Genomic DNA, 115,343 nt, shown 5'->3' with positions numbered 1-115,343 from the left:
GAATTCGGGAGAGTAATGAGCTTAACTCAGAAGATGCCAATACCCTGTCGAATATGAGTGGCCATTCCGCCAAACTATCGCAGCGACTGTACGATCTCAGCCATCCCTAGAATACATGGCAAACTTACGATAATAGCGGAGTCAGCAAGGCGCTGACTTTCGCTATTTTCTCATTGTTGAGTTGGCGATAATCCAGATACGGACACACCAATAGATGCTGCGCCGCATCCAGTGCTAACTCTCCATTTAGCCAAACAAGCTGACTATGCAATTGATTGTCGTCTATCAGGGCTCTGGCGTGCTGCCGACCGGCAATAATATGGATAACCGGGCGACCTTCGTTATCAGTTAACCGAGTTAAATCGGGCGGGCTGAATAACAAAGCGCAACAAGACCCTGACTGCAATAAACAGTTATCACGCCAGTCCTGCCATCGGTGATATTCATCGCGCACAATGGGGAATGTAGGGGGTAAAGCGAACACCAGCTTGCTGTATACATTAAATACCTTGCGCCAACCGTTACCACATTGCTGGCCAATTGCCTGTACCTGCCCCGCCACCAGCGGCTGGATGGTATGCAGTGCAATTATCTCTGGGATTGGCGGAGGATTCGCCACATAGATTCTTAGCCGAGCATCAAAGTCGCCCAAGCCAATTTGTAAGCTTTTGCCTGTCATCACTACCAGGTACTAGTTGTTAAACCGAGGCCAAGTGTACCAAGTCACAGGGCAGAAAAAAGTGGACTGTTGTCCGCCTTGATCATTACAGGTTGATGCATCCCCCGCCCACCGGGCACCAGGACTTACCACCGAGTTCCTTACATTCTTCCTGAGTGGAGGAATTTTTCTTCAATACGCCCACACCACCTTTCATCGACCAGCATTGGCCGGAGTCAGCATCAGCCATGCCATTCATCCCGCCAGCACAGGCTGCGAGCATCAAGCTGAATCCCCCAATCACTGCGGTTCTGATAATTGCTGTTCGACGTTGTTTCCTGATTAACATTGGATTGTCCTCATTCGATATTTGCAAAGCATCGCTCGCGGGGACATGGGTCCGGGACATCCGGGCGACCTGGCTAAGTATAGTTGGGCAGGTAATCAGACGGGTTAAAAACGAAAAAACGAGCCAGCGGCTCGTTTTAACAACATGCGGAATTCAGGAATCAGGCCTGCTTCTTTTCCAGCTTAACGACCTCGGCTGATTCTTCCTCTAGCAGGTCGGCAGCTGGGGTACCTTTAAACAGTTTGCCAACCGAGTCCTTATTCTTGGCCAGCAGAATAGACAATTCTTCCATCACAGACTCTTCCAACCGAATACCTTTCGCTTCGATATATTCTGCGACGTTATCCGCAACATCGAGCATTTTATCGTACAGATCGGCTTCTTTTTTGTCCGTTGTGACCATTTTTTCGACCCCTTTATGCTCCACCACATAGCGCACAATAATTGCCATTTCATTCTCCTGTTGGATAAATACCGGTGCAGCATAACACAAATACTGTAAATATAAACAGTATAATTAAGTCATTCAAAATGGATAATCGGTTAAGGCATGGCAGAACATGTAAACGTAAAAAAGCGGTAACTGGGTTACCGCCAAATCATACGTTCACCTTTCTTATTTGTGCTTTTGTAAGAAGGCAATCAAACCGCCGGCATAGTTATCTGCATCGTCCCACATCGCCATATGACTGCCATTGGGGCACAGTAAATACTCACCGTTTGGTAGCGCCGAGGCCATCGATTCCATATAAGCGGGTTCCATCGTGTCATGGGTTGCCGCGATGACTAAGGTGGGCACTGTGATGGTTTTTAGCTCCTCAAAACGCTGCCAGTTTTCTAACTTGCCACTGGCACCCAGTTCGCTGGGACCCTGCAGTGGTATGTAGATTGAATTGTTAATCTTACTAAACGCGCGGTTAACTGCATCAGGCCACTGCTCGGCCGGCATACGTAACACATGTTTTTCATAATGGTTAGGAACTAGCAGCTCCATATATCTGGGGTTTGCGAAATCCCCTGCCGCTTCGATGGCTTGTAGCTCCGCTAACACAGCAGGATCGATTGTGGTTTTCAGCACCTGATCGGCGTAGCGATTATATTCAGGCACACTGGCCATCATGTTAGAAATGATTAAGCCTTTCAGGTGTTGCTGATGTTGCAAGGCATATTCGATGGCAAGAATGCCGCCCCACGAATGCCCCAGCAAAAAGAAGTTGTCTTTGTTCAAGCCCAGCGCTTGCCTGACTTGCTCCACTTCATCAACAAAACGCGGGATTTCCCATAATGCCGGCTCATCTGGCTGATCACTGAAGGCCGATCCCAGCTGGTCGTAGTAATAGTATTCGATGTCTTGTGCGGGCAGATATTGATCGAGAATTTCGAAATACTCATGGGTAGCGCCCGGCCCGCCATGCAATAACAGCAATTTAATTTTGGGATTATCTCCCACTTTACGGGTGTAAACCTCAAATGTGCCTTTGGGCGTCTGCACAGGGATCATTTTTACATCGCCACCTGCCAGAGTGGTGTTGCTGGTTAACAGAGCGAGTGTAGCAATCAGTAATGCAAACCATGATTTCATTAGGGCTATTCCATCATCAGAGAAGTCAGCAGCAAAGCACAGGACTTAATGCCGGTCAATAAACAGCCAAATCACTCCACTTCGACATAGTTGTCAAACTCACACATCGCCGGCTCGGCAGTGGATAAACGATCTATCTCAGCGCGACTGACTTTGACGCAGCCGCTGGTAATATCAATCCATTCTTTTTGTACAAAACTGAATTCCCCATATTCAGGAGAATACAATTGGTACTGGGTGGCATCATCATCGCCTTCCGCTATAGCGGTAAACAAACCACCAAACAGTAATCCGACTAAACCACCCGCAATCATATCTTCAGAATTGCCATCTAATTCATCCAGAAAACCACTGACACCGCCAATCAGCATGCCCGTTTTAACATGCGATGCCAGCTTGACGGGTTCAGCATTGACTACCTGCGCGTAGAACTGCTGGATAATTTGATTCTGACTGGCACGATCCACACCCTGGGTCGCACAGCCATTGAGTAACAGAAGTAAAGCGGGCCAAATTCGCATCATGTTTTCCTTCTCTTGTAAGGTAAGTTTGATACCGACAACGTCGGATTACAGATGGAAGTATGAATGCGAGGCAGAGTCTAATCTGTAGCGTTTTGTGTAAATGTGTAGCGTAGTTGCATGCGGGCCAACATCAGGTATGCAAGGCCGCGCACGCAGTTACGATTTCGAAACGTAACGTTCTTATCTGGTCGATTGGCGTTGTAGAAACGCTAACGCCTCATCGTTTAAACAACGATTAGATAAATAGGTTCTACCAGCCTGACTGTGCAAAAGCCAACCGGCCTCGGTAGATTCAATTCGATTTAGCTCATCCCAGCGAAGCTGATTGTTAACGTAAGCAGACTGCCAATAAATGCCGGATTCATCCATTTTCAGTTCTACCGGGCTGTTCGCACTGCGGCTTAATAACTGCCGCCACAGCCACCAGGCCTTGCGAAACTTTACACTCAATGCCTCAACGGCACCAAGGCAGATAATAAACCAGGCCAGATAGCCACTAACGGGCGTCCCGTATAGTAAAACCACGCCAAACAGCGCGATTAATATCGCCTTTGTATAAGGTTTAACCCCTTCTATTGGCGGCACCGAGGCATCAAACGTTTCACTGAAATGGCTTTTATCCAATACAAACGTGGTCGAATAGTGAAATGGCACTGTCATTTGCATATCTGTATAACGAAAAAAGACATTCTACCTCACCTCAAAGCTTTGATAAAAACAAGTCGCCCTGTCTCTGTGCATATGCTCAGTCAATACGCTGAAATGAGCGGGAACACGACCAGTTGTTGCCACATATCATGACATTTACCCGCGAATTCCCAATAATGGGTTACCACTTAGGGAATTATCGAGAGCAAAATAATGGAACGACGTGAGTTTATTCATACCGCAATCATCAGCGCTTTGGCAACGGCGATGCAACCCACCCTGGCTTTCGCACAAAGCAAAACCGGGATGCATAAACCACCGCGTTTACGCGCCGGTCAAACCGTTGGCCTGATTGCGCCAAGCAGTAATGTCATGGAAAACCAGGATATTGGCTTTGCTATCGATATTCTCAAATCGTTCGGCTTTAAGGTAAAAACCGGCCAGCATTTGTATGCGAGACACGGCTATTTGGCCGGCGAGGACCAAGTCCGCGCAGCGGATGTCAACGCCATGTTCAAAGATCCGGACGTTGATGCCATCTTCTGCTTGCGCGGGGGCTATGGCTCCCCCCGTATCTTGCCTTATCTGGATTACGCCAGCATCGCCAAACATCCTAAAGTGATAATCGGCTACAGCGATGTAACGGCTCTGCTCAACGCCATTTATACCCAAACCGGCATGGTCACGTTTCATGGCCCGATCGCCGCGCAGAACTTCACAGATTACACCCTTAGTCAGTTCAAGCAGGTGCTGTTTGACGCCCAGGCTGCCACCATCGCTGCGCCACCAGCGTTTGAAACAGCAGAGGGCCGCGCCGAGCGCGACAACCGCATCACCGTCATTACACCGGGGGTAGCGGAAGGTAAACTTATCGGCGGCAACCTGTCGCTAATGGTTAAGTTAGTCGGCACGCCCTACGAGCCGGACTATCGCGGCAATATTCTGATTCTGGAGGATGTCAGCGAGGCGCCCTATCGCATTGATGGCATGCTCACACATTTAAAACTTGCAGGAAAATTACAACAACTTGCGGGCATTGCGTTTGGAAAATGCAGCGATTGTGAAATAGATGGCAATAGCTTGAGCATCGAGCAGGTGCTTAACGATCATTTACAACCCTTGGGCATCCCAGTGATACGCGGCCTGATGATCGGTCATATTGACGACCTGGCAACGATTCCCATTGGGGTCCGCGCGCGGTTGGATACCAGTCAGCCCGCTATTCAGTTATTGGAAAGTGGGGTGAGCTAAATGTTGACGAGTGTTGGGTTACTGGCGTTAAGCCAGTCGCTGTTATTTGCTCCACAACCGGATATCTCGCTGGAGATTACCAGCGGCGAACAGCTGAATACCTGGGTGTTTTTCGCCCCCCATCAGAATGAAAACATCGCCAATCAATATCTGGCCAACAAAGTAACACAAACTGGCGGCAAATTTGTACGTCTGCAGCAATCCGGACAACGACACATTCACTTGCAGATCGGCGAGCAGCACTATGAGATTGATCCGAATCGCATTTTTACCCCAGCCGGGCGCGAGGCGACGCTTTTAAAACTGAACAAAGACCTCACAAGCACCTCCCCGGATTTTGTTACCGCCATGGCGCTCAGTCAGCAACTGGCCGATTTTATTCTGGCTCAATTGCAAACGCCCAATTGGGTCGCCATTCACAACAACACGCAAGGATTCGATGATGATGGCCATCAGGGCCGCGGCACTATCTCTATCAAGCGTTATCAGGACAAATTGGCGCAAGGCGCTAAATACCTGTTAAAGGTGCATGATGCGGGTCAGGATGAAGACGACCTGTTTTTTATTACCGAGCCGACCGATTATGCACACATGCAACAAGCCGGATTCAACGTGGTGCTGCAAAATCCGCAGGTTGCTACGGAGCCAGATGAGGATGACGGCTCTTTATCAGTGCTGGCAGAAAAGCAGGGACGACGCTATATCAATATTGAAGCTGAACGCGTCGATGACGATGGCTTTGGCCAAGACCATCTAACGGAGCAGCAACAGATGATCGATTTCGTTTTCGAGCAATTGATAAGTACCACGCCCTGATTTCACGGCAGTGGCAGCAGATTCAAATCGTCCAAACCGGCACGAATAATCTGCATATTGGCATCTCCGGGGTCGGTTTTTTCAGTCAGGTAACTGGCGTCTTTTTCTTTCCACAATGGGTGACCGATAAAGCGTTGATACTCGTGATGACCTATCACATAGTCAATTGCGTGCTTACCAGCCAGATAACGGATTAAGCGGATATTTGCCTCGATTTGCGCCTCAGTCAGCGGCAGCGCTTCACCGTCGGCGATATTCTCAATACCGATGGCGGTGTGATTAAGGCCAATCACGTGACGGGCGAAGACGTTGGTCGGCAGCAACTGGTAGATACTGCCATCACGATCCACCAAAAAATGCGCCGAGACATTTAACCCACTGGCCGCACTGATTTTTGCCCGCGACGCTGGCAAAGTAGAGGGGTTAAATACCTCAAAGGTTTTTTGCAACGTAGGAACCACTGTCCAGTGGACTACCACCATATTGGGGGAGATCGCCGCTTTTTCCTGCACAATACCGTAGTGTTCGCGCATGTATTCCAGCGACAACTGTTCACGTTCAGCATCAAAAGTAATTGGCCATTGAGTGATCCGGGGCGAATTTACACCGACGCAACCGCCTAACATCACAAACAACATCAATACAGTGGCACGCATTTAACTATCTCTTGTGTATTTTTGTGCAAGCTTATCAGTAAACACCGCATAAAATGCTTTTGTGCGACTGGCATAATACAAATTGAGTTAAAGCTAATCACAGCAACAAAAAAGGCGAGCCTGAGCCCGCCTTTGCAACACAGAACTTGCGTCTTAGTGCTTGTCACCGCGACTTTGGAACTTGCGCTCTTCGGTGTTGATTTTGATCCATTCGCCAGTGCTGATGTATTCAGGTACCTGAACAACCAGACCGGTAGTCAGCTTGGCTGGTTTAGTACGCGAGGTCGCTGATGCACCTTTGATTGACGGATCAGTTTCTTCCACCTGCAATTCAACGCTCATTGGCATATCCAGCGCCACTGGCACTTCACTCACGATAATGACCTGAATACCGTCAGTCTCTTCATTGAAAAACAAGGCGTCATCGCCCACAGAGTCTTTGTTCAGGTGATATGGGGTGTAATCTTCTTTATCCATGAACACGAACTCGTCGCCATCCATATAAGAAAACATCGCAGGACGACGGATCAGATCCGCATAATCCAGCATGTCAGAGTCTTTGAAGGTCTCATCAAACTTCTGACCGGTCACGACATCATACATACGCATACGGTAGATGCTGCCACCCGCACGGCCTTGCGGCACAGAGCGCTCGATATCGCGCACGATACAGGTTTTGCCATCAAAAATGATGGTGTTGTTCTTTTTGATTTCACTTGCCTTTGGCATGGGGTAATCCTGCGTTGTTGAGTCAGCGCGCAGCCGACAACTAGCTTTAAAATTCGCCGGCTATTTTCCAGCATTTTTGCTCTTTGGAAAAGCCACTGATAACTAAATAAGCGCCTGAATGTATTAATTAGGCTTGGTTTTCAGGTTAAAGCCCCACCAACCGGCGATGGCACTCATGCTGGTCACAAAAATGCCCCAGCTCCAGTCCACCAGCGTAATAAACAGGCTGTAACCTTCAATAATGCTGTAGTTGGTCAGGTTATATGCCCCGTAACTGGCCAGCCCTAAAAAGGCGCCATCAATACCTGCGTACCACCAGGGCTTTTCGCGATTGGCGATGACGGTTAATACCAACACCACGGCAGAATAGCTCAGATAAAACACCAGCCACGGCCACTGGATAAATTCATTACGCAGTAGGCTCGCCATCTCAGTTTGATACCAGGACTGGGCGATTAATCCCAGCCAGATCCCATCCAGTACGGCAAAACACAACAAAATAGTCAGCATGGATACAATCAGGGGACGTAAATGGTGGAGAATTTTCGCAATCACAACAGGTTTGTCCTCAAACGAATCAGACTTAAATCAGGAATAAGATCCCGGATATTAAAACAGGCTCGGGCTAGTCGCCGCCTAATAATTTACGTAACTTTTCTTCCGCTAACTCGGCCGGCGTTTTGGCTTTGTGCTGTGCAGATTCATTAGCCTTATCAGCAGGTGCGGCAGGCTCATCACCAAATAGCGCTGCTAGTTTGGCTTTTGCTGCGGCAGATTTGTCCACATAACCGCCACTGTAGGCGTTAGCTTTTGGCGCGAAGTAATCGCAAAAATTGGCCTTCTCTTTGTCGTTAGGTGGTTCGGCGCGCTGTTCGGTGCAATAGCGCCCATCAAAATGCACACACATTTTACACACATGCTGGTCGGCCCCGCACTCGCCGCATTCTTCGCGACGCGATAACGGCAAAATCAACCCCTTGAGTGCCTGCCCACATTGCCAGCACTGATATTCCTCAGTCATAACATCGTCTCTTAACGCAAGTTGCCCCCAGCATAGGGGCTCGACTGGCAGGCTGCAATGAGAAAAACATCGGGCAGAACTGCACTCACTGCCCGCATTGAATCAGTAGATACCGGGAATAAATGCGGCAATCTTTTGTTTGTACTCACGATAGGTATCTCCGAAGTTCTTTAATAAATCTCGCTCTTCAAAGAAAATTCCGATGAAGGTGTAAACAGTAAACAGGACAGACAATACCAGGCGCGTTGCCGTCATGGTCGGCACCGCCCACAACAATATCAGCATGCCAAGCATCATCGGATGACGGCTGTAGCGGTACATAAACTTATTAGTAAACGCCAGCGGCTGATAGGGAATGTCACGAAAATACAGGTATACCTGACGCAGCCCCATCAGTTCAAAGTGGTTGGTCACAAAGGTTGCCAGCAATAAATAGGCAGTGCCTGTCACATACAAGGTATACACGCTGCACATCGCCACCTGATTGTGTAACTGCCACACCACGCCTGGAACCGTCTGCCAGCCATACATAATTGCGCAACACATTAACCCCGACATCAAAACAAAGGTGGCGCGCTCCGTGGCTGCTGGAATAAAGCGTGTCAGCCAGTTTTTAAACCAGGCTCTGGCCATCACGGTATGTTGCAGAGTAAAAAGGCCAATTAACCCCATATTCACCAGCAGGCTCAGCCAAACTGACTCTGCCTGCCACTGACTCAGGCCAACAGGCGCAAAAGCGCCTGCGCCGAGAATCAGCCAGAAGAGTCCAAAGCAGCCCACCCCGTAAGCGATGATGCCATAAGTCAGCACACTCAGGCGTTTGGCCAAATTTGTGCCAGCCAGTTGCACAGGCATAGTAGCGACTAATTCATTGGTACTTTTCATGATCTTATCCTCAATTTCGTCCCACGGATTAACGTTTCTGAATCACAATTTCGAGATACTCAGATGGCACCACCATAAGGTTTGCATCACGATTAAACCGCGCGATTAACTGATGAATATCCTGCTCCAGACTATTCGCTTGCTCAGCATCCAGCGCCCCAAACGCTTTATGCACCGGGCCGTAATAATCGCGGAACAAATCAATCCAGTGCTGCGCCGAGCGATAACGGAAGTTGAATTCCTTGACCCGATAAGTGATTTCACAAGCCTCGGCGGCAAAATGTTCATCAATAAACACTTGGGTACCCCACAACGCCGGTGACTTTAAGCCAGCCGGTGGCGCCACATAACTGCCGATTAATTTGAATAGTTGCCCGACAAAACCTTCCGGCGTCCAGTTGACCAAACCAATTTTGCCGCCTGACTTGCACACCCGCAGCAGTTCCGCGGCACTTTGCGCCTGATTAGGGGCGAACATGACGCCAAAGGTAGAGACCACATGGTCGAAGTGCTCGTCCGCAAAAGGCAACGCTTCGGCATCGGCGAACTGATAGTCCACGGCCAGGCCTTCAGCCTCAGCCCGTAATTTTGATTGTGCCAATAAATCATCCACATAATCGGTTGATGTCACCTGACAAAAACGACGCGCCGCCGCCAGCGTGACATTGCCGTTGCCTGCCGCGACATCTAAAACCGTATCACCGGCATGCACGTCCAGACTCTCGCATAACTCCTCTCCGGTAATTTGCAGCGTCACACCGATACGGCCGTAATCACCAGAGCCCCAGGTAATACGCTGTTTTTCTTTTATTGCTGAATAATTAACTGCATTGGTTTGTTGTGGTTGGGTAATCGTTAACATGGTTCTTTCTCCTGTGTGTTGGTAAGACATTGTTGTCTCGACAGGAGCAAGAATAGGGAGATGTCGCTCGCGGGGCTTGAAGATAACCTGGAGGTTTTATGGGGATTTCGTGGGGATGATTATCTCTTTGTTTTTACGAAAGAATTTTAAAATACGTATAGAGCAAAAAACGCGCTTTTTTCTTCGTCCGCATAAATTATGATTCGCGTTGAGTTAAGTTCGCTTTCTGCAAGCGGTAATGCTAATGATGTTATACATACGCAACCAATTGCAGGGGTTAGGCTCACAGCCGCTATGGTTATTGCAGAGCATTACGATCTTATTGTTGTCGGTGGTGGTGTAAACGGTACCGGCATCGCTGCCGATGCGGCATCACGTGGGCTGAAAGTGTTGTTGTGCGAGCAGAATGATTTGGGCTCGGCAACTTCCTCACGCTCCAGCAAACTGATTCACGGCGGGCTGCGCTATCTGGAGCACCATGAGTTCTCGCTGGTACGCAAAGCGCTGGCTGAGCGCGAAGTGCTGCTAAAAAACGCGCCACATATCATGCATCCGCTGCGTTTTGTTCTGCCACACCAATCCCATTTACGCCCGGCCTGGCTGATCCGCCTCGGCCTGTTTTTATATGACAATCTGGCCAGTCGCGCTACGTTGCCTGGTTCACGCAGCGTGCGCTTTGATGCCAACTCACCGCTGAAAGCGACAATAAGCAAAGGCTTTACTTATTCTGATGTGTGGGTTGATGACGCCAGGCTGGTTATCTTAAATGCCAAAGCTGCCGAACAGCATGGTGCCACCATTATCAATTATTGCCGCTGCACCCACATCGACCAGCATGACAACCAATGGCGCGTGTCACTGCAGCCTCAGCATGGCCAATCATTTCAGGTCACCAGCGATGCCTTAGTCAATGCGGCCGGCCCCTGGGTTAGCTCGCTATTTGGCGACATTGATAATTACCAGGCCCCACAGCAAATCCGGCTGGTGAAAGGTAGCCACATCATCGTGCCGAAAATACATGACGGCGACGAAGCCTATATTCTGCAAAATCCCGATGGCCGCATTATTTTTGTCAGCCCGTTTGAGCAGGCCTATTCACTGGTGGGTACCACGGATGTGGAATATGCAGGCCCACCGAATGATGCAGCTATCAGCCAGCAGGAAATCGATTACCTGATCAACAGTGCCAATCATTACTTTAAGCATCAGATAACCGCCAACGATATTGTAAGCACCTACTCCGGCGTGCGTCCTTTAATGAATGATGAATCTGTCGAAGCGCAGAAAGTTACCCGCGACTACACCGTGGTGCAGAACTGGCAAAATAGCCAGCTACCGCTGATCTCCGCCTTCGGTGGCAAGATCACCACCTACCGCAAATTAGCTGAAGCGGTAGTAGATACCCTTAAACCTAAATTCCCGGCCATGACAGCCTGCCGTACTCAAAGTATGCCACTGCCCGGTGGCGATTTTACCGATCGTGACACGCTGTTGGCAGCGCTATGCCAAGACTATGGCTTTGTGCCCAAGCCCACACTCGCGCGCTATGTGCGCCAATTTGGTACCGATACCCGGCAACTACTGCTGAACTGTATGCAACTGATTGATTTGGGGCAGGATTTTGGTTGTGGTTTGTATCAAAAAGAAGTCGATTATCTGGTACAACAGGAGTGGGCCAGCTGCGCCGAGGATATTTTATGGCGCCGCACCAAATTAGGGCTGCAGCTCAGTGAGGAGCAACAGCAGAGTCTGAGCAATTATTTGGCAATGTTTGAACTGCCCATAACAACAGCAAAATCGGTAGTGAATTTATGAAACCCTATTTATTGTCCATCGACCAGGGCACCACCAGCTCACGCGCGATTATTTTCGATCAGCAGGGTAACCTGATCCATTCCGCTTCCCAGGAATTTACCCAGCATTATCCGCAAAATGGCTGGGTAGAGCATGATCCGGACGACATCCTGCAATCGGTGCTCAATACCATTAAACAAACCCTAAATGAGTCGGGCATCACTGTTGCTCAAATCAGTGCCATCGGTATCTGTAATCAGCGGGAAACCACGCTGATTTGGAACAAAAAAACCGGCAAAACGATTTATAACGCGATTGTCTGGCAGGATCGACGTACCGCGCAGTACTGCCACGAACTCAGCGAACAAGGTCATGGCGAACTCATTAATGCAAAAACCGGCCTGTTAATCGACGCGTATTTTTCCGCCACTAAAATCCGCTGGATCCTGGACAATGTTGAGGGGGCGCGACACGCCGCCGAACAGGGCGAACTGGCGTTTGGGACAGTCGATACGTTCTTGCTGTGGCATTTAACCGAAGGTCAGTCCCACTTTACCGACGCCACCAATGCCAGTCGCACCCTGCTGTACAATATCCACACCCATAGCTGGGATGCAGAGCTGCTCGCCCTGTTCGATATTCCCCGCAGTATGCTGCCAGAGGTAAAAAACAGTGCGGATGATTTCGGCACCTGCCACCTGTTTGGTGCGCCACTTTGCATCGGCGGGATCGCCGGCGACCAACAAGCCGCACTGATCGGTCAGGGCTGCTTTACCGAAGGGATGGCCAAAAGCACCTATGGCACCGGCTGCTTTTTAATGGTCAATACCGGCAAACTGGCGCTGACATCCCACAATAAATTACTGACCACCATCGCCTACCAAATCGACGGTGAAGCCAGCTATGCCATTGAAGGCAGTATCTTTATCGCCGGCGCCGCCGTGCAATGGATGCGCGATAATTTGCATCTGTTTCGCTGCGCAACAGACACCGAAGATCTGTTAGCAAAAACCAACCTCAATCACGGCGTGTATTTTGTGCCCGCATTAACGGGTTTAGGTGCACCCTATTGGGATCCGGACGCCAGAGGCGCGATTAGCGGCTTGACCCGCGCGTCCGGTATCAATGAAATCGTCTCCGCCGGAATTCAGTCAGTGGGCTACCAAACCAAAGATCTGCTGGCGGCTATCGAGCAGGATGGCATCAGCATTCATACCATGCGTATCGACGGTGGGATGGCGGCGAACAACTGGTTTATGCAATTTCTGGCGGATATTCTGGCAATTAACATTGAACGCCCGGTCACGGTGGAGACCTCGGCATTGGGCGCGGCTTACCTGGCTGGCTTACACAAGGGCTTGTTTGACTCTACCGCGCATATTCAGCAACTTTGGCAAGCCGAGCAACAACGCCAGCCACAACTGGATAGGGAAGTCGTCTCCGCTCTTTATCAGGGCTGGCAGGATGCCGTTAGAAAAGTGTTAGTCTGCCAATAACCGCCGCAGTACCGGTGATTAGGCCAGCAATGCGTATTGTTGCATCTTGGGCATTTCTTCCGGACGTACAAAGCGCTGAATGTCGCCCAAACTCAGATTAGGCCGAATGCGCCGGGCATCATCAATGGCGGTGGCTGCCGCCTGCGGTTGATCCGCCTGAGCCAGCGCAATGCCCAGCACTACCCGCGGCAGGAAAATTTTATCATCAAAGGCACAAGCATTTTGTGCCACTTCAATCGCTTCATCCAAGCGGCCAAAACTCAGCAACGCTCTGGCCAGTAACGCTCCCCAGGCTCCAATCCGGTTATCCCGCGGACTGATACGAATGCCGTGATACATATTGGTAAAACCCCGCTCCTCACCAATCTGTAACTGCGCCGCACCGAGTGCCGCCCAGCCCTGCGCATTGCTGGGGTCCAGCTCCACACAGCGTTCCAATAACTTAATACCGCGAAAATAGTCGCCCATATCGGCAAACGCGCAGCCCACATACCCCAGCACATCCGGATCCTGGCTATCTAATAACAAGGCTTTTTCCGCCGCAGCCAGTGCTTCCTCATGCCAGCCATCGTGGTTAACCAGCCCGACCAAATGGCCAATTGCCAGCGTCAGAGACAAATACGCATGGGCAAATGCCAGTTCAGGATCTTTACTGATGGCCTGACGCAATAAATCGGCGCATTCCTGAAAGCTCTCTTCACTCCAGCCTTTTAATCCCAGCACTGAGTGGCCCTGGCGATATAATTCCCAGGCGGCCAAATCCACCTGACGGCGTTTACGCAATGAGGCAAATTCCACCCGGTTTATCTCAGGTTCAATCGCACTGGTGATGCTTAAGGTGATGTCTTCAAGTTGGGTGGCCAAATCAGCTAATGGCAAATTTTTTCTAAGCCCCCATAACACCCGATCACCATCCACTTCCACCAGCTTAATGGATAGATTGATTTGATCACCTAAGCTACGAATCGCCCCATCTACCACATACTGCGCGCCCAACTCCTGGCCAATATGGCTATGGCTGGCCTGATGGGCACGGTAGTAAGCAGCAGAGTTACGCGAGGTCACCAGAAAGCCCGGCGTGCGTGCCAGATGAATATTGATATCCTCGTAGAGAGACTCGGCACAAAACTCCACCAGCTCACCGCCGAGACACTGAAACGGTAACACCGCAATCACGATACGCTTATCCGGCGCCAGATTACGAATAGGAAACAGACACACACTGCCGCCTTCCTGGCTACCTGCAATGGCGCTTTGGCGTAACTGTTCATCGACCGGTTGCACAGCAGCGCTGCCGCCCACGGCCTGTGGCTCTGTCACTTCACCAACGAAACGAAATCCGCGCCGATTAACAGTGGCAATGTATTTTTGCTCTTTGCCATCGTCACCGATAGCTTTGCGGGCGTCTTTGATACAGCTACTGAGGGTTGACTCACTAATTATTTTACCGGCCCAGAGTTTGTCCATCAGCTCATCTTTACTGACCACATTGCTGCGATGGGCCAATAAATACGCCAGCAAATTAAACACCTGTGGCTCTATCGCCAGAGGCTTCCCATTGCAACGCAACTGGTAGTTGTCGGTATCGACTTCGAATTGATCAAAGGTGTAACTCATAACGGTGCGCCATTCCCTCGTCGCGTCACATTCAGGGTAACCTGAACAATAGGCGCGAAGCCTGTTTGTTGTTCAAAGATTAACCATATCTGCGGCCCTTTGCAAAAGCTGCCTGTTCACTTATTTGTCACTGTACGCACCGCGTTGGCTCGGGCATGATGGAGCGATGCACATTCACACAGGGACGGCTCGTGTCCGCATACATTCAGGTCAGCCACCTCCAGAAACGTTTTAAACAACTTATCGCGGTAAATGACATCAGTTTCGACGTACCGCAAGGGATCTGTTTTGGCTTGCTCGGCCCCAATGGTGCGGGCAAAACCACCACGATTGAAATGATGGAAGGCATTGTCACGCCTGATGGCGGGCAAATCCTGTACGCCGGCGAGGTATTGCAGCGCGGCATGAACCAGCGCATCGGGATCCAGTTTCAGCATACTGCGCTACAGGACTACCTGACCGGGCGCGAATGCCTGCGCATGTTTGGCAGTTTTTATCCTAACGCGCTGGGCGAAGAAGAACTGATTGCGTTATGTCATCTGCAGGACTTCGCCGATCAGGATCACCGTAAACTCTCGGGCGGCCAAAAGCAGCGCCTGTTACTTGCATTGGCGCTGGTTAACGATCCTCACATTCTGTTTCTGGATGAGCCAACCACCGGGCTCGATCCCCACGCACGGCGTAATTTCTGGGATTTAATCAACCGAATCAAAGCATTAGGAAAAACCATTGTGCTTACCACCCACTACATGGATGAAGCGGAAACCTTGTGCGATGACATCGCCATCATGGACAAGGGCAAGATCATTGCCCGCGGTGCGCCACGGGAACTGCTGGCTGAGCACTTTTCTGGCGTGCTAATCCGCCTGCGTAACCAGACTCTGTCTGCACAAATCATGCAGCAATGTCAGCCGCAACTGGAGCATAACCATTGGCACATCCATACCGACGCGGTCGAGCAAACACTGCGCCTGCTGGTAGAAGACGGCGCCGATTTAGAAGGACTGCATGTGAAAACCGCCAATCTGGATGACTTGTTCTTGAAACTCACCGGCCACGGGCTGCAGGAGTCAGGCGCCAAACAGGAGGTTAGCCATGCTTAAGCGTTTTTGGGCGGTGTTTATCGCGCGTAATCTGGAGTTTTTCCGCGACCGCAGTTCACTGGGCTGGAATCTGGCCTTCCCTCTGCTGCTGGTAATTGGCTTTGCGTTTATTTTCAGTGGTGATGGGCGCGCAGCATACAAAGTAGGCGTGATGCAGACGGTCACCGACAATAGCTTTTTCCATATGCCCCATGTGGAATACGTCACCTATCAGGATGTGGATAAAGCCAAAGCTAAATTGCAGCGCCATCAGCTGGATATCCTCGTCGACTCCACCGCAAAGACGTATTGGATCAATTCCTCCTCGCCACAGGGGTATTTTGCCGAACAGTTGTTAGTTGGCCAGCTGCCTGATTATCAGGCACAAAAGCTCGAAGGCCGCGAAATTCGCTATCTGGACTGGGTGCTGCCAGGTATTCTGGGTATGAATATGATGTTCAGCTGCCTGTTTGGGGTGGGCTACGTGATTGTACGCTACCGCAAAAGTTCGGTACTCAAGCGCCTGCAGGCCACGCCATTAAAACCGGTCGAATTTATTGCCGCGCAGATCCTGTCGCGTTTGTTTATTGTGGTCAGCATTACCAGTGGCGTATTTATCGCCTGTAACTGGATGTTCGATTTTTACATGCTCGGTAGCTATCTGAATCTGTTAATCGTGACCCTGTTTGGTGCCGCGGCCATGATCGCCATGGGCTTGCTGATCGCCAGCCGCAGCCACAGCGAAGAACTTACCGGTGGCCTGCTTAATCTAATCAGCTGGCCTATGATGCTGCTTTCCGGCGTGTGGTTTTCACTGGAGGGCGCCCCGCAAATGGTGCAAAACATAGCCCTGTTGTTACCACTTACCCATTTGTTACAGGCCGCACGCGCCATTATGAATGACGGGGCTGGCCTGTTAGATATTCAGTTTCATCTATGGGCCATGGCGGGTATGACAGCTTTGTTTATGGCTGTTGGCTCCTGGCTGTTCCGCTGGCAAGGCGAGGGGCGTTAACAGGATTGTTGAACGCTGGTGATAGCCAGATCATATGCAGTAAATTGCGGACAACCACTTGCCAAAAGTAACTTTGTCCCAATGTAATAGCATGAAAAGACAGCAATTTTTCAATTTACCCATAGCAAGGACAGAGGCTAAGAATGAAAGTAGGTCTGGCATTAGGTAGCGGCGCGGCGCGCGGTTGGGCGCACATCGGCATTATTCGCGCGTTGGAAGAAATGGGCATTCATATCGATGTAGTCGCGGGCTGTTCGATTGGCTCTTATGTGGGCGCCGCGTATGCCAGTGGTAATCTGGAACCTCTTGCCGAATGGGCTAAATCCCTGACCGAGTGGCAGGTTATCCGTCTGATGGGGATCGGTCTGAATAAAGGCGGCTTCGCTCACGGGCAAAAGGTGTTTGAGATGCTGGCAGAGAATTTCAGCGCCCCCACCTTTGAAGAGTTACAAAAGCCACTGGCGATCACCACCACGGATATGTACAGCGGTAAAGAAGTCAACTTTAAAACCGGTGAGATTCTGCCGGCCGTGCGCGCTTCCTGCGCGATCCCAGGGTTGTTCCCACCCCATCGCCTGAATGATCGCTGGCTGGTAGATGGTGCCGTGGTCAATCCGGTTCCGGTTAATCTGTGTCGCGCGCTCGGAGCCGACGTCATCATTGCGGTGAATCTCAGTGCCGATTTTAGGCCGGATCTGGCCGAACGCACCGTGCAGGAACACGAACATAATCAGGAAAAAACCGATCACTTCCTTGCCAAAAGCCATGCATTTCTTCGGGAAAAATTTGGTAACGGCAGCCGCGAACCGGCACCTCCCAGCATCATCAGCGTGATGTCCAACTCGCTGGAGATTCTGCAGGCACGCGTCACCCGCTCACGTTTGGCCGGCGACCCACCTGACGTGATTATCGAACCTCAATTGCGTGACTTTGGCATTATGGAGTTCTATCGCGCGGAGGAGCTGATTGAAGAAGGCCGCCAAAGTGTCGAGCGTCTGGCCGCGCAAATTAAATATCAGCTGATGATGGATTAAAAAAGCGAGCTCTGGCTCGCTTTATCTACTTAACGCTGCGGATGTTCGTCAACTTATGTGGCATAAGATTCATTATGCCTGCGAGTCCGAACATAAAGCCGGGCCCTTCATTTTTTATGACGCTAGCGGGTAAATAGTAAATTTGCTCTCTGTTCTCACCATACAGTGCGGCATCCACAATTTGCCATCTGTTCTGAAACCAAACTTCAGTCCACGCATGTCCAAAGCCCAGCAATTCATTTTCTGCGCCAATAATGACACTGCCAATAACAACCCGCGCAGGTATCTCCAACGAGCGTGCCAACGCAGCAGTCAACACCGCATATTCCGTGCAATCGCCACTGCGTTGGGTAGCGACTTTTGAAGCAATATTAAATCCATTTACATAGGTAGGTTGGGTAATAAAACCACTAACAAAAGACGCCAGTTGCTGCACGGACTCGAGTGTTGGGTGTGACTCTAAATATGCGTCCTTTACCGCCAGTACACTCGCCTCGGTGAAGTCCATGACAAATGTATCCAGCAGATCTTTTTCAGTGTAGCCATCCTGCATCTGAGGCTGACGGACGATAGACAGGCGCAAAGTACCATCTTCGTTTTGCATCACTTCTACACCTGACCAGCGCTTCAGCTCTGCTAGCGTAAGCGCGGAGTCACTGGTCGTCAGGTTCAGCTCAATGCGTCCCACTAGCGGCAGGGATTCCCCGCGCGCTAATGTCACGTCCAGCATGGCTAACGTAGGTACACTTTGCGCACCAACGACGAAACTGGAAGCCAGCAATGCCAGCCCAATCAGAATTCCCCTCACGGTTGTGGAGTACCTTTGCTATACAGTGGCGCAAAACCCAACTCCATACCGCCCTGCATCACTACACCATTGTGCATAACGCCTTGTTCATCAGAGTGGTATTTCAACACCATAGGGCCCATGTCGACTTTAATGTTAGCGTTGTTATCGTCGGTTAATTTACTTACAACAATTTTCATCGCCGAGGTCGGATCCGCCTGTGATGTCCATAACTGATATTCTGCGGATGTTTCATCACTCGCCAATAATTCTGCTGCTGCGCGGTAGCTGCCGATGCTCGATAATAACCAGCCGTTATACTCGAGCGTAGAATTGACCTCTTTACCCTGCATTTGACCGCTGACAAGCCAACTTTCATCTTTAAATTCAATAGAGAATTCAGAGGCCAACTCACCATTTTCGATATTGTGCTCGTATCCATTGATCAATGATCCATCCTGGCGGCTCCACGCGTCATTCAACGTATCAGAACGCATGACATTATTCGCATCAACCGGTATTAAAAATGCCGTGTCAGTTAACTGATGAACATCGTTGTCGCTGTCCACACTATATTTCTCGCGGGCATACCCCACTGCCATTCCGTTGAGTGTGATCTGATGTACCATCTCAAAAAACTCAGGCTGCGCCTCAGTCTTGGTAAACAGATTCACAAACGATTCGAACACTTCAAAAAATGTGCTGCGGTAACCCATTTCATTGTGAACACACACCTGCAGCGTGTCGTTAGTCCGTGCAGCTAAGCCTTTCAAGGTGCCCAAAACCGGCGCTTTTCCATCAGACAATTTGTACAGGGTATCTAGTAGTAAATACGGCGTATCGCCGATAACACCACTATCAACTGCAAAATTGAATTTATCGGTGAGCTCTTTTTTGTTTAAGGTTTCAGCGCCAGACAAGCTGTATTCAATAATGCTGTGCAACGAATTTGCTGCGCCATCGAACTCAGTAAATACGTAACATTCAACCGGCGAGGCAGTTCCAATATTAAAATTGTAATACCAGGTACCGTCTTCGCCTTCTGCGTGAACTACCTCACCAATGACTTCACCATCGACGTTAAACTGTTCAATCGCCACTTTGCCCCGTTGAGCTACCGTCGCCTCACGCGCCGATGCGGTTTGGATCCATTCGGGCAATTCTTTCAAATTAATCAAATCCGTCGCCATAGAGGGTAATGACAGACTGGCAGACAAACATAACGCAGAAGTAACTTTACCAAGATTCATACAACTTCATTCCTTGACAGAGGGACGGCGAAAAACACATTCCCTGTTTAATTTTTCGTTTTTGTGAGCGCAGCATACATGCAGAAGAAAGATGAATCCATCCATCGTGAACTGCGGATATGCCCTGTGTTTTGAGGTTCACACGCAGCAGGATTGCCGCACGAAATTACTGGCTCTGAGTTATAGAGAGAAATGGCGCACCGGATAGTGCGCCATTACCGGGATTATTCAAATACATACTCTATGACGGTGGTGCTTAACCCGCCGTTGAGCAAGCCAAACACACGGCCATTACTAATTACCAACGACTTGGCACCCTGCGATGGCAACACGCTGGTAACAGCATAGTCACTTAAACTTAAGGCAATCAGGCTTGCGTCCGTCAGCATTAGCAGACGGTTATTATCCGTATCAAACACGATGTCGTGTATAGCGGAATCAACGCCATCAAGTGCTTGCAGCCAATTCATATCGGCGACCCGGAACATCTCACCGCCGCGACTAATTACATTATTGCCATCCGGCGACAACCAGACTTTACCATCAATGTAGTAATCGCCGTGATAGGGGCTGTCTCCCAGTGATCTTATGCCAGTCCCACTGATGTCAAACTTCTGAAAATCTGACGGAGTTATGTCGGTATCGGCGGCGAACACCAGATCACTGGATGGATGCAGCGACAAGCGGCTACTTTGTCTGATCGAGGATTTACCCAACACAGCACCGTCGTTAGCATTAAACGCATAGATATCCGTCCACTGGCCTGAACCTGAAGATACAACCAGCTTGTTTTGATCATTGACGACTAAATCGTAAGGATCGGTAGGAATACCATACACCAGAGTTTGTGCCTGCTGCGCCAGATCAAACACAGCGATGTAGCCGCTCTGATCCTCTTTCCACCAGGAGTAACTGTGTTGTTGCGTTAGCAAGGCCAGATACAAGGTTCCACCGTCAGGGGAAATCGTCATGCGCTCCGGCATAAAATCAAATTCAAAATATTTTTCTGTGAGGCCGGTTTCCAGATTCACCACATACACTCGTTTGGCGGCCTGATCCGACACATACAGCTTGTTACGTAATGCATCCGTCGCGGTTGCAGTCACATCAAACGCCAGACTATACGCCACTGAATCATTGACCGTGGTGCCATAATCAATGCCCTGTGCAACCTCAACATCCAGGGTTTTGCTATGCAATGCGCCAGCAGAGTCTTTGACCTGCAGCGTGACAAATCGCGTCCCGGCCGAGATGAATTTTTTACTGGTCAGTGGATTGTCACTGAATTCAGTATCCCATTGGTTATCGTTATCAAAGTTCCAGCGGTACTGCAGCGCTGCGCCATCTTCAGCATCACTACTCGACGATGCATCAAACTCATAGGTATCAAGCGTCGTGCCCTGTGCAGGGGTATAAGTAAAACTGGCAACCGGCGCGGTATTCGCTCCGCACTGCATACATGGATGATCCAGACTCACTAACTGAGTATTCACACCACCGTTCTGCAGCACCAATACGCTACCATCTACAACAACAACGCCAGTGGCGTCAGACACTGCCAGCGAGTCAATTTCTACCCAGGTGGTTAAGTTGTAATAACTCACCTGACCATCGAGCATTACCACAAAGGCGAGGTTTTGCGCGCTATCAAAAGTCACCTGTTTAATTGCGCCATTGATACCTGAAATTGATTGCACATAGGTCATATCCGACGTGCGGAAAATATCACCACCGCGACTGACCAGAATATCGCCGGCAGGTGACACCCACACCTGGCCCGCAATACTGTGATCACCGTGATAAGGGCTGTCCCCAACGGACACAATTCCTGTGCCGCTGATATCAAATTTTTCGAAGTCAGAAGGAGATGAATCCGTGTCGGCCGCGAATACCATTTCTCCTGAAGGATGCAATGATAAGCGCGAAGCCTGACGAATACCTGCCTTACCAAGTACCGTACCGTCGTCAGCATTAAACGCGTAAATATCAGTCCATTGACCCGACCCAGAGGAGACAATCAGTTTGTTTTGGCTATTCACAACCAAATCATAGGGATCGGTCGGGATTTCATACACATTTACCTGAGCTTGCTGAGCGAGATCAAATACGGCGATGTAGCCATTCTGCTCCTCTTCCCACCAATAAGAACTGTGTTCTTGGGTCAGTAACGCCACATATAATTTCGCGCCATCAGGTGAAATTGTCATGCGTTCTGGCATATAGCTAAACTGGAAAAACTTCTCCGTTTGTCCGGTTTGCAAATTCACCACATACAAGCGTTTTGCACTCTTATCAGACACGTACATTTTTTGTCTGACACTGTCGATAGCCGTCGCGGTGACATTGAACTGTAATTCGAAAGGCGCAGAATCATTGATCACTTCGCCACTATCAATACCCTGTTCCACCTGAATATCGATTGTTTTGCTGTGTAACGCGCCAGCCGAATCGCGCACCTGCAAGGTGACAAATTTAGTGCCAGCAGTCAGAAATTTTTGGCTGTATTGTGGATCGGTACTGAAGTTCGTGTCCCACTGTCCATCGTTATCCATATCCCAACGAAACTGCAGTTGATGACCATCTTCCGCGTCATTACTCATAGACGCATCAAACTCATAGGTATCTGTGGTTGAGCCCTGCGTCGGCGTATATGTGAAGTTTGCAACCGGCTTGGTATTGGTTCCGCAGCTAGGGCAAGGGTGTGGAGTCTTGACTAACACCAGCGAATTATTTGACATGGCCAGGGTGTAATTGATCGCATCGCCGACAAGTACATGCTGCACCACACCAGGATTTGCAATGCCACTGAACACTTCCGCGGATTCCAGGTTGACCAGGTAGGTCACGCCTGCAGACACCACAAATGCTATGTTTTGCGTCATGTCTACCTGCACATCTGAAATTGATTGCCCGGGCAAAATACGTGATACATACGTCATATCAGACGCGTTATAAACATTACCAGATCGTGAGAATACATACTCACCTGCGGCCCACACTCTGCCGCTGGGTGAATAACTACCGTGATAAGGGGAATCGCCGAGCGCTGAAATCCCTTCGACGGAGATATCAAATTTCTCGAAATCTGACGGCGAAAGGTCGGTGTCCGCAGCGAATACTGCTTTTTCGGCTGGATCCAGTGACAGGTATGACTGGTGGCGAATCCCAGCGCTACCCAAAAATACGCCGTCACTACCATTGTATGCCTGTATCGATGTCCACTGATTGGAACCCGAAGAGACGATAACTTTACCCTGAGAGGTCGCCACAATATCAAATGGATCAACCGTAACGGTAAATCGACGTATTTCTTGTGCTGTTGCCCCGGAAATATCCATTACAACAACTTCGCCGCCCTCGCCTTCCGTCGAATAATATTGGAAATCACGGTTTAATAAGCTGACGTACAGGGTGTTGCCACTAAGCGCCATACGCCACGGCATTTTTTCAAAGGTAAGTGTTTGTAGCACCTGGCCATCATCTGGATTGATGACAAGCAGTGATTTGGCACCTTTATTGGTAATAAAGAGTTTATTGCTATCTGCGTGGTATTGATGGTGCGTAATAGTCACTACCGAAGAGGACATTTCGTAAATCAGGCGTAATGTCGGGTCGCTAACATCAACGATACCGTCGTTGTCGTCATCGTCATCCGCCGAATCACCAATACCATCTAAATCAAAGTCAGTACTTTCGCTGCTGTCCCACGGAAACAGATCTTTGCTGTCAGGAACACCGTCATTGTCATCGTCAGTATCATTGACGTTACTGATCCCATCCCCATCAGTATCCAACTGTGATGAGGAATTCAGCGTGGAGGCAAAGTGCTGCATCGCTGCCCCCTTGGAGACCATGGAAGTATTGCCCGCGGCCGTAAACACGTCAGTGCTCACCAACAATTGCTCAAATTCATCGGCGCTAAGAGCCAAATCCGCGAATGTAATACTGGCGGCGGTCAGTCTTTGTACCGCACTGGCATCCAGTTGAATGTTATTGGACGGATCTTTGTCGGCGTCCAGAGACTGCAATAAGCGCAGGGTATTTAGTAGCTCTGGATCATGTAAATTACGGCTTTCAAAAAAACTGAAAGGGGTGACGGTTCTTGCCGCTGCTACCGCTGGAAACTGAATGCTACCCAGCGAGAAGGTAACCATGGCGCCATCTTTGTATTTGTACTCACCAGCGGCGTTAGTGACACCTGATTCGCCTGACGTACTCGTGTAACTGAGCCCTTCAACAGCTGCATCCAAAAATACTCCGGTACGCACAGGTGCCGGCGGTGGCGTTTGGCTCGAAGACGATTCTCCACCGCCCCCGCATCCAGACAATAAGGTTCCAAAAACTAATAACGACAACAAACGGTCAGAATGACGTCCCTGCATTTTACAACTTCCAATTCATTGAGGAAAAAACCGGCAGATGCTAAAGACAAAGGCCGAAAAAATGAAGCGATAAATTTGTAACAAAATTTAACATATATAAGTCGGATGGACTCTTGTCGTACCAAGCTCCCATCGCATCTGAATAATGCATTAGCGGGATTGTGTATAAACCGTATTGAGTGGTTACCACTCAGCCTCAGCGAAATAACTTACGCGTCTAAACAGAGCACATCAACAATACTGACTTACCAACTAATCGGCACAAGTCTACACTGACGAAGCCGCTCAAAAAGGAGCAATGAGAAGGAATTAGGTCATGTTCAAATACTGTTTATCCATTGTGCTGCTCATCACCAGCCTTAATGCATTCTCGCAAAGTGAATTTAAAAACCTGTTATTTCTGGAACAACAAACATCTCCACCTGCAAACCTGAATGCCGTCAGTTGGCTGGCTGGTCACTGGAGAGGTGAAGCATTTGGCGGGCTGACGGAAGAGGTTTGGTCGCCACCACTGGGCGGCAGCATGATGGGCGCCTTTAAACTTGTGGTGAATAACCAGGTGTCATTTTATGAACTGGAAACCATCATTGAAGAAAACAACAGCCTGATTTTCCGGCTCAAGCACTTCGCGGCCAATCTCAAAGGCTGGGAAGAAAAAGACCAAACTGTCGATTTTAAACTCGTCAACGTCACGGACAACAAAGTGTTTTTCAACGGATTAACACTGGAAAAAATTAGCGATGACGAAATCAACATCTACGTAGCCATTGAGCAAAACGGCAACATCACTGAAGAAAAATTCAACTACCAACGCGTTAAGAATTAGTCCTCGATCTGCCCCTGAATAAAAATTCGCTAAGGATTTTATGCAGTGGCAGATCTGGTAGGCTGACAAGTCAATAAAAGGAGATATGCATGATTCAGGGACGCCACATTCGATTACGTACCGTCCGCCAAGCCGATTTGGATAGCCTGTACGAATTATCCAGCGATCAATCCGATCCGGGTGAATTTATGCCCGTCGGTCTGCAATCCGAGGTGGCGTTTAAGCAGGCATTCAACGATACCGGCTTTTGGCAAGACCATTGTGGCAAGCTAATTATTGAAGACCTGCAAGGCAATATTGTGGGAGAAGCGGGGTTATTTCGCTCCACCCACTACCTGGACGGGCGCGAAATTTATTATCGTATTTTCAGCGGATATCGGGGTAATGGTTATGCCCGCGAGGCATTAGCGTTACTCACCGAGCACTTCTTTCAAAGCACTTCATTCAATCGCCTGCAAGCGGTGACCATCGAGGGAAATTCGGTCTCAGAACACATGCTGAAAAAGGCCGGCTTTCAGTTCGAAGGCACCCTGCGTCAGGCTCGATTTTTCAAAGGCCAGTTGGTGAACCTGAATTTGTTTTCAAGACTGCGCACCGAACGCTGTTAGCCAAAATTTGCGTCCAACAGGCATAGTTCATGCAACTTCTTACCCTGTATACATAGCAGCGGGAATAGTAAGTTGGGCCTAAAGAAAAAACTGAAACACAAAACCAAGAAGATGGTGGACTCTGAACATATGTTGAAGGGCATCACCATTGCCTCATTTTTAGAGTCGACTATTGTGCCCATCCCGCTGGAAGCCGTGATGATACCGCTGATGCAGGCGCGCCGGGACAAGCTATGGTGGATTGCCTTGTTGGCTACACTGGGCTGTATAGTCGGCGCTTTATTTGGCTATGCGCTCGGGTATTTTCTGTTTGATCTGCTCGGCGACCAGCTCATTGAGCTGTTTTCTAATCAGCAAAAATTTCAAAGCGTTGAGCAAAAAATGCAGACTCAGGGCTTTTGGTTCGTGCTCACGCTGGGCATCGCCCCCATTCCTTTCCAGATCGCGATGCTTGCCGCTGGCGCAACTCATTATTCGATTGGGCTGTTTTTGTTGGCCACCGCCATTGCCCGCAGTATTCGTTACTTTGGGCTGGCTGCCGTGGTGTATTTTGCCGGCAACAGCGCCGAGCGCATCATTCGCCAGCACAAAACCAAAGCGATGATATTACTCACGGTTAGCGCTGTCGTCCTTTGGTGGCTGTTTGCCTAGCACCGTTTATAAAAAACTGGCGATATCCGCCAAGGCTTTTTTGTTGCGGGCATGGGCAGGTACGGTGGCGTCATCAGCCGGGTAACCGGCGATAATTAGCATGTACGCCCGCTCGTTTTCGGGGCGGTTGCATACCTGGGTAAGAAAATTCATCGGTTTTGGGGTATGGGTCAAGGTCGCCAGCCCGGCATTGTGTAACGCAGTCAGCAACATCCCAACTGCAATGCCCACCGACTCATGTACGTAGTAATTCTGTTTTGATTCATCACCATCCAGCCCACCGGTTTTTTGGCTGAACACGGCAATCAGCCAGGGTGCCGTTTCCAGATAGGGTTTACTGGCATCGGTGCCAAGCGGTTTTAAGTCAGTGAGCCACTGCTGCCCGGCTCGGCCATCATAAAAACCGCGTTCGTGGGCTTCGGCCTGCTCACGAATTTGGCGTTTAACCTCCGGCGAATGGATGGCGGCGAAATGCCATGGCTGATGATTGGCACCACTTGGCGCAGAGCCTGCCGTGAGCAGGCAGTTTTCAATCACCTCACGCGCCACTGGTTTATCACTAAAGCTACGAACACTGTGACGACGGCGCATCTGAGCCAGGAACTCATGGCTGCGCGCCAGCATTTCATCGGCTGGATATGTGATAAAGTCATCTAATGGTGTGTGGTCATGGGGCTGCATCGGCTGGCTCTTATTGATTGTTATGCGCCTAGCATAAACGCCAATCGCACAGTATTAAACCCACTTACATTCCCCCGTATTTCACTTTTCAAAAAATTTTTTCTCGCCCCTTCAACTTTTGTGTCATGGTCGCGGTATTAACCCACAACACCTGAATAGTTTTGGAAAACAAGCAGTTGGTAATAGATGAATGCACATTGATGCGACAGGTTCAGCAACAGCAGCTAGACAAGCTAGCCGTGTTGTATGAGGCCAATAAAGTGCGCCTGTTTAACTTTTTTCTGCATATGGGTTGTAGCCGCAGCGCCAGTGAGGATTTAGTTCAGGACACCTTTATGCGCATCCTGGCCTATCGCCATGGTTTTAGCGGGCAGGCGAGCTTTCGCAGCTGGATGTATGGCATTGCCCGTAATGCGGCGGTGGATCATTTCCGCAAAAATCAGCGGCACGAAGGCCATGAGGACATCGCCGACTGTGATCCATCCGGCAGTGAACTGACTCAGGATATGGAATTGAGCCAACAGCAACGGGTATTTAAGCAGGCGCTGCACGCCCTGCCCGCAGAGGATCGCGACATGATATTGCTCAGCCGCTTTGCGGATCTGAATTATCAGGAAATCGCCGAACTGATGGCATGCAATATCAACACACTTAAATCACGCATGCAGGCCGCGCTTAAACGCCTGCAGGCTCAGGTACAAACGTTATGTGAGGGGGTAAGTCAATGAATACGCAAGACATTATCCAATTAAAAATTGATGAGTTAAACGGCCAGCCTGTCGTGTGGACAGACGCCGTCAAAGCGCACATCGCCGCCGACTCAGCGTTGCAGGCGGAACTGGATTTCATCGAGGCGTTTTGGGCAATACCGTTACCTCAGTCGCAGCCTTCTTCGGCCATGGATGCCGGTTTTTATGCCATGCTGGAGCGCGCCAAACAGGCTCAGCTAGTTGCCCCTGCACCGGTTGCAAAACCCACCTGGTGGCAAAGCTTGAAAGAGGCTTTCGCCGGGCTGACGGCGCCGCGCTTCGCAACCCTGTGTGCGGTGTTTGCGCTGGGTTGGTACACGGCTGGCAATGCCCCGCAATCCGGCAATGATTTAACCGCGCTGCAACAGCAGGTGAATTCACTCAATACCATGCTGGCGGTGTCGCTTTTGGATCAACCCAACGCGTCGCGGCGGTTGAGCGGTGTGGCCTACAGCATGGAAAGCAATCTGGCCGCCCCACAGTTGCTTAACGCCCTGATGGACACGCTGACACATGATCAAGCCACGCCCGTGCGTTTAGCCGTTATTCGCGCCTTACAAAAGGCGCAGCTGCCACAAAATGATTTACAACAGTTACAACAACTAGCCAGCAGCGAGAGCAACCCGCTAGTGCAAATTGAGCTTATAAGTCTGCTGCTCGGCAAGCTTAGTGCCAGCGAATTTCAACAGTTTTCTACCCAATTGCAGCAACAGGCCATCGCGCCGGACGTGCAACAGTTTTTGACCCAGATTTTCTCTAAACAACAGGCGTAGTGCCGAGGAGTCCATTATGCAATTTCGATTAATCAGTACCCTGGCCGCGTTAATGCTGGCACTGTCCGCCACCGCCCAAACCAGCGAGCGTGAATACATTCTGGAACTAACCTCACCGGACAAACCGGTGCAACTGGAAGTCAGCGTGTACTTTGGTGAGATCAACATCGTCGGTTTCGATGGCAAACAGGTCGAGGTGTCGGTACGGAAAACCGAGCGGGAAAACCCGGACGACAACCGCCGCAAAGCAAAAGCCGACGCGCATACCCCAAGCCGTTCAGTGGCAGGGTTAACCCCGGTGGCGATTTCCTCCAGCGTGGTGGCGATTGAAGAACACAACAATCACGTGGAAGTCAGCGCTGAGTATTCCAACGAATATGTGGCAGTGGATATCCGCGTACCGCGTAACAGCAGTGTCGAGTCACAATTACGCAGTGGCGGCAGTTTAAAAGTATCCGGTATCAATGGTTCGCTGGAGCTGGAAAGCTGGAAAAGCCCGATAGAAGCGCTGGATGTCAGCGGCCCAATCGTGGCCGAAACCCATTCAGAGGATATCGTGGTGCGATTTAGCTCGCTGGATCAGGCCAATCCCACGTCGCTGGCCAGCCACAGCGGTAACATTGATATCTCGCTAAGCCAAAACATCAAAGCCCAGGTGGTGGTGCAAAGCTTTCGCGGCCAATTGTACTCTGGCGTAAAAGCCCCCTTTACCCGCACCGACCGGGTGGAAAAAACAGAGGAGCAGGAAATCATTATCGGCGGGCATATGAGCGCAGCGGTCAATGGCGGTGGGCAGCAAATTAGCCTCAATACCTACAGCGGCGATATCTACGTGCGCCAGCACTGAGTGTAAATTGGGATACCAACGAAAAAGGCGAGCATGGCTCGCCTTTTTCCGCTTAACACATCTGACTTCCACTATTGTGGTCAGCGTAAAACGAGCTAGAAGATATATATAAATCCAATGCCCACTTCTGCCTCATAATCGCTGCGTGCGATAGGGCTTTTACGCACCTCGCTGCTGTAATATTCGAACAGCGCCTCAGCATATGTTTGCCAGTTTTCATTCAGATTGTGTCGGAAACTGTAATCGATGCCAACAGAACGTAACCCACCGCTTAACGTGGTGGCATTTAAGCCAGAAGCGGCGGCTTGCACCTGGTTTATCCCAAACCCATTGTTGGCGTATTCACTGTCATGAAACACGGCGACAACATTCACCTCATGGCCAGAGCCATCGTTTTGATCCCCAAAACGACGACCAACGCCGAATAGCCCCAGATTGCCGTCACCGCCAGTGACAACGCGGCTCACCAGCCAATAGCGCCAATCGTTCGTTAATGCACGGCGTGCCTGCAACACCAGTTGAAATCCTTCTTCTTGTTCACCCAGCCCATCCAGCCAGCCTTCATCCGAATCACCCTCTTCGCGGCCTTCTTCAAACCCCACTAGTGCCTCTAAGAGCCAGACGTCATCGCGCAGGCCGCGCCAACCGAATGCTTCGCCAGCAAAGTAAAAAATATTATCCCCACTGCGCCATTGCACAGCACCAGCAGGCTGAAGTTCGAATCCGAATTCATCAGAACCTTCATAGGCTGTTTCATATTCCACGCCCAGGCCAAGCCCAAACGCCCAGCCGTCTTTACCTTTGCTAAAGTCATCCAGCGAAGGTAACGGCACTAACGCCGCGGATTCCTGCTGCGCCATCGCCGGTTGAAAGCTCAACCCCAAAGCTGAAACTAACACTGCCAAGAGAATCTTTTTCATATTCAGCACACTCCATGATTGGTCACTCAATTACGCCGCCCATGGCGAAAAAGTTCAAAACAAACTGAATATAGAGAAAGGATGCAGTCATTGTGGCGGCGAAGCGGAATAGAGAAACAAGGCCAATGGCCAGCGGGTAGAGTCCGGCATGACGGTAGTGGACCCTGAATCAAGTTCAGGGTGACGACATAGTTTAGATTTAGCGATATACCTTAAGTAGTCATTTCTCGACCTGCGCGGCCCAACCCGCACAGCCGAAGTCCACAGCACAGTCATTCCGTGTTACGACACGGAATCCATTCTTTTGTCATTCCGGCGCCTACGCGGCCCGCCCTGCGCGGCCCGACCAGCCGGAATCCACAAACAAAGCCAATGGACACCGAGTCAAGCCCGGTGTGACTGAACGGGGGTGGTTAAACTGTATAAGTGTTGGGTAACGCCAGGTGGTATAGAAAAGAAGTTATGTCCTAGATTTTTCAAACACATACAACTTAAAGCAGGCGTTATCGTTTAATGATTCCAGGCTGGCAAGCCGTTCACGCACCTCGGCTGATAGGCGGTGTGCGTGCGGCGTCATGCCAATCAAATCCTGAATTTGCTCGGCAGAAGTGAGCGCCAGCGGCACTTCAAGCCGGGTTTCGCTCAGCAGGCTAAAGCCCTGCCCCAAATAGGAAAGGTGCTTGCTGGTGTCATAGTCGCGCACGTTGGCATAAATCAGTGCGCGCAGCGCTGCTAAATGGTCGGCATCCGGCAATATCAAAAACACTTTGCCCGCAGGCTTGAGTACCCGCGCAAAAGCGGCGGCATCGACCTGCGAAAACACACTGACAATCCCATCAATACTGGCATCCCGATACGGTGGGTTAGCACTGGAGGCCACACACCATTCAATTCCTTTATATTGGCTGGCCGCCTGAATCGCCGGCTTGGAAATATCCAGCCCCTGCATTGCAAATCCCGGGTTATGACTGGCAATAATATGGGTGTAATACCCCTCGCCACAGCCAGCGTCCCATACCCGCGCATCGGCAGGCAATTGTTGCTTACAAAGCTCCGCGAGTGCCATGGCCATGGGCTGATAAAAACCACTATTGAGGAACCGCCGGCGGCTTTGCACCATGTCCGCATCATCACCCGGCATCTTGCTGCGCTTGTTCTGCACCAGCAGCAGGTTCACATAGCCCTTTTTGTGCTGATCAAAGCTATGGCCGTTGTCGCAGCGATAGGTGCGCTCCGCCAGTGTCAGCGGCAGTTGGCAAACAGGGCATTGGTAGAGGGAATCGGTCATATCTCACATCAGCTGGTCGGCAAGGCCGCTAGTGTGCCAGAAAACAGCAATGACTGCTGAATTCCCAGCAAAATAATAGTCATGGAGTAGTGAAGGCACTAAAGAATAGAGGCGAGTTTAAGCCAGCTCACATCTCTGCCTGCTACCACCGTTATCGTCGCCAGCAAAACTAATCGCCCCTCTCTTCCCGGTCATTCGAAAGTGTGCACGCTGCGTGCGAGGATGGGTTTCAAAATAACAGCCATCAGGGCACTAAAGCGCAGCTGGTTAGTTAGCTCAGATATTGAATGGGGCCAGGGTAAAATTGAATCTGACCCCTTTAATTTTTTGCTTCGGCCTCTGCTTTCATCTTCTCTGCTTGCACTGTTACCGCCTTTACCGCCTCTTTTTTAGTTTCCAGTATGGAAGTAATTTGAAGTAGTTGGTATTGGTTAATAAGATTGGAACTACAGACTGTAACTCTGATTGATTTTTTTAATCCGCTCCTGATAGAGCTTATCAAGAGCTCCTTCTATAGTAAGAGTGTCGTTTTGTTTTCTATAGATCTCTACCGTATGCATAACAAATTTAATGTTTTGTTTATGCTCATCAGCAAAAGCTTTGCACTTCTGCTCAAGTTCTTTTTCATATAACTTTTGAGCCATCAACTCTTGGAAAGAGCGAATGGCGGCGTCAAAGTCATTATCGTGCTCAGCATACAAGTCTCTGAGTTTAGCTTTTGGTATTCGAAATGCTTTACTGCCGTAATCGAGCGCATCCCGAAAACTGTCATATTGTTCACCAAATATGGTAAACCCTTTAGAACTTACATAGTGAGCCGAGTGCTTTTCACCATCAGCCTCAAATTCAAAGCCTTTAAACTTGTATCTCTCATATGATTCCTTTCCAAGTTCTAAGCCTGCTTTCACGCTTCTTTGAAGTTGGTAATCAAGCTGTTCTAACTCATCATGCTCCCACATTTCATAAATTCGAATTGCTTTTTGATATTTTTGGGCTAATTTACCTTTAACGTTATCAACGCGCTGCCCTAATAAACTACTTTTATCGTTTTGTAAAAAATCAAAACACTCTTGGCAGCTAGGAACGCGATAAAAGTCTGCATCCTCTCTAGTTTTTAAATAAAATTCAGCAAATTTAAGTGGAGGGGCCAAATCATACTTAGTCGCAATGCAGCCACAGTAAAAACATGTGTTAAAGTCCTTCGCATGAACCGCACTCATATGACGATATAATTCGGTTTCATCATGCATAGCTAAGCTTCTTCTTCAACTTTTTGGAAATGATTACCTTCCAAAATATTGCCTTTAGCTATTTGAACTTTGGCTGTTCTCTCTTTTTCTGACGTTCTTACCGGACAGTAATTCCCCCTTTTGAAGATTAGAAGCAAAGTGTCATCTGGTACAACACCAAACCAATTACATACGTCATGAACATCTTCTTCCGTCATACAACGCTTGTCTGTTACTCTTCGAGAGCGGTTATATACACTGAAGATTTTAACTGCTACTTCTTTATCCGATGTTTTTTCGTTACCACCTGGTGTTACCGCTAGATTGAACTCCACATCTTCACCAATATTTAATTTTTCCGTTAAGTTTAGTGCTCGCTCCCACATTGTTCCGAGTGCTAATGCCTTTTCAGGGTTATCATAAGTATCACCATTTACCCAGTGCGCTTTAATCCATTTATAACCGCGCAGTGATCGAGAGCTTTTGGGCGCAATGGGGTTATCTTTTAGATAAACCTGCCTAATCGCATCAATTGCTTGTAATACTGTTTCATCATCGGTGTAAATACGAAAATCAAAATCTAGATCATGCAACTTAGCAGGAATAGCATAATAACCATCGGTCAAAAATGTTTGAGAGTCATTTAGCTTTTTACGTCCTCTTAACTCGCCATTTTTAGACACTCTCGCGCCGACATCTAGCCCTTTTACTTCATAACTTTTACAAATATCATTGTATTTGTCTCTAAGGCCTTTAATGTTGCCAGTTGCTTGTTTAGAACATGTTTGTTCTAAATATGAGAGTAATTCACCATATGCTCGAGTCGCATCTAAATTAGTAAAGTGGATTGCTTTCCTATTGGTATGGTATCCACAAGCTCGACCAATATTGGCTTGTACGACAGCAGCAATGTTAGATACCGTACTGTCCCAAGTAGCAATAATATTCTTCTTCATGTCAAGGCCAAAGTTTATTCCCGCTCGACATCCGGCAACGGTAATTGCTATAACTTTTTGCCCAAACTCCATTGCTGTTTTATATTCGTCTTTGAAGTCATCAATTGACGTATGCTCTTCTTCAGGCACACCCGATAATTTCTTACCTAAAATAAATATATTATCCTCAGGCACACAATGCTCAGCCAAAAAACGTTTAGCTTCCATTGCAGTGCCAGCCGGAACCCTAACTAAAGCCCAGCCTTCACCCTCATAACTGTTAAAATGATTTATAAAAACGTCTTGAGCGTCTGATTTAAACTGAATATTGCGGGTTCTGCTTTCCAAGTCGATGACTTGGCCTTCAGCCAACATCTCTCTGACACCAAAGTAATCATCACTGGTTCGGTGGAAAACTAGTTTGGTGGGTATGCCCCGATTTATCAGTGAGTCCCCTTCAGTCGCCAGCAGAGCACTTAACGGCGTTGCAGATATAAATACAACTCGACATTCGGTATTTTCATTCTGAAGATAATCAAATAGCGCTTCATACCTAACAGATGTATCGCCAGAACCATAATGACATTCGTCCACGATGATTAATTTAGGATCTTGCCGTCTGAAGTTTTTTTCAATATCCGCAAGAAAATGGATTAAGTTCGAAACCACGACATTACCCGCAGGTTTCAAATCCTCTTTGGCTTGTGCTAACAAAGAGGTGTCTGCCATTGTCATGACGTAAAGGGTGTCTTTTAAATATTTCGGGTTACAGATATCTTCATCACTGAGGCTTTTACGTTGGTAACATGCAGTAGCAAATGCAACACCTGACTTTCCTGCTTGCATCTCAGCAGCCATTATCACAGCTCGTGTTTCACCTTGCAGGGCTAAGTAGGTATTACGTGCAGCATCTCGTTGATGTTTGAATACACTTGGTTCACTAAGCAGTGTTTCTATTTTAGCGCGGTGTTGTTCAGCTTTGTTTTTCATATTTATCCCTCATCAGCAGGCTTAAAGACATCTACAACGTTGCAACACTCAAGCCAATCCATAACCAATTGATTTTCAATTACATTATCAACAATCACACAATTATTAAAATTACATTCTTTACTTAAAGGTAAAGTTAGTTACCTATTTAAATTTACTGTCATAGGTTCTTTAATATCAAAAGCTTTAAGCTCACAGTATTGTTCAGAGTGTTTGCTAAAAATTTCATCGTTAAGCATAACCACTTCATCATTCATTTTCGAGTGGCGCTCGTCTAACCCAATACCGCGAAAAAAATAGCACCTAGCTCACTAATTATGTACCTGTTGTACAAAGCTTCACCGTTGTCTTTCTCAATCAACGAAGCTACCGTTAATAAGGAATGCCATCCAAAAAAATCTCTCTATTTCGATTTGATTGATAGAAATACATGTTAGATTTAGCTTCACCTAATTTAATACTCACTTCTGACATAGCAGGAGAGCCAAAAGTTAAATTTATATAGAGCTTTTCGCTTTAATTTGAAAGTTCATTGATAAAATTCCCTGATTGTTTGGACATTGAAACTTAATCAATTGGCCTGGTAATACTAACAGTGTGACCTTCAACAAATTTAAAAGGTCGCTGGGCTATATCTAACTTTTTCCAGCCAAGGAATATATTTACGCCTTTCGTCTTCCCAAATTTTCGAAATAATTACAATTTGATAGAATAGTTCAGGATGCTTTAACGCGATATTAGAAATCGGAGAGGAAGCATCCTGTTTCATACCATCAATATCAGCTTTACCAAACCAAGTAAATAGACCTTTCACATCACGAACTTATTATTCTTATTCGATCGTAAATAATCTTATCTTATCTACTATTTTTTACATACAAAAAAGGTGAGCAAAAAATGCTCACCTTTTATCTAAATAATCAGATTGACGGTTTCCGACTAGGTTTGCTCGGTTACCTACTAGGTTGATCGTGATCAATTCAGAGACTTAGTCTCTGTACGACTCCACACTCGGGCAGCTACATACCAGATTTCGGTCGCCGTAGACGTCGTCGATACGGTTAACCGTTGGCCAGAACTTGTTGCGCGCTACCGCAGCGACCGGGTATGCGGCTAGCTGACGGTCGTAAGCGCGATCCCAGTTATGGTCACAGATATCGGCCAGGGTGTGCGGTGCGTTATGCAGTGGGTTGTTGGTGGCATCCCACTCGCCCGCTTCTACTTTGGCGATTTCGTGACGAATGCTGATCATGGCCTCGATAAAGCGGTCCAGCTCGGCTTTGGCTTCTGACTCGGTTGGCTCAATCATCAGCGTACCCGCTACTGGGAAGCTCATGGTTGGCGCGTGGAAACCGTAGTCGTTCAAACGCTTGGCCACGTCCATCTCGGTCACGCCGCTGGCTTCTTTAAGCGGACGCATATCGATAATACATTCGTGCGCCACACGCTCGTTGCGGCCTTTGTACAGCACCGGGAAGTGCTCACCCAGCTTTTTAGCGATGTAGTTAGCATTCAGGATCGCCACTTCAGTGGCCTTTTTCAGGCCCGCGGCACCCATCATGCGGATATACATGTAGCTGATTGGCAGAATTGACGCACTGCCCCACGGCGCGGCAGATACGGCACCGTTCTCTGGGTTTGGCCCGTCGATTTTAACCACTGGGTGGTTAGGGACAAACGGTGCTAAGTGCTTTTTCACACCGATTGGGCCCATGCCCGGGCCGCCGCCGCCGTGCGGGATACAGAAGGTTTTGTGCAGGTTCAGGTGCGATACGTCAGCGCCAATGTAACCCGGTGAGGTTAAGCCTACCTGGGCGTTCATGTTGGCACCGTCCAGATACACCTGGCCACCGTTAGCGTGGATGATGTCGCAAATCTCACGCACGGTTTCTTCGTATACCCCGTGGGTTGACGGGTAGGTAATCATGATACAGGCCAGGTTGTCGGCCATTTCTTCGGCTTTGGCCTTCAGGTCGGCCATATCCACGTTACCGTTTTTATCACAGTTCACCACGACCACTTTGTACTCGATCATCTGAGCCGATGCCGGGTTGGTGCCGTGGGCAGAACTTGGGATTAAACATATATTACGGTGGCCTTCGCCACGGCTTTCGTGGTATTTGCGAATGGCAATCAGGCCGGCATATTCGCCCTGTGCGCCTGAGTTAGGCTGCATGGCGATATGGTCGTAACCGGTGATTTCCACCAGCCAGTCGGCCAGTTCCTGAATCATGTGCTGGTAACCCTGCGCCTGGCTCAGCGGCGCAAACGGGTGCAATGAACCAAACTCTGGCCAGGTGACCGGGATCATCTCGGCGGTGGCGTTCAGTTTCATGGTACAGGAACCCAGCGAAATCATCGAGTGGTTCAGGGCTAAGTCTTTGTCTTCTAAAGACTTAATGTAACGCAGCATTTCGGTTTCGCTGTGGTACTTGTTGAACACTTCGTGGGTCAGGATCTCCGAGGTGCGCGCCAGTTCAGCTGGGATAGAGGCTGGCATTTCGCTCACCTTTGCATCCAATGCATCAAAATTCACATCATTGATGCCAAATACCGCCAGCAGCTTAGTAACGTCAGCACGGGTGGTGGTTTCGTCCACGCTGATACCCAGCTTGCCGTCCAGATCGGTACGCAGGTTGATCATCGCCGCATCAGAGGCGCTAACGATGGCGTCTTTCTTATCGCCCACGTTGACTGTGATGGTATCGAAGTAATTAGCATGCGCCAGGCTAAAGCCAGCGTTTTGCAGTGCCGCAGCAATGATATCGGCAAAGCGGTGAATACGGCTGGCGATGGTTTTCAGGCCTTTCGGACCGTGATACACCGCATAGAAGCTGGCCATGTTGGCCAGTAACACCTGCGCAGTACAGATGTTGGAGTTAGCCTTTTCACGGCGGATGTGCTGTTCACGGGTTTGCAGTGCCATACGCAGAGCAGGACGGCCACGGGTATCCTGTGACACACCGATAATACGGCCTGGCAGTGAACGCTTGTAATCGTCGCGGGTAGCGAAGAATGCCGCATGTGGACCACCGTAACCCATAGGTACACCGAAACGCTGAGCAGAGCCCAGCACCACGTCGGCGCCCATTTCGCCCGGTGATTTCAGCAGCACTAAGCTCATGATATCGGCGGCAACCGCAACAATACCTTTGTTAGCTTGTACCGCAGCGATGATGTCAGTCAGATCACGGATTTCACCCGTGGTACCTGGGTATTGCAGCAGCGCACCAAAGATATCGTGGCTGGCAGCATCTTCGGCCTTGCCGACAATAATCTCAAAACCGAACATCTCGGCGCGGGTGCGCACCACATCATAGGTTTGTGGGTGCACGTCATCGGCGACGAAGAACGCGTTGGCTTTGCGGTTTTTAGACACACGCTTGCCCAGCGCCATGGCTTCGGCGGCGGCGGTACCTTCGTCCAGCAATGACGCGGAGGCCAGATCCATACCGGTTAAGTCCAGGGTTGCCTGCTGGAAGTTCAGCAGCGCCTGTAAACGGCCCTGAGCAATTTCTGGCTGATACGGGGTATAAGCGGTATACCAACCTGGATTTTCCAACACATTACGCAGAATCACGTTTGGCACGTGCACATCGCTGTAACCCATACCAATAAAGCTGCGGTAAATTTTGTTTTTACCGGCGATGGCTTTCAGTTCAGCCAGGGCCTGCGCTTCGGTGGTGCCTGCTGGCAGGTTCATATCCTGCGGCAGACGAATGGCAGCCGGAACGGTTTGCTCGATCAGATCATCCAGTGATGTGGCGCCAATAGTGGCCAGCATTTCAGCCTGTTCAGCCTGTCCCGGGCCAATGTGGCGGCGGACAAAATCCTGTTGCTGCTCTAATTGTGACAGTGTGACGTGCGACATAATCTACTTCTGCGTTGTGTTGTAAAAATCAGCCCCGAGTTTCCTCAGGGCTGCAATCTTGAATGGCCAGCGGTAAATACCGCGCTGGACTTATTCTTCGTCGATGGAATTTGCGTAATCTTCAGCGCCCATCAGGTCGCCCAGCTCTTCCGGATCTTCGGCTTTGATTTTGAATAACCAGCCGTCACCGTATGGATCGCTGTTTACCAGCTCAGGTGAGTTTTCCAGATCTTCGTTAGTCGCGATGATTTCGCCGGTTAATGGTGCGTATACGTCAGAAGCCGCTTTTACTGATTCTGCTACGCAGCAATCGTCACCGGCATTTACCGCGCTGCCAACGTCTGGCAGTTCAACGAAAACCATGTCACCCAGCAGTTCTTGTGCGTGCTCAGTGATACCTACGGTAAAAGTGCCGTCGCCTTCGTCGCGAACCCATTCGTGAGTTGATGCATAACGTAGCTCTTTAGGGATGTTACTCATTGTTTTTCCTCTTAATTTTATTAAATCAGCGGTTTGCCGTTACGCACGAAGGCCGGCTTAATCACTTTTACTGTAACCCACTTTTTACGCATTTCCACTTCGGCCGTATCGCCGTGATCCGCCGGTACGCGGGCCATTGCGATGCTCTTGCCAAGAGTAGGAGAAAAGGTACCTGAGGTGATCACACCCTCGCCGCCGCTGACCTTCACAGTCAGGCCGCTACGCAGTACGCCTTTTTCTTCCATCAGCAGGCCAACCAGCTTGTCGGTGCCTGCGGCTTTTTGTTGCTCCAGCGCCGCGCGGCCAACGAAATCACGCTCGGCCGGTTCCCAGGTGATGGTCCAGCCCATGTTCGCCGCCAGCGGAGAAATGGTTTCGTCCATGTCCTGACCGTACAGGTTCATGCCCGCTTCTAAACGCAGGGTATCGCGTGCGCCCAGACCACATGGCTGCACACCGGCATCCAGCAGTTGTTGCCACAAATCAGCGGCTTGCTCGTTTGGCACCATGATCTCGTAACCGGCTTCACCGGTGTAACCAGTGGTGGCAATAAACAAGTCTTCAGCCTGCACGCCGTAGAATGGCTTCATACCGGCTACCGCTTCGTTTTGTGCGGCAGAGAATACCTGGCCGGCCTTTTCTTTGGCGTTCGGGCCTTGTACCGCGATCATCGCGTACTCTGGTCTTTCGGTGATGGTCACGTCAAAACCGGCGGCTTTGCTGTTTAACCAGTTGATGTCTTTTTCGCGGGTGGCGCTGTTCACTACCAAACGGTAGTTTTCGGCATCGAAGTGATACACGATCAGGTCATCCACCACGCCACCGGCTTCGTTCAGCATGCCGCTATAAAGGGCTTTACCCTTTTCCTGCAGCTTAGCCACGTCGTTAGCCAGCAAGTAGCGCAGGTAGGCCTGAGCCTGTGAGCCAGTCACGTCAACGATGGTCATGTGTGAAACGTCGAACATACCCGCATCTTTACGCACCGCGTGGTGCTCTTCGATTTGCGAGCCGTAATTGATGGGCATTTCCCAACCGTGGAAGTCAACCATACGCGCACCGGCTTCGATGTGCTTGGCATGTAATACGGTTTTGTTGGTCATGTGCATTCCTCTGCGGTTTGCCACACGGGCAAACGGAGTTTGTTAGCCAAATGTTGCGTCGCAGTATAGAAAGCCGAAGGCAGCACAACAAATTGATAATCCTTATCAATACATTTGCAAAACTTATGTATACAATGCATATCCATCAGCTTTGTAAATTTATTACATGCCATGAAGCAGCTATCTCTCGACAATCTGCGTACCTTTGTCACGGTGGTGGACATGGGCGGCTATGCCAAAGCCGGGGATATTCTCGGGCGTTCGCAACCCGCTATCAGTTTGCAGATTAAAAAGCTCGAAGAACAATTAGGCCGCAAGCTGTTTACCAAAGTGGGCCAACGGCATTTACCTAACCACGATGGCCAACTGTTATATCAGCATGCCCGTGGCATCCTGAGCCTGAATGACGATGTGTTTCGCGCGTTCGAGCAGCCCAGCCTGCGCGGGCGGTTGCGCCTGGGCATTCCCAGTGAGTTTGCCACCACCCTGCTGCCGGGCATCATTGGTGAGTTTTCTAAACTCTACCCGGATGTGGCACTGGAGGTGACATCGGCATTAAGTAAGCAGTTACTCAGCAACGAGCGACGTGGCGATTTTGATTTGATAATGGCACTGGTACCACCGGGCCAACCTACCGACGGCCAGCTATTGGTGGCCGACCCGCTGGTATGGGTTGGTGATAAAAATCAAAACTGGAATCCGGAGTACTTATCGCTGGTACTGGCACCGGATGGCTGCATGTACCGCAGCCGGGTCATTCAACATTTAAAACAGCAAACCCTGCCATGGCGCATCAGCTACACCATCGCCGATTTGTCTGGCATTACTGCCGCTATTCAGCAGGGGCTGGGCATTACCGCGCTGGCCAAGAGCTCACTACCCGCTGAGCTTGCTGTGCTTCGGCACAAAAACCTGCCGGAACTGGGCACCATCAATATCTGCCTGTTTGAGCAAAGCAAACAACACCCACAGGCCTGCGCCAAACTGGCCGAGTTTATTCAGGCACGGGTGGGGTAATTTTTCTCCATAGTTCAGAACATTTACCGGATGCTAAAAATATGTTCTGCTGAGCAGGTCTTTTCAAAACAACAAGGAATAATCATGCAAAAGATTCTGGGATTAGCGGCGTTAGTTGGCGGGGCAATTCTGCTGTATTTCGGCTACACCGAGTACAACAGCCATGCGTCGCAATTAACCGAAATGGTCACAGGCAACCCGACTGACGATGCCAAATATCTGCTGATTGGTGGTGCTGTGGCGGTGATTGTGGGCTTGGGCTTGCTGTTTAAGAAATAAAAAAAGCCGCCCGGGGTGGGCGGCAAAACTATGTCATCAAGAAAACACGAACTTACATTTGTCTTTACGCATTTCGCTAAATATCGGTTCACTCACGACGTAAAATTTCTGCCAAATCCTGTTCCAATGACACGGTGGGTTTTTCGATAATCCGTCCTAACTCTTTGTTGCCGCTATAAACGTAAATGGTCGGGGTGTATACCAACCCCATTCTCTCGGCGATACCATCTGGGTCCTGCTTATTTCGGTCTACGGCGAGAAGGTCTATCTCCACCGGCATGTTGGCCACATCAAGAATTTTTAATAACCTTGCCACCTCACGCTGACTGTCATGACACCAGGTACCGAAAATGACTATCAGGCGCTTTCCTTGTAAAGCGCTTACGACGTTTTTGGCACTTTCAGCTGGAATATAGGCATCGTATTCCTCTGCGAACGCGCGATGTTCTGCCAACAATACCGCCGGCTCGATTGGGCCCAGATTGTGTTGTTGTGCATTGCTACTGACGCACGCGCCCAGCAAACTCAAGCACAGCAGCAAAACAAATTTTTTCATTAAAGACTTCCTATTTATCGGTTTCGCCCCATAGTAGCCTTGATAAAAATTGCAGAGCAAGTGACATGAGCCACTTTTCAGCCATTGTGTTGGGCGCCACCGGTCTGGTTGGCAAAGCACTGGTAAAACAGCTACTTAACGATAAGCGTTACCACCACATTACCTTGTTGGTACGGCGTCCGCTGCCCGACAGCCTGTTTGCTGATCCCGAGCAAAAATTGCAGGTGGTGGTGACCGACTTTGACAAACTGGATGACTATCAGGGTTATTTTTCTGTCGACCATGCTTACGTTTGCCTGGGTACCACCATTAAACAGGCTGGCAGCAAAGCCGCGTTTCGCAAAGTCGACTTTGAGTATGTGCATGCCGCCGCGCAATGTGCCCGGGCGCAGCATTGTCAAAGCTTTGTGTGGATTTCGTCCATCGGCGCCAATGCCAACAGCAGCAATTTCTATTTGCGCGTGAAAGGTGAGCTGGAAAATGCCATTTTACCCATGCTCAATTTGCGCAAACCGGCAGCGGTACAACCCTCGCTATTACTGGGTGAGCGCGAGGAATCACGTCCGTTAGAACGCCTTGGTATTTTATTCGGTAAACTCGTGGCGCCACTGATGATTGGCCCACTACGCAAGTACCGGCCGGTTGAGGCCGATACCGTCGCGCGTAATATGATGGCGCTGCAGGATTTCAGCGCGCCGCGGGCTTAAACAGTGACCAGCTGACAACCGCTATCGCCACCCCAGCCAGCATAAAGCAGTAATAGACGTAGGGCAGCAGATCGATTGGTGAAATGGCGAAGCTTGCGCCCAGCAACAGGGCCTGCGCCCCATACGGTAATAAGCCCTGAATAATACAGGCGAAAATATCCAGCAAGCTGGCAGCGCGTTTGGGGGGCACCCCACCATGCTCTGCCAGTGATTTAGCCGCATCGCCGGCCACAATAATCGCCACCGTGTTGTTCGCCACACACAGGTTCGTCACGCTGATTAACGCGGCAATAGCAAAACCGTGACTGGCCTGATCATGGCTGGAGAGTTTTTTCGCAAAGCGAGTCAGGCCGTTGACCAGAAATTGCAGGCCGCCTTGACGACGCATCAGCTCGGATAACCCACCTATCAGCATGGAGAGAATAAAAATCTCCTGCATCTGGCCAAAGCCGGCATACACGTCCTTGCCGATATCGCCAATTGCATACCCGCCCTGCCAGACGCCCATGGCTAAGCACGCCAGGATACCCAGCACCAACACCACGAAGACATTAACGCCACTGATGGCCAACAACAGGATCAGTAAATAAGGTAACGCCAGCCAGGGATTAGCTTCTGCTGCGGAGACCTCGGCACTGACCGGATTGACCAGCAACAACAACAACACCAGCGTCATTACCGCAGCGGGTGCGGCAAAACGGATATTTTCAATAAACTTTTCCTGCATGCGCGCGCCCTGGGTACGGGTGGCCGCGATAGTGGTATCGGAAATAATCGACAGGTTATCGCCGAAGATGGCACCGCTCATCAACACGCCCGCCATCAACGGCAGTGAAATGCCACTGGCCTGCGCCAGACCCAGCCCAATCGGTGCCATGGCGGCCAGCGTGCCCATCGATGTGCCCATGGCGGTAGCAACAAACGCCGCTAACAAAAACAATCCTGGCAGCAACCAGTCGGTGGGGATCACGCTAAGCCCCAGCGCCACCGTGCTGTTCACCCCGCCTGTGACATTGGCTACCGAGGAGAACGCACCGGCCAGCAAATAAATTAAACACATGGTGATGATATTGTGGTTACCCGCCCCCTCAACGAACTGGCTGATGGTTTTATTCAGGGACTCGCGCGATAACCACACCGCCAGCAAAATAGCCGGTAACACCGCAACGGGCGCAGGCAATTGGTAAAACGCATAGTCGATACCCTGCGCCTGATAATAAAAACCCACGCCTAAGAATAACGACAGAAATACCAACAGAGGCAGCAGCGCCAGCCGACCACGTGAAGAAGTAGTTTGAGACAAAGCAATCACCAAAAGACGTTTAGACGTCTAGAATTCTAAATTGATTTTAATTGGCTCACAAGCCTGATTACACTCAGGGATGCCCTTTGCTGGCAAGAATCGCCAGATTTTTACTGATTTGCTCGGATAGTTGGGGGATCAAAAAGGCATATTTGCGGTTGATAACGTGGTATGCCGGGGTCTGAAACAACACGATCTGATTGAACTGATGCGCGTACTGATTCTCACTCTGCGCCGCCTCCCATACATACAGGGCAAAATCAACCCGGCCTTTGGCCAGCATATTCACCGGATCCTGACTCATATGCATGGTGTACAGGTGCGCCTTAATTTGCCCCTGATAGCGTTTTTGCAGATAATTAACATGGTGCGACGATACGACTCCGGTCTTGGTCGGATCCCACATAAGGTCGGTCGAGCACGGTGATGATTTCTGACAAAGCAGTAAATAGTTAACCTCTCCCAGCATAGGTGGCACTGGCACGATATTGTCAAAATCCTGAATCAGCATGGCCAGGCGAATCACATCCGCCTCCACGCGTCCCTGATTGAGTTCGATAAGCGCACGTTCTGCCGGGGTGGGACGCATATGCGTTTTTATCCCCAAGGCACGATAACTTTCTTCGATCAGCGGGATAAAACGCTTTACCTGAGGATGGCCAGCGTAAGTGATCGTGACCGACGACGGCATGACATCCTCTGCCTGCGCAGGGCTGGTGCACAGGCCAAGCAACAACATCAGCGATAATAGTTTACCCACATACCTCTCCGGCACTATGCAGTCGGCTGACTGCATGCTTGATAGTAGCTGAGGTTAATGACCGCCACCAGCCACCAGGCGGTACTGAATGCTGGTGTAATCATCCAAACCATACAGCGAGCCTTCGCGTCCATAACCAGACTGCTTCACGCCGCCAAAAGGGGCGGCCGGATTGGAAATCGCGCCGGAATTAATTCCCACCATGCCGTATTCCAGCCCATCCGCGACGCGTTGAATGCGGCCGATATCGCGGGCATAAAAATAACTGGCAAGGCCAAAGATCGTGTCGTTGGCCAGCTGCAATGCCTGTTGTTCGGTTTCGAAGGTTTGAATGGCGGCCACCGGACCGAAAATTTCTTCACTGAAAAGCGGCATGTCCGCAGTTAGCGCGGTCACCAGCGTTGGCGGGTAATAGGCGCCCTGCTGCCAGTCACCGCCATAGATTAGCTTGGCCCCCTGTTTAACCGACTCGTCCACCAGTTTGTGCACATCGGCAGCGGCTTCTTCGCTGATTAAGGGGCCGATATCAACGCCGTCTTCGGTACCATCACCCACTTTGAGGGCTTTGATTTTGGCCAGCAGCTTGGTGGTAAATTCCTCAGCTACCGATGCCTGCACATAAAAGCGATTGGCGCACACACAGGTTTGCCCGGCATTCCTGAATTTACATAGCATGGCGCCTTCCACGGCTGCATCGATATCCGCGTCGTCAAACACAATAAACGGCGCATTGCCGCCCAATTCCATCGATACCTTTTTAATCGTCGAGGCACAGGCTTCGGCCAGTTTGCGACCCACCGGGGTAGAGCCGGTAAAGCTGAATTTGGCTATTGAGGGATGGGTGGTGAGCACCTTGCCAATGCCCGCCGAGTCGGTGCCGGCCACAACATTAAATACGCCGGCCGGAATACCAGCACGCTCTGCCAGTTCCGCCATGGCCAACGCTGACAACGGGGTTTTGCTGGCAGGGCGCACCACAAAGGTACAACCTGCCGCCAGCGCTGCCGCGGCTTTGCGCGCAATCATGGCATTAGGGAAATTCCACGGGGTGATGGCCGCCGCCACGCCCAGTGGTTTACGCACGGCCTGAATCTGTTCGCCCGGGTTGGCGGCAGGAATCATTGCCCCATAGGCACGCTCGGCTTCGCCCGCGAACCATTTTACATAGCCCGCGCCGTAGGCGATTTCACCTTTGGCTTCGGCCAAGGGTTTGCCCTGTTCCAGCGTCATCAGCCGCCCCAGCGCCTGTTGGTTTTCCATCATCAACTGGTACCAGCGATACAGCAGCTCACCACGTTTTGCACCGGTCAGCCCCGCCCACTCGGGAAACGCCTTTGCTGCGGCCTCGACCGCGCGCGTGGCATCATCCGCGCTGGCATCGACCACTTGGGTGATCACCTCGCCACTGGCTTTATTGATAATGTCGAAAGTGTGGTTACCAGTAAGCCACTGGCCATTGATGTAGGAAGCTTGCTTGATGAGATCGGCTGGAACCTTGTGCATTGCCCTCTCCTGTTATTTGCAGATTGCACCGGCCACGCACCGCTTGTGGCATACATAGCGCCAGCCAACAGGCTGGCGGAGAAATTTAGTGGTTTGCTTTAACCATCTGTGGCAACTCACCATCCAACCCCATGGCCTGACGGATTGCCTTGTGTTTAGCAAACGGCACACTGTTTACTATGCGCATACCGGCGCCACGGATCAGTTTCTGCAGTGGATTTGTTCCCTGGAACAAGCGCTTAAACCCTTCCATCGCCGCACACATCTGCATCGCCTCGGCCTTGCGCCAACGTTCAAAATGACGCAAATGCTTGCCGACACCGATGTCTTTATCTTCTGCTACCAATTGATTGAGTGTCTCGGCTAACGCGGCTGCATCCAGAAAGCCCAGGTTCACACCCTGCCCGGCGAGTGGATGAATGGTGTGCGCCGCGTCACCGATAATCGCGATGCGATCCGATACCCACTGGCGGGCATAGCGCATCTTTAACGGGAAGCTGGCTTTATCACCTTCCACCTGACAAACGCCGAGCGTGCTGTTAAACGCGGCCGTCAGCGCATGATTGAAATCTTCCGCAGACATCGCCAGCAATTCCTGCGCGCGCGGATTATCCTGCGACCACACGATGGAACATAAATGCGGATCACGCAAAGGTAAAAACGCCAAAGGGCCATTTGGCGTGAACACCTGTCGCGCCGTTGCCTGATGGGGTTCAGCGCAGCGTACCGTGGCGACAATGGCCGTGTGCTCATAATCCCAGAAGGTCAGCGGGAAATCTGCCAGCGCACGGATTTGTGAATTGGCGCCGTCCGCGCCCACAACCAGACGAGTCGTGAGCATCTCACCATTTTTCAGGGTAACAAAGGCTTCCTGCTTGCCCATATGCAACTTATCCAGCGAGGTTTCCAGCAACTGAATATGCGGGGCCTGCACCGCCTGTTGCCACAGGGCATGGCGAATGCGTGCATTTTCAATGATATGGCCTAATACCGGCTGGCCGGCATCCTGGGTATCGAAATCAATTTTGGCGAAGCTGTCCTGCTCCCATACCTGCATGGCATAGTAAGGGGCTTTTTGCTCAATGGCCTGCCACGCACCCAACCTTTCCAGCAAGGTCTGGCTGGCCAGATTGATGGCGCTGACCCGCAGCTGCGGCGACTCGCTCAGAGCTGTGGGCGGATGCGGGTCGATCACCGCTACCTGTAAACCGCTTTGCTTTACCCCCAGCGCCAGCGCCAGACCAACCATACCGCCGCCAACAATGACCAAATCTACCGACTGCATGGTTTACTCTCCGTGTGTTTGTTGCGTGGCCTGAGCAAATAAACCCATGGCCTGAGTGGCGAGCTGATGACGCAAACCCGGCAGCTGATTCATCAGCGTCAGTCCCAGATTCCGTCCGATCACCAGCGGCCAGTGTTGATTGGAAAACAGCCGCACCAGCGCATCGGTCAGACCGATGACTTTGTCCTGATCCGGCTTGCGCGCCAGCGCATAAGCACGTAATTGCGCGTAACTGCCAAGCGCATGTTGCTTGTTCTGTAACATTGCTGCCAGATCTACCACATCACGCAGACCCAGATTAAAACCCTGCCCGGCAATGGGGTGCAGGGTGTGGGCACAGTTACCGATGAGCACCGTGCGATGCATCACAGTGGGGCTGGCTGTTACCAGCGACAGAGGATAAATAAAGCGCTCGCCGACTTTGATGATCTCACCGGCGGCATAACCAAATGCCTGCTGCAGCTGCTGAATAAATTCCTGTTCAGACGCCTGTTGCAAGTGAGCCGCCCGGGCGGTATCCAGTGTCCATACCAGCGACATACGCTGCTGTGACATGGGCAACAATGCCAGCGGCCCGGTTTGGGTAAAACGTTCATAGGCCCAATGCTGATGTGGCTCGGCCATTCCGACATTGGCGATCAGCGCGGTTTGCTGGTAATCATCTGCCACGAAACTGGCGCCAGCCAATTCTGCGGTTGGAGAATACGCACCTTCTGCCACCACCAGTAAGCGAGCACTTACTGCATTACCACTTTTTAACGTGGCGTGTACCGCATCCTGGCTATAATCCAGTGCGCAAATCGCATCCGGACAAAGCCAATCGATGCTCTCTGGCAGCGCATTGCGCAACTGGGCACCAAAGTCCTGCATCTCGACCACAAAACCCAGTGCATCGGTCTGGTACTCATCGTGGTGCAGATAGCACTGCCCAAGATGACCCTGGTCAGTTACTTTGATATGTCTAATCGCCGTACCGATCTGACTGATATTCAGGCCAAACTTATCGAGCATCTGCTGCGAATATTTGGCCAGCGCAATCGCACGGGCATCAAAGCCCGGATGGGGAGCATTTGCCTGGTATTCGGTTGCTTCAACGATGGCTATTTTTAAGCCACTGTGTTTCAACGCAATAGCCAGAGTCAGTCCGGTGGCACCGCCGCCTGCGATCAGCACATCGTACATATCAACCCGCCATCAACGCTTCGATGGCATCGATGCGCTTAGGCACACCGAATGTCAGATTTTCATGCCCATCTGCCGTAATCAGCACATTGTCCTCAATGCGAATACCGATACCGCGCCATTTCGGATCCACATCTGCATCATTAGCAATGTATAAGCCCGGCTCAACGGTCAACACCATCCCAGGCGCAAAGGGGCGGTCCTGATCACACACCTTATAATCGCCCACGTCATGCACATCGAGCCCCAGCCAGTGGCCAAGCCCGTGCATAAAGAACTGGCGATAAGCCTTGGCTTCAATCAGTTTGGCAGGCTCACCCTGTAACAGGCCGAGATTGACCAACCCTTCCACCAGCACCTGAATACAGCGATTGGTGGCGCTGACCAGATTAGAACCGGGTTTGATTACTTCCAACGCAGCATGTTGGGCATCCAGTACCAACTGGTACAAGGCGCGTTGCTCAGGGCTAAACTGGCCGCTGACCGGGAAGGTACGGGTGATGTCCGCCGCATAGCCAAATAACTCACAGCCCGCGTCGATCAGAACCAGATCGCCGGCCTTTAACGTGGAATTGTTTTCGGTGTAATGCAAAATACAGGCGTTGTCGCCACTGCCGACGATGGTGCTATAAGCCGGATGACGTGCCCCCTGCATGGCAAACTCATGCAAGATTTCGGCTTCTAACTGGTATTCATAATCCAGGCGACCACAAGCCTGCATGGCTCGGGCGTGCGCCTGCGCGCTGATTTGTGCCGCTTTACGCATCACCATCAGCTCGGCGTCTGATTTAAACAAGCGCATCTCATGCAGTTCGGAGCGCGGATCCAGCAGCATATTCGGCGCACGTTTGGTCTGTTTTGGTGCATCACGCAAGGTTTGCAGCGCCGCTAATACCGGCTTATCGGCCCAGGCCTGATGTGCCATGGCGTAAACTAACGCGGCTTTGCCGTTTAATAGTTCCACCAGCGCGTCATCCAGTTCACTGATGCAATAGGCTTCATCCATGCCCAGTGCAGAGATTGCTGCATCTGGCCCCAGACGGCGACCGTGCCAAATCTCCGCCTGCGGATCCTTTTCACGACAAAACAGGATGGACTGACCTTCGCACAGTACCAGTGCGGCATCTGGCTCGTTAAAGCCGGTCAGATAGAAAAAATCGCTGTCCTGACGAAACGGATAATCGGTATCGCGGCTACGCACCTGCTCGCGTGCCGCCGGAATCACAATCACCGCGTCCGCATTAAAACGTTCAGCCAGTTGTTGGCGGCGGGCGGCGAATTCAGCCTGTGGGATCATAAATTAATGTAGTGTCTTCGGTTCAGATTGTTGTTCGTCGGCGCTCTTGCCCAGTTCGTTGAAGCACAGCATGGCGGAGATACGCACATATTCCATCACTTCAAACAGGGCCTGCTCAGATTCTTCGCCTTCCAGCATTTCTTCGTCCATACGGGAGATCTCAGAGAAATCCTCTAAGGCTTCTTTGACATCGTCCGAGCACTTGGTCAGATCGTTTTGTTCCAGACCAAAGCCAAGCATAAAGCCCTGCACCCACTTAATCAGCGCCTGGCCGCGTTCGTTGATCGGGGCATTATCATCCGGAATCAACAGCGTCAGACCAAAGTCAGTACTGAGTAACTGCTGGCACAGATCATCGTACAACTCTTTAAGCTGCAGGTTCACCGACTCGCTGAATGGTTCACCCTGATTGATAAAATCCGCCAGCGCATTTAGCCAACCACGGTTTTCCAGCGCCATGCCACCCGCCAACATGCCGCACAGCATGCCCTGAATTTCAGCCGGGTCTGACCCCAGACCTGCCCGTGAAAAACTGCCATGTAACAGTTCGTATGCTTCACCCACGATGAACTACCTGAAAAATAAACAAAATTTGTTTGGTTATTCTACCACGGCGCAGAATATCCCCCAATCTTTACAAACTTACTTGGCAAGCGCCCCATGCCATGACGTATAATTAGTCCATCGCCTGGGATGTTCGCCAGCTTAGTAAACGTCCCTGGCCGATGCTTTAAACTTAGGAATTTGATAGTGTTGTTTTTGTGCAAGCTCGACTCGAATCGAGAAGCCTGCGGCGACCTTGATAGTTCCGCCCTGAACTTTCGGTTCACGGGCAATCACTGAGCAGCGGCATCCCGGGTGGTTTCCTCTCACGCTATTGTGCCTTATCTTCTTAATAACTATTTGCGCAACATCAATAATTTAGCGACAGTAACCTTCTATGCTTGGTAAAAAGCAAAGGAGGATTTATGGCGGTTATTCAACATTTTGGTGCTGCGCAGGAAGTCACTGGCTCCTGTCACTTACTTTGCAGTGAGGCCAATGGACGGGTACTACTGGACTGCGGCATGTATCAGGGCCATGGCAAAGATGACGACCCGGCCGAGCATGAATTCCCTTTTGATATTGCCAGCCTCAATGCGGTGGTATTGTCCCACGCCCATTTAGACCATTCAGGCATGCTGCCGCTACTGGTGCGCCGTGGTTATGCCGGGCCGATATTCTGCACCGCCGCCACCCGCGACTTACTGGAAATTTTGCTGGAAGACTCGTTCGGTCTGTACAGCAAAGATCTGGAGCGAGACAATCTGCGACGTAAACGCCGTGGTGAGAAGCCCCTGAAACTGGCGTACACCGAAAAAGACGTCAAACAAGTCATCCGCCAATGCCACCCGCTGGATTACGGTAGCGCACATAAGATTGCCCACGGCTACATGCTTACCTTGCATGATGCCGGGCATATCCTCGGCTCTTCGATTGTGCAGTTGTCCTTTGTGGAACAGGGGCAACATAAAACCCTGGTCTTCTCTGGCGATCTGGGTAAACCCAACGCCGTGCTGATGAACGATCCGTACCAGCCCACTCAGGCCGATTTGGTGATGATGGAAAGTACCTACGGCGACCGCGAACACCGCAGTATTGATGATACCGTCGAGCAGTTAGAGCAGATCCTGCACGATGCCTGGCAACGGGGCGGCAATGTAATGATCCCCTCTTTTGCTGTCGGGCGGACTCAAGAACTGATTTACCATCTGGGCTGTTTGCATCAGCAGGGCAAGCTGGACGATTGGCAGATCTTTCTCGACAGCCCTATGGCTATTCGGGTCACCGATATCTATGACCGCTGGGTCGACATTCTGGATAAAACCGAAACCCGCTATATGAACGTCAATCACCTGCATCCACTGGAGGATTTTCTGCCGAATCTATTTATGGCGGTCACTCCGGAAGATTCCATGGCGATTAACCGTATTCGCCGCGGTGCGATAATCATCGCCGGCAGTGGCATGTGCACTGGTGGGCGGATTAAACACCACTTTAAACAACGGATCTGGAATCCCCACAATACCCTGATTTTTGTCGGCTATCAGGCTCGTGGCACACTGGGTCGCGCATTGGTGGACGGGGCTAAATTTATCAAAATGTTTGGCGAGCAATACATGGTTAAAGCCCGCATCGAAACTCTTGGTGGGTTCTCTGCCCACGCCGGACAATCGGATCTGCTGAATTGGGTGAAGGGTTTTAACGGTGAACCGAAAGTCGTATTGGTACATGGTGAGCCGGATGCCATGCAGGTGCTGGCAGAGAAAATCTGGCAACACTCGAATATTCGTGTAACGCAGCCGGCCTTGGGCGATCGGAGCGTGTTGTAGTGTCAGGTGACAAACACGTTCTGAGAGCTGAGCTACGCAACGAGTTTCGTCATCGCCGGCGCGGATTAAGTGAGTCAGCGCAACAGACAGCCAGTCAGGCAGTGCTAAACAATCTGATTGAAACAAATTTGCTGGATGTGCGGCGCATCGTCGCCTATTTGCCCAATGATGGCGAAGTCTCGCTGCAGCCTGTGATTGAATATGCCTGGCAACAGGGTATTGATGTTTATCTGCCCGTGTTACACCCGTTTAGTCCGGGCAATTTGCTGTTTTGCCGCTTTACTCCCAGCTCCCATATGCAGCCCAACCGCTTTGGCATCCCGGAACCTGTAATTGAAGTACAGGATATATGCCCACTGGCATCGCTGGATTGCATCTTTACCCCGCTGGTCGCCTTTGATGCCCATGGCAATCGTATGGGCATGGGCGGCGGATTCTATGACCGCACCCTGGCACCGATTCGCCGCGATGGCCTCAACTGCCAGTTAATCGGGGTCGCCCATAGCTGTCAGCAAGCAGACCTGTTGCCGGTACAGAGCTGGGATATACCGCTGGATAAAATTGTCACAGAACAACAAATTTACTCACTGTGAGCTTAGTTTTTACGCTACCCTATGGCGCCATCATCCAGTCACAAAAAGCATATCCATGAGTCAGGACCAATTTAAGAAAATGGCGGCCGAAGCCGCGATCCCATTTATTGAACCAGGCAGTATTGTCGGTGTCGGTACCGGCTCCACTGTGACCCATTTTATTAATGCACTGGGTGACATCCGTCATGATATTCAGGGTGCCGTGTCCAGCTCAGAAGCGTCCACTAAACAGCTTAAATCGCTGGGTATTGAGGTGATGGACCTTAACAGTGTCGGCAGCTTCGATGTGTATGTAGATGGTGCCGATGAAATCACCGCGCATAAACATATGATTAAGGGCGGGGGCGCCGCCCTGACCCGCGAGAAAATTGTCGCGGCCGTCGCACGCCAGTTCATTTGTATTATCGACGACAGTAAGCAGGTTGATGTGCTGGGGCGATTCCCCCTGCCAGTGGAAGTGATCCCCATGGCGCGCTCCTATGTGGCGCGTGAACTGGTCAAATTAGGGGGCGATCCACAATGGCGTCAGGGGGTGGTGACCGACAATGGCAATCATATTATTGACGTACATAACCTGAAAATTCTCAATCCGGTCGAACTGGAAACCCACATCAATAACATCGTCGGTGTGGTCACCAATGGACTGTTCGCACAGCGCGGTGCAGACATCGTACTGATAGGCGGCGCCAATGGCGTACAAACGATAAAGTAAGGGACAATATTCAATCAGGGTGCCATGCACCCTTTTTTGTACCCGCATCGCGCATTTTTACGTTTTATACTCAGTATTTGGTCTTTCCAAATCTATGCATTTTTGATAGTTTGGACGTCCAGAAGTCTACTTAACATTTTCTTGGATCCAAAGCCCCATGAGCAAAATTTCACTGCCAAAAGACAAGATTAAAATTCTGTTGCTGGAAGGATTACACCAAAGCGCGGTGGATACGCTTAAAGCCAACGGCTATCACAATATTGAGTCACTGAAGACGTCCCTGCCGGAAGATGAGCTGATTGAAAAAATTCAGGACGTGCATTTTATTGGCATCCGTTCACGTACCCACATCACCGAGAATGTGCTTGAAGCGGCCAATAAGTTAGTTGCCGTCGGCTGTTTCTGTATCGGTACTAACCAGGTTGACTTAGCCGCCACGCAGAAGCGCGGCATTCCGGTCTTTAATGCGCCGTTTTCCAATACCCGTTCGGTGGCGGAATTAGTACTGGGTGAAATTTTGTTGTTGCTGCGTGGGATCCCACAGAAAAACGCACAGTGCCACCGTGGCGGTTGGGACAAAAGCGCGGTTGGCTCTTACGAGGCGCGCGGTAAAACCCTCGGGATTATCGGTTATGGTCACATTGGTACCCAATTAAGTATTCTCGCCGAGCATTTGGGTATGCGGGTTAAGTTTTATGACATCGAAGACAAGCTGGTATTGGGCAACGCTACCCAGATTAAGTCGATGAAAGAGTTACTGGCCGTTAGCGATGTGGTCACCTTGCACGTACCAGAGACCCCGCAAACTAAAAACATGATTGGTGCCAGCGAACTGGCCGCCATGAAGGATGGCGCGATTTTAATTAACGCTTCGCGTGGCACGGTGGTCGATATCGATGCATTGGTGTCGGCGCTGGAAAGCAAAAAGATTGCCGGTGCGGCCATCGACGTTTTCCCGGTCGAGCCGAAATCCAATAATGAGGAATTTGTCTCGCCATTACGTGGTTTCGACAATGTGATCCTGACCCCTCACGTCGGTGGCAGTACGCAGGAAGCCCAACAAAACATCGGCATTGAAGTCGCAGGTAAACTGGCAAAATACAGTGATAACGGTTCGACCCTGTCTGCCGTGAACTTCCCGGAAGTCTCTTTGCCACAGCATGTGGGTACGTCACGTTTGCTGCACATTCACCAAAATGCACCCGGGGTGCTAATTCAGATTAACCAGGCGTTCTCTGAAAAAGGTATCAACATCGCGGCGCAATACCTCAACACCAATGAAAACATTGGTTATGTGGTAATTGATGTCGAGACCGATGATGCGGAGGAGGCGTTAAACCAATTGCGCCAAATCAAAGGCACCATCAAAACCCGCATTCTGCATTAAGCATGACATTGCTTTAAAAAACGCTGGCTGGTCCGGCGTTTTTTATTGCCTCGTAAAAACTTGTGATGTTAAAAATATTTGACATGGTGATTTTTTCACCATATTGTGCGTGTTAAATATTTTTAACACGAGGAATCAATAATGGCTTTTCACGAAAAATCCGCCTGGTGGATGCTAATTGCGCTATCCGTTTTGAGCGTTTTATACGCCAATGCGTTGTTTGGCTTGTCCGGTGATGGGCAAATCCCACCACCTAATGTACCGGTGCTGATCCGCTATACCGTTGCGCTAGTGATTGTCGCCGTAATTGGGCACATCATTATTGCCGCCACGGCTCCATCAGACGCCAATGCCGAACCGGATGAGCGCGAGCGCAAAATTTTTGACCGTGCAGGGCGAATTTCCGGGTTTGTGTTTGGCTTTGGCGTGGTCAGTGCGATGTTATTCTATTTGTTCCAGAGCAATGGCGACGCACTGTTTTATGGTGTCTTCGCCTGTCTGGTTGCTTCACAACTGGTGGAATATCTGGTGAAGATTTATTTGTATCGTACGGCGTTAGACTAATGGCGAAAGCATTTCCTATCAGTAACCGGGTGCGTGAAGTTCGCGAACAGCGCGGTGATATGACGCAGTCCGACCTGGGTAAACTGGTCGGCGTGACGCGCCAGACCATTGCCGCCATCGAGCAGGAACGCTATTCGCCCAGTCTGGAAACCGCCTTTCGCATCGCCCGTGAGTTTGGCGTCAGTATCGATAGCTTATTTAGCTGGAAAGAAGACGCCTGACCCATTGCTCTGCTATGGTGATTGGCGTCCACCTTCAACAAGGAAAGTCTTATGCAACGTGTCACCGGCATTGGCGGTATCTTTTTTAAAGCCACAGATCCCAAAGCACTTAGCGCCTGGTATCAACAACATTTGGGCATTGATGTGGCAAATTGGGGTGGCGCGGTGTTTGAATGGGGTGGTGATAATAGCCCTAAAGGTATGACTATCTGGAGCCCGTTTGCTGCTGACACTCAATATATGTCACCGGGAACCGCCAGTTTTATGCTTAATTTTCGCGTAGCCGATCTGGATGCCTTGCTAGCCCTGTTAAAAGAGGAAGGCTGCCAGGTAATGGATGAGACGGAATCATCTGAACAGGGCAAGTTTGGCTGGGTAATTGACCCTGAAGGCAACAAAGTCGAATTATGGCAGCCTGCAGAAGGCATGTGACGCAGAATAAAGCGCTACGCATAGCTGTCGACGCATGTGCATTCAGAAAAGGCTTTAACATTGCGACAGATATGACTAGTCTGAAGCTATCTGTAATCAGTTTGTGAACCCTATGAATTGGCGTCTTGGGTGTTTTCTCGCAATGATATGTTGGTGTAGTTCCCACGCTACGGCGCAGTTATCGGTGATGGTCTACACGGAAAATTCTCCCCCCTACCAACTACAGGGTAAACATCAGGTAGAAGGACTTAGTACCGAGAAAGTCCGTGCCATTTTGCAGCTAGCGGATATAGATGCCACGATTGAAATGATGCCTTGGGCTCGCGCACTGCAAGTCTCCTCTCGCCAGTCTAATGCGCTTATCTACGCAATTGCACGAACACCCGAACGCGAACCTTACTTCACTTGGATCGCGCCCGTCGCCAATTTCAAATTAGGTGTCATCACCCTGCGTAAACGTCAGGATCTTACATTGACTGACGAGATGACACTGGGCCATCTGACTGTCGCGTCCCAACGGGATGACATTGCCTCTTTCTGGCTGGAAAAGCATGGCTTTGTAGAAAACAGGAATAAATTGCTGTGCGCCGACATTGTCTGCTCCTGGACCCTGCTTAAAAATAGCGGTGTAGATTTTATTATTGAAGATCCCAAACTGATCGCTGCCACCGCGCCGTTAGTCGGGTTAACCGCAGACGATATCATGTTGCAATTCACCATAGATGAACTAGACGTGGTGGGCTATCTGGCCGCCAACAAGCAGTTAAATCCCATCATCCTCGACAAGCTTATCCGCGCAGCTACCGATTTAGGTTTTCATTAACAGGTGCAATGAGCCTATTCAGGCAAAGGAATAAACTCTTCTTCATCACCCGGGACTTTAGGGAATTTGCCTGCCCGCCAGTCTGCTTTGGCTTGCTCGATAAAGGCTTTGTCTGTTGAGGCAAAATTCCATTCCAAATAACGGGTTGTCATCTTTTCACCGCCAACCAAGGCTATCCGCGAGGGAGCATGTGCGACCACTTCCACATCGCTACCGGGCGTCAGTATCCCCATTTCGTGTTGCTGAATGGTTTGACCCGCCACTTGCACACTACCACTGGCAATATACAGTCCCCGCTCCTGCGTCTCTGGTAAATGTAATCGCTGGCCGGCCTGTAAGTGCGCTTCGATATACAGGGTGTCAGCAAAGGTTTTGACCGGTGATGTGTGCCCATAGGCGCTGCCCATCATCACCCGCACCGGCACACCGTCTACCTCTACTGATGGAATATGCGCCGACGGGTAATGGTAAAACGCAGGCGGCACCTGTTGTAGCTCCTCCGGCAATGCCAACCACAATTGCAGGGCATGCAGGCTGTGTTCACGCTCACGCACTTCGGGGCGTTCTCGCTCAGAATGCACAATGCCACGCCCCGCCACCATCAGGTTAATATCACCGGGAATGATGACCTGCTCATTACCCAAGGAATCCCGATGCAGCATTTCTCCCTCAAACAAGTAGGTAACGGTGGCCAGATGGATATGTGGATGAGGACGGACATTCACACCTTTCCCCGCAGCAAAGGTCACCGGCCCCATATGATCAAAGAACAACCAGGGGCCGACCATGCGTTTTCCAGATGCGGGTAACACGCGGCGCACTGAAAACTCACCTAAATCACGGCTTTTAGGCTGAATGACTTTCACGACCAGACTGCCGGAGATTTCATGACAAGGGGCATTAGTTGGGTTTTCGCTGTATGTATTCATCATTTTCCTCGTTTAGAAGCTATTACCCTACAGCCGAGCGACAGGATCAATTGCATGCTTATGTTTTTCCAATTAACCTGCCTAACTCAATGTTAAATATAATATTTCGAGCAAATATAGGGAGATTACCATGTCAGTTCTACGCACCATTCTGGCCGTTTTGCTGGGATTATTCATTGGTAGCATCGTCAATATGGCGCTCATCATGCTCGGAAGTGAAGTGATAAGCGCCCCACCAGGAGTCGATGTCACCACCGCTGAGGGGTTAAAAGCAGGCATGGCACTGATGGAACCCAGACACTTTCTATTTCCGTGGCTAGCCCATGCAGCAGGTACACTGGTTGGTGCGCTACTCGCTTGCTGGATAAGTAAAGAGCATGGGAAATTAGCTGCCTATATTATCGGTTTTGCGTTTTTGCTAGGTGGTGTAGCAAATGTCCTGATGCTGCCCTCACCCTTGTGGTTCACCCTTGTGGACTTGAGCCTGGCTTATTTGCCCATGGCCTGGCTGGCGCTGCGTTTACGTTCAAAAATATTGTCAAAATAAGTCGTTATCTGGAGTTTGAGTTATGCAATGGGATTTGATCCTCGCCAGTCTTATCAATTTATCGGTAAATTTATTGTATACCCTGGTGGCCCTGTTTATCGCCGTCGTGGCGCTGATCACCATCGACCGTAAGCTATTGAAAAATATTGATATCCAGGAAGAACTGAAAAACAAAAATATCGCGGTGGCGATTTTTGCCTCATCCATCATGTTATTTGTGGCGCTGATCATCAGCTTTGGATTCAAAGGTTAATGGGATCCTGGCGCTGGAAACTCAGTTTTCTCAGCCTGTTTCTGTTGTTGGCCTGGTTGAAGTCCTTCCAACAGCATAATTCGGATAAAGCGCTCAACACACAGATCGAGACAAGCGCCAATCACATGCCTGCCTATTTGTTTAATGCGGAGTATTTGGCTGGCTTCGTTAAGTTTGAAAACGAACAGCGCCTGATCACCGAGCCGGATATCCATGCTGCCCTTGCACGCATATTCCCTGACGAGCGGCACAAAATCGGCGTACTCAGCTGGTACAACAGTCGCCGCGATGTGGGCACACTGACCGCCGCGGGGGAAGATTTCCAACAACACTTCGTCAACAGCTATCTGGTCGGGATCCGGCCGTTTGCCGTCGACAATGACTGGCTGCCCTTATACGTGCTGGCCAAGCGCAAGACCTACCAACTGGATCAGCAACAATATGGTCAGGGGGATGTTTGGCAAACTTCGGCTGCAGCGTATTCACGCCTGCGTGGGGATTGCGAAGATCATGCGCTGGCGTTGGCAGACTGGCTGATTTCCGAGGGGTTAGACGCGCGCGTTGCCATTGGTAAATACCGTGGTGAAGGCCATGCCTGGGTCGTGGTATTTAAGGACAATCAACAATATCTGCTGGAGGCCACCTCCAAATCCCGCTTGCGCAACTGGAATTACTATCCATTAGTACAACTGGCTACGGGCTATGTGCCACAATATATGTTTAACCGCAGTCAGCTCTGGGCACTGACCGGCAGCGACGGCATCCGCGATTATCAGCATTCACAATGGCAATTGCGCTCCCAATACACCCGCACGGCTGAGGCACCATGAACAGCTTGTTGCGCGGATTGATATTGCTGTTGGGTGTTTTCAGCATGCTGACCCACGGGGCTACAGCGCCTCCATTGTTGCCGGCGCGACATACGCTCGGCGAGATTAGCTTGCTAAAAGTTGATCCCAACCGGTATGAAGAAGATTATCAGGCACTGATGCGGGCCAGATTGACCATCCGCCAACAACTGGGGAGTGAGTGGCCGCAGGACGACTTTACTGCAGAGCAAAGCCGCCAGACCCTGATAGATGATTTGCGAGCCTTTGAAAACGGTGAGAACTACACCCTGCATATTGTCGATAAAGACGGTGCCATTATCGGCTGTTTATACCTGACCCCCTCGTTTACTGAGCGCACCGTTGAAGGCTATTACTGGCTGATACCGGATAAACAGCAAGCAGGGTTAACCGAACGCCTTGCAGCCGATGTAAGCCAATGGCTCACCGGCTATTGGCCGGTAGAACAAGTGAAGTTTCGTTTTAATCATCCACCCACAGCGCAATAATCAGACACAAAAAAACCGGCGCTAAGCCGGTTTTTGCTGTTCAAGCTAGATCAAAAGAAGGTATACACCAACGTCACTGCGGTTTCGGTGTCCAGATTCTCTTTATCTTCTGCCACCTGGCTATTGTGATTCAGAGTTAATGTCACTTTCATTGCCAGTGAGCCGTTAATCTTGGCGGTTAACGAGGTTTCAGATTTTGACTTGGTATTGTCCTGACCGACTTCCGTACTGAGCAACTGACGGAAAGTAGAGGTGTCTGAAATCTTCCACTGATAATCGGCGGCACCACGAACAATCAAACCGTTCTGGCTCTCGCCAGAGTCGGTTTTAGCAAACGAGTAACCCGGACCGATACTGTAGTTGAAACTGCTGCTCTCGTCTTTCCACAGCTGTTGGCCCCAACCGCCGGCTAACGTGCCCTGATAGTCATAGCCACTGAAGCGGTTATCTTCATAAGACGCGTATGCGAATAAACGATGGTTAGGATTTTCTAACTTGTAGCTGCCCTGCGCCGACACAAAGACTTTCTGATCTTTGACTTTTTCCTCGTCCGCATTGCCATCGCGACGGTACAGGCCTTCAGCAATGTAATCGTTACTCCACTGCTCCAGTTCCTGGTGGGCATTAATCTTGGCTTTAATCGTCGAGGTTTCGGTGTTACCCGTGGTAACGATCACACCTAATTCACCGTCCATCGTGAATTCTTTGGCGTCAGCGCCTGTACCTTCTGCCGGACTGCTGTTTTCGGCCATATACAATTTGGCCATAATATCGATTTGTGCATTACTGACGAAAGGCGTAAGGGCCAGTAAAGACACAGCAAGTTTTTTCATCATGAGAGCAAGTCCTTCAGCAAGTAACTATTAACTATTGGAAAACGCTGGAAATTCTAAGGGATCAATCCGCTAATGTCAGCCGAATCCTGCATAAACTTTACTCAGGAAGCATAGTAAACAAAAAATTCAGCGAACTTTGCCCCATGACCTGGGCAATTTGCGCTTCAGACACCTGCAAATCCAGTAACGCCTGGGTAATGGCTGCCAGCTCCGAGGTGTCTAATGCGGTGACCACCGAGCCGTCGAAATCAGAACCCAGCGCCACATGCTCTGCGCCTACCAGCTCAATTCCATATTTCAGCATAGAGGCAATGCCACTTGGGCTGGTATCGCACACAGCGGCTGGCCAGTAACCGATGGCAATAATGCCACCTTTGGCGGCAATCGCCTGCATCAGTTCATCGGAGATATTGCGGGGTGTATCGCACAGCCCCTTAAATCCGGTGTGCGACACGACAATCGGGCGTTGGGTTTGCGCCAGCACGTCTCTGACCACCTGCTCTGAAGAGTGCGCAACATCGATCAGCATGCCAAGCCTATCCAGCTCAGCAACCACTTCACGGCCAAACGGGGTTAAACCCTGTTGCGAGACTCCATGCAAAGACCCGCCCAGTTCATTATCGAAGAAATGCTGCAAACCTATCATGCGATAGCCTGCATCGTAAAAATGCTGCACATGCTCGATTTTACCTTCCAGCGGATGCGCGCCTTCCATACCCAACATCACACCCACAGGGTTGCTTGCTTTACTCTGACGCGCTTGCATCAGCTGCTGCAAATCATCGCGACTACGTACCCAAATCAAATCACCCGCAGCATCCTGCTGAGCTTCGGCCAGCTTCTCTGCCTGATATAGCGCACGCTCGTACAGACTATTCCAGGTGCGCACCGGCCAACGTTGTGCCACCACCAGCGAGGTAATGCGATCACTGTCTGCGCCGTTTCTTTCATAATTCTGACCACTGGGTGATTTGGTCACCACTGTTAGCATTTGTAAGGCAACGTTACCCTGTTGCAGCCGCGATAAATCCACGTGGCCGCGACTTACCCGGTCGGTAATGGCTCGTTTCCACAATAGGGTATCGGCGTGCCAGTCCATGATATTCAGTTCGCTGTGCAACCGGCTGGCCTGATTACTGATGCTGTACGGCGCGTGTGCAATCACCCGGTTAAATTGCCCTTCGAGTCCATAAGGCAGATACCAAAGCCCTGTGACGAGCAGTAAAATCGACGCGACGGCAAGCTTTTTCCACATGGCTTTATCCTTAAAATGGCTATGCCCAAAAATGACTTTGTCCAAAAAATATGGGGCCATCGGCCCCACATCAAATTACGCTTGTTGTTCAGTCAGTTCCGCATCCGGGTGCGCACCATGGTCACGCGCCATCAGCATATACAGTGACGGTAGAACATACAGGGTAAACACCGTACCGATGGCCATGCCACAGACCAGCACTAAGCCAATCGCATTACGCGCTTCCGCGCCGGCACCGCTGGCAAAGATTAACGGCGTATGGCCGGCAATCGTCGCGATACTGGTCATCAGCACCGGACGTAGTCGAATAATCGATGCCTGTTGAATCGCATCCAGCTTACGGTAACCCTCTTCACGCAATTTATTAGCAAATTCCACCACTAAAATACCGTTACGGGCAATCAGTCCAACCAGGGTTACCAGCCCTACCTGCGAATAGATGTTCAGCGTGGTGGTAAAACTATCAGTCCAGTGCGGCATAGGAGCCGGAATTTTCAGGAAAGTGAAAATCAGCGCACCAAACATCGCTAACGGCACGGAGCCGGCCAGAATCACCAGCGGGTCGCGGAAACTATTAAATTGCGCAGACAACACCAGGAAAATCATGGTCACTGCCATCAAAAACGCTGGCAGGAACGAATTACCCTCATGGCGTAACTGACGGGATTGCCCGGTGTAATCGATGCTGTAACCCTGTGGCATCAGATTGCGCGCTTCAGTTTCCATAAAGGTCAACACATCATCCAATGGCGCAGTGGGCTGACCAGAAATTTTCACAGAGTTCATCTGCTGCATACGGTTAATGCTGCGTGGCACGGTGTGGGTTTCCACATAGGCAATATCCGCCACGCGCACCAGATTACCGTTGGCACCCGTCACATACAGATCTTCAATATCCAGCGGATTTAAGCGGGCAATCCGTTTCACCTGCGGGATGACCTTGTAACTATAGCCATCCATATTAAAGCGATTGACGTAATTGCCTCCCAACAACACGGCTAAATCCCGTGTCACCGTTTGCAGATCCAGCCCCAGTTCAGCGACCTTCTCTTTGTCGATATGCAAGGTGGCATCTGGCTGGTCAATTTTTAAATCCACCATAGGTGGAAACGCGAACATGCCCGATTCCATGCCCTTTTGCACCAGTTGCTGGGCAATCTGTAACATTTGCTCAGGATCGGCCTGAGAGGTCAGCACAAATTCAAACGGGAAGTTACCACCACCGGGTAATGCCGGGGGCAAAATCGGGAAAATGTTTACACCACTGAGTTGCCCAAGCTTTTGCTGAATCTCAGGCTGGATGTCGAACACGCTGCGCTCGCGCTGATTCCAGGGCTTAAGTACCATGCCCGAGAAACCACCATTGGGGAAGGATAACAGGAAGGTGAATTCCGTTTCCGGGATGGTGCGATAGGCCAAATCTGCCTGATTCACGTAATGCACGGTCTGGTCGATGGTGCTGTTAGCGGCTGTTTCGGTAATACCGAAAATAACCCCCTGATCCTCAGTCGGTGCCAGTTCTTTGGCGGACATGATGTACATGGGCACGGTCAGCAGGGCGATCACCACCCAAAACAGATACACCGCAGGACGATGTTGCAAAGAGCCTTGCAGCGTACGCGAATAAAAGCCGGAAAAACTATCGAATACGCCACCCAGTGGCGCGGATATTTTCTTATGCTGCTTCAACCACTGCGAACCAAGCATAGGCGATAGGGTCAATGCCACTATGGCCGATATGGACACCGCACCGGCCAAAGTAATGGCAAATTCACGGAACAGGGTACCGGTTAAGCCACCCTGGAAACCGATGGGTACGTAAACCGACACCAGCGTTACCGTCATGGCGATAATCGGCCCGGCCAGCTCTCGGGCACCGAGTAAAGCAGCCTGATAGGGCGATTGACCTTCTTCGATATGGCGCTCAATGTTTTCCACCATCACAATGGCATCGTCCACCACCAGACCCACACTGAGCACGATCGCCAGCAGAGTCAGCAGGTTGAGGGTAAAACCAAACATTTGCATCAGGAATAACGCGCCAATCAATGACAACGGAATCGCCAGCACCGGGATCAATACAGAACGACTGAAGCCGAGGAACAAAAAGATTACCAGGATGATAATCAGCAGGGTTTCGGTCAGGGTTTTGACCACTTCATCGATGGCGGTCTGGATATATTCCGTGGAGTCGTAAGACACCATGGCCTGCATACCGGTCGGCAGCTTGGCATTGATGGCTTCCATCTCGTCACGCACCGCTTTCATCACATCCAATGCGTTGGCGGTCGGCATTACCCACACGCCCATAAAGACGGCGGTTTGGCCCGAATAGCTGACCACTGTGTCGTAGCTGTCCGCGCCCAGTTCAACATCAGCAATATCCTGCAGACGCACCGTACCGTTTTGGTTGCGACGAATAATCAGATTCTGAAAATCACTGACAGAGCGTAAATCCGTGTCCGCGCTCAGATTCACCTGAGTCAGGGTGCCACGGGTTTTGCCCAGTGTCGCCTGCACGTTATTCGCCACCAGCGCCGCACGCAGTTCCAGCGGTGTCACATTCAGGGCAGCCATACGCTCTGGTTTCAACCAGATCCGCATCGCATACACCCGCCCACCGAGGGTTTCGGCTTTTTGCACCCCATCCAGAGCCGCCAGACGCGGCTGAATATTACGGGTCAAAAAGTCAGTTATCTGGTTCTGATTGAGAATGTCAGAGGTAAAGCTCAGATAAGCCGCCGCGAATTCACTGTCCGCCGAGACAATACTCAGTGACGGAATCTCGGCTTCTGGCGGTAACTCCCCCCGTACCCCATTAACCTTGGCACTGATTTCTGACATCGCACGGATAGGATCCTGATTCAGTTTCAGGTGCACTTTAATATCGGAAAAGCCAAGGGATGAAGATGACTCTACGTAATCGATGCCCTCAGCCGCCGCGATAGCGCGCTCAAGTGGCGTGGTAACAAAGCCTTTGACCAGATCCGCACTGGCGCCCACATAAACGGTTTGGATCTGAATAACGGAAATATCGCTTTTCGGATATTGCCTTACCGTCAGGTTATTGGCCGCCTGAAACCCTGCAATCAGGATCAGCAGGCTGACAACGATACTGATAACCGGACGTTTTACAAATAAGTCGGTAAATGCCATGCCTGATCCTTACGCGTCGTTCGGTTGCGGATTCAGGCTCAGTGCTGGCTCAGGATTTTTCCCTTCAACCACTGGCATACCGTTAAACAGTTTGAATCCACCGGCGCGTACGATACGCTGCCCCGCCTGCAAACCAGCTTCAACGGCTACATAGTCACCGCGGCTTTCACCGAGGCGCACAAATTGCTGCCGCACTACCTGTTGTCCATTGTTGTCTTCCACCACAAACACCGTGTCGCCATAGGGTGCAAACAATATCGCCGTGGCTGGGACCGCCAATACGGTTTGTGGATTGGGTAATTCCACTTCTACATCAACCGCAAGGCCCGGCAACAGACTCTGTTCCGCATTGGGAATACGCGCCTGCACCGTGAGGTTACGAGTCATCGGGTCAATTTCCGCCGCGGTAGCGATGACTTCACCACTGACTGTTTCGCCCTGACGAGTAGTGACATTCACGATGTAACCCGGCTTAACCTGATTGAGCCACTTTTGCGGGATATTGAAGTTCACTTTTAACGAGTCCACTGCCTGCAATGACACCACCGCCGTACCGGCCTGCAGATCTTGCCCCATATAAACCTGTTTCAAGCCTAACCGGCCAGAGAAAGGCGCGACGATGCGCTTTTTAGCCAGGGTCGTGGTGAGGTTGTCGACATCCCCCCTGGCACTTTCCAATTGTTGGCGCGCCTCGTCGATGGCGCTTTCAGACACACTCTGCTGTTTACGCAATGCAATCAGACGATTCAGGCTGCTCTCAGCCAGGGTCAGGCGTGCCTTGGCGGCGCGTAATTGCGCCTGCTCATTGCCGGACTCCTGTTCCACCAGCACATCGCCGGCGTTGACCTGTTGGCCACCCTCGAAGTGAATGGCATTGATACGACCACTGATTTCCGCGCGCAGGGTCAGGCCCTGTTCTGCTTCCAACGTACCTACCGCCATTAAGCTACGCGGCCACACCTGTTCGCCCACGTCATACATGGCAACGGTTGTAGGTGGCTGTTGAAAGCTCTCGCCAGATTTGATCATAAAATTAATTTGTTCGCCTTTGATGCCTACGATGATGGCTAAGATGATCAGCAACGAAACAATAGAGATAACAACGGCGCGCGCGCGGGACATGAATATTCCTTCTCTTTAACTTTTAACTTCTTTTAAAAAAGGGGGGTGATACTGCAGATGGACGCGGGTCCGATCACCTTGAATGGATTAACGGCATACTATCTGGATATCCATACAGAAACTAACCATTTTGGTCGGATTTACAAATCTTTACGATTAATCTTATTCCGTTTGGTTTTTAACCCATTGCCAGGCGTCTTCCATTTGCATCAGGTTAGCATCACTTAGTGACAGTTTTTGGTCAGCCAGACGCTGCTCTACACGACGAAAACGCTGTTCAAACTTGCGATTTGCCCGGCGCAGGGCGCTTTCCGGGTCAACCTTGAGGTGACGCGCCATGTTCACCACCGCAAACAGCAAATCGCCTACTTCATCTTCGATAGCATCCTGGTTCAGTGTGCTGGCCTGCACTTCTGCCATCACTTCGTCTAATTCTTCATGAATTTTATCCGCCACCTGCGTCACGTCCGGCCAATCGAAGCCGACTTTGGCACAGCGCTTTTGCAGTTTGTTAGCACGCACTAAAGGGGGCAACCCGGTGGTGATATTAGCCAGAATACTGGCATCCTGTGCGATACCTTTTTCGAACCGCTCTGCTTGCTTTACCGCTTCCCAGTTGTCTTTGATGGCCGCCACAGAGTCAAAATTTACCTCAGCAAATACATGAGGATGACGGCGGATCAGTTTATCGGCAACCCCTTGTGCCACTGCATCAAAATCGAACTCGTCCTGCTCATTGGCCAGCTGGGTATAGAACACCACCTGAAACAACAGATCGCCCAACTCATCACGGATATCCTGCATATCCCCCCGTTCAATGGCATCCGCCACTTCGTAGGCTTCTTCGATGGTAAAGGGAATAATGCTCTGCATGGTCTGCTCCCGATCCCACGGGCAGCCCGTTTGCGGATCGCGTAGCGCACGCATTACATTCAATAAACGCTGCAGGTGAGGAAAGTCCGCCACTACTAGTGCTCCGTACGGCGCACTGCAAAGACGCTGTTAATCGCGTCGAGCTTGCCGATGAGTTTTTCCAGCGATTCCACATCTTTTACTTCCAGACGCAGACTGATTCTGGCGGTGTTATCACGGCGGTTACTATGGGTATTGACCGCCAGCAGCGCCACTTTGTCATTGGCCAGCACCGTGGTGATATCGCGCAGTAGTCCGTCGCGGTCAGTACTCATCACTTCTAACGTCGTTTCGAAATTGGCGCGGGGACGACGCGCCCAACTGACATCGATCTGACGTTCCGGGTGCTGATCGAGCAAATGTGCCAGCTGTTCACAATCCTGACGATGCACGCTCACGCCTCGGCCAATAGTGACATAACCGGCAATAGGGTCGCCGGGTAATGGCTGACAGCACCGCGCCAACTGGGTCATCAGGTTGCCAACGCCTTCCACCCGCACCGCATCGGCGCTCTCGCTGGTATCCACCGCGGTCTTTTTACGCAGGCGCGGATCCATCTCTGGCGGCGGCGCATTGCGCTGCTGCAGGAAATTAAGCAGCTGGTTAATCCGCACATCGCCGGCACCGATTGCCACATACAAATCGTCCAGCGAGGCCATATTAAATTTATCCAGCGCATGGGGCAGATCTTTTAGCGGGATCCCCGCGCGCTGACATTCTTTCTCCATCAGGTCCTTACCGGCCTGCAGGTTCTTATCCCGATCCTGCTTTTTAAACCAGGTATGAATTTTCGCCCGCGCTCGCGAGCTGTGCACGTAACCCAGATTGGGATTCATCCAGTCGCGGCTGGGGTTGGTTTTCTTGCCGGTCAGAATCTCAATCTGATCACCGGTCTGTAGCTGATAGGTAAAGGGCACGATACGCCCAAACACTTTCGCGCCAATACAGCGATGGCCGACATTGCTGTGAATGTAATAGGCAAAATCCAGCGGTGTGGAACCCAACGGTAAATCCACCACATCGCCTTTGGGGGTAAACACATACACACGGTCTTCAAACACCTGAGAGCGCAGTTCTTCGATAATACTGCCCTGCTCGACCATGTCTTCCTGCCAGGCCAGAATCTTGCGCAACCAGTTAATTTTTTCATCATAACTGGAGCGGCTGCCAGCCGTGCCCTCTTTGTATTTCCAGTGCGCTGCCACGCCCAGTTCCGCATCCTGATGCATTTGCTGGGTGCGGATTTGAATCTCTACCGACTTACCTTCCGGGCCGACCACCACGGTATGAATCGACTGATATCCATTAGGTTTAGGGGTGGCAATATAATCATCGAACTCACGGGGAATATGCTTGAAGCGGGAATGAACGATCCCCAGAGCGGCATAACAATCCTGCAAGCGCTCGGCAATGATGCGCACCGCGCGGATATCGAATAACTGCTCAAAACCCAAATCTTTCTTATGCATCTTCTTCCAGATGCTGTAGATGTGCTTAGGTCGGCCATAGACTTCCGCCTGTACCTGTTGGCTGTGCAATTCCTGCTGTAAGTCCTCAACGAAATCCTCAATGTACTGCTCGCGATCGGCGCGGCGTTCATCCAGCATTCTGGCTATTTGCATATACGTATCCGGATGCAAATAACGAAATGACAGATCCTCTAATTCCCATTTGAGTTGGCCGATGCCTAACCGGTTTGCCAGCGGTGCATAAATACTCGCGCATTCACGCGCCGTCAGTACCCGGGTTTCTTCATCGGCTTTCTTGACCTGACGCAGACGACAAATACGCTCAGCCAGTTTAATCACCACGGCACGCACATCTTCCACCATGGACAGCAACATACGGCGGATATTATCGATTTGGCTCTCGCTGGATTTGCCGGTTTTACTGCTATGCAGGGTACGGATGGCATCCATGCGCATGACGCCAGACAGTAATCGCGCAACGGCGGCGCCATAGTCTTCAGCGATGCGCTCTTCCGGCCATTTATGTTGTTCGATCAGGGGCAGGATCAGCGCCGCTTGCAGGGTTTCATCATCCATATGCAGTTCGAGCAATATCTCCACCATTTCCCGTCCCATGGCCGGAATCGGGTGTTTTTGCTCCAGCGCCAGCATGGCCTGCCGGCATTCATCGGAAATCGACAAATCCTGCAGCCATTGTGCAAATGGCAGGCTGGCCTGATGGTGTACATTACGGATCGAAACCACGAGATTACTCCCTGTTGGGTATAAATAGCGCCATTAATTCGCTATGGGCAGTACCCGGAAACATATCGATTAAACTGATTTTTTCAAGGCGATAGCCCTGTTTGGTCAGCGCACCGGCATCCCGTGCAAAGGTCGCAGGATTACAGCTTACGTAGACGATACGCTGCGGTTTTATCCGGCTCAGTGCCTGCATGGCGAATTGCGCCCCAGCCCGCGCGGGATCAAGCAGCACCTTGTTACAACGGCGAATATCGGCCTGTTTGGTCCAACTCTCAGACTCCAAATCAGCACACACAAAGCGCACGTTTTCAATCTGATTACGCTCGGCATTACGCTCGGCGCGCTGCACCATGCTATCCGCGCCTTCAACACCCACGACACTGCCAGCTTGTGTGGCGATAGGCAGGGTGAAATTGCCGACCCCACAGAATAAATCCAGTACTTTGTCGTCGGCGTTCAGGGTTAACCAATCCAGCGCCTGCGTGACCATTTTCTGGTTCAGCACACCATTTACCTGCACGAAATCATCCGCGCCAATTGCCAGACTGATGCCCTCTTTTGGCGCATAGTGCACCAGGGTGCTATCGCCATTGATGCACTCAAATTGCGCGTCATCGCGCTGTAACACCAGTTGCAAGTTATGCTCGCTGGCCAGTGTTTGTAAGTTTTGCAAATCTTGCGCCGGTAATTCACGAATAATCCGCAGACACAGCTGAATCTGCTCATCACCCGCCAGTAACGTCACATGACCCAGCGCCTTCTTGCCTTTTAGCGAGCTCACACAACTAACAACGGCCGGGAAAATAGCCTGTAAGCGGGTAACCAACACCGGACACTGCTCGATGCTGACCACCTGTTTACTGTTGGCCGCACGAAAGCCAATGCGAAACTGGTCTTTGTGTTGATTGTCGATGGCCAGACGCGCTTTACGACGATAGCCTTGTTCCTCACCGCTGAGCGTCTCGGCCCACTGTGGCGCCTTGCCCGTGCTGCGGCGAATTAATTCACCAATCGCCCGTTGACGCGTTTGCTGCAATGCTGACGACTCAACGTGCTGGGTCTGACAGCCTCCGCATTGTTCAACGTGAGGACAAAATGGGCTAACCCGCTGGGGCGACGTCTCAATCAGTTTCTTTGCTTTGCCAAACGCCACACCACTGGCCTGACGGGTGATCGTGACGTCGCACAGCTCGCCCGGTAACGCGCCTTCGACGAACAATACCGGTTGGTGTGCACGTGCCACCCCCTGCCCCTGATGATCTAATTCATCGATGCGGACACGGGCCTGTTTGGCTACCTGTGCTTTAGGTTTGCGCTGAGGTTTAAAAATCTGCGCCATTAGCCACGCTCCAGTATCACGGTCGCGACAGCATAATGCTGCTCGTCGGACAGGCTTAAATGAATTGACGACACGCCCTGCTTTTCGCACCAAGATTGTAACGCACCACTGACCATTAACTGCGGTGCGCCGGAGGGCAAATTGCTGATTTCGGCATGTTGAAAGCTAATGCCATTGCCAATGCCCAGTCCGGCGGCTTTGACCACCGCTTCTTTGGCCGCAAAACGTTTGGCCAGATAGCGCACCGGTTGTTTGTGTTGACGATAAATCGCCAGCTCAGATTCAGTTAATACCCGCTTGGCCAGGCGCTCACGCTGCTCATCAGGCATATCAAAACGGTTAATCTCGACGATATCCGTTCCTAACCCCACAATACTCATTGGCTGCGCGCTTCCAGCATCAGGCGTTTCATATCGGCCACTGCGTTAGCCAGTCCGTCAAATGCGGCCCGCGCGATAATGGCGTGGCCAATATTCAGTTCAATAAATTCAGGGATCGCGGCGATTGGTTTTACATTATGGTAGTGCAAGCCGTGCCCGGCATTGACCTTTAAGCCGATGCTGGCGGCATAACGAGCCCCCTCGGCAATGCGCGCTAGTTCCGCTTGCTGTGCGGCGTCGTTTTCTGCATCGGCATAGGCACCGGTATGAATTTCAATATACTCCGCGCCACTTTGTTTGGCGGCATCGATCTGGCTGTGATCGGCATCGATAAACAACGACACAATCGTGCCATGGGATTGCAGGCGATGTACCGCCTGGCTGATTTTCGCCAGCTGCCCCACCACGTCCAGCCCACCTTCGGTGGTCAGTTCCTCGCGTTTCTCGGGCACCAGACAACAAAAGGCCGGTTGAATATCCGCGGCGATGCCGAGCATTTCTTCGGTTACTGCCATTTCCAGGTTCATGCGGGTATTCAGGGTTTGGCTGAGTAACAGCACATCCCGGTCGGTAATATGACGACGATCTTCACGCAGGTGCACGGTAATGCCATCCGCACCGGCACGCTCGGCGATATCCGCGGCATGCACTGGGTCCGGATAAGACGTGCCACGCGCGTTGCGCAGAGTCGCGATATGGTCAATATTGACCCCCAGCAAAAGTTCTTTCATGTCGTCACTCTCTTAATAAATAATTCCCGACTTTTCAGGGGCTTCTCCCCGACAAGCGGTTTTAATGCAGTACGGCAAAGCTGTTTCGCTGCGGACAGTGCTTGCGCGTCCCAATTGCCCTCAGCAATGGCGTTTAATACGTCGCCAGTTAAACTGCCGCGCATTGGCATCACAGGTACAAAGCCTTGTTCTTCCAGTAAGCGATAGTGTTGCCCGGGTCGCAACGGATCACCCTGATAATCTACGTCAAAGCTCACACCATAGCCCATTTCATCCAGCAAGCGCAGTTCAAACTGACGCAATACGGGTTGCTGTGCGTCGCCACGATTGAGCGCGTCGAGCGCCGTTACGTAGGCATCGAACAAGCCTTCCATTGGCAATTCCGGATGCAGGACACGGTTCAGTACCTCGTTAAGATACATTCCACAGTACAACGCATCGCCTGACAGACGCAGTGCCAGTGCAGCCCCTTCACAACTTTGTAAGGTTTTTAAGCTGGCTTTACCAATGGCCGTTATTTCCAGCGCCTGAAACGGCTGCAGTAACGAGCGCCACTGGCTTTTGCCACGCTGCGCCCCTTTCGCCACAAAACTGATTTTGCCTTGCTCACGACTAAAGGCGTCAACCAGAAAGCTGGTCTCCCGATAGGCGCGTTTATGCAAAATGTAGGCGTGTTGCGGCTGCTGCAATGAAGGAATTCGCTTTACCCGTCAATGACTGTGATTATACCCTAGGCTTTGTTGAAAAGTCGCTGAGAATCAGCCCGTTAGCCGTGAGATAAAGGAGTCTATCCCATGCGAATCATTGCCAGTTTATTGTTATCTGCCATGCTGATCAGTGGCTGTTTACCCGCGGACCAACCCCGCAATGAGACCGAACGACGCATTCGCGTCGCTAATCAGGAACTGGCTGAGTGGGAAGCCAAAATTCGTCCGTTACTCACGCCGGCAGTAACCCGTGAACCTGAACTTCACATACCTCAATTGTTCTTCGTATTCGAGATGATTGGCGAAGCGGACAAAGTGTATCCTTCGTTTGATTTGTATTCCCCCGCGCCAGACTCGTACCGTTCCCTGCGTGAGCAAGTCGATAATCTCACCCCCACACTCAACCTTGCCGCTAAGCGGGTGTTGCAGGGCATTGAACAGCATATTGCCAATTACCGGTTGTCTTTGGATTTAATCGATCGGGCGCGTAATCAAACCGGCAATGATCCCGATACACTGCACCTTAATCATCGTTTTGGTCAGACTTACCGGGATTTACAAAAAGATCTCAATAAAGTGGAAATCATGCTCACTCAGCTACAAAGCCTGTCTCCGCAATTAGCGGAACTGATCCATATGGCCAATGAACAGGTGATGGACATTATTACGGATGACGCGACGTTTGAAAGCTTTGCCGAGCGTATCCGCGCGCTGCCTAATACTTAAGTACAGCTTTTTCTGCGCCCTTGCTCTGCTATCTTGGCAGCATCAAGCAGAGGAACAATTATGCAAACAGTATTAATAACCGGCGGATGCAGTGGCATAGGTGCCGGTATCGCCAAAGGACTCGCGCAAAAGGGATTTCGGGTTATCGCCACCGATCTCAATCCACAAGCGGTTAGCAGCATGACCGCCGAGCTTCAGGCGCTGCAGGCCGACAGCCGTGCGATGGTGATGAATGTCACCAGTTCGCAGGACGTGGACAACGCTGTGCTCGCCTTGCAGGATACGCCGGTGGATATTCTGATCAACAATGCGGGTATTCAGCATGTATCACCACTGGCGGATTTCCCGATGGACAAATGGGATCAGCTGATTCAGGTGATGTTGGTCGGCGTAGCGCGCGTCACCCAGGCTTTTTTGCCAGCGATGCAGGCGCGAAATTTTGGCCGGATTATCAATATTGGTTCCATTCATGCGGTGATAGCCTCGCCGTATAAGTCCGCCTATATCGCGGCTAAACACGGCTTATTGGGATTCAGTAAAACTATGGCGCTTGAATTTGCCAGCCAGGACATCACCATCAATACCGTGTGCCCGGCTTACGTAAAAACCCCGTTAGTAGAGGGGCAAATTGCCGATCAAGCCAAACGCCATGGCATCAGCGAACAGGAAGTGATTGACAAGATCATGCTTGAGCCTATGCCGAAAAAGGCGTTTATTACCATCGAGGAATTACTCGGTACCTGCGAATTTCTTATCAGCCCGGCCGCGCGCAATATTACCGCACAAACCATGATACTCGACGGCGGCTGGACCGCCCGCTAATTGCCTGTTGGCCCCGGCTATAAGGTCGGGTGCCAGAAACAGTTTACATGTTGCACACCACTCCTTATGCTGAAAATGACAATTCACCAAGGAGTGCAGAGCATGCAGCCAGACAAATCAAAAATGGCGGGGTTGATTGATGGCACAGAAAAGGTTCTGCTGATCCTGATAGCGATCGCCACCCTGTTCGCGGTGGGCACCGAAATCGTGCATATGGTGCGCAATCAAAAAGTCGAGTTAAGCGACCTGTTGTTACTATTTATTTATGCCGAGGTGATCGGCATGATTTCCGCTTATTACACCAGCCGGCGTATTCCGGTCACCCTGCCGATTATCATCGCCATGACCGCATTGAGCCGCTTAATCATCCTGCAAAATAAAGAGATTGATAAAATCGTGCTGCTTTATGAAGCAGGCAGCATTCTGCTGCTGAGTATCGCCGCGCTGATTATGAGCGTGAAAGACAAATACAGTATTGAGAAAAGTCGTGCTCCGCAAAATCAATCACGAGAATCCTGACAATTCCAGCAGATGGCAAATTGTGCCTCGTTAAGCTCCCTACATTGCGGGCAATGCCAGGCGCCTTGTTGTGGGCGCTCATCAAGTTCGGCCAAAATCCGTTCAGCCCGGGGCGCCCAGCTTTCATCAAGCAGCCACAGCTCCGGGATACAATCCTGCGGCGGGATTTCACCCATCGCGCCTGAGGCAAACTGATTTTTAATCAGGCAGGTAATGCCCTTTGCCTCTAGCACATCTTTAGCTCGCTGTATGACAAATAAATCGTCGCTTCGCAAAACACAGTGCATCAATACACCAGGGTTCGATTTATCAATAACGAGAGTATTACCTGTTCAAAAGAAATAAAAAAGCCCGCCGAGGCGGGCTCCAAGTCGTCCAGGGAAGGACTTAGAAAGAGAGTCTGGCACCAAGATAGAAGCGACGAGGTTCAACCCAACCCATGGCATCTCCAAAGTCAAACGTGCCATCACCGTCATAGAGATCTTGTTCACGCACAACCGCCTGATCATCCAGCGCGTTGAATACATCAAGGAAGAATTCCGCTTTGTACTGGTCGAAATCCATCGTGTATTTCACGCGCAGATCAAGAGTGCCGTATGAAGGGGTTGTGTGAGAGCCGACTGCCCCTTCCCGAATGTAGGTATCTTCCAGACCCCAGTACTCATATGGTGTTTCCACCATGTAGGGTAGGTGACGACCGTAGATTTCCCACGTTTCGCTATAACGCACGCCAGAGTTCCAGTTATACACAGCTCCAACTTCGATGCCATTATCGAAAAAGTAAGACCCAGCAATTTTAAATTGATCTTCAATATTCCCCGGTTGCTTACCGTATTGATTCGGTGCCCGCGGATCCAATGCAGCCCAGTCGCCCTGGAAGTCAGCATTACTGTCTGAATTGGTGTTCCCTTCGGCATCATTATGTGTAAAGGATGCAAGCATCTGCCAATTATCACTGCGGAGTTTACGGAACGTCACTTCATAGCCTTTATACTTCCGTACACCACCTTCCAACGTGCCAATCACATAGTTGGTGCGAGGAACTTCATCAAATCCGAAGTAATGCAGGGGCAATTGGAATCCCGTACCAGCATAATCACCACCCTCGGCATACAGACCCAAATCATAGTCTTCCAGAATGTCTCTGGTTTCACGTTCTGTATAGGTTACCGACAGGGTCATGTTGTCACCCAAGGTTTGGGCATAACCCAACATGATTTCGTCGGTGTAAGGTGTTTTAGTCGTCGGCGCAAATAACGCGTCTCCGGCACCGCGACTGCGAAATGTGACCCAATCTCCGTCAACGAAAACTTGCTCGTTGCGAACTGTGTCTGAGAAGTTACCGGCAAAGGACGTCATATTGGTACGAATCGGATCATAGTATCGACCATTGAACGCCCAGACCTTACTTTCTCCATCACCAAACAGGTCATAGATAACACTCAATCGAGGTGCATACTCCCAATCAAACGTAAAAATCTTTTCGCCATTTGATGCATAGTGTGACCATTTCTCTGCACGCACACCGGCAGTCAGAGTCAGGTTCTCGAAGGTCCAGTTGTCTTGTAAATAGAAAGCATGACCTTTGCTTTTGAATCGCAGATCCGAGGCATTTTCCAATACAATACGGTACACGTTGACATCACCTGTAGGATTGCCTGCGGTACTGGAAAACTGTAACGCTCGTAATTCATCATCCGAGATACTGCCATCAGTGTTAGTATCGAGTAGGGTGGTGTAACGAGCTGCATCGTCTGAATTTTGGATTGCGGTTTTGATTCTGGCCAAATCCGTGGAAGAGATGCTACGCGACCCCGTCCAACCTGTGCCAAAGTAATCGCCCAGCGTAATACCGGCATCGCCATCATTCACCGAGGCGTATTGCGCACCATCCCCCGTATAGGTTTGGAAACTGGAACTCAGGTTTTCTTCATATTCGTAACCCACTTCAAAAGTATGGTCACCATAGTTGGTGTACATGAAGTACTCTGCATTGATGTAAAAACCGTCTTTGTCGCGATGACGTTCCACATCCTGCCCATCACCTCCCAACTGCGTATCCTGTTTCGAAGGACTTCCAGTTAGAAATGCCACGTTATTTCGGGTATCACGATTCGCCGCCACATCAGACAATTCGGACTTATGCGAGTTATAACCTGCATTAAGAATCAGATTGTCCCAAGTATGGGAATAATCCAGCTTAAAATTATTGCCACCCTGCTTACGTGCGGTGTCTCGATTATTCAGCGTATTGGGATCGGTAGTACCACTGATATCAGTGGGGTCATTGAAAAAGGTAAGAGTCAAAAGATCCGCATCGGTCGCCTGCCAGGTTATTTTTGCAAAGCCCAGCTTTTCGTCTCTCTCGACAGAACGTGCGACGCCACCATTTATAATATCTGGCACATCCTGCTGCTCATTTTTGACCTGATATGAGGCAAAAAACCACAACTCATCCTCGATAATTGGTCCACCCAACGTGATCGCAGTGTCATAGTTACTGAACGTTTTTTCTTCCTGCTCTTCGTGCTTGTAATCAGACACCAGGCTATCGTTTTGAAAGTAGTAGTTCACCGAGCCATGCCAATCGTTGCTACCAGATTTAGTAATGACCCGGGACACAAGTCCTGCACCTCCAGCATATTTAGCGGGAATACCACCGGTCAGCACTTGCTGTTCCTGAATAATTTCAGAGTTGAAATTTGCACCGAAAGTACCGGATGAATTATCAGTGACGTTTACACCATCAATATAATAAACATTGTCTGACGAACTCCCGGCACTTCCTGTGCGAGCGTCAGGAATATCGGAATAGTTTACGCCCGACTTAGATGACGGATTGTTACCCGGGCTAGGCTTTACACCCGGTACTATTTGTAGATAACTTTGATAACTTCTTTGTGTAGGTAATGACTCAGTCAGGTCAAGAGTAATATCAACGCCTACCGCCGACGAAGTCGTGTCAATTTGCGCATAATTGCGGCTACCAGTGACAGCAATTTTCTCAACCTGATCGGAATTCAATACATAGTTCAGCGAGAATGTTTTGTCAGATACGACTTTAACCTGATCGACATTTAATGTTTGATAACCATTACCTTCGACGACGAGCGTATATTTAGCAGAGGGGTATAATCCAACCAACCGTACGAAACCTTCTGCATCGGTTGTTGCCTCTTTTGAACCCAGACTTTCCGGTGTAGATACCATCACTTTTGCATTAGTAACAGGATTACCGTTTGCATCAGTAATTCTAACTTTCAACCCACCCGTATCAGCCATTACTGCCGCAGAAAAGCCAAGTGTCGAGGCAATTACCGCACCGAGCATATGTTTTTTAAATGAGAATTTCATTTTATGTCTCCATTTTAATAAGAAATGAAGGCGCCTTAATAATTCATAATATAAATTTAATTATTAAATCATTAACAACCTCAGCACCCACTCCCACTTCACTCCTTATATTTTATGGATTCAACATCGCGAATAATTAAACGTGTAACAAACATACTCGACATGTAAATTAAATTGTTTTCATTAACAAAAATTCACACATTTAATAAATTAATAAAATAAATAATTACACTTTGAAAAACATTGAAATATATTTTCCCAACGAAATAAAAAAGGCCTGCAATTATTGCAGGCCTTTTTTCAATTACTTGTATATCAGTCCATATCGATAGAGACACCGCTGAGCGAGCCGAGGCCGGTACCGTCACCGTCGTCCAATTTCATCATCAGGCGCAGATCGTTTGGCGCATCTGCATGGTGAAGGGCTTCTTCCATGGTGATAATGCCTTGTTTAAATTGCTCATACAGCGCCATATCGAAGGTTTGCATGCCCTGCTCTTTGCCCTTTTGCATGGCTTCTTTGAGGCGTCCAATTTCATCGCGCTGAATCAGATCCCGCACAAACGGCGAGTTAAGTAACACTTCGATTGCGGCAATTCGCCCCTTACCATCGGCTCTGGGTACCAGTTGCTGTGCCACAATCGCGCGCATGTTCAGGCTCAGGTCAAAACGCAACTTGTCGTGCTGCTCTTTCGGCGCTAAGTGCATGATTCGCTCAATCGCCTGGTTCGCGTTGTTCGCGTGCAAAGTCGCCACGCATAAGTGACCGGTATCCGCAAATGACATGGCATATTCCATGATTTCCATGGAGCGGATTTCACCAATCAGAATCACATCCGGCGCTTGGCGTAATGAACTTTTCAGGGCATGGTCAAACGACTCAGTGTCGATGCCAACCTCACGCTGTGTCACAACGCAATTTGCGTGCTCATGGACAAATTCAATCGGGTCTTCAATGGTCAGAATATGACCACGGGAGTTGCGGTTACGATGGCCAATCAATGCTGCCAGTGAGGTGGACTTACCCGTTCCGGTAGCACCAACAAACAAAACCAAACCACGCTTGGCCATAATGATGTCTTTCAGCACGGGGGGCAGACCGAGATCGTCCACCTGCGGGATTTGTGTGACGATGCGGCGAATGACCATGCCAGGCATATCCCGCTGCCAGAATGCGCTAACCCGGAAGCGTCCGACACCATCGCGGGCGATGGCGAAGTTACATTCACGGGTGGTATCAAATTCCTGCCGCTGCTTATCGTTCATGGCATTTTGGACTAATGCCAGAGCCTGTTCAGGCGTCAGGTTTTGCTGGGTAAACGGTGTCATTTGCCCGTTTACTTTGGCACTGACCGGGAAACCGACCGTGACGAATAAATCCGACGCGTTGGTTTGCGCCATTTGTTGTAAAAACGGATTTAAATCCACGTCAGGCTCCTAGAATAATGGTTTCTTATCAATCGACTTCGCCGCAGCATCTTGTGCGGTAATCTGGCCACTGGCAACCAGGCGTTGTAGACACTGATCCATGGTTTGCATTCCATGTTGCTGACCGGTTTGAATCACCGAATACATTTGTGGCACTTTGTCTTCACGGATCAGGTTACGAATCGCCGGAATACCCAACATGATTTCATGGGCGGCGACCCGACCACCGCCGATTTTCTTCAGCAGAGTTTGCGAGATAACTGCCCGCAATGACTCAGACAACATAGAGCGTACCATGGCTTTCTCTTCCGCCGGGAATACATCGATAATCCGGTCGATGGTTTTCGGAGCCGAGTTGGTGTGCAAGGTACCGAATACCAGGTGGCCGGTTTCCGCCGCGGAAATAGCCAGTCGAATGGTTTCCAGATCCCGTAACTCACCAACTAATATCACATCCGGGTCCTCACGCAGCGCACTACGCAGTGCGTTATTAAAGCTGTGGGTATCACGATGCACTTCGCGCTGGTTAATCAGCGACAGTTTGTTTTCATGCACAAATTCGATGGGGTCTTCGATGGTCAGAATATGCTCGCGTTTGTGCGAGTTAATGTGGTCAATCATGGCCGCGAGGGTGGTCGATTTACCTGAACCGGTTGCGCCGGTAACCAGCACGATACCCGTAGGCTGATTGATGATCTCTTTAAAAATCTGCGGCGCGCCCAATTCATCCAGCGTCAGTACCTGACTGGGGATAGTCCGTAATACTGCCGCTGCCCCACGGTTTTGCACAAACGCATTGACCCGGAAGCGGGACAATCCTTTTACTTCAAAGGAAAAGTCAGTCTCGAGATTTTCTTCATATTCCTTGCGCTGACCATCATTCATGATTTCATAAACCAGCGCGTGTACCTGTTTATGATCCAGCGGGTCGACCTGCAACTTTCGCATTTCACCATCGACCCGAATGATCGGCGGTAAGCCGGCCGACAGGTGTAAGTCTGAGGCTTTATTTTTGACACTGAATGCTAAAAGTTCGGTAATATCCATAACCACTCCGGATGGTAAATTTTTGCCTATACAACCTTAGTTGCACTATGAACACAATACCAAAACGCCTTGATTCGGTATATTTAGCCATACAAAATTGTCAAATAGATCACGGAGTTACGCAATCCGTCCAATTGCTGGCAGTGAGCAAGACCAAGCCAGCCGAAGACATCGAAAGCGCCTATAAGGCCGGTCAAAGACAGTTTGGTGAAAATTATGTGCAGGAAGGGGTCGATAAAATCCAGGCATTGAAACACCTGTCGGACATTCAGTGGCACTTTATTGGTCCGTTGCAATCCAACAAGTCCCGTTTAGTGGCCGAACATTTTGACTGGGTGCAATCAGTCGACCGGGAAAAAATTGCCAGACGACTCAGCGAGCAACGCCCGGCGGGCCTGCCAGCCTTAAACGTACTAATTCAAATCAATATCAGCCATGAAGCCAGCAAGTCCGGCTTAGATGAACAAGAACTGCTGGTGTTGGCAGAGAAAATCGCCGAATTACCGAATCTGACCTTGCGTGGCTTGATGACCATCGGCAGTAATACCGACGATGACGCCCTGCGCCAGCAAGAATTTTTACGCATGCATGCCTTGTTTGAGCGGCTCAAGACCAAATATGACAGTGTAGATACGCTGTCCATGGGCATGTCCGGCGACTGGCAACAAGCCATTGCTTGCGGAGCCACTATGATAAGATTAGGCACAGCGATATTTGGCCAACGCTAAAAATAAGGAGTGCACTATCAACCTTTTACATAAAAACGTTGCGTTTATTGGCGCCGGTAATATGAGCCGCGCAATCATTCTCGGCATGATCAAACAGGGCTATCCTGCCGATCGCATTACTGCCAGTAACCCATCCAGGCCTAAGCTGGACGCGCTGGAACAGGATGCCGGGATCAACACCACCAGCGATAATCTTCAGGCGGTGAATGACGCCGATGTGGTGGTGCTGGCGGTTAAACCGCAACTGATGCAAGAGGTCTGCAAGCACCTTCAGCAAACGGATCTGCAAGGCAAATTATTTGTCTCTATTGCCGCAGGGATCAACGCAAACCGCCTGCAACAAATGTTAGGCGGAAATTATCCTGTAGTGCGCACTATGCCAAATACCCCAAGCTCGCTGGGGCTGGGTATGACAGGCTTATTCGCAGATGCAGGCGTTAATGATGAACAGCGTGAGTTTGCTGCCTTTTTGTTGAGTCAGGTCGGCAAAACCTTATGGGTCAGCGAAGAAGCAAAAATCGATGGCGTCATTGCTGCAGCTGGCTCAAGCCCGGCTTACTTTTTCCTGTTTGCCGAAGCCATGCAGGCGGAAGCAGAACGAATGGGATTTGATCATGACGAAGCCCGTTTGCTGGTGCAGCAGGCCATGCTCGGTGCAGCCACTATGGTGGTAGAAAATCCTGCCACAGAAATCAGTACCCTGCGTGAACAGGTTACGTCAAAAGGCGGTACCACAGCGCAAGCATTGGCTACTTTTGAAAATGCCGGACTTCGCGACACCATCAGCCAGGCCATGCAAGCTGCGGTGAAACGAGCTCAGGAAATGTCGACTTTATTTTAGGAATTCAACCCCATGAATGCAGTGTTAATGGTTGTCAATTTTGCTTTCGACGCTTACCTGATGGTGGTGTTATTGCGACTTTGGCTTCAACTGGTACGGGCGGATTTTTACAATCCGTTTAGCCAAACCATCGTAAAATTGACTCATCCATTGGTCGCACCGATGCGTCGCGTGATCCCGTCAATTGGTCGGCTGGATACCGCTACCCTGGTGCTGGCGTTGCTGGTCGCGGTTGCCAAGTTCTTTGTTATCGCGCTGATTGCCGGGCGAGCCGTCAACCCTATTGCTGTGTTGATTAATGCGCCTGTGTATATTCTGTATGAGATATTCCAGGTGGTGTTCTGGATCTTGCTATTTCGCGTGATTATGAGTTGGGTCAGTCAGGGCCGCAGCCCCATTGACTACGTGCTGATGCAATTAACCGAGCCCATGCTGGCGCCGATCCGCAAAATCATCCCGCCAATTGGCATGTTTGATTTATCCATTCTGGTCGCCCTGTTTTTACTTAAAGTGCTGGAAACCCTGATCTTTCTAGACTTACTTGGCGGCAGATGAAGGCAGTCAGTATTGAGCAGGATGCCTGCATCCTGCGCTTACATATCCAGCCTAAAGCCAGCCGGGATCAGGTGGTTGGCTTGCACGGCGATGCACTGAAAATTGCCATCTGCGCCCCGCCGGTAGATGGCAAAGCCAACGCGTATTTAATTAAGTTTCTGGCCAAAGAATTTGCCGTAAGCAAAGCCGCCGTGAGTGTCGAAAGTGGCCAAAGCAGCCGCCAGAAACGTATCCGTATTAACGCGCCACTTACACTTCCTGATTGGGTAAAAGACTATGTTTAAACGATTTTTAATAGCAATAGCACTGCTGGCCAGTGCATCCATGGCTCATGCTGAGCAATTTAAAACACTGGGAGACTGGGATGTACACTATATCGTTTTCCCAAGTACCTTTTTACAGCCCGAGGTAGCACGGAACTACAAAATTCAACGCAGTCAGTATCAGGCCGTGATTAATATTTCCGTGCTGGCCCACGATAGCCAACAGGCATTATCTCAGGTGGTAGAAGGCACAGCAACTGACCTGATGGGTAAAGTGCAGCGTCTGACGTTTCGCGAAGTACAGGAAGGTGATGCCATTTATTATCTCGCCACACTGAATAACGATATTAATCAGGTGTGGCGATTTGCGATTGATATTGGTCACGGCGAGAACACCCAAACACTCAAATTCGAACAGAAAGTCTGGATTGAATAACAAAAAGCCCCGCGACTGCGGGGCTTTTTATCAGGCATTAGCCAGGAATGGATAATCCGTGTAGCCCTCGGCACCATCCCCGTAGATAGTTTCCGCTACCAATGAATTGAGTGATGCACCGGTTTTTAAACGGGTCACCAAATCCGGGTTACTGATAAAGTCACGACCGAATGCCACGGCATCGGCTTTGCCCGCTGAAAGCAATTGCTGTGCTGCAGTCTTGTCTAACTGCTCGTTCGCGATCAGTAAGCCACCAAACCTGGTTTTGATCATCTCGCTCAGACCCGGCGCTTGCTTGTGTTCACGGGTGAAGATAAATGCAATGCCACGTTTACCAAGTTGCTCGGCCACATAACCAAATGTCTCTTCAGGGTTTGCATCCCCCATATCATGGGCATCACAACGGGGTGCTAAGTGCATACCCACGCGGTTCGCACCCCATACGCCAATACAGGCATCGGCGACTTGCAGCATAAAACGTGCACGGTTTTCAATGCTGCCACCATATTCGTCTTCGCGCTGGTTAGTGCTGCTTTGCAGGAATTGGTCAATCAGATAGCCATTGGCACCGTGGATTTCCACACCATCGAAACCGGCTTTTTTAGCGTTCTCGGCGCCACGCTTGTAGGCCTCAATGGTTTGACGAATCTCATCCAACGTCAGCGCGCGCGGCGTCTCAAATTCTTTTTTTGGACGCAACAGTGACACCGTACCCGCAGGTTTTACCGCGCTGGGTGCGACCGGCTGCTGACCATCCAGATAAACGGGATCTGAAATTCGCCCTACATGCCACAACTGCATAAAAATACGACCGCCTTTGGCGTGTACTGCGGCGGTAACTTGCTTCCAGCCCTCTACCTGTTCGTCTGACCAGATCCCAGGGGTATTTGGATACCCTACACCAAGCGGCGTGACAGAGGTTGCTTCAGTCAGGATTAAGCCAGCATCCGCACGCTGGGCATAATATTCTGCCATCAGCGCATTTGGCACGCGATTGTCAACCGCACGACAGCGGGTCAGAGGTGCCATAATAATGCGGTTAGGTAAGGTGATATCACCCACTTGCAGCGGGGTAAATAAATCAGTCACAGGTCATTCCTTGATATTTGTTGATAACCCAAAGGTGTGGCTGACTACGGGGATTTCAAGCAGCAGGATCATAACCTCTGCTGCTGATTTATAGCGGAATAATCTGACTAATCCTGGCGGCGATAAAACACCAGCTTGTTGTGGCTGGACTCATCCGCCTGAAATACATAACCATCCAGATTAAATTCTTTTAGCTGCTCAACGTCGGTCAGACGTTGCTGGATGATATAGCGTGCCATCATGCCGCGGGCTTTTTTGGCAAAAAAGCTAATCACTTTGTACTGACCGTTTTTGTAATCTTTAAATACAGGCTCAATCACACGGGCGTTTAGCACTTTCTTTTTCACCGATGAAAAATATTCCGTGGAGGCCAGATTAACCAGCACGTCATCGCCTTGTTCGGCTACGGCAGTATTAAGCGTGTCAGTTATGCGGGTATCCCAATATCCGTACAAATCCTTGCTGGTTTTACCCTGACGGGTGATATCCAGCTTACGCCCCATTTCCAGGCGATAAGGCTGCATGAGATCCAACGGACGCAACACGCCATATAAGCCACTGAGGATTCGCAGATGCTGTTGGGCAAAATCAAAGTCTTGCTCAGTGAATGAGGTCGCCTCCAGCCCGGCGTACACATCACCATTGAAGGCCAGTACAGCCTGTTTAGCATTATCCGGGGTAAACGGTGTATGCCAACTGGCAAAGCGGGCGGCATTTAGCGCAGCCAGTTTATCGCTGATTTGCATCATCGAGCCAATTTCAGCTGGCGTCAGTTGCTGGCAACGTTCAATCAGGGTTTCAGCATCAGCCAGCAATTCCGGTTGGCTAAATTGAGAAGTGACTGCGGGGGTTTCAAAGTCGAGATTTTTCGCCGGAGAGACAACAACCAGCATGACGGATTCCTGTAGCAATTCAATTGCGCGCAAGAATATCAGTATTCAAACCTGCCTGCCATTTCACATAGCCGAACGTCCGCTTTGAAAAATTCGTATCAGTGTAATGTGCTGCTTTGCAGGGCTTGTAGCCAGGCGTTGTAAATTCGCGGCTCGACGGCGCATAGATAGACTTTACGCAGCGTCGTTACCTCGCTGCATGCTTCGGTAATCGCATCCACGGCGATCTTGCAGGCTTCGTTTTCAGGATAACCATAAGCGCCGGTGCTAATCGCGGGAAATGCCAGTGTTTTCAGTTGATATTGGGTAGCCAGTACAATGGCATTGCGATAGCAATCGGCCAGCTGCGCTGCCTGCTGTGCGTGGCCGGCCTGAAAAATAGGCCCGACTGTATGGATCACGTAGCGTGCGGGCAAATTAAAACCCGGTGTAATCTTTGCCTTGCCGGTTTCACAACCTTGCAATTGCCGGCAAGCCTCCAGCAATTGTGGGCCTGCGGCGCGATGAATTGCTCCGTCCACACCCCCGCCGCCCAACAGACTCTGATTAGCCGCATTGACGATCCCATCGACCGCTAATGTGCAAATATCTGTCTCAACTAACGTCAGTTTGGTCGTCATGGCCAAAATTCCGAGTAATTACATTTATTTATCATGGCTTATAGCGTAATTGACATAGTCACTGTTGCAAAACTTCGCTAAATTAGAGGGTCTTAGTGAAAGACACAGGATTATCCATGACTACAGCATTAGAGCAGCTGAAAAAAATGACTACCGTCGTTGCCGATACCGGCGATATCGACGCCATTGCAAAATATCAACCGGTGGATGCCACCACAAACCCGTCATTATTGCTCAAGGCTGCAGAACTAAGCCGTTATGCACCGCTGATTGAAGAGGCGGTCGCATTTGCTAAACAACAGTCTTCAGATAAAACCCAACAATTGATTGATGCCGGTGACAAGCTGGCCGTGCTAATCGGTGCTGAGATTGTCAAAATTATTCCGGGACGTATTTCTACCGAGGTCGATGCCCGTTTATCTTTCGACACGCAAGCGACGATCGCTAAAGCGCGTCGCCTGATTGACCTGTATGAGCAACAGGGCGTCAGTAAAGACCGCATCTTGATCAAGATTGCGTCTACCTGGGAAGGGATCCGCGCCGCCGAGGTCCTCGAAAAAGAAGGGATTCAGTGCAACCTCACGCTGTTATTCAGCTTTGCCCAAGCCCGCGCATGTGCGGAAGCCGGTGTATTCCTGATTTCCCCCTTTGTGGGCCGGATTCTGGATTGGTACAAAGCCAAGACCGGCGAAAACTATCAGGGTGCTGACGATCCGGGTGTGAAATCCGTGACACAGATTTACGACTACTACAAAGCCAACGGGTATAAAACCGTGGTCATGGGCGCCTCGTTCCGCAACACCGGCGAGATTCTGGAACTGGCGGGCTGTGATCGCCTGACCATTAGCCCGAATTTACTCGAAGAACTGGCCGGCTCCAGCGACGTGGTCACCGCCAAACTGGTGGATAATGGCCAAACCCAGTGGGATTGCACGCCGCTGAATGAAAGCGAATTCCGCTGGATGATGAACGAAGACGCCATGGCAACAGAAAAACTGGCAGAAGGCATCCGCAATTTCGCCGCTGACCAGGTCAAACTGGAAAGCAGACTGGCGCAAATGCTGTAATCAACATTCTTATCAGGCGGCTTTTTATGCCGCCTTTTTAATGATTAAAAAGGTTATTCCCGATGAGTTTAGTTTCAGACACACCCGCCTGGCAGACCCTGACTGACCTGGCAAACACGCTGTCATCAACCCATATGCGCGAACTGTTCGCACAAGATGCCCAGCGCGCAGAGAAATTTACCGCACAAGCATGCGGTATCACTCTGGATTATGCCAAGAACCGTATCACTCAGGATGTGATGCAGGCATTGGTTGCATTGGCCAACCAGCAACAGGTAACGAGCAAGCGTGATGCGATGTTTGGCGGTGCAATTATCAACAACACCGAGCAACGCGCGGTACTGCATACCGCACTGCGTAATTTCTCTGGTAAGCCTGTCATGGTTGATGGCGTCGATGTCATGCCGGACGTACTGGCAACCCAGGAAAAAATGCGCCAGTTAGTCAACAAAATTCACTCCGGTGAACACAAAGGCTACACCGGCAAGGCTATTACGGATGTTGTGTCAATTGGCATAGGCGGTTCGTTTCTCGGTCCAAAAATCATGACCGAGGCGTTAAAGCCTTACTGGTATAAAGGCATCAAAGTGCATTTTGTGGCGAACGTGGATGGCTGTCATATCGCCGATGTGTTGGCTGAGCGCGATATCGAAACCACCTTATTTTTGATGTCGTCCAAGTCCTTTACCACTCAGGAAACCCTGCAAAACACCCTGACAGCCAAAGACTGGTTCTTGCAGCATGGCGGGAGTCAGACAGATATCGCCCTGCACTTTATGGCCATATCCAGCAATATTAAAGCAGCCACTGACTTCGGTATTGCCGAAGAAAATATCTTCCCAATGTGGGACTGGGTTGGCGGCCGTTATTCATTGTGGTCTGCCATCGGATTACCCATTGCACTGGCATTAGGCTACGAGCACTATCGAGCGCTGCTGGATGGTGCATTTGCCATGGATGAGCATTTTCAACAAGCACCTCTGGAGCAAAACCTGCCGGTGATTATGGCGCTGTTAGGGGTGTGGTATGTAAACTTCTTTGGCGCGCAAAGCCATGTATTGCTGCCCTACTATCACTATTTGCGGGGCTTCCCGGCTTATATTCAACAACTGGATATGGAGTCCAATGGCAAATCCGTTACCACGGATAACCAGACGGTTGATTACGCCACCGGCCCGGTCATTTGGGGCAGTGAAGGCACCAACGGCCAACACTCATTCCACCAGCTAATTCATCAGGGGCAGGTACTGATCCCCGCCGACTTTATGCTGCCATTGCGGGTGCCACATAATATCGGCCCACATCACGCTATGCTGGCGTCCAACTGTTTTGCTCAGACTCAGGCATTAATGCAGGGCAAAACTTTTGATGAAGCCAAAGCTGAATTAGCTACAAAGGGGCTGGATACGGCCGAATTGGATGCATTGGCACGGCATAAAGTGATGCCGGGTAACAAACCCAGCAACACCCTGTTATTTGAACAACTGGATCCTAAAACCCTGGGCGCTCTGGTAGCGTTATACGAGCACAAAGTCTTTGTGCAAGGGGCAATTTGGGGCGTGAATTCTTTCGACCAATGGGGCGTTGAGCTGGGTAAAGTGATGGGCAATGAGATTCTCGATAAACTCGAGAACGCCACTGCGCCTTTATCGTTCGATAGTTCCACCAACCAATTAGTGGAGCGCTTTCGCGCAGCGAATTAATCGATGACGGGCCTGCGATGCGCGCAGGCCTTTTTCGCGCCTTCGTAATACAACCTCCGCAGTTTCCAACTGATCACATCCGGTTAAAATTCTCCTAACAAAAGGCTATTCATTAGCCTGTTTTTGTGCAAATATCCAACCGCGGCGGACAAAAAAACGTCACGTAACGTTAATAAAAAGTCCATAAAACCAGTTAATAATGAAACTCGCCGCGTTATTTCACTGTGTGCTGTATTACTGAAGGAGCTCAGTATGGATGATTTAACCCTGTTAGATATCGATTTAAACAGTAAAGGTAAGAATAAAAAGCGCAAATGGAGAGAGATTGAAGCGCTGCAGGATGAATACAGGTTGCGCAAAGAACTCGAAGAGTTTGACCTGTTAGAAGAATACGACTTACGTGACCTAGCCAGTTAATCATAAAAAGCCTTACCCAACCGGGTAAGGCTTTTTTCGTTAACAGGCCGGTGGTAGTTGCCAGTCGATTGGCGTTTTGCCCATCTGCTCCAGCAGTCTATTGGCCGCACGAAAGTGATCACACCCAAAAAAGCCACGGTGCGCCGACAGGGGTGAAGGATGTGGCCCGGCCAGAATATGGTGGCGGCTGCTATCGATTTTCTGACCTTTTTTCTGTGCATGACTACCCCACAGTACAAAAATCAAATCGTTTGTATGCGCGCTTAGCAAACTAATCACGCTATCGGTAAACCGCTCCCACCCCAATTTACTGTGAGAGTGCGCCTTGCCCTGTTCTACGGTTAACACCGTGTTCAGCAGTAATACACCTTGCTCCGCCCAGGCCTGTAAACAGCCATGCGCAGGGATCTGATAATCCGGGTATTCCTGTTGTAGCTCCTTAAACACATTTCGCAGCGAAGGGGGATGGGGCACACCGGGTAACACCGAAAAACATAAACCATGCGCCTGATTAGGCCCATGGTAAGGATCCTGCCCCAGAATCACGACTTTGACCTTATCCAGCGGCGTTGCGTTGAACGCATTAAACACCTCATCACGAGGTGGATAGATGATCACACCTTGCTGTCGACGCTGCTCGATTTCCTGCCACATTGCCAAAAAGTAAGCCTGCTGCTGTTCTTCTGCCAGCAGGTCCTGCCAGGTCAAGCTCATACTAACTCGCGATATAGATACGCTTTGAGCTTGGCAAAATCAGCTGGCAGTACACTGGATAAAATTTCCTTGCCTGCCACCTCAGCCAGTTCAATGGGCAAACTAATTGGGCTGCCTAAGATATTCTCGACGCTTTCTCGGAACTTAGCCGGATGTGCCGTACCAAGGAATATGCCTGCCTGCTGCACATCCCGAAGGGCATTTAATGCGCGATACGCCACTGCAGCATGTGGCTCAGAGACATAACCTTTCGCGGCTAACTGACGCATCGCCACCTGGGTATAGTCCTCATCGACGGCGTAGCCACGTAAGACAGACGCCGGCAGGTAGCCACGCTCAATCAGTGCTTCGATTCTGGGCCAGTTGTTCGGTTGGCTAACGTCCATGGCGTTTGACAGAGTCGCTACCGTAGCCTGCGGATCCCACACACCATCTTTCAAATAGCGCGGCACAGTATCATTGCTGTTGGTGGCCGCGATAAAACCTGTGACGGGTAATCCAAGTACTTTGGCCAACATGCCCGCGGTCAAATTTCCAAAGTTACCGCTGGGCACAGAAATCAACACATTCTCACGTGCTTCATCAGGCAATTGCACAAAGGCTTCGAAGTAATAACAAATTTGCGCCAGTAAACGACTGATATTAATCGAGTTAGCAGAGTTTAGATGGATATCTTCACGGAGTGTCTGGTCATCAAATGCTGCTTTCACCAACGCCTGACATTGGTCGAAATCACCCTCGATTGCCACGGTGCGAATGTTGCCGCCCAGTGTGGTAAACAGCTTTTCCTGCAACAGACTGATTTTGCCCTGCGGGTAGAGGATCACCACCTGCACATTTTCCAAACCATGGAACGCATGGGCAACGGCCGCACCGGTATCACCGGAGGTGGCCGTTAAGATGGTAATCTTACGATCACCGGCGAAGTGCGCCAGGCACTGGGCCATAAAGCGAGCGCCAAAGTCTTTAAACGCCAGTGTTGGACCATGGAACAATTCAAGGCAGTAGGTATTGTCATCCACCGTCGCTAATGGCGCGGGGAAGGCGAATGCGCGGGACACGATGTCGTGCAGGTCTTGGGCGCTTATTTCATCGCCCAGTAAATGCCCGAGAATGGCCGCACTGCGATCAATCAGATTCATCGCCAGCAGACCCGGAATGTCTTTTAACGGTGTTAACTCAGCGGGAAAAAATAACCCTTGTTGACGCCCCAGACCAATCTGTAGCGCTTCGGCAAAGGATAGCTGCTGGGAGTCATCCTTTAAATTGACTAACTTCATAACGTCTCCTTGCTGATCCGCGTACCTGCGGGATCCAGCTTACAGATATGACAAAAACCATCGTCATTTTGCAGATAATATTGCTGCAGATAGCGTTGAAAAGCTTCTGCATCCGCCAGTGATTTGGCCACCGCAAAGACAGTCGGCCCAGAGCCGGATATCCCGAATGCCAGACCATTATTGGCCATAATGTAATCCCGGCATTGATCAAAATGAGGTAGCAATGATTTGCGATAAGGTTCAGCGACGACATCGCTAAGCATCGCTGCGGCGAGATTTTCATCGCCGCGATGGCATGCGTCGACAAATACACTTAACTGGCGTCCGAACGCCAGCAAGGTTTTCATCGGGAACTCAGCGGGTAAGATTTGCCGGGCGGCAGAGGTGGACACACTTATTCCTGAATAACACACCACCCAATACCAGTCGGCAAAAACGGGCAATTGGCTGGCGATAGTCTGGCCATATTCGACCATCAGGGTCAATCCGCCCAAATAAGCAGGTGCTACGTTATCATAGTGCACACTGCCGCTAATTTGCCCCTCTAACGCGCCCATCATTTGTAGTAATTCATTCTGACTAAAGGGTTCGCCATAAAAAGAATTTAATGCCGCCAGGGCCGCCACAATCGAACTGGCGCTGGAGCCCAGGCCACTGCCGATCGGTAGATTTTTGTGCAAATGCAGCGCACAGGGGGCAAACCCATGGCCCGCATCGACGGCCCGTTGATGAAAATAGTCATAGGCTTTGGCGACAATATTGTTGCTCGCCACGCCCGGTAATCTGTCCGCAAATCGTCCGCTAATCGTCAGGTTAAATGCGGCGGCGGGCTGCGCGCTGACTTCATCGCCGAGTCGGCTTCCATCAATGGGTGCCAGCGCCGCGCCGAGTAAATCGAAACCTACGCTGACATTGCCGATTGAGGCGGGGGCAAACGCCGATACCTGACCCTGTGTCATTACAACTCCTGTTTCCATGGCATGGTGCGCATAATATCTGCAAACACCCCAGCTGCCGTTACCTGCGCGCCTGCGCCATAGCCGCGGATCACAAATGGCTTGGGGGAATAATAACGGCTGTGAATCGCCAGGGCGTTTTCACCGTCTTTTACCGCATATAGCGGATGTTGTTCATCCACCGCGATGATTGCCACGCTACATTGACCTTCTTCTATCCGACCAACATAACGCAAAACCTTACCCTCGCTGGCGGCGGCGCTGATTCGCGTGGAGAAATGCGCGTCCAGGCCGGGTAAATTCTGCATAAAGTGTTCAACCGTGCCGACGGCGTCAAAACTGGCGGGCAGCACTGGCTCAATATGAATATCACTCAGCTCCAGTTGCATGCCTGACTCACGAGCCATAATCAGCAATTTACGCGCAACATCCATTCCACTCAAATCATCACGAGGATCTGGCTCTGTATAGCCCAGTTTACGCGCTTCGGCAGTTGCCTCGGACAAGCTCATGCCCTCCTCCAACTTGCCAAAGATAAACGACAGTGAACCAGACAAGATCCCTTCAAAACGAATCAGTTTATCACCGGCGTAAATCAGCTTTTGCAGGTTTTCAATCACCGGCAAGCCCGCGCCGACAGTGGTTTCATATAAGAATTGGCGACGGGTGTCGAGCGCCGTTTCACGTAACTGTTTGTAACGTGAGAGCCCTGCGGTATTGGCCTTTTTATTGGGTGTTACCACATGTAAGCCGGCTAGCATTAACTCAATATACAGCTCGGCGATTTGCTCACTGGTCGTACAGTCCACCAGCACCGGGTTAATCAGGCTGTTTTGTTGTACGAAGTCTTTGAGCGTTTCAACATTGAATCTGGCATTTGCTTCCGCCAACTGGCTACGCCAGTCCGCGTGTAAATCGATGCCTTCCGGTGCCAACAACATACGGCGACTATTGGCTATACCGTACACTCGTAAACGAATGTTTTTCTTGGCTAACTTTTCCTGCTGACGGGCAATTTGATTAAGCAGTTCACCGCCGACTGTGCCACAGCCAATTAAAAACAAATCAATGGTGTGCTGATCGGAGAAAAAGCTTTGATGCACTGTACGAACGGCTTCCCGGGCTTTATCTGACTCTATCACCGCGGAAATCGACCGCTCTGACGAACCCTGTGCGATGGCCACCACATTGACCCGCGCCTGCGCCAGCGCACTAAAGAAACGTGCCGCCAAACCGGTGTGTTTGCGCATACCATCACCGACCAGCGATACAATGGCTAAGTCCGCGCGCAATTCGATATGCTCCAGCAGTTGGTTGGACAACTCCAACTCAAATTCTTTCTGTAATACCAGTTCCGCGCGCTGCGCATCTTTGCTGTAAACACAGAAACTAATGCTGTATTCAGACGAAGACTGGGTGATCAGCACGATAGAAATATTCGCCGCGGAAATCGCTTTAAAAATACGACTGGCCATCCCGACCATGCCTTTCATACCCGGCCCCGCCACATTAATCATGGTCAGGTTTTCCAGATGAGAGATACCTTTAACGCTGGTCCAGCGGGTACTTTTCTCGTTGCTGATTAACGTTCCCGGCGCTTGTGGATTGAGGGTGTTTTTTATTTTGCAGGGAATGTGGTGCTGAGCAATCGGGCCAATGGTCTTGGGGTGCAGCACTTTGGCGCCGAAGTAGGATAATTCCATCGCTTCCTGATAGGTCAGCTTATCTAACAGCACCGCGTTTTCTACTTCGCGTGGGTCAGCATTGTAAACGCCATCCACATCGGTCCAGATTTCGCAGCAATCAGCATGCAAGCCGGCCGCCAAAATCGCCGCCGAATAATCTGAGCCATTGCGTCCTAACGTGACTTTTTCGCCATCGCGATTAGCCGCAACAAAGCCGGGCATAATAACCAGCGTTCCCGCCGCAGGCTGATAGGTGTTAAAGCGTTCAATGGTGGCGGGCATATCTGCCAGACTATCCAGGTAGTCGCCCTCGGCGACCACATAATCGACCGGATCTATGACGTCGTTTTGAATACCCTGAGCGGTAAGAATGTGGCTGAATAGCCGCACACTGACGTACTCACCGAGACTCAGAATTTGCGCGGTAATTTGCTCCGGCGCGCAACCTAACATCTGAATACCGGCCAATTGCTGTTGCAGTTTTTCTAACAACTGCTCCACAAAGGCACAAATGTCGTCGCGCTTAAAGCCATCTAACTGCGCCGCCAAATCATCGGCAATACCGGTCAGCTTCATTTTCAGCTTGGCGAGCAATTCGCGAAAATCCTGCCCGGCACTGGCTTGCTCGACCAGCAATGACAACGCATTGGTTACACCTTGTGGTGCCGATAACACCACCGCCGCGCCACCATCCTGATGCACAGGGCGCACAATCTCACTTACGTTTAGGTAACGATTCGCGTCTGCCAGCGAAGAACCGCCGAATTTTAGCACTTTCATTTTCTGCTCCAGCCACATGGGTTACCCGCCACTGTCCCGATTATGCCATGCACTTTAGGTTTAACCAGACAGCGGAGAGATTTTGATCAATCCAAAAACAAAAAAGCCCGCTTCCTTTATGGTCGCGGGCTTGTGTAATTCTTTCAGGTACTAGCCAGCGACCATCCGATAAAGGGTGGTAATCATGGTCATCATGGTGGTACGCATGTTCAGTTTCATGAGGCTAAATTGACATATAGACGTCTATACGTCAAGACGCATAAATCGATAATTTTGCGCGAATTATCGCCAGAGGGGTTAGTGAGTGTTTTCAGTGGCCTGACAATCTGCGCTGTAGAGGCCATATTCCGCCAGAATAGCCTGCAACTTGTCCGGGTTTACCGGTTTATTGAATACTGCGGTCGCCCCCGCCTGCAAGGCGCGCTTGTGGGTTTCCAGTTGTCGATCGCCAGTCACAACCAGACACAGCGTTTCGATATTCTCCTGACGGATAGCCTGAAGCAATTGCCAACCATCCATGTTCGGCATACTCAAATCAATCAGGGTCAGTGCCACATGCCTTGTACGCAATATGGCCAGCGCCTCATTACCATCGCCGGCAAATAACACATGACAAGACCAGTCTTCAGGCAGCGCTTTAGAGAGCAGGCGTTGGGCAAGATGCGAGTCATCGCAGATTAAGACGGGAAAATCCATTTGGGCTGGTTCCATATTGTTATTTTTATACTGTCCTACTCCATTCTATCCATATGCACACGAAGTGCAATCTTAGAGTGACTATCCGCTTATTTCGTTGCGAAATCACGCATTTTCGCGTTAGAGTCATTAGCATTCACGACCCGAGCACGCACCATGAATCCGCAGCAAATTGCCTACGAAATTCTCAAAGCATTTGAAAAACATTTTCGTCTTTACAGTCGTATCACCCGTGACGCACAGGTGTATTTCGAGCAGGCGCAATGGCAAAAATCTCAGGCGGCGGTGAAGCAACGGATTAGCATTTACGAAAGCGCACTGGCGGACGTGGTCAGCATCCTTTATCACAAATTCGAACCGCGAAATCAGGATGATGCTTTCTGGCGTACCCTAAAACTGCAATTCATCAATATCCTTGCCGACCATCCGCAATACGAATTGGCGGAGACCTTTTATAATTCGGTCATTGGCCGCCTGTTTACCCACAGTAAAATCGACGATGATTTTATTTTCCTGCTGCCCAGCAGGTGCTACCTGCCCGGCCAGATGCGTGACAAAGTGGCTAATCGCTTTGAGGGGCACGCCAATATCGCCGTCACTATGAGCGAAATTTTTGCCAGTTATCAGCTCAACATTGAACTGGCACGCCGCGACGACGATGTGCGCAATATCGTTACCTTCTTCGCCACCCAGTTCGAGCCTTCACAGTTTCAGCAGCCATATCAGGTGGAGATGCTCAAACCGGTCTTTTACCGCAACAAAGGGGCCTATCTGATTGGCCGCATCAGTGGCTCGCAAGGCAGTATGCCATTTGTGGTTGCACTGATGCTGGATAACAACAAGCAACTGTATGTAGATGCGATTCTTACCAGCCGCCGGGATTTATCCGTGTTGTTTGGCTTTGCACGTTCGTATTTTCTGGTTGATAGCCAGTATCCGGCTGAGATCGTGTCTTTTTTGCAGGAGTTAATGCCAAATAAAAAGCATTTCGAGCTCTATACCTCGATTGGCTTTTATAAACACGGTAAGACGGTGTTTTACCGTAATTTTATTCAGCATCTGGAACAGTCTGATGATCAATTTGAAGCGGCCCCCGGCATCCCTGGCCTGGTGATGGAGGTATTTCACCTGCCGTCTTATGGGGTAGTTTTTAAAATCATCAAAGATGAATTTCCGGAAAGTAAAAAAATCACCCGTGAACGGGTCATTGAGTGTTACCGTCTGGTTAAAATGCACGACCGGGTGGGCCGCATGGCCGATACCCATGAATTTGCCAACTTCCAAATGCCACTCAACCGTATCAGCCCGGCGCTGCTGGAAGAATTGCAATCGCTATGCAAGAAATCCATCGAAATCCAGGGTGACACCCTGCTGATCAAGCACCTGTACATCGAGCGTAAAATGACCCCGCTCAATCTCTATCTCCAGCAGGAAGACGATCCGCAAAGAGTAGAATCGGCTATTCAGGACTTGGGCTTTTGCATCAAAGAAATCGCTGCCGCACGGATTTTCCCCGGCGATATGCTGCATAAAAACTTTGGTATAACCCGCCATGGCCGGGTGATTTTTTATGATTACGATGAAATCTGCTATATGCATGAACGCCAGTTCCGCGACTTACCCAGCTCTGACGATCCTTATGCATTAGATTGTTTATCGGTAGGGCCGGAGGATGTATTTCCTCAGCAGTTTGAGCATTTCATCGTGGGCAAACGCGAGCACAAAGCACTGCTAAAAAAGCACCACCCGGAGTTAATGCAACCAGCCTACTGGCGACAGCTGCAAAACTCCGTTGGCCAAGGCGAAATCAAGGAAGTGCTGCCCTACCCGCCTCAGCGACGCTTTCAGCACATTAGCTAATTGCCAGTATGGCGAGTCCCAGCGTGCACAGATAACCCGCTGCCCAAACCAGTGAGCGCAACCAGTGGATATCTGCCAGATAACACACCAGATACGCTATGCGAGCCACCACGAAAGTAATCGCCAGCGTTTGCGCCAAGTCACCGGTTTGCTGGGTTACTACTGCAGCCAGAAGCGCAGGGGCAAACATAATGAGCGCTTCAAAGGCATTTTCATGGGCAGCACGGGCACGGGCACCAAATCCGGTTAATTTTGCCTGTTGCTGACGTGGATAACGGTTGTTATAGCCGCCCTCGCGGTTCATGGCCATGGCCAGCGGTGCTTTGCTGACAATAGGCAATAGAATGGCGATAAACAGACAGATCATCATGCTTGTCATAGTGGTATCCTGTTGTGATTATTGATTATTTTCCTCGCGACCATGTTAGCGACAAACCTTGGCATTCGCCTACCCTCTGTTGAACAAAAATTGTCTGTGGACTGGCGTAACCCAAACGGTGCAGAGTTCTGGGTTAAACGCGATGATCTGATTCATCCGATCATTTCCGGCAATAAATGGCGCAAACTACATGGTGCATTGTCGCGTGCCGAACAAGCCGGCATTACCAAATTTGTCAGCTTTGGTGGTGGTTATTCCAATCATTTACATGCGCTGGGTTATGTGTGCTTTCAGGCTGGCTGGCATCTGAACGTGATTATCCGTGGCGATTACCGCGCCAATCCAACACCGATGTTGCAGGATCTACATCGATGGGGCGCACAAATTCATTATGTGACCAAAGCAACCTATCAGCGGCGTAATGATGCCGACTATGTGCAACACCTGCGACAGCAATATCCAGAAGCCATGATTATCCCGGAAGGCGGTTCTTCCCCTGATGCGCTGGCCGGTGTGGCTGAGATCGTCTACGAGTTGACCCAATTCTATGACATGCTGCTGCTACCAGTAGCCAGTGGCGGCACATTAGCCGGGCTGGCCTCGAATCCCAAATGCCCGGCACTGCGAGCGATAGCCGTGCTCAAAGGTGAGAACTATCTGGAGTCACTGGTATCTCAATCGGCGCCTACCAGTGCAACAGACTGGCAAATCCTGCATGACTTCCATCACGGCGGCTATGCCAAAACCAGCGCCGAACTTATGGACTTCGTTACAGACCCACAAATTAGCCCGTCCATCCCGCTGGAGTCGGTCTATTCCGGCAAATTATTTTTTGCGGCGAGACAACTGTGCGAGGCAGGTTACTTCCCGCTGAACAGCCGAATTTTGTTGCTGCATACCGGTGGATTGCAGGGTCAGCGCAAATAACACGACTTTTTTCACCCAAGCCAATTTACATTAGTTTGATTCCTGCTAGATTTTGCGTGATTTCATTCACTTAATCACAGGAAACTACACAGATCATGACCCAGCCTGTTGCGGCTCAGTTCGACGCTTCTGCTTTAAACGTCGCTAAGTTTGGCGGTACCAGTGTGGCAGATTTCACTGCCATGCAAAATTGCGCCAAAATTGTCCTGAATAACCCGGCTACCCGTGTGGTGGTGGTAAGTGCCGCCGCTGGCGTAACCAACTTGCTGGTTGAGTTAGCTCATAAGGCCATGACCCGCGATGAAATCAACGCGGTGGTGGACAAGATCAAACAGATCGAGCTGAATATACTGCACGCATTAGCTAATCCCTCTGCGGTGGAGCCAAAGCTCAACGAATTGTTCGAACAACTGGAAGAGCTGGCGCACCATGAAGAGATCCTGCATCGCCCGGATTTAAAAGATGCGATTTTGTCCCTGGGTGAACGCATGTCGTCGCTGATGTTTGCCGAAGTGTTAAATCAACATGGCGGCAAGGCAGAAAACTTCGATGCCCGTAATGTGCTGGTTACCGATAACACCTTTGGTGAAGCCGTTCCGCAGATTGCGACGATTGCTGCACGCTGTGACAAATTGCTGCAACCGGCCATGGCGCAAGCCATACAGGTTACTCAGGGCTTTATTGGTGCCGATGAACAAGGCAACACCACCACGTTAGGGCGCGGTGGCTCAGATTATACTGCAGCGCTGCTGGCCGAAGCACTGAATGCGCAAACCTATGAAATCTGGACTGACGTGACCGGGGTATATACCACAGATCCACGCATTACCGCCGCTGCACGCCCGCTGGCAGAATTAAGTTTCGAGGAAGCTGCGGAGATGGCCACCTTCGGTGCCAAAGTCCTGCACCCGGCCACCATGGTACCGGCAGTACGTAAAAACATTCGCGTGTTTGTGGGTTCCAGCAAAGAGCCGGACAAAGGCGGTACCTGGATAGCACGGGATTGTGCTCACGAACCGCACTACCGCGCCATTACCCGTCGCAAAGACCAGGTGATGGTGACGGTAAAAACCCCGAAAATGCTTTATGCGCCGGGTTTCCTGCAACAGGTATTTGGCATTATCGCCAGCCACAACCTGAGTGTTGACCTGGTCACCACCTCGGAAATTGCGGTGTCCATGACTATCGACAACCCACCAAACTCAGTGCGTTCTAAGATTAATCAGGAAACCCTGTCCGAACTGCGCGAGATTTGTGAGGTGAAAGTCGAAGAAGGGTTCGATCTGGTCACCGTGGTGGGTAACAACATGCACAGTGAAGCCGGTGTCTCGAGCCGAATCTTTAACGCGCTGCGCGAACATAACCTGCGGATGATTTGCTACGGTGCTAACCCCCACAACATCTCGTTTCTGGTCAACGCCAGTGACAGCGATAATGTGGTCAAAGCCCTGCATAGGGATTTATTTGAAAGCTAAATGAGAAAGGCGACCGAACGGTCGCCTTTTTTAGTTCTGCATAAAATCAGCGGGTACCGAAAATCTTATCACCGGCATCGCCTAAGCCCGGCAAGATATAGCCCTGATCATTCAGGCGCTCATCAATCGCGGCAGTAAATATATCTACGTCTGGGTGTGCGTCCGTCACGGCTTTAATCCCCTCTGGCGCGGCCACCAAAAACAAACCCATAATGTGCTCGCAACCTTTTTGCTTAAGTAAATCAATCGTCGCGATTAGCGTGCCGCCGGTAGCCAGCATTGGGTCAACGATCAAGGCGGTACGCTCGGCCACGTCTTTTACCACCTTATCGAAATAGGCCACCGGTTGCAGGGTTTCCTCATTACGATATAGGCCCACCACACTGATTTTGGCATTGGGGATCAGGTTCATCACGCCATCCAGCATACCCAGGCCCGCACGCAATATGGGCACCACGGTAATTTTTTTACCCTTAATACGCTGCACATTAATCGGCGTTCCCGCCCAGCCATCAATACTGACCGTCTCGGTTTCCAGTTCGCGGGTTGCCTCATAAGTCAGCAAATTGCCCACTTCACTGGCCAGCTCGCGAAAATGCTTACTGCTCAAGCCCGCTTCGCGCATCAACCCCAGCTTGTGCTGGATTAATGGGTGATTGATCTGATGTACCGCCATGGGTCCCTCTTTACCTTATTTTTTACAATGGGATATTTTGAATTATTTCAATCAAATAAAAATAGACTCCAGATGTGGCATCTTCATTACGTTGTTGTGGAGTCTGACCGTAAAACTTATTTCTGTAGTTCTGTAAGCCCTGCACACCCGTTAATCCGTCAACAGATACTTCGAAGTCTACGCTATCGAAAGGGGCTTGTTCGAAAAACGCCTCAAGCTCTGGCGTCAGGCTTAAATCGGGCACGGTGCCCTTTAGTTGCCCTTCTATTGACCAATATGTTGGAATTTGTCCGGAAAAACTGAACCCAAAATATGTCTGGTCGGCATCATCATGGACCCCGCTCAAATCATAACTAAATGAAGCATTCTGATTTTCTGCAAATGCGATAAGGCTACTTTCTAAGCGATCTCTGACTTCACCTAATGAAGGCAGTAACGAAAAATCAACCTCGCCGTCTGCACTGACTGGTGTACTGGCGTAGTGTTGAACTCGTACATCGAATCCGTTAACTTCCTCGGAAACGTAATCATATACGCTGACTTTGAACGACTCGGCCTGACCGGGAACATAATATACAGGCTCACCATAAGTGCTGGTATTTGACCACCAAAAAGCACGGTCACCGTTGTAACCCCAGGCAGCATATTTCGGATTATCTAAATAATCCGTAATGATTACTGGCTGGCCCTGAAACGGAAAATCTTGCGACGTGAGCTGATAGATTTGATTGGCAGAAACCTCAATTGTACCAGCCACAAGCTCACCGCTACTGGTGCTATGCAAACGAAGATTTAATGTCTCTTGGGCATCGCAAACGGGCATTTCAATAGTGTTGTTATAGTTAAAGTTACTAGCTATTTTGGAGACCCGCTCGCTACTTACACGTAAGCTATATCCGGAGTACACACCCTCCAGGCCATCGAGTTGCAACACGGCTTTAGCGCATTCGCACTGGCCGGATATAGAGAAATCACTGTAGACTACCCCTAAATCACCAGCCTGAATATCTAAAAACGTTCTTAGGTTTTTAGATTCATAGCCACTGTTATATTCAGTAGTGTGAATAGTCAGGTGTTTCGTTTTACTGTTAAGCTCAACCGAAAATTGTCCCTGCGAATCGGATTTATGGGTTGCGACTACCGCGCCACTTGCGTCATGTTCAATAAATTCCGCCAGTGTGTTCGGTGACAGTTCTCCGCAGTCGTCTCTGAGGTAATGTTGTTGGGTTACGATTCTTTTGGCTGCAGTTGGCGTTTTGTTGCCACCACTGTCAGAGCCAGAACCACCACACGCTGCTAATAATGTTACGGACGTCGCCGCCAGAATAAGGTTTTTCATCGTACATTCCTTGTAAATCAATCTGTCCTATTTATGCGTTATTCTCGCTGCTTACCTAATTCTTTCAAGCAATTTTTCGATAATCACTTTATTTGCCTCGGGAAATTCATAATCACTGAGGGCACTGATGGCGACCCACGCTCCGAGCTGACCTTCCTGTCCGTGTGGCTCTCCGCTGAACTGCTCCACGATTCGGACATCTAGCACCACCTGTTTATCACCATAGTCGTGTTCGATCACCAGTAACGGCAATTGCCCGTGAGTCTCAATGCCGACCTCTTCACGCAGTTCACGCACCAGCGCCTGATCCATGCTTTCATCGGCTTCACGCTTGCCACCGGGAAATTCCCACTTTCCGCCCTGATGCAGATTTTGCGGGCGTTTAGTAATAAAAATTTGGTTATTGCGGCGTATTACACCGACTGCGACTTCAACTTTTTTCATATTAGAGCCTGTTTATCTTTGTTAGTTATCTATGCAGTAGGTATTTTTTAAGCTAGGCAACCGCAAATCTGTGAAGTTTGGTGGGCACAAATAAGCAAATTTGTGGGCAGCATGGCTTAAAAAAGGCCACTGCCCTTTGGGCTGGGGCTAACCCCCCCCACACCTGCGTTGTTCAAGATTTGTTTGGATTGCCAAACTGCATCTTGAACGCCTTGGTCTGAATGATTTTTGCTACCAGCATACAAAACAAACAAAGACAAACAGGCTCTAATAAAAGGTCGGCAATTGCCGACCTTTATCCTTAAGCAGTTAGACTACCGTGACATTGTTTGTACTTTTTGCCGGAACCGCATGGGCATGGGTCGTTACGACCTACTTTGGCCCCTTCACGCATTACTGCACTGCCTGGTGCGGCCTGAGATGGCCCAGATAACTGTTCCTTACGCTGCAGCTCTTCGGCCTGACGACGACGTTGTTCTTCTAACCGCTCAGCATCAGATTCTGCGCGCAACTGAATCTTCGACAAGGTGGTAATTACATCAACTTTGAGGTTTTCCAGCATCTCAGAGAACAGTTCAAACGACTCACGCTTGTATTCCTGCTTCGGGTTTTTCTGTGCGTAACCACGCAGGTGGATACCCTGACGCAGATGATCCATCGCAGCTAAATGCTCTTTCCAATGGGAGTCCAGTGACTGCAGCATGATGGCCTTTTCGACCTGACGCATCACATTGCCACCAATCTGCTCTTCCTTGGCACGGTAAGCGGCCACCACTTCTTCCAGAATACGCTCGCGCAGCTTTTCTTCGTATAACTTATCGTCCGCTTCCAACCAGGCTCGTAACGGCAGGTCGGTTTGGAATTCGGCTTTCAGGCGCTCTTCCAGTGCAGGCAGATCCCACATTTCTTCCAACGATTGTGGCGGAATATATTCGCTGATGACGTTATTCACCACATCTTCACGAATCGCATCGATGGTGGCAGAAATATCGCCTTCATCCATCAATTCGTTGCGCTGTTCGTAAATGACCTTACGCTGATCGTTGGCGACATCATCAAATTCCAACAGGTTCTTACGAATATCGAAGTTACGGCCTTCCACTTTACGCTGGGCATTCTCGATAGCACGGTTTAACCAAGGGTGCTCGATAGCTTCGCCACGCTTCATGCCCAGACGTTTCATCATTGCGCCCATTTTTTCCGAGGCGAAGATGCGCATTAATGGATCCTCTAACGACAGGTAGAAGCGCGAAGAACCCGCATCACCCTGACGACCGGCACGACCACGTAACTGGTTATCGATACGGCGCGACTCGTGACGTTCAGTGCCGATGATGTGCAAGCCGCCAGCTTCCAGTACTTTGTCGTGGTCTTCTTTCCACTGCGCCTTAATCTTGGCGATTTGATCGTCTGTCGGGTTTTCCAGCTTAGCGATTTCGGCCTGCCAGTTACCACCGAGCACGATATCGGTACCACGACCAGCCATGTTAGTGGCGATTGTTACCGCCCCTGCCGAGCCTGCCTGGGCGATGATATCGGCTTCCTGCGCGTGGAACTTGGCGTTTAAGACCTTGTGCTTAATCTTGGCCTTAGTCAGCAGGCGCGACAGTAATTCAGAGTTTTCGATACTGATAGTGCCCACCAGTACCGGACGCTTTTGCGCTACAACCTGCTTAATATCTTCGATAATCGCTTCATATTTTTCCTCCGCGGTCAGATAAACCAAATCGGTCATATCATTACGGATCATTGGTTTATTGGTCGGTACTACTACCGTCAACAAGCCATAAATATGATTAAATTCAAATGCTTCGGTATCGGCAGTACCAGTCATACCGGATAACGTATTGTACAAACGGAAGTAATTCTGGAAGGTAATCGATGCCAGCGTCTGGTTCTCGTTCTGAATATTCACACCTTCTTTGGCTTCAACCGCCTGGTGCAAACCTTCCGACCAGCGACGGCCTTCCATCGTACGGCCGGTGTGCTCATCAACAATCACCACTTCGCCATCTTTGACGATATAGTCAACATCGCGGTGGAACAGGTGATGGGCACGTAATGCGGCATTCACATGATGCAGCAATGAGATATTCTGTGCCGCAAATAGAGACTCGTCTTCTGGCAATACCTTGATACGGTGCAGAATTTCTTCGATATGGATCTGACCTTTTTCGGTCAGGTGAATCTGCTTGGATTTCTCATCGATGGTAAAGTCACCATCGCCTTCCACGCCTTCTTCGTCTTCTTTTTCCTGGCGTACCAGTTCCGGAATAATGCTATTGACCGCTTTGTATAATTCTGACGAATCTTCAGCCGGACCGGAAATAATCAGCGGCGTACGCGCTTCATCGATAAGGATGGAGTCGACCTCATCCACGATGGCGAAATTAAGCGGACGCTGCACCCGTTGTTCCGGGGCAAACGCCATATTGTCACGCAAGTAATCGAAACCAAATTCGTTGTTAGTGCCGTAGGTAATGTCACAACCATAGGCTTCTTTCTTGTCCTGATGGCCCATGCCCGGAATATTGCAGCCCACCGTCATCCCCAGGAAGGCAAACAATGGACGTGACCAGTCGGCATCACGACGTGCCAGATAATCGTTCACGGTTACAATGTGGACACCTTTACCGCTCAAACCGTTAAGGTAGGCAGGCAGTGTAGCGGTCAGGGTTTTACCCTCACCGGTACGCATCTCGGAAATTTTGCCTGAGTGCAGCACCATACCACCGAGTAATTGCACATCGAAATGACGCATGCCAAACACACGCTTCGAGGCCTCGCGCACCACCGCGAAGGCTTCAACCAGCAACGAGTCCAGGCTGGCGCCCTCTTCAATACGCTGACGGAATTCTGCGGTTTTGGCCTGCAGTTGCTCGTCACTGAGCGCTTCCAGTTCCGGTTCCAATTGGTTGATTTGCACAACCTGCTTGTTCAGTTTTTTCAGGATCCGGTCGTTACTGCTGCCGAATATCTTTGTCAGTATGCTTGAGAACATGGATTTACCGCTTCCAATCTTTTATTTATGAAATTTCCGAGCGTTGCTATTACACAATGCATGGCACTCAGCCAGGTGGCCGATGATACCCCAATACTCGCCAGAAAACTTAGTTGCGTGAGACGTAAGGCAGAGGATCCTGCTGGATCCCGTTGCGAAGCACTTCGTAATGCACATGCGCACCCGTCGAACGACCGGTAGAACCCATAATGCCGATATGCTGGCCCTTGGTAACCACGTCACCCAAAGCCACTTTAATCTCTTTATTATGACCGTAGCGGGTAACAAGCCCGTCGCCATGGTCAATTTCAATTAAGTTTCCATAGCCGTAGCGTTCTCCAGACCAGGTCACAAGCCCGGCACCGGTCGCTACAACCGGATCGCCTTCTGTGCCGGCGAAATCCAGACCATTATGCATGGCGGGTTGGCCGGAGAAGGGATCTTTGCGAATTCCGTAGTAGGACGACAACCACCCTGCGGTGACCGGTCGGCCTGCTAAATAACTCTGTTCATCTACATGGTGACTCATCAGGATGGATTCAAGCGCATTGAGCTGCATGGATTTGTTTTCTAAATCCGCCAAAAGCTCATTCATGCCAATAATTACATCATCACTGCTTTCTACCAGGTAACTGGCTAATTCTGTGGTTGGGCCGCCCACGGCAGGCTCGGCGCCAAAGCCAAATTCTTCGACGGGCAGATTGGCACGCTCGGCCAGTTTTTCGCCCAATGCATCAAGGCGGCGGATCTGCGCTTGCATATCGCCGAGCTTAATAATCATGCCGGTGAGCTTTTCCTGCGCATCTTCGCGCAAGGCTTCTACCTGCGCTTGTTGATCCTGCAGGCTTTGTTGAGTCAGGGTGACCCGGGCAATATCGGCGCTTTGCTGTTCACTACGATTTTTACCCACATAATAGCCACTACTCACCAATGCTGCGGTGACCAGCAATAACTGGTATGGTCGCAGATTGATTCGCATAGTTTTCAGCGATGTATGTAGTGTTATGTGCATCATATCGTCGTGTTTTATAGCGTTGTCAGATTATTGGCAGCCATCATCTGTTATGCAGATTATTGACCACTTTGCCAAAAAACGCCTTACCTCTTGATTTGTAAACGCTTTTTAATTGTATTTTTTATTACGCGTAGAACGTAAAAATGCCGCAGTTTGCGGCATTTGTAAATTTAATTCTTATTATGATCCAACCGCCAATGGCATGGCGAAGTTGATTGGGGTTTGCGTTTCTTCATAACTGACAAACTCCCACGCATCTGTCTGTTTCAACAGCGCGCGTAACAACTTATTATTCAGGCCGTGGCCGGATTTGTAGGCGCGGAATTCACCAATGATACTGTGACCACCCAGATACAAATCACCAACGGCATCCAGGATCTTATGCTTCAGGAATTCGTCGTCATAACGTAGTCCTTCCTGATTCAGCACCCGGTATTCATCCAGCGCGACGGCATTTTCCATACTGCCACCCAGCGCCAGTTTGTGCGCATGCATATATTCCAGATCCTTCATAAAGCCAAACGTACGCGCGCGGCTAACTTCGTCAACGTACGAGGCGGTGCTGAAATCCATCACCATATGCTGACGTGTCTGGCTGATCACCGGATGGTCAAAGTCGATGCGAAAATCCACTTTGAAACCGTCATAAGGTAAAAATTCGGCCCACTTGTCACCGTCTTCCACACGCACTTTGCGTTTTACCCGCATAAAGCGTTTGGCAGCATTGAGCTCTTCAATACCAGCGGTTTGCAGCAAGAAAATAAATGGGCTGGCGCTGCCGTCCATAATCGGCAATTCGTTGGCATCGACCTCAACAATAATGTTATCGATACCCAGGCCAGCCAATGCTGATGATAAATGCTCAACGGTAGAGATGCTGACGCCCTCAGCATTACTCAAACAGGTACACAACACAGTGTCGTCCACTGCATTGGCAACAGCCGGAATATCTGCATATGGCTCAAGGTCAACACGCCGGAATACAATACCTGTATTCGCGGGCGCAGGTCGGAGAGTCATCGTGACCTTGTCGCCTTTATGCAGTCCAATTCCAGTAACCTGTACGGCCTGTTTAATTGTGCGTTGTTTAATCATTCAGCCTTATCTTGCTGTCATTTCACCAAAAGGGCGCGAATTTTACTGGTTTGACCAGAAAATGTCAAAAAAGTGCTTTTTTTGACCGTTACTAGTCAGCCTGACGACGTAAAAATGCTGGAATATCCAGGTACTCATCGCGCTCGGCAGGCATTTCCTGCTGCTCAGCAGCTGGCTTGCTCTTCACTGCCGCATTACCCTGATTGCCAAATACTGGCTCTGGGTGTTCATCAAACGTAACCTGACGCGGTGCTGGTGCACGACCACTGTTGCTGACCAGAGAAATATCCGGCTTACGCTCAGCGCCAATACCCGTTGCAACTACCGTCACACGCAGCTCATCGACCATGTCCATGTCGATGACAGTACCGACAACCACAGTGGCATTTTCAGAGGCAAACGCTTTAACGGCATTACCCACCACTTCAAATTCATCAATTGAGAAATCCGGACCGGCGGTGATGTTCACCAGAATGCCACGGGCACCCGACAGATCCACATCTTCCAATAACGGGCAGGCAATCGCTTGTTCTGCAGCTTCCTCGGCACGATCCGGGCCTTTGGCTGCGCCACTGCCCATCATCGCGGTACCCATTTCTGACATAACGGTTTTTACGTCAGCAAAGTCAACGTTGATCAATCCCGGACGGGTAATCAATTCAGCAATACCCTGCACAGCGCCGCGTAATACGTTGTTCGCTTCGCTAAATGCCTGCAGCAAAGGTGTGCCTTTGGGCATAATTTTCAACAGTTTTTCGTTTGGAATCGTGATCAGCGAGTCCACACAACGAGCCAGATCCGCGATGCCTGTATCGGCGAATGCGGCGCGTTTTTTACCTTCGAAACCAAACGGACGGGTTACTACGGCAACCGTCAGGATCCCCATTTCGCGGGCGATCTTGGCCACTTCCGGTGCTGCACCCGTACCAGTACCACCGCCCATACCGGCAGTGATAAATACCATATCAGACCCTTGCAGGGTTTGACGGATAGTGTCGGCATCTTCGATGGCTGCATTGCGACCGATTTCCGGGTTCGCACCAGCGCCTAAGCCTTTGGTGACATTGCTACCAATTTGCAGCGTCACGTTGGCAGAAGATTTGCGCAATACCTGGGCGTCGGTATTGATGGCAATAAATTCAACGCCTTCGATGTTTTGCTCAACCATGTGTTCGATGGCATTACCACCGCCACCACCAACACCGATGACTTTAATTACAGCGTCTTCGCTATGATTGTTGTCCATTAATTCAAACATTGTACTCTCCGCTTATAGTTAGTGTTCGGGGTGTCACTTCCTCTTGCACCGCCGATTTTTGCAATGATTGCGGGTTGAACAGATTTTACCTTTTTTTTCAACTTGTTAGCCAATTGAATTTGGTAATTTATTGTTATTTGTTCAATCCCACATTCAAACCGTTAAAACGACCCCTTAAAAAAGCTCTTCAAACGCTCGAAGACGCTTTCCGTTTTACGTCCTTTCTGTCCTTTTCGTTGTACCATCTGGCCCTGACCATACATCAGCAGGCCGACTACCGTGGCGTATACAGGATCGTCCACATAATCAGACAAACCCTTAATATTCAGAGGTTTACCAACACGCACTGGCATCTGGAAGAGTTCTTCGGCAAATTCAATTGCACCTTCCATCTTGGCACTACCGCCGGTTAATACGATGCCGGCGGCGACCTGTTCGGCAAAACCGCTGCGCTTAATATGTTCCTGCACCAGCTCAAACATTTCCTGATAACGAGGTTCGATAACCTCTGACAGGGTATGGCGTGACATCTTGCGCGCCGGACGTCCGCCTACACTGGGAACCTCGATGGTTTCTTCCATCTTGACCATGTCTTTCAGTGCACAGGCATAATTGACTTTAATTTCTTCCGCATGACTGATCGGCGTGCGGAAGATTTTCGCGATGTCATTGGTGATCTGATTGCCCGCCACCGGAATAACGGCGGTGTAACGAATCGCGCCATCTACATAAATAACGATATCCATGGTACCGGCACCGATATCGACCACGCACACACCCAGCTCTTTCTCATCGTCGGTCAATACCGCGTAGCTGGATGCCAACGCCGAGAAAATGACCTGATCATCAGACAGACCGCAACGCTCGACACATTTAATCAGGTTGCGCGCCATATCATCCGAACAGGTAATAATGTGCACTTCGGTTTCCATGCGCACACCTGACATACCAACCGGGTTTTTTATTTTTTCCTGCACATCGATGGTGTATTCCTGCGGCAGCACATGCAGGATGCGACGTTCCGCGGCGATAGGCACGGAACTGGCTGCATGGTTGACGTTAATGACGTCATCTTCGGTTACTTCTTTGTTGTTAATCGGCACCATACCGCTGGCATTCTGGCACTGCACATGGCGGCCTGAAATCGACAGATAAACCGAAGACACCTTACAGTCGGCCATCATTTCCATTTCATCCACAGCGCCCTGTACCGACTGCACCACCAGATTCAAATCATTTACACCGGCCTTATCCATTCCACGCGCAGGATTCGTAGCCATACCGACAATGCTGATTTTGCCGTCGTCCAGCACTTCACCCACTACGGCTTTTACCTGGCTACTACCAATATCCAGGCCAACTATCAGATTACGTTCCGTCCCTTTCGACATGCTAATTAACTCTCACTCTTCCAACCTACTGCCATTCCTGTGTCGTAGCGCAGATCCACATAATCCAGCTGACGACCGTCCTGCATCAGGAGCGGGTACAAATCCACAAAGCGTTGTACCCGATCGGTAAATTCCTGGCGCCCGATATTCAGACGCACCCCGTTGCTCAGGCGAAGTTGCCATGCATAGCGTTCGCTGAGCTGTAATTCTTCAATCACCAGTCCGCTGGCATTAAGCAGTCCCTGCATATCGTAAAAACCCTGCAAGGCAGTCAGTTCGCTGCCGCCCGGGCCAAATAAATGCGGCAATGTAAGAGCCGCGCCTTGTTTATCGGCGCTAAACAACACCCCGCGTGGATTAAGCAACATATCGTCATTCCAGTGCGCCACCGGTTGTTGCTCAATCACGTACACTTTCAAACGCGCCGGCCACTCTTTACGAATTGAGGCCTTGTGCACCCACGCCAGCCCTTCTACCGCGTTAAGCGCTTCGTTAACGTCCAGTTCAAAGAAACTACCCGGTTGCGAACGACGAATAATGTTTTTAACCAGTTCATCATCCAGATAGCGACGCTCACCACTGACGATAATTTCCTGCACCGGTACCCGCTGCTCATCTTCCAGCCAGCGACTAATACTGCTGTATAACCAGCCCAATCCAATCAGCACAGCCACGAATACGCTAAAGCCTGCCCAGAATTGGGGACGTTTAGCTTTATCGGGCAGTGCCAGTTGCATCATTTTTGTAACCCTGCCGTGGCCAGAATCGCCAGCACTAACTGGTTAAAGGTCAAGCCGGCCGTTTTAGCGGCCATGGGTACCAGAGATTTTGCTGTCATGCCCGGCACCGTATTCACTTCCAGAATGTACAACTGCCCGTTGCTGTCGCGCATAAAATCCACCCGACCCCAGCCTGATGCACCAACGGCTTTAAATGCCGCTAATGCCAGTTCGCCAAGCAGAGCTTCCGTGGCTTCATCGGCACCACTTGGACAAAAATACTGGGTACTATCGGCCTGGTATTTGGCCTGATAGTCGTAAAATTCTCTGGGGGTAGACATGCGGATCGAAGGCAACGCTTTATCGTGCAGAATACTCACGGTAAATTCGTCACCCTCAATATATTGTTCCAACAGGACCTGCTTATCGTAATTAAATGCGTCCTGTATCGCTTGCTGTAACTGCTCTGCAGTTGTGACTTTGGCCATCCCTATGCTGGATCCTTCCAGCGCCGGTTTGACCATGATGGCGCCCCCAAACGACGTCATTATATCTTTGCACGATCCCGCGTCATAGCTGCTTTTGTGCACGACACGATAAGTTGCTGTCGGCAAACCTAAAGTTTGTATAATTTGCTTAGTTCGGACTTTGTCCATCCCCAAAGCGGAACCTAAAACACCACTGCCGGTATAGGGAATGTGCAGTTGTTCCAACAGTCCCTGCAGGCTGCCATCTTCACCGCCACGGCCGTGCAGCATAATCAGAACCTGATCGTAGCCATCCCGCTGTAAATTCAGCAGCGGTTGTTCCGCCGGATCAAACCCATGGGCATCAATGCCCTGCTCCAGCAGCGCGTTTAACACCGCCTGCCCGGAACGCAGCGATACCTCGCGCTCAGCGGAATGACCACCGAACATCACGGCAATTTTATGCGTCACGCTCATTGGCTTTCTCCCTGCTGCAACGTGGCGATGTTTAATCCGGCGCTCTGCAGCTCGCGAGCCAGTGCTCCAATGTTACCGGCGCCCTGAGTCAGTACGATGTCGCCATCTTGCAGGGTATTGGCCAGTATCGGCGCTAATTCTTCTTTCTCACCCACATATACTGGTTCAAGACTGCCGCGCTGACGGATGGAGCGGCACAGTGATTTGCTGTCAGCGCCCTCTATCGGTGCTTCGCCGGCGCTGTAGACTTCCAGTAGCAACAGCACATCCACTTCGGACAGGACCTTAACAAAGTCCTCATACAGATCATGGGTGCGGGTATAGCGGTGTGGCTGATAAGCCATAACCAGACGACGATCCGGCCAGTTATTCCGTGCTGCCGCAATCGTGGCTGCCACTTCTGTAGGGTGGTGTCCATAATCATCGACCAGGATCGCCTTACCGCGACCGGTGTCAAATTCACCGAGCATTTCAAAGCGTCTGCCGATGCCGCCAAAACTACCCAACGCGCGCACGATGGCATCATCGTCTATGCCTTCATCGCTGGCGACGGCAATCGCCGCTAACGCATTAAGCACGTTATGCTGACCGGCAACGTTAATACGCAAACGCAACGGCACTTTATCTTTGCGCAGCACAGTAAACTGGCTTTGGTTAAAGCCCAGTTGAATATCCACCGCGCGCACATCATTGTGTTCACCCACGCCGTAGGTGGTGTACTGACGTTTAATCTTGCCCAGCAGTTGATTGATGGTGGGATCATCCCCGCACAATACGGCCAGACCATAAAACGGCAAGTTATGCAGAAAGTCGATATAGGCATCCTGCATACGCTGGAAATCACCTTCATAGGTGCCCATATGGTCCGGCTCAATATTGGTAACTACCGACACCATTGGCTGCAGATGCAAAAAGGACGCATCACTTTCATCTGCTTCTGCAATTAAGAAGCGGCTGCTGCCCAGGCGCGCATTGGTGCCAGCACTGTTGAGCAAGCCCCCAATCACAAACGTTGGATCCAGTCCTGCCTCAGCAAAGATCGTGGCCAGTAAACTGGTCGTGGTAGTTTTGCCGTGGGTACCGGCCACAGCGATACCGTGGCGGAAACGCATCAATTCAGCCAACATCTCGGCCCGACGAATAATCGGAATGCGTTTATCCATCGCCGTTTGAATTTCAGGGTTGGCAGGGTTAATCGCACTGGACACCACCACCACATCCACGCCATCTACGTTGGCGGCCTGATGGCCAATAAATACCTGAGCACCCAAGCTTCGCAAACGACGGGTCATATTGCCCTCGTTCAAATCTGAACCAGACACCCGATAACCTTCATTCAACAATACTTCCGCAATACCGCCCATACCGGCACCGCCGATACCCACAAAGTGGATACAACGAATGCGGCGCATTTCCGGAACGGCATAGGCCTGGGTTGTCACACTACTCAAACTGACTCTCCTGCTAATTCTTTACATATATTGGCCACATCCAGGGTGGCGCTGGGCTTAGCCTGCTGTTTGGCGGCTTCAGCCATATTGGCCAGCGTGTGTGGTTCGGCGACCACCTGTTGTAACGCGGCAATTAAATTTTGTTCAAAGCTATCGCCCTGACGCACCATTAGCGCAGCACCTGCATTCACCAGGCTCAGGGCATTTTTCGCCTGATGGTCATCCACCGCCTGAGGCAGTGGTACAAAAATCGCTGCGACACCGGTTTGGGCAATTTCGGAAACGGTCAATGCACCGGCACGACAAATCACTACGTCGGCCCACTGGTAGGCACTGGCCATATCAGCGATGAAATCCTGCACGGTAACGCTTTCAGCGTGTTGATATGCCAAACGCACCACATCACTGCGGCCTTTACCACACTGATGCAGTACTTCTACCTGCTGACCAAACTGGCGCAGTACCCGTGGCAATGCATCATTGAGCGCCAATGCCCCCAAACTGCCACCTACCACCAGGATACGCAGCGGCTGATGTGGCACATGGGTGTTTTCTTTTGGCTGAATTTGCGGACGCAATGGATTACCCACCCATTGCGCTTTTTGGTTAGTACCAAATGCACCGTCAAAACCACATAACACCTTGCTGGCCAGCGGCGCCAGATAACGGTTGGTTAACCCGGCTGCCGCATTTTGTTCATGGATCACCAGTGGTACACCACACAACCGGGCTGCGATGCCACCCGGGCCCGCAGCAAATCCGCCCATACCAAGCACCACATCTACATTTAACTGTTTAATCGCTTTACGGGCCTGCCACACTGCGCGCAACAGTTTGAACGGCGCGGCGAGCAAACGAATCAGGCCATTACCACGCACGCCTTCAACATCGACGAAACTGATTGGATAGCCATTAGCCGGGACCAGTTCGGCCTCCATGCGTTTAGGCGTACCCAGCCAGTGCACATACCAGCCCTCAGCCTTCAGTGCATCAGCCACTGCCAGCCCGGGAAACACATGACCACCGGTACCACCGGCCATGACCAGAAGGGTTTTAGCCATTATTCCCCTCCTGCGTCTTTGCTTCAGTGAGGCGACGCTTGCGCACCGGTAATGCCTGCAGATTTTGCATGCGTAATTCGAAATCGATACGCACAATAATCGCCACCGTGACCGCCATTAAGATCAGGCTGGAACCACCATAACTGACCAGCGGCAGCGTGAGCCCTTTGGTTGGCAGAATACCGGCGCTGGCGCCGATATTGACGGCGGTCTGTAAGCTAAACCAAATACTTACGGCGTAGGCAAAGAAACCTTCAAATGCCCGCTCCTGAGCCAGCGCTCGATTGCCTAAACGCAGACATTTGACCACCAGAATTAACATCAATATCAGTACCGCCAGAACACCGGCATAGCCAAGTTCTTCGGCCAAAATCGCCATAATAAAATCGGTATGTGCTTCGGGCAGATATTCCAGTTTCTGCAGACTGTTACCCAGGCCCTGACCAAACCAATCGCCGCGGCCATATGCCATCAGAGATTGGGTTAACTGATAACCGCTACCAAACGGGTCCGCCCAGGGATCCATAAACGCCGTGACACGGCGCATACGATAAGGCTCCAGCGCGATCGCCAGGCCGATGACACTGACGCCTG

113 protein-coding genes and 1 other RNA gene (2 of these 114 running past the window's edge) are annotated in these 115,343 nt (G+C 50.4%); 44 read left to right on the top strand and 70 right to left on the bottom strand.

Annotated elements, in window-relative coordinates; all coding sequences use genetic code 11:
* A protein-coding gene (locus tag TK45_RS12575; protein ID WP_131259176.1) for a methyl-accepting chemotaxis protein crosses the window boundary here: on the top strand, positions 1 to 110 show its 3' end. It extends 1,873 nt beyond the left edge of the window; the window shows 110 of its 1,983 coding nt (coding positions 1,874–1,983); its start codon lies beyond the left edge, outside the window; its stop codon occupies positions 108 to 110.
* Between the two features lie 14 nt (positions 111 to 124).
* Here TK45_RS12575 and TK45_RS12570 read toward each other — a convergent pair whose 3' ends face one another.
* The 6 genes from TK45_RS12570 to TK45_RS12545 form a co-directional block, all read right to left on the bottom strand.
* On the bottom strand, positions 125 to 679 hold the full coding sequence (locus TK45_RS12570) for a hypothetical protein (RefSeq protein WP_131259175.1): 555 nt from the start codon (positions 677 to 679) through the stop codon (positions 125 to 127).
* Between the two features lie 85 nt (positions 680 to 764).
* Positions 765 to 1,007 carry a hypothetical protein gene (locus TK45_RS12565; protein ID WP_131259174.1) on the bottom strand — a complete coding sequence of 81 codons (243 nt, stop codon included), beginning with the start codon at positions 1,005 to 1,007 and terminating at the stop codon, positions 765 to 767.
* A 160-nt stretch (positions 1,008 to 1,167) separates the two neighbouring features.
* A complete protein-coding gene (locus tag TK45_RS12560; protein ID WP_131259173.1) occupies positions 1,168 to 1,458 on the bottom strand; it encodes a YebG family protein in 291 nt (96 codons plus the stop codon).
* A gap of 165 nt (positions 1,459 to 1,623) precedes the next feature.
* Positions 1,624 to 2,589, bottom strand: coding sequence for a proline iminopeptidase-family hydrolase (locus tag TK45_RS12555; protein ID WP_131259172.1), 966 nt, complete (start codon positions 2,587 to 2,589; stop codon positions 1,624 to 1,626).
* Positions 2,590 to 2,660: 71 nt separating this feature from the next.
* Positions 2,661 to 3,113 (bottom strand): hypothetical protein, encoded by a 453-nt coding sequence (locus TK45_RS12550; protein WP_174719785.1) that lies wholly within the window; start codon positions 3,111 to 3,113, stop codon positions 2,661 to 2,663.
* 180 nt (positions 3,114 to 3,293) lie between these two features.
* Positions 3,294 to 3,773 (bottom strand): YcxB family protein, encoded by a 480-nt coding sequence (locus TK45_RS12545; RefSeq protein ID WP_131259171.1) that lies wholly within the window; start codon positions 3,771 to 3,773, stop codon positions 3,294 to 3,296.
* A gap of 201 nt (positions 3,774 to 3,974) precedes the next feature.
* Here TK45_RS12545 and TK45_RS12540 point away from each other — a divergent pair, with 201 nt between their 5' ends.
* Entirely contained in the window at positions 3,975 to 5,012 is a 1,038-nt protein-coding gene (locus TK45_RS12540) for an LD-carboxypeptidase (RefSeq protein ID WP_254426610.1), read from the top strand.
* On the top strand, positions 5,013 to 5,828 hold the full coding sequence (locus tag TK45_RS12535; protein WP_131259169.1) for a hypothetical protein: 816 nt from the start codon (positions 5,013 to 5,015) through the stop codon (positions 5,826 to 5,828).
* 2 nt (positions 5,829 to 5,830) lie between these two features.
* Here the strand turns inward: TK45_RS12535 and TK45_RS12530 are convergent, their stop codons facing one another.
* From TK45_RS12530 to TK45_RS12505, 6 genes are all read right to left on the bottom strand, one after another.
* The gene (locus TK45_RS12530; RefSeq protein WP_131259168.1) at positions 5,831 to 6,484 is read right to left on the bottom strand and encodes an N-acetylmuramoyl-L-alanine amidase; all 654 of its coding nucleotides are present in this window, start codon (positions 6,482 to 6,484) and stop codon (positions 5,831 to 5,833) included.
* 153 nt (positions 6,485 to 6,637) lie between these two features.
* Positions 6,638 to 7,213: an elongation factor P-like protein YeiP gene (gene yeiP / locus TK45_RS12525; RefSeq protein ID WP_131259167.1), complete on the bottom strand. Its 576-nt coding sequence runs from the start codon at positions 7,211 to 7,213 to the stop codon at positions 6,638 to 6,640.
* 123 nt (positions 7,214 to 7,336) lie between these two features.
* Positions 7,337 to 7,768, bottom strand: coding sequence for a DUF2177 family protein (locus TK45_RS12520; protein WP_131259166.1), 432 nt, complete (start codon positions 7,766 to 7,768; stop codon positions 7,337 to 7,339).
* Between the two features lie 70 nt (positions 7,769 to 7,838).
* A complete protein-coding gene (locus TK45_RS12515) occupies positions 7,839 to 8,234 on the bottom strand; it encodes a hypothetical protein (protein ID WP_131259165.1) in 396 nt (131 codons plus the stop codon).
* 102 nt (positions 8,235 to 8,336) lie between these two features.
* Positions 8,337 to 9,119 (bottom strand): isoprenylcysteine carboxylmethyltransferase family protein, encoded by a 783-nt coding sequence (locus TK45_RS12510; RefSeq protein WP_131259164.1) that lies wholly within the window; start codon positions 9,117 to 9,119, stop codon positions 8,337 to 8,339.
* 28 nt (positions 9,120 to 9,147) lie between these two features.
* Positions 9,148 to 9,981, bottom strand: a complete 834-nt coding sequence (locus TK45_RS12505; RefSeq protein ID WP_131259163.1) for a class I SAM-dependent methyltransferase — start codon at positions 9,979 to 9,981, stop codon at positions 9,148 to 9,150.
* A gap of 294 nt (positions 9,982 to 10,275) precedes the next feature.
* Here TK45_RS12505 and glpD point away from each other — a divergent pair, with 294 nt between their 5' ends.
* Both glpD and glpK read left to right on the top strand, forming a co-directional pair.
* On the top strand, positions 10,276 to 11,796 hold the full coding sequence (gene glpD / locus TK45_RS12500) for a glycerol-3-phosphate dehydrogenase (RefSeq protein ID WP_131259162.1): 1,521 nt from the start codon (positions 10,276 to 10,278) through the stop codon (positions 11,794 to 11,796).
* Positions 11,793 to 13,271, top strand: a complete 1,479-nt coding sequence (gene glpK / locus TK45_RS12495; protein WP_131259161.1) for a glycerol kinase GlpK — start codon at positions 11,793 to 11,795, stop codon at positions 13,269 to 13,271. The genes glpD and glpK overlap by 4 nt, the downstream gene beginning before the upstream one ends.
* A gap of 18 nt (positions 13,272 to 13,289) precedes the next feature.
* Here glpK and TK45_RS12490 read toward each other — a convergent pair whose 3' ends face one another.
* Complete coding sequence (locus TK45_RS12490; protein WP_131259160.1) at positions 13,290 to 14,888, bottom strand: winged helix-turn-helix domain-containing tetratricopeptide repeat protein; 1,599 nt, start codon at positions 14,886 to 14,888, stop codon at positions 13,290 to 13,292.
* 191 nt (positions 14,889 to 15,079) lie between these two features.
* On the opposite strand from TK45_RS12490, the gene TK45_RS12485 reads away from it, so the two are divergent.
* The 3 genes from TK45_RS12485 to rssA all read left to right on the top strand — a co-directional run bounded on the left by TK45_RS12485 (position 15,080) and on the right by rssA (position 18,019).
* On the top strand, positions 15,080 to 15,991 hold the full coding sequence (locus TK45_RS12485) for an ABC transporter ATP-binding protein (RefSeq protein WP_131259159.1): 912 nt from the start codon (positions 15,080 to 15,082) through the stop codon (positions 15,989 to 15,991).
* Positions 15,984 to 16,985, top strand: a complete 1,002-nt coding sequence (locus TK45_RS12480; protein WP_131259158.1) for an ABC transporter permease — start codon at positions 15,984 to 15,986, stop codon at positions 16,983 to 16,985. The genes TK45_RS12485 and TK45_RS12480 overlap by 8 nt, the downstream gene beginning before the upstream one ends.
* A gap of 143 nt (positions 16,986 to 17,128) precedes the next feature.
* Complete coding sequence (gene rssA, locus TK45_RS12475; RefSeq protein ID WP_131259157.1) at positions 17,129 to 18,019, top strand: patatin-like phospholipase RssA; 891 nt, start codon at positions 17,129 to 17,131, stop codon at positions 18,017 to 18,019.
* A 25-nt stretch (positions 18,020 to 18,044) separates the two neighbouring features.
* Here the strand turns inward: rssA and TK45_RS12470 are convergent, their stop codons facing one another.
* The 3 genes from TK45_RS12470 to TK45_RS12460 all read right to left on the bottom strand — a co-directional run bounded on the left by TK45_RS12470 (position 18,045) and on the right by TK45_RS12460 (position 24,438).
* Positions 18,045 to 18,827, bottom strand: coding sequence for a transglutaminase-like domain-containing protein (locus TK45_RS12470; RefSeq protein ID WP_217350837.1), 783 nt, complete (start codon positions 18,825 to 18,827; stop codon positions 18,045 to 18,047).
* Entirely contained in the window at positions 18,824 to 20,056 is a 1,233-nt protein-coding gene (locus TK45_RS12465) for a hypothetical protein (RefSeq protein ID WP_131259156.1), read from the bottom strand. The genes TK45_RS12470 and TK45_RS12465 overlap by 4 nt, the downstream gene beginning before the upstream one ends.
* Positions 20,057 to 20,280: 224 nt before the next feature.
* A complete protein-coding gene (locus TK45_RS12460; protein ID WP_131259155.1) occupies positions 20,281 to 24,438 on the bottom strand; it encodes a PKD domain-containing protein in 4,158 nt (1,385 codons plus the stop codon).
* Positions 24,439 to 24,754: 316 nt separating this feature from the next.
* On the opposite strand from TK45_RS12460, the gene TK45_RS12455 reads away from it, so the two are divergent.
* The 3 genes from TK45_RS12455 (at position 24,755) to TK45_RS12445 (ending at position 26,523) form a co-directional block, all read left to right on the top strand.
* Positions 24,755 to 25,264, top strand: a complete 510-nt coding sequence (locus TK45_RS12455) for a DUF6265 family protein (protein ID WP_131259154.1) — start codon at positions 24,755 to 24,757, stop codon at positions 25,262 to 25,264.
* Between the two features lie 89 nt (positions 25,265 to 25,353).
* Positions 25,354 to 25,872, top strand: a complete 519-nt coding sequence (locus TK45_RS12450) for a GNAT family N-acetyltransferase (protein WP_131259153.1) — start codon at positions 25,354 to 25,356, stop codon at positions 25,870 to 25,872.
* Positions 25,873 to 25,944: 72 nt separating this feature from the next.
* On the top strand, positions 25,945 to 26,523 hold the full coding sequence (locus tag TK45_RS12445) for a YqaA family protein (RefSeq protein ID WP_131259152.1): 579 nt from the start codon (positions 25,945 to 25,947) through the stop codon (positions 26,521 to 26,523).
* A gap of 6 nt (positions 26,524 to 26,529) precedes the next feature.
* Here TK45_RS12445 and TK45_RS12440 read toward each other — a convergent pair whose 3' ends face one another.
* Positions 26,530 to 27,204: a nitroreductase family protein gene (locus TK45_RS12440; protein WP_131259151.1), complete on the bottom strand. Its 675-nt coding sequence runs from the start codon at positions 27,202 to 27,204 to the stop codon at positions 26,530 to 26,532.
* A 200-nt stretch (positions 27,205 to 27,404) separates the two neighbouring features.
* Here TK45_RS12440 and TK45_RS12435 point away from each other — a divergent pair, with 200 nt between their 5' ends.
* From TK45_RS12435 to TK45_RS12425, 3 genes are read left to right on the top strand one after another with little or no spacing between them, the layout of a single operon-like run.
* Positions 27,405 to 27,932, top strand: a complete 528-nt coding sequence (locus TK45_RS12435; RefSeq protein ID WP_254426616.1) for an RNA polymerase sigma factor — start codon at positions 27,405 to 27,407, stop codon at positions 27,930 to 27,932.
* Positions 27,929 to 28,726 carry a hypothetical protein gene (locus tag TK45_RS12430; protein ID WP_131259149.1) on the top strand — a complete coding sequence of 266 codons (798 nt, stop codon included), beginning with the start codon at positions 27,929 to 27,931 and terminating at the stop codon, positions 28,724 to 28,726. The genes TK45_RS12435 and TK45_RS12430 overlap by 4 nt, the downstream gene beginning before the upstream one ends.
* A gap of 16 nt (positions 28,727 to 28,742) precedes the next feature.
* Positions 28,743 to 29,573, top strand: coding sequence for a hypothetical protein (locus TK45_RS12425; RefSeq protein ID WP_131259148.1), 831 nt, complete (start codon positions 28,743 to 28,745; stop codon positions 29,571 to 29,573).
* A 95-nt stretch (positions 29,574 to 29,668) separates the two neighbouring features.
* Here the strand turns inward: TK45_RS12425 and TK45_RS12420 are convergent, their stop codons facing one another.
* The 8 genes from TK45_RS12420 to gcvT all read right to left on the bottom strand — a co-directional run bounded on the left by TK45_RS12420 (position 29,669) and on the right by gcvT (position 40,386).
* Positions 29,669 to 30,493, bottom strand: a complete 825-nt coding sequence (locus tag TK45_RS12420; protein ID WP_131259147.1) for a MipA/OmpV family protein — start codon at positions 30,491 to 30,493, stop codon at positions 29,669 to 29,671.
* A gap of 460 nt (positions 30,494 to 30,953) precedes the next feature.
* Positions 30,954 to 31,781 carry a putative RNA methyltransferase gene (locus TK45_RS12415; protein ID WP_131259146.1) on the bottom strand — a complete coding sequence of 276 codons (828 nt, stop codon included), beginning with the start codon at positions 31,779 to 31,781 and terminating at the stop codon, positions 30,954 to 30,956.
* A 446-nt stretch (positions 31,782 to 32,227) separates the two neighbouring features.
* A complete protein-coding gene (locus TK45_RS12410; protein WP_131259145.1) occupies positions 32,228 to 33,031 on the bottom strand; it encodes a hypothetical protein in 804 nt (267 codons plus the stop codon).
* Positions 33,032 to 33,033: 2 nt separating this feature from the next.
* Entirely contained in the window at positions 33,034 to 34,935 is a 1,902-nt protein-coding gene (locus TK45_RS12405) for a DEAD/DEAH box helicase family protein (RefSeq protein WP_131259144.1), read from the bottom strand.
* A gap of 613 nt (positions 34,936 to 35,548) precedes the next feature.
* Positions 35,549 to 35,749, bottom strand: a complete 201-nt coding sequence (locus TK45_RS12400) for a hypothetical protein (protein WP_131259143.1) — start codon at positions 35,747 to 35,749, stop codon at positions 35,549 to 35,551.
* A 174-nt stretch (positions 35,750 to 35,923) separates the two neighbouring features.
* Positions 35,924 to 38,806, bottom strand: a complete 2,883-nt coding sequence (gene gcvP / locus TK45_RS12395) for an aminomethyl-transferring glycine dehydrogenase (RefSeq protein WP_131259142.1) — start codon at positions 38,804 to 38,806, stop codon at positions 35,924 to 35,926.
* Positions 38,807 to 38,896: 90 nt separating this feature from the next.
* Complete coding sequence (gene gcvH, locus TK45_RS12390) at positions 38,897 to 39,286, bottom strand: glycine cleavage system protein GcvH (protein WP_131259141.1); 390 nt, start codon at positions 39,284 to 39,286, stop codon at positions 38,897 to 38,899.
* A 20-nt stretch (positions 39,287 to 39,306) separates the two neighbouring features.
* Positions 39,307 to 40,386 carry a glycine cleavage system aminomethyltransferase GcvT gene (gene gcvT, locus TK45_RS12385; RefSeq protein WP_131259140.1) on the bottom strand — a complete coding sequence of 360 codons (1,080 nt, stop codon included), beginning with the start codon at positions 40,384 to 40,386 and terminating at the stop codon, positions 39,307 to 39,309.
* A gap of 171 nt (positions 40,387 to 40,557) precedes the next feature.
* Here gcvT and TK45_RS12380 point away from each other — a divergent pair, with 171 nt between their 5' ends.
* Positions 40,558 to 41,403 carry a LysR substrate-binding domain-containing protein gene (locus TK45_RS12380; RefSeq protein WP_131259139.1) on the top strand — a complete coding sequence of 282 codons (846 nt, stop codon included), beginning with the start codon at positions 40,558 to 40,560 and terminating at the stop codon, positions 41,401 to 41,403.
* A gap of 84 nt (positions 41,404 to 41,487) precedes the next feature.
* On the top strand, positions 41,488 to 41,682 hold the full coding sequence (locus TK45_RS12375; protein ID WP_131259138.1) for a DUF3185 family protein: 195 nt from the start codon (positions 41,488 to 41,490) through the stop codon (positions 41,680 to 41,682).
* Positions 41,683 to 41,770: 88 nt separating this feature from the next.
* Here TK45_RS12375 and TK45_RS12370 read toward each other — a convergent pair whose 3' ends face one another.
* Positions 41,771 to 42,238, bottom strand: coding sequence for a thioredoxin (locus tag TK45_RS12370; RefSeq protein ID WP_131259137.1), 468 nt, complete (start codon positions 42,236 to 42,238; stop codon positions 41,771 to 41,773).
* Positions 42,239 to 42,303: 65 nt separating this feature from the next.
* Between TK45_RS12370 and TK45_RS12365 the strand changes: the two genes are divergently transcribed.
* The gene (locus tag TK45_RS12365) at positions 42,304 to 42,945 is read left to right on the top strand and encodes an NAD(P)H-binding protein (protein WP_131259136.1); all 642 of its coding nucleotides are present in this window, start codon (positions 42,304 to 42,306) and stop codon (positions 42,943 to 42,945) included.
* On the opposite strand, the gene TK45_RS12360 is transcribed toward TK45_RS12365, so the two are convergent.
* The 7 genes from TK45_RS12360 to TK45_RS12330 form a co-directional block, all read right to left on the bottom strand.
* The gene (locus TK45_RS12360; RefSeq protein WP_254426609.1) at positions 42,926 to 44,248 is read right to left on the bottom strand and encodes a Na+/H+ antiporter NhaC family protein; all 1,323 of its coding nucleotides are present in this window, start codon (positions 44,246 to 44,248) and stop codon (positions 42,926 to 42,928) included. The genes TK45_RS12365 and TK45_RS12360 overlap by 20 nt on opposite strands.
* 73 nt (positions 44,249 to 44,321) lie before the next feature.
* A complete protein-coding gene (locus TK45_RS12355) occupies positions 44,322 to 45,008 on the bottom strand; it encodes a hypothetical protein (RefSeq protein ID WP_131259134.1) in 687 nt (228 codons plus the stop codon).
* Positions 45,009 to 45,062: 54 nt separating this feature from the next.
* Positions 45,063 to 46,511, bottom strand: coding sequence for an NAD-dependent succinate-semialdehyde dehydrogenase (locus TK45_RS12350; protein ID WP_131259133.1), 1,449 nt, complete (start codon positions 46,509 to 46,511; stop codon positions 45,063 to 45,065).
* An 85-nt stretch (positions 46,512 to 46,596) separates the two neighbouring features.
* Positions 46,597 to 47,796, bottom strand: a complete 1,200-nt coding sequence (locus TK45_RS12345; RefSeq protein ID WP_131259132.1) for an FAD-dependent monooxygenase — start codon at positions 47,794 to 47,796, stop codon at positions 46,597 to 46,599.
* A 3-nt stretch (positions 47,797 to 47,799) separates the two neighbouring features.
* A complete protein-coding gene (gene ubiH / locus TK45_RS12340) occupies positions 47,800 to 48,978 on the bottom strand; it encodes a 2-octaprenyl-6-methoxyphenyl hydroxylase (RefSeq protein WP_131259131.1) in 1,179 nt (392 codons plus the stop codon).
* Between the two features lies 1 nt (position 48,979).
* Complete coding sequence (gene pepP / locus TK45_RS12335; RefSeq protein WP_131259130.1) at positions 48,980 to 50,275, bottom strand: Xaa-Pro aminopeptidase; 1,296 nt, start codon at positions 50,273 to 50,275, stop codon at positions 48,980 to 48,982.
* 3 nt (positions 50,276 to 50,278) lie between these two features.
* The gene (locus tag TK45_RS12330) at positions 50,279 to 50,821 is read right to left on the bottom strand and encodes a UPF0149 family protein (RefSeq protein WP_254426615.1); all 543 of its coding nucleotides are present in this window, start codon (positions 50,819 to 50,821) and stop codon (positions 50,279 to 50,281) included.
* A 136-nt stretch (positions 50,822 to 50,957) separates the two neighbouring features.
* On the opposite strand from TK45_RS12330, the gene ssrS reads away from it, so the two are divergent.
* The 9 genes from ssrS (at position 50,958) to TK45_RS12285 (ending at position 57,379) form a co-directional block, all read left to right on the top strand.
* A non-coding RNA gene (gene ssrS, locus TK45_RS12325) (6S RNA) lies at positions 50,958 to 51,140 on the top strand.
* A gap of 103 nt (positions 51,141 to 51,243) precedes the next feature.
* A complete protein-coding gene (locus TK45_RS12320) occupies positions 51,244 to 52,647 on the top strand; it encodes an MBL fold metallo-hydrolase RNA specificity domain-containing protein (RefSeq protein ID WP_131259129.1) in 1,404 nt (467 codons plus the stop codon).
* Positions 52,647 to 53,240 carry a 5-formyltetrahydrofolate cyclo-ligase gene (locus tag TK45_RS12315; protein ID WP_131259128.1) on the top strand — a complete coding sequence of 198 codons (594 nt, stop codon included), beginning with the start codon at positions 52,647 to 52,649 and terminating at the stop codon, positions 53,238 to 53,240. The genes TK45_RS12320 and TK45_RS12315 overlap by 1 nt, the downstream gene beginning before the upstream one ends.
* Positions 53,241 to 53,295: 55 nt before the next feature.
* Complete coding sequence (gene rpiA / locus TK45_RS12310; RefSeq protein WP_131259127.1) at positions 53,296 to 53,952, top strand: ribose-5-phosphate isomerase RpiA; 657 nt, start codon at positions 53,296 to 53,298, stop codon at positions 53,950 to 53,952.
* A 157-nt stretch (positions 53,953 to 54,109) separates the two neighbouring features.
* Positions 54,110 to 55,339, top strand: coding sequence for a phosphoglycerate dehydrogenase (serA, locus tag TK45_RS12305; protein ID WP_131259126.1), 1,230 nt, complete (start codon positions 54,110 to 54,112; stop codon positions 55,337 to 55,339).
* A 141-nt stretch (positions 55,340 to 55,480) separates the two neighbouring features.
* On the top strand, positions 55,481 to 55,903 hold the full coding sequence (locus tag TK45_RS12300; RefSeq protein ID WP_131259125.1) for a hypothetical protein: 423 nt from the start codon (positions 55,481 to 55,483) through the stop codon (positions 55,901 to 55,903).
* Positions 55,903 to 56,124, top strand: a complete 222-nt coding sequence (locus TK45_RS12295; protein WP_131259124.1) for a helix-turn-helix transcriptional regulator — start codon at positions 55,903 to 55,905, stop codon at positions 56,122 to 56,124. The genes TK45_RS12300 and TK45_RS12295 overlap by 1 nt, the downstream gene beginning before the upstream one ends.
* Before the next feature lie 51 nt (positions 56,125 to 56,175).
* A complete protein-coding gene (locus tag TK45_RS12290; RefSeq protein ID WP_131259123.1) occupies positions 56,176 to 56,556 on the top strand; it encodes a VOC family protein in 381 nt (126 codons plus the stop codon).
* A gap of 142 nt (positions 56,557 to 56,698) precedes the next feature.
* Positions 56,699 to 57,379 (top strand): ABC transporter substrate-binding protein, encoded by a 681-nt coding sequence (locus TK45_RS12285; RefSeq protein ID WP_165490778.1) that lies wholly within the window; start codon positions 56,699 to 56,701, stop codon positions 57,377 to 57,379.
* A 14-nt stretch (positions 57,380 to 57,393) separates the two neighbouring features.
* On the opposite strand, the gene TK45_RS12280 is transcribed toward TK45_RS12285, so the two are convergent.
* On the bottom strand, positions 57,394 to 58,308 hold the full coding sequence (locus TK45_RS12280) for a pirin family protein (RefSeq protein ID WP_131259121.1): 915 nt from the start codon (positions 58,306 to 58,308) through the stop codon (positions 57,394 to 57,396).
* A 130-nt stretch (positions 58,309 to 58,438) separates the two neighbouring features.
* Here TK45_RS12280 and TK45_RS12275 point away from each other — a divergent pair, with 130 nt between their 5' ends.
* The 4 genes from TK45_RS12275 to TK45_RS12260 are packed head-to-tail and all read left to right on the top strand — an operon-like array spanning position 58,439 to position 60,444.
* The gene (locus TK45_RS12275; RefSeq protein WP_131259120.1) at positions 58,439 to 58,855 is read left to right on the top strand and encodes a hypothetical protein; all 417 of its coding nucleotides are present in this window, start codon (positions 58,439 to 58,441) and stop codon (positions 58,853 to 58,855) included.
* A 22-nt stretch (positions 58,856 to 58,877) separates the two neighbouring features.
* On the top strand, positions 58,878 to 59,108 hold the full coding sequence (locus TK45_RS12270) for a DUF350 domain-containing protein (protein ID WP_131259119.1): 231 nt from the start codon (positions 58,878 to 58,880) through the stop codon (positions 59,106 to 59,108).
* Positions 59,108 to 59,938 carry a transglutaminase-like cysteine peptidase gene (locus TK45_RS12265; RefSeq protein ID WP_131259118.1) on the top strand — a complete coding sequence of 277 codons (831 nt, stop codon included), beginning with the start codon at positions 59,108 to 59,110 and terminating at the stop codon, positions 59,936 to 59,938. Before TK45_RS12270 ends, TK45_RS12265 begins: the two co-directional genes overlap by 1 nt.
* Positions 59,935 to 60,444: a hypothetical protein gene (locus TK45_RS12260; RefSeq protein WP_131259117.1), complete on the top strand. Its 510-nt coding sequence runs from the start codon at positions 59,935 to 59,937 to the stop codon at positions 60,442 to 60,444. The genes TK45_RS12265 and TK45_RS12260 overlap by 4 nt, the downstream gene beginning before the upstream one ends.
* A 50-nt stretch (positions 60,445 to 60,494) precedes the next feature.
* Here TK45_RS12260 and TK45_RS12255 read toward each other — a convergent pair whose 3' ends face one another.
* From TK45_RS12255 to recO, 10 genes are all read right to left on the bottom strand, one after another.
* Positions 60,495 to 61,211 carry a YdiY family protein gene (locus TK45_RS12255; RefSeq protein ID WP_131259232.1) on the bottom strand — a complete coding sequence of 239 codons (717 nt, stop codon included), beginning with the start codon at positions 61,209 to 61,211 and terminating at the stop codon, positions 60,495 to 60,497.
* A 166-nt stretch (positions 61,212 to 61,377) separates the two neighbouring features.
* On the bottom strand, positions 61,378 to 62,535 hold the full coding sequence (locus TK45_RS12250; protein ID WP_131259116.1) for a dipeptidase: 1,158 nt from the start codon (positions 62,533 to 62,535) through the stop codon (positions 61,378 to 61,380).
* 75 nt (positions 62,536 to 62,610) lie between these two features.
* On the bottom strand, positions 62,611 to 65,691 hold the full coding sequence (locus tag TK45_RS12245) for an efflux RND transporter permease subunit (RefSeq protein ID WP_131259115.1): 3,081 nt from the start codon (positions 65,689 to 65,691) through the stop codon (positions 62,611 to 62,613).
* Positions 65,692 to 65,700: 9 nt separating this feature from the next.
* Positions 65,701 to 66,813 (bottom strand): efflux RND transporter periplasmic adaptor subunit, encoded by a 1,113-nt coding sequence (locus tag TK45_RS12240; RefSeq protein ID WP_131259114.1) that lies wholly within the window; start codon positions 66,811 to 66,813, stop codon positions 65,701 to 65,703.
* Positions 66,814 to 66,975: 162 nt separating this feature from the next.
* Positions 66,976 to 67,779 (bottom strand): nucleoside triphosphate pyrophosphohydrolase, encoded by an 804-nt coding sequence (gene mazG, locus TK45_RS12235; protein ID WP_256372534.1) that lies wholly within the window; start codon positions 67,777 to 67,779, stop codon positions 66,976 to 66,978.
* A gap of 2 nt (positions 67,780 to 67,781) precedes the next feature.
* Positions 67,782 to 69,938 carry a GTP diphosphokinase gene (gene relA, locus TK45_RS12230; protein ID WP_131259113.1) on the bottom strand — a complete coding sequence of 719 codons (2,157 nt, stop codon included), beginning with the start codon at positions 69,936 to 69,938 and terminating at the stop codon, positions 67,782 to 67,784.
* A 4-nt stretch (positions 69,939 to 69,942) separates the two neighbouring features.
* Positions 69,943 to 71,277, bottom strand: a complete 1,335-nt coding sequence (rlmD, locus tag TK45_RS12225; protein ID WP_131259112.1) for a 23S rRNA (uracil(1939)-C(5))-methyltransferase RlmD — start codon at positions 71,275 to 71,277, stop codon at positions 69,943 to 69,945.
* Positions 71,277 to 71,657: a holo-ACP synthase gene (gene acpS / locus TK45_RS12220; protein WP_131259111.1), complete on the bottom strand. Its 381-nt coding sequence runs from the start codon at positions 71,655 to 71,657 to the stop codon at positions 71,277 to 71,279. Before acpS ends, rlmD begins: the two co-directional genes overlap by 1 nt.
* Positions 71,654 to 72,388 (bottom strand): pyridoxine 5'-phosphate synthase, encoded by a 735-nt coding sequence (gene pdxJ / locus TK45_RS12215; RefSeq protein WP_131259110.1) that lies wholly within the window; start codon positions 72,386 to 72,388, stop codon positions 71,654 to 71,656. The genes acpS and pdxJ overlap by 4 nt, the downstream gene beginning before the upstream one ends.
* Positions 72,385 to 73,077, bottom strand: coding sequence for a DNA repair protein RecO (recO, locus tag TK45_RS12210; protein ID WP_165490777.1), 693 nt, complete (start codon positions 73,075 to 73,077; stop codon positions 72,385 to 72,387). The genes pdxJ and recO overlap by 4 nt, the downstream gene beginning before the upstream one ends.
* A 105-nt stretch (positions 73,078 to 73,182) precedes the next feature.
* On the opposite strand from recO, the gene TK45_RS12205 reads away from it, so the two are divergent.
* The 3 genes from TK45_RS12205 to TK45_RS12195 all read left to right on the top strand — a co-directional run bounded on the left by TK45_RS12205 (position 73,183) and on the right by TK45_RS12195 (position 75,162).
* A complete protein-coding gene (locus TK45_RS12205; protein ID WP_131259108.1) occupies positions 73,183 to 73,821 on the top strand; it encodes a hypothetical protein in 639 nt (212 codons plus the stop codon).
* Between the two features lie 60 nt (positions 73,822 to 73,881).
* Complete coding sequence (locus TK45_RS12200) at positions 73,882 to 74,643, top strand: 3-hydroxybutyrate dehydrogenase (protein WP_131259107.1); 762 nt, start codon at positions 73,882 to 73,884, stop codon at positions 74,641 to 74,643.
* A 102-nt stretch (positions 74,644 to 74,745) separates the two neighbouring features.
* Positions 74,746 to 75,162 carry a phosphate-starvation-inducible protein PsiE gene (locus tag TK45_RS12195; RefSeq protein WP_217350835.1) on the top strand — a complete coding sequence of 139 codons (417 nt, stop codon included), beginning with the start codon at positions 74,746 to 74,748 and terminating at the stop codon, positions 75,160 to 75,162.
* On the opposite strand, the gene TK45_RS12190 is transcribed toward TK45_RS12195, so the two are convergent.
* From TK45_RS12190 to TK45_RS12175, 4 genes are all read right to left on the bottom strand, one after another.
* Positions 75,144 to 75,449 (bottom strand): DUF2007 domain-containing protein, encoded by a 306-nt coding sequence (locus TK45_RS12190; protein ID WP_131259106.1) that lies wholly within the window; start codon positions 75,447 to 75,449, stop codon positions 75,144 to 75,146. The genes TK45_RS12195 and TK45_RS12190 overlap by 19 nt on opposite strands.
* Positions 75,450 to 75,549: 100 nt before the next feature.
* Complete coding sequence (locus tag TK45_RS12185; protein ID WP_256372537.1) at positions 75,550 to 78,492, bottom strand: TonB-dependent receptor; 2,943 nt, start codon at positions 78,490 to 78,492, stop codon at positions 75,550 to 75,552.
* A gap of 339 nt (positions 78,493 to 78,831) precedes the next feature.
* Positions 78,832 to 79,944: a PilT/PilU family type 4a pilus ATPase gene (locus TK45_RS12180; RefSeq protein ID WP_131259104.1), complete on the bottom strand. Its 1,113-nt coding sequence runs from the start codon at positions 79,942 to 79,944 to the stop codon at positions 78,832 to 78,834.
* A gap of 9 nt (positions 79,945 to 79,953) precedes the next feature.
* The gene (locus TK45_RS12175; RefSeq protein WP_131259103.1) at positions 79,954 to 80,991 is read right to left on the bottom strand and encodes a type IV pilus twitching motility protein PilT; all 1,038 of its coding nucleotides are present in this window, start codon (positions 80,989 to 80,991) and stop codon (positions 79,954 to 79,956) included.
* 47 nt (positions 80,992 to 81,038) lie between these two features.
* Between TK45_RS12175 and TK45_RS12170 the strand changes: the two genes are divergently transcribed.
* The 5 genes from TK45_RS12170 to TK45_RS12150 are packed head-to-tail and all read left to right on the top strand — an operon-like array spanning position 81,039 to position 83,814.
* A complete protein-coding gene (locus TK45_RS12170; RefSeq protein ID WP_131259102.1) occupies positions 81,039 to 81,719 on the top strand; it encodes a YggS family pyridoxal phosphate-dependent enzyme in 681 nt (226 codons plus the stop codon).
* Between the two features lie 16 nt (positions 81,720 to 81,735).
* The gene (gene proC / locus TK45_RS12165; protein WP_256372536.1) at positions 81,736 to 82,560 is read left to right on the top strand and encodes a pyrroline-5-carboxylate reductase; all 825 of its coding nucleotides are present in this window, start codon (positions 81,736 to 81,738) and stop codon (positions 82,558 to 82,560) included.
* 12 nt (positions 82,561 to 82,572) lie between these two features.
* A complete protein-coding gene (locus tag TK45_RS12160) occupies positions 82,573 to 83,115 on the top strand; it encodes a YggT family protein (RefSeq protein WP_131259100.1) in 543 nt (180 codons plus the stop codon).
* The gene (locus TK45_RS12155) at positions 83,112 to 83,399 is read left to right on the top strand and encodes a DUF167 family protein (RefSeq protein WP_131259099.1); all 288 of its coding nucleotides are present in this window, start codon (positions 83,112 to 83,114) and stop codon (positions 83,397 to 83,399) included. The genes TK45_RS12160 and TK45_RS12155 overlap by 4 nt, the downstream gene beginning before the upstream one ends.
* On the top strand, positions 83,392 to 83,814 hold the full coding sequence (locus TK45_RS12150) for a DUF4426 domain-containing protein (RefSeq protein ID WP_131259098.1): 423 nt from the start codon (positions 83,392 to 83,394) through the stop codon (positions 83,812 to 83,814). Before TK45_RS12155 ends, TK45_RS12150 begins: the two co-directional genes overlap by 8 nt.
* Before the next feature lie 30 nt (positions 83,815 to 83,844).
* Here the strand turns inward: TK45_RS12150 and TK45_RS12145 are convergent, their stop codons facing one another.
* From TK45_RS12145 to TK45_RS12135, 3 genes are all read right to left on the bottom strand, one after another.
* Positions 83,845 to 84,903 carry an alkene reductase gene (locus TK45_RS12145; RefSeq protein ID WP_131259097.1) on the bottom strand — a complete coding sequence of 353 codons (1,059 nt, stop codon included), beginning with the start codon at positions 84,901 to 84,903 and terminating at the stop codon, positions 83,845 to 83,847.
* 107 nt (positions 84,904 to 85,010) lie between these two features.
* On the bottom strand, positions 85,011 to 85,796 hold the full coding sequence (gene yaaA / locus TK45_RS12140) for a peroxide stress protein YaaA (RefSeq protein ID WP_131259096.1): 786 nt from the start codon (positions 85,794 to 85,796) through the stop codon (positions 85,011 to 85,013).
* A gap of 98 nt (positions 85,797 to 85,894) precedes the next feature.
* A complete protein-coding gene (locus tag TK45_RS12135; RefSeq protein ID WP_131259095.1) occupies positions 85,895 to 86,416 on the bottom strand; it encodes an O-acetyl-ADP-ribose deacetylase in 522 nt (173 codons plus the stop codon).
* A 116-nt stretch (positions 86,417 to 86,532) separates the two neighbouring features.
* Here TK45_RS12135 and tal point away from each other — a divergent pair, with 116 nt between their 5' ends.
* From tal to TK45_RS12120, 3 genes are all read left to right on the top strand, one after another.
* Positions 86,533 to 87,483 carry a transaldolase gene (gene tal / locus TK45_RS12130; RefSeq protein ID WP_131259094.1) on the top strand — a complete coding sequence of 317 codons (951 nt, stop codon included), beginning with the start codon at positions 86,533 to 86,535 and terminating at the stop codon, positions 87,481 to 87,483.
* Positions 87,484 to 87,545: 62 nt separating this feature from the next.
* Positions 87,546 to 89,186, top strand: coding sequence for a glucose-6-phosphate isomerase (pgi, locus tag TK45_RS12125; RefSeq protein WP_131259093.1), 1,641 nt, complete (start codon positions 87,546 to 87,548; stop codon positions 89,184 to 89,186).
* Positions 89,187 to 89,438: 252 nt separating this feature from the next.
* Positions 89,439 to 89,603 carry a DUF3545 family protein gene (locus TK45_RS12120; protein WP_131259092.1) on the top strand — a complete coding sequence of 55 codons (165 nt, stop codon included), beginning with the start codon at positions 89,439 to 89,441 and terminating at the stop codon, positions 89,601 to 89,603.
* Positions 89,604 to 89,642: 39 nt separating this feature from the next.
* On the opposite strand, the gene ung is transcribed toward TK45_RS12120, so the two are convergent.
* From ung to TK45_RS12095, 5 genes are all read right to left on the bottom strand, one after another.
* Positions 89,643 to 90,317, bottom strand: a complete 675-nt coding sequence (gene ung, locus TK45_RS12115) for a uracil-DNA glycosylase (protein ID WP_131259091.1) — start codon at positions 90,315 to 90,317, stop codon at positions 89,643 to 89,645.
* A complete protein-coding gene (gene thrC / locus TK45_RS12110; RefSeq protein WP_131259090.1) occupies positions 90,314 to 91,597 on the bottom strand; it encodes a threonine synthase in 1,284 nt (427 codons plus the stop codon). Before thrC ends, ung begins: the two co-directional genes overlap by 4 nt.
* Positions 91,594 to 92,556 carry a homoserine kinase gene (gene thrB, locus TK45_RS12105; protein ID WP_131259089.1) on the bottom strand — a complete coding sequence of 321 codons (963 nt, stop codon included), beginning with the start codon at positions 92,554 to 92,556 and terminating at the stop codon, positions 91,594 to 91,596. Before thrB ends, thrC begins: the two co-directional genes overlap by 4 nt.
* Positions 92,556 to 95,018: a bifunctional aspartate kinase/homoserine dehydrogenase I gene (gene thrA / locus TK45_RS12100; protein WP_131259088.1), complete on the bottom strand. Its 2,463-nt coding sequence runs from the start codon at positions 95,016 to 95,018 to the stop codon at positions 92,556 to 92,558. Before thrA ends, thrB begins: the two co-directional genes overlap by 1 nt.
* Before the next feature lie 297 nt (positions 95,019 to 95,315).
* Positions 95,316 to 95,714, bottom strand: a complete 399-nt coding sequence (locus TK45_RS12095; protein WP_165490776.1) for a response regulator — start codon at positions 95,712 to 95,714, stop codon at positions 95,316 to 95,318.
* 156 nt (positions 95,715 to 95,870) lie between these two features.
* On the opposite strand from TK45_RS12095, the gene aceK reads away from it, so the two are divergent.
* Positions 95,871 to 97,574 carry a bifunctional isocitrate dehydrogenase kinase/phosphatase gene (gene aceK, locus TK45_RS12090; protein ID WP_131259086.1) on the top strand — a complete coding sequence of 568 codons (1,704 nt, stop codon included), beginning with the start codon at positions 95,871 to 95,873 and terminating at the stop codon, positions 97,572 to 97,574.
* Here aceK and TK45_RS12085 read toward each other — a convergent pair.
* The gene (locus TK45_RS12085) at positions 97,567 to 97,953 is read right to left on the bottom strand and encodes an MAPEG family protein (protein WP_131259085.1); all 387 of its coding nucleotides are present in this window, start codon (positions 97,951 to 97,953) and stop codon (positions 97,567 to 97,569) included. The genes aceK and TK45_RS12085 overlap by 8 nt on opposite strands.
* Before the next feature lie 21 nt (positions 97,954 to 97,974).
* On the opposite strand from TK45_RS12085, the gene TK45_RS12080 reads away from it, so the two are divergent.
* Positions 97,975 to 98,880 carry a 1-aminocyclopropane-1-carboxylate deaminase/D-cysteine desulfhydrase gene (locus TK45_RS12080; RefSeq protein WP_254426607.1) on the top strand — a complete coding sequence of 302 codons (906 nt, stop codon included), beginning with the start codon at positions 97,975 to 97,977 and terminating at the stop codon, positions 98,878 to 98,880.
* 95 nt (positions 98,881 to 98,975) lie between these two features.
* Positions 98,976 to 100,355 (top strand): lysine-sensitive aspartokinase 3, encoded by a 1,380-nt coding sequence (lysC, locus tag TK45_RS12075; RefSeq protein ID WP_131259083.1) that lies wholly within the window; start codon positions 98,976 to 98,978, stop codon positions 100,353 to 100,355.
* A gap of 46 nt (positions 100,356 to 100,401) precedes the next feature.
* Here lysC and upp read toward each other — a convergent pair whose 3' ends face one another.
* From upp to ftsW, 13 genes are all read right to left on the bottom strand, one after another.
* Complete coding sequence (gene upp / locus TK45_RS12070) at positions 100,402 to 101,031, bottom strand: uracil phosphoribosyltransferase (RefSeq protein WP_131259082.1); 630 nt, start codon at positions 101,029 to 101,031, stop codon at positions 100,402 to 100,404.
* Positions 101,032 to 101,053: 22 nt separating this feature from the next.
* Positions 101,054 to 102,370 carry a hypothetical protein gene (locus tag TK45_RS12065; RefSeq protein WP_131259081.1) on the bottom strand — a complete coding sequence of 439 codons (1,317 nt, stop codon included), beginning with the start codon at positions 102,368 to 102,370 and terminating at the stop codon, positions 101,054 to 101,056.
* 51 nt (positions 102,371 to 102,421) lie between these two features.
* Positions 102,422 to 102,814, bottom strand: a complete 393-nt coding sequence (gene mutT, locus TK45_RS12060) for an 8-oxo-dGTP diphosphatase MutT (protein ID WP_131259080.1) — start codon at positions 102,812 to 102,814, stop codon at positions 102,422 to 102,424.
* 301 nt (positions 102,815 to 103,115) lie between these two features.
* Positions 103,116 to 105,815 carry a preprotein translocase subunit SecA gene (gene secA / locus TK45_RS12055; protein WP_131259079.1) on the bottom strand — a complete coding sequence of 900 codons (2,700 nt, stop codon included), beginning with the start codon at positions 105,813 to 105,815 and terminating at the stop codon, positions 103,116 to 103,118.
* Positions 105,816 to 105,924: 109 nt separating this feature from the next.
* Positions 105,925 to 106,794 carry a M23 family metallopeptidase gene (locus TK45_RS12050; protein ID WP_165490775.1) on the bottom strand — a complete coding sequence of 290 codons (870 nt, stop codon included), beginning with the start codon at positions 106,792 to 106,794 and terminating at the stop codon, positions 105,925 to 105,927.
* Positions 106,795 to 107,010: 216 nt separating this feature from the next.
* The gene (gene lpxC / locus TK45_RS12045; protein WP_131259077.1) at positions 107,011 to 107,925 is read right to left on the bottom strand and encodes a UDP-3-O-acyl-N-acetylglucosamine deacetylase; all 915 of its coding nucleotides are present in this window, start codon (positions 107,923 to 107,925) and stop codon (positions 107,011 to 107,013) included.
* Positions 107,926 to 108,016: 91 nt separating this feature from the next.
* On the bottom strand, positions 108,017 to 109,183 hold the full coding sequence (ftsZ, locus tag TK45_RS12040; protein WP_131259076.1) for a cell division protein FtsZ: 1,167 nt from the start codon (positions 109,181 to 109,183) through the stop codon (positions 108,017 to 108,019).
* A gap of 161 nt (positions 109,184 to 109,344) precedes the next feature.
* Complete coding sequence (gene ftsA, locus TK45_RS12035) at positions 109,345 to 110,574, bottom strand: cell division protein FtsA (protein WP_131259075.1); 1,230 nt, start codon at positions 110,572 to 110,574, stop codon at positions 109,345 to 109,347.
* A 5-nt stretch (positions 110,575 to 110,579) separates the two neighbouring features.
* Positions 110,580 to 111,314: a cell division protein FtsQ/DivIB gene (locus TK45_RS12030; protein ID WP_131259074.1), complete on the bottom strand. Its 735-nt coding sequence runs from the start codon at positions 111,312 to 111,314 to the stop codon at positions 110,580 to 110,582.
* Positions 111,311 to 112,237 carry a D-alanine--D-alanine ligase gene (locus tag TK45_RS12025; protein ID WP_131259073.1) on the bottom strand — a complete coding sequence of 309 codons (927 nt, stop codon included), beginning with the start codon at positions 112,235 to 112,237 and terminating at the stop codon, positions 111,311 to 111,313. Before TK45_RS12025 ends, TK45_RS12030 begins: the two co-directional genes overlap by 4 nt.
* Positions 112,234 to 113,649, bottom strand: coding sequence for a UDP-N-acetylmuramate--L-alanine ligase (gene murC / locus TK45_RS12020; RefSeq protein ID WP_131259229.1), 1,416 nt, complete (start codon positions 113,647 to 113,649; stop codon positions 112,234 to 112,236). The genes TK45_RS12025 and murC overlap by 4 nt, the downstream gene beginning before the upstream one ends.
* 35 nt (positions 113,650 to 113,684) lie before the next feature.
* Positions 113,685 to 114,749, bottom strand: a complete 1,065-nt coding sequence (gene murG / locus TK45_RS12015; protein ID WP_131259072.1) for an undecaprenyldiphospho-muramoylpentapeptide beta-N-acetylglucosaminyltransferase — start codon at positions 114,747 to 114,749, stop codon at positions 113,685 to 113,687.
* Positions 114,742 to 115,343 carry the 3' end of a putative lipid II flippase FtsW gene (gene ftsW, locus TK45_RS12010; protein WP_131259071.1) on the bottom strand. Its footprint extends 625 nt past the window's final position, so 602 of the gene's 1,227 nt are visible here — the last part of the coding sequence; its start codon lies off the right edge, out of view — the gene reads right to left on this strand; the stop codon is at positions 114,742 to 114,744. Before ftsW ends, murG begins: the two co-directional genes overlap by 8 nt.

Origin of the sequence: Bowmanella sp. JS7-9 (genome assembly GCF_004329715.1) — a bacterium.
In the GTDB taxonomy this organism is placed as follows: domain Bacteria; phylum Pseudomonadota; class Gammaproteobacteria; order Enterobacterales; family Alteromonadaceae; genus Pseudobowmanella; species Pseudobowmanella zhangzhouensis.
Note: the sequence above shows the minus strand (reverse complement) of the source record. Positions and strands in the feature narration are given on the sequence as shown.

What these genes read in the sequence shown, in the direction of transcription:
- TK45_RS12570 (WP_131259175.1), bottom strand. Translation starts at nt 679, where the DNA reads ATGACAGGCAAAAGCTTACAAATTGGCTTGGGCGACTTTGATGCTCGG.
- TK45_RS12565 (WP_131259174.1), bottom strand. Translation starts at nt 1,007, where the DNA reads ATGTTAATCAGGAAACAACGTCGAACAGCAATTATCAGAACCGCAGTG.
- TK45_RS12560 (WP_131259173.1), bottom strand. Translation starts at nt 1,458, where the DNA reads ATGGCAATTATTGTGCGCTATGTGGTGGAGCATAAAGGGGTCGAAAAA.
- TK45_RS12555 (WP_131259172.1), bottom strand. Translation starts at nt 2,589, where the DNA reads ATGAAATCATGGTTTGCATTACTGATTGCTACACTCGCTCTGTTAACC.
- TK45_RS12550 (WP_174719785.1), bottom strand. Translation starts at nt 3,113, where the DNA reads ATGATGCGAATTTGGCCCGCTTTACTTCTGTTACTCAATGGCTGTGCG.
- TK45_RS12545 (WP_131259171.1), bottom strand. Translation starts at nt 3,773, where the DNA reads ATGACAGTGCCATTTCACTATTCGACCACGTTTGTATTGGATAAAAGC.
- TK45_RS12540 (WP_254426610.1), top strand. Translation starts at nt 3,975, where the DNA reads ATGGAACGACGTGAGTTTATTCATACCGCAATCATCAGCGCTTTGGCA.
- TK45_RS12535 (WP_131259169.1), top strand. Translation starts at nt 5,013, where the DNA reads ATGTTGACGAGTGTTGGGTTACTGGCGTTAAGCCAGTCGCTGTTATTT.
- TK45_RS12530 (WP_131259168.1), bottom strand. Translation starts at nt 6,484, where the DNA reads ATGCGTGCCACTGTATTGATGTTGTTTGTGATGTTAGGCGGTTGCGTC.
- yeiP (WP_131259167.1), bottom strand. Translation starts at nt 7,213, where the DNA reads ATGCCAAAGGCAAGTGAAATCAAAAAGAACAACACCATCATTTTTGAT.
- TK45_RS12515 (WP_131259165.1), bottom strand. Translation starts at nt 8,234, where the DNA reads ATGACTGAGGAATATCAGTGCTGGCAATGTGGGCAGGCACTCAAGGGG.
- TK45_RS12510 (WP_131259164.1), bottom strand. Translation starts at nt 9,119, where the DNA reads ATGAAAAGTACCAATGAATTAGTCGCTACTATGCCTGTGCAACTGGCT.
- TK45_RS12505 (WP_131259163.1), bottom strand. Translation starts at nt 9,981, where the DNA reads ATGTTAACGATTACCCAACCACAACAAACCAATGCAGTTAATTATTCA.
- glpD (WP_131259162.1), top strand. Translation starts at nt 10,276, where the DNA reads ATGGTTATTGCAGAGCATTACGATCTTATTGTTGTCGGTGGTGGTGTA.
- glpK (WP_131259161.1), top strand. Translation starts at nt 11,793, where the DNA reads ATGAAACCCTATTTATTGTCCATCGACCAGGGCACCACCAGCTCACGC.
- TK45_RS12490 (WP_131259160.1), bottom strand. Translation starts at nt 14,888, where the DNA reads ATGAGTTACACCTTTGATCAATTCGAAGTCGATACCGACAACTACCAG.
- TK45_RS12480 (WP_131259158.1), top strand. Translation starts at nt 15,984, where the DNA reads ATGCTTAAGCGTTTTTGGGCGGTGTTTATCGCGCGTAATCTGGAGTTT.
- rssA (WP_131259157.1), top strand. Translation starts at nt 17,129, where the DNA reads ATGAAAGTAGGTCTGGCATTAGGTAGCGGCGCGGCGCGCGGTTGGGCG.
- TK45_RS12465 (WP_131259156.1), bottom strand. Translation starts at nt 20,056, where the DNA reads ATGAATCTTGGTAAAGTTACTTCTGCGTTATGTTTGTCTGCCAGTCTG.
- TK45_RS12460 (WP_131259155.1), bottom strand. Translation starts at nt 24,438, where the DNA reads ATGCAGGGACGTCATTCTGACCGTTTGTTGTCGTTATTAGTTTTTGGA.
- TK45_RS12455 (WP_131259154.1), top strand. Translation starts at nt 24,755, where the DNA reads ATGTTCAAATACTGTTTATCCATTGTGCTGCTCATCACCAGCCTTAAT.
- TK45_RS12450 (WP_131259153.1), top strand. Translation starts at nt 25,354, where the DNA reads ATGATTCAGGGACGCCACATTCGATTACGTACCGTCCGCCAAGCCGAT.
- TK45_RS12440 (WP_131259151.1), bottom strand. Translation starts at nt 27,204, where the DNA reads ATGCAGCCCCATGACCACACACCATTAGATGACTTTATCACATATCCA.
- TK45_RS12435 (WP_254426616.1), top strand. Translation starts at nt 27,405, where the DNA reads ATGCGACAGGTTCAGCAACAGCAGCTAGACAAGCTAGCCGTGTTGTAT.
- TK45_RS12430 (WP_131259149.1), top strand. Translation starts at nt 27,929, where the DNA reads ATGAATACGCAAGACATTATCCAATTAAAAATTGATGAGTTAAACGGC.
- TK45_RS12425 (WP_131259148.1), top strand. Translation starts at nt 28,743, where the DNA reads ATGCAATTTCGATTAATCAGTACCCTGGCCGCGTTAATGCTGGCACTG.
- TK45_RS12420 (WP_131259147.1), bottom strand. Translation starts at nt 30,493, where the DNA reads ATGAAAAAGATTCTCTTGGCAGTGTTAGTTTCAGCTTTGGGGTTGAGC.
- TK45_RS12415 (WP_131259146.1), bottom strand. Translation starts at nt 31,781, where the DNA reads ATGACCGATTCCCTCTACCAATGCCCTGTTTGCCAACTGCCGCTGACA.
- TK45_RS12410 (WP_131259145.1), bottom strand. Translation starts at nt 33,031, where the DNA reads ATGCATGATGAAACCGAATTATATCGTCATATGAGTGCGGTTCATGCG.
- TK45_RS12405 (WP_131259144.1), bottom strand. Translation starts at nt 34,935, where the DNA reads ATGAAAAACAAAGCTGAACAACACCGCGCTAAAATAGAAACACTGCTT.
- gcvP (WP_131259142.1), bottom strand. Translation starts at nt 38,806, where the DNA reads ATGTCGCACGTCACACTGTCACAATTAGAGCAGCAACAGGATTTTGTC.
- gcvH (WP_131259141.1), bottom strand. Translation starts at nt 39,286, where the DNA reads ATGAGTAACATCCCTAAAGAGCTACGTTATGCATCAACTCACGAATGG.
- gcvT (WP_131259140.1), bottom strand. Translation starts at nt 40,386, where the DNA reads ATGACCAACAAAACCGTATTACATGCCAAGCACATCGAAGCCGGTGCG.
- TK45_RS12380 (WP_131259139.1), top strand. Translation starts at nt 40,558, where the DNA reads ATGAAGCAGCTATCTCTCGACAATCTGCGTACCTTTGTCACGGTGGTG.
- TK45_RS12375 (WP_131259138.1), top strand. Translation starts at nt 41,488, where the DNA reads ATGCAAAAGATTCTGGGATTAGCGGCGTTAGTTGGCGGGGCAATTCTG.
- TK45_RS12370 (WP_131259137.1), bottom strand. Translation starts at nt 42,238, where the DNA reads ATGAAAAAATTTGTTTTGCTGCTGTGCTTGAGTTTGCTGGGCGCGTGC.
- TK45_RS12365 (WP_131259136.1), top strand. Translation starts at nt 42,304, where the DNA reads ATGAGCCACTTTTCAGCCATTGTGTTGGGCGCCACCGGTCTGGTTGGC.
- TK45_RS12350 (WP_131259133.1), bottom strand. Translation starts at nt 46,511, where the DNA reads ATGCACAAGGTTCCAGCCGATCTCATCAAGCAAGCTTCCTACATCAAT.
- TK45_RS12345 (WP_131259132.1), bottom strand. Translation starts at nt 47,796, where the DNA reads ATGCAGTCGGTAGATTTGGTCATTGTTGGCGGCGGTATGGTTGGTCTG.
- ubiH (WP_131259131.1), bottom strand. Translation starts at nt 48,978, where the DNA reads ATGTACGATGTGCTGATCGCAGGCGGCGGTGCCACCGGACTGACTCTG.
- pepP (WP_131259130.1), bottom strand. Translation starts at nt 50,275, where the DNA reads ATGATCCCACAGGCTGAATTCGCCGCCCGCCGCCAACAACTGGCTGAA.
- TK45_RS12320 (WP_131259129.1), top strand. Translation starts at nt 51,244, where the DNA reads ATGGCGGTTATTCAACATTTTGGTGCTGCGCAGGAAGTCACTGGCTCC.
- rpiA (WP_131259127.1), top strand. Translation starts at nt 53,296, where the DNA reads ATGAGTCAGGACCAATTTAAGAAAATGGCGGCCGAAGCCGCGATCCCA.
- serA (WP_131259126.1), top strand. Translation starts at nt 54,110, where the DNA reads ATGAGCAAAATTTCACTGCCAAAAGACAAGATTAAAATTCTGTTGCTG.
- TK45_RS12300 (WP_131259125.1), top strand. Translation starts at nt 55,481, where the DNA reads ATGGCTTTTCACGAAAAATCCGCCTGGTGGATGCTAATTGCGCTATCC.
- TK45_RS12295 (WP_131259124.1), top strand. Translation starts at nt 55,903, where the DNA reads ATGGCGAAAGCATTTCCTATCAGTAACCGGGTGCGTGAAGTTCGCGAA.
- TK45_RS12290 (WP_131259123.1), top strand. Translation starts at nt 56,176, where the DNA reads ATGCAACGTGTCACCGGCATTGGCGGTATCTTTTTTAAAGCCACAGAT.
- TK45_RS12285 (WP_165490778.1), top strand. Translation starts at nt 56,699, where the DNA reads ATGATATGTTGGTGTAGTTCCCACGCTACGGCGCAGTTATCGGTGATG.
- TK45_RS12280 (WP_131259121.1), bottom strand. Translation starts at nt 58,308, where the DNA reads ATGAATACATACAGCGAAAACCCAACTAATGCCCCTTGTCATGAAATC.
- TK45_RS12275 (WP_131259120.1), top strand. Translation starts at nt 58,439, where the DNA reads ATGTCAGTTCTACGCACCATTCTGGCCGTTTTGCTGGGATTATTCATT.
- TK45_RS12270 (WP_131259119.1), top strand. Translation starts at nt 58,878, where the DNA reads ATGCAATGGGATTTGATCCTCGCCAGTCTTATCAATTTATCGGTAAAT.
- TK45_RS12265 (WP_131259118.1), top strand. Translation starts at nt 59,108, where the DNA reads ATGGGATCCTGGCGCTGGAAACTCAGTTTTCTCAGCCTGTTTCTGTTG.
- TK45_RS12260 (WP_131259117.1), top strand. Translation starts at nt 59,935, where the DNA reads ATGAACAGCTTGTTGCGCGGATTGATATTGCTGTTGGGTGTTTTCAGC.
- TK45_RS12255 (WP_131259232.1), bottom strand. Translation starts at nt 61,211, where the DNA reads ATGGCCAAATTGTATATGGCCGAAAACAGCAGTCCGGCAGAAGGTACA.
- TK45_RS12250 (WP_131259116.1), bottom strand. Translation starts at nt 62,535, where the DNA reads ATGTGGAAAAAGCTTGCCGTCGCGTCGATTTTACTGCTCGTCACAGGG.
- TK45_RS12245 (WP_131259115.1), bottom strand. Translation starts at nt 65,691, where the DNA reads ATGGCATTTACCGACTTATTTGTAAAACGTCCGGTTATCAGTATCGTT.
- TK45_RS12240 (WP_131259114.1), bottom strand. Translation starts at nt 66,813, where the DNA reads ATGTCCCGCGCGCGCGCCGTTGTTATCTCTATTGTTTCGTTGCTGATC.
- rlmD (WP_131259112.1), bottom strand. Translation starts at nt 71,277, where the DNA reads ATGGCGCAGATTTTTAAACCTCAGCGCAAACCTAAAGCACAGGTAGCC.
- acpS (WP_131259111.1), bottom strand. Translation starts at nt 71,657, where the DNA reads ATGAGTATTGTGGGGTTAGGAACGGATATCGTCGAGATTAACCGTTTT.
- pdxJ (WP_131259110.1), bottom strand. Translation starts at nt 72,388, where the DNA reads ATGAAAGAACTTTTGCTGGGGGTCAATATTGACCATATCGCGACTCTG.
- TK45_RS12205 (WP_131259108.1), top strand. Translation starts at nt 73,183, where the DNA reads ATGCGAATCATTGCCAGTTTATTGTTATCTGCCATGCTGATCAGTGGC.
- TK45_RS12200 (WP_131259107.1), top strand. Translation starts at nt 73,882, where the DNA reads ATGCAAACAGTATTAATAACCGGCGGATGCAGTGGCATAGGTGCCGGT.
- TK45_RS12195 (WP_217350835.1), top strand. Translation starts at nt 74,746, where the DNA reads ATGCAGCCAGACAAATCAAAAATGGCGGGGTTGATTGATGGCACAGAA.
- TK45_RS12190 (WP_131259106.1), bottom strand. Translation starts at nt 75,449, where the DNA reads ATGCACTGTGTTTTGCGAAGCGACGATTTATTTGTCATACAGCGAGCT.
- TK45_RS12185 (WP_256372537.1), bottom strand. Translation starts at nt 78,492, where the DNA reads ATGCTCGGTGCGGTAATTGCCTCGACACTTGGCTTTTCTGCGGCAGTA.
- TK45_RS12175 (WP_131259103.1), bottom strand. Translation starts at nt 80,991, where the DNA reads ATGGATATTACCGAACTTTTAGCATTCAGTGTCAAAAATAAAGCCTCA.
- TK45_RS12170 (WP_131259102.1), top strand. Translation starts at nt 81,039, where the DNA reads ATGAACACAATACCAAAACGCCTTGATTCGGTATATTTAGCCATACAA.
- TK45_RS12160 (WP_131259100.1), top strand. Translation starts at nt 82,573, where the DNA reads ATGAATGCAGTGTTAATGGTTGTCAATTTTGCTTTCGACGCTTACCTG.
- TK45_RS12155 (WP_131259099.1), top strand. Translation starts at nt 83,112, where the DNA reads ATGAAGGCAGTCAGTATTGAGCAGGATGCCTGCATCCTGCGCTTACAT.
- TK45_RS12150 (WP_131259098.1), top strand. Translation starts at nt 83,392, where the DNA reads ATGTTTAAACGATTTTTAATAGCAATAGCACTGCTGGCCAGTGCATCC.
- yaaA (WP_131259096.1), bottom strand. Translation starts at nt 85,796, where the DNA reads ATGCTGGTTGTTGTCTCTCCGGCGAAAAATCTCGACTTTGAAACCCCC.
- TK45_RS12135 (WP_131259095.1), bottom strand. Translation starts at nt 86,416, where the DNA reads ATGACGACCAAACTGACGTTAGTTGAGACAGATATTTGCACATTAGCG.
- tal (WP_131259094.1), top strand. Translation starts at nt 86,533, where the DNA reads ATGACTACAGCATTAGAGCAGCTGAAAAAAATGACTACCGTCGTTGCC.
- pgi (WP_131259093.1), top strand. Translation starts at nt 87,546, where the DNA reads ATGAGTTTAGTTTCAGACACACCCGCCTGGCAGACCCTGACTGACCTG.
- TK45_RS12120 (WP_131259092.1), top strand. Translation starts at nt 89,439, where the DNA reads ATGGATGATTTAACCCTGTTAGATATCGATTTAAACAGTAAAGGTAAG.
- ung (WP_131259091.1), bottom strand. Translation starts at nt 90,317, where the DNA reads ATGAGCTTGACCTGGCAGGACCTGCTGGCAGAAGAACAGCAGCAGGCT.
- thrC (WP_131259090.1), bottom strand. Translation starts at nt 91,597, where the DNA reads ATGAAGTTAGTCAATTTAAAGGATGACTCCCAGCAGCTATCCTTTGCC.
- thrB (WP_131259089.1), bottom strand. Translation starts at nt 92,556, where the DNA reads ATGACACAGGGTCAGGTATCGGCGTTTGCCCCCGCCTCAATCGGCAAT.
- thrA (WP_131259088.1), bottom strand. Translation starts at nt 95,018, where the DNA reads ATGAAAGTGCTAAAATTCGGCGGTTCTTCGCTGGCAGACGCGAATCGT.
- TK45_RS12095 (WP_165490776.1), bottom strand. Translation starts at nt 95,714, where the DNA reads ATGGATTTTCCCGTCTTAATCTGCGATGACTCGCATCTTGCCCAACGC.
- aceK (WP_131259086.1), top strand. Translation starts at nt 95,871, where the DNA reads ATGAATCCGCAGCAAATTGCCTACGAAATTCTCAAAGCATTTGAAAAA.
- TK45_RS12085 (WP_131259085.1), bottom strand. Translation starts at nt 97,953, where the DNA reads ATGACAAGCATGATGATCTGTCTGTTTATCGCCATTCTATTGCCTATT.
- lysC (WP_131259083.1), top strand. Translation starts at nt 98,976, where the DNA reads ATGACCCAGCCTGTTGCGGCTCAGTTCGACGCTTCTGCTTTAAACGTC.
- upp (WP_131259082.1), bottom strand. Translation starts at nt 101,031, where the DNA reads ATGGCGGTACATCAGATCAATCACCCATTAATCCAGCACAAGCTGGGG.
- TK45_RS12065 (WP_131259081.1), bottom strand. Translation starts at nt 102,370, where the DNA reads ATGAAAAACCTTATTCTGGCGGCGACGTCCGTAACATTATTAGCAGCG.
- mutT (WP_131259080.1), bottom strand. Translation starts at nt 102,814, where the DNA reads ATGAAAAAAGTTGAAGTCGCAGTCGGTGTAATACGCCGCAATAACCAA.
- secA (WP_131259079.1), bottom strand. Translation starts at nt 105,815, where the DNA reads ATGTTCTCAAGCATACTGACAAAGATATTCGGCAGCAGTAACGACCGG.
- TK45_RS12050 (WP_165490775.1), bottom strand. Translation starts at nt 106,794, where the DNA reads ATGCGAATCAATCTGCGACCATACCAGTTATTGCTGGTCACCGCAGCA.
- lpxC (WP_131259077.1), bottom strand. Translation starts at nt 107,925, where the DNA reads ATGATTAAACAACGCACAATTAAACAGGCCGTACAGGTTACTGGAATT.
- ftsZ (WP_131259076.1), bottom strand. Translation starts at nt 109,183, where the DNA reads ATGTTTGAATTAATGGACAACAATCATAGCGAAGACGCTGTAATTAAA.
- ftsA (WP_131259075.1), bottom strand. Translation starts at nt 110,574, where the DNA reads ATGTCGAAAGGGACGGAACGTAATCTGATAGTTGGCCTGGATATTGGT.
- TK45_RS12030 (WP_131259074.1), bottom strand. Translation starts at nt 111,314, where the DNA reads ATGATGCAACTGGCACTGCCCGATAAAGCTAAACGTCCCCAATTCTGG.
- TK45_RS12025 (WP_131259073.1), bottom strand. Translation starts at nt 112,237, where the DNA reads ATGAGCGTGACGCATAAAATTGCCGTGATGTTCGGTGGTCATTCCGCT.
- murC (WP_131259229.1), bottom strand. Translation starts at nt 113,649, where the DNA reads ATGCGCCGCATTCGTTGTATCCACTTTGTGGGTATCGGCGGTGCCGGT.
- murG (WP_131259072.1), bottom strand. Translation starts at nt 114,749, where the DNA reads ATGGCTAAAACCCTTCTGGTCATGGCCGGTGGTACCGGTGGTCATGTG.